This window comes from Pseudoalteromonas sp. 2CM39R (assembly GCF_023161845.1).
Map to the genome: position 1 here is coordinate 57,672 of NZ_JALNTM010000006.1, position 96,639 is coordinate 154,310.

A 96,639-nucleotide genomic window follows, 5' to 3' on the forward strand; every position below is an offset into this window, starting at 1 on the left:
TTGAGTAATATTCTTTATCCAGTACGTTATTAATGTTCAGTTGTACAATCACATCTTCATTAACGTTGTAAGTTGCGAACAGGTTCACCAGTGTATACGAAGGTAAGTAATACGTAGGGTCTATGGTTTCACCTAAGCGTTCCCCCTCATACTGAACAGCTATACCAACGCTTGCATTTAAATCGATTAAATCATTCAATTCTCTTTTAATACGTGCATTTGCACTGTGTTTAGGAATATTGAGTAAAGGGCTACCTTTTGGTAATTTTACCCACCAATCTGTATTAACCGTTTCGTTTGCTGTTTTTGCATCGGTGTAGGTATAGGCCAAATCAAATGAGGTGCGCTCTGTAATATAACCGTGTAAATCAAACTCAACGCCTTCGCTAGTTACCTCACCTAACGCCGTCGATACGCCTGCTTGCAAATCTGTGGTCAACATATTGCTTTTTTCGGCGCTAAATACAGTAAAGCTACCACTTAGGGTATCGGTGCTAAATTTAACACCCGCTTCAATAGAGGTTGTTGATTCTGGCTCAAATGCATCACCATTTATATCGTAACCACTGTTTGGCCTAAAACCTTCAGAGTAACTGCTGTAATACTGTATATCGTCTGAGTAAGCATACACTAAGCCTACTCGTGGGCTAAATGTACTCTGATTGCTTTTAGACTGACTTTGATTAATATGATTATCTATTTGCTGATCAAACCAATCATAACGACCGCCCACTTGTACTTTCCACTGCTCAGTGACGTCGATTTGATCTTGAATATAAATCCCATAGCTGTGCTGTACTTCAGTGCTGTTAAATAAAAGTGAACCTTCGGGTGCTGTTTGCCCATACACGGGGTTATACATATTAATGGCATAGCGCGTATCTTCAAGCGTAGGGCGATATCTATACCAAAGTTTATCAAAATCAAACTTGCTGGCATCGGCACCTATTAATAAATGATGGGTAAACCCAGCAGCAGTAACACTACCACTTAGCTCGGTGCGGGCTGAAATATTTTTAGTTTGAAAATCACGCTCGTTATGTTGCCGACTTAAAGTTTCGCCGTCAGTAAAATAAACCTGCCTGCTAGGGGCGAGTTCAGCATCACTCGATTCGCTTATAAATTTAGAATCGCTATAGCTAAGCCCATTTAAAAGTGACCATTGCCCTATTTGATGCTCAAAAGTCAGTTGATGAGAAATCGCATCAACCTCTGTTGGTTTATCGCTTGGCTCACCTAAAAACGTTTCAATAGGTAATGCGTCTATCTTCCCGTCTAGGGCAACAATGCCACGGTCAAACGTCACACTCTGATCAACATACTCTAGTTCATAATTTAATTTTGTTGTGTCGGATATTAACCAAAGAATTGAAGGTGTGATCACCGTTTTTTTATTTTCGTGGTAGTCTCTAAAACCCTCACCGTCTTCAATTGCACCATTTACTCTAAAAGCGAGTTCATTGGTAATAGCATTAGTGTAGTCACCTTCAGCGCGATAACTCTGCCAGCTCCCTGCAGATACTTTCAAAGAGCCTTGTTCTTCAAACTGTGGCTTTTTAGTGATGATATTAATAGTACCGCCAGGCTCAGAGCGACCATAAAGAGCAGAGCCAGGCCCTTTCATCACTTCTACATAATCAATATTACTGGTATCGCGGGTACCGCTAAAACTTCGACCCGATGAAAAACCATTAATTAAAAAGCCTGAAGGAATATTCTCATCGCCTACTAAGCCACGTATTGCAAAGCTTTCCCACAATCCACCAAAATCATTTTGTTCAGAAATACTCGGCGTTAGATCAAATATATCGGTGAGTGTAGTCACTCCTGCGTCATCGAGGCTTTCTGCTGATATAAACTCAATACTTTGTGGTTGCTCGCTTAAGGGCACATCGCCACGAAAAGCTTGTCTAACACCCGTAACCGCTATTTTCTCTATGTTAGCTGACGCTGAAGCTGCGTATACAGAAGGCGCTAAAATGGTACTTATAGCAATTGATATGGCAGATATTTGGTATCGATTTATTAAGTTCATTCTATCTCTTAGATATCATGCAAGCTTAATCGGTTAAGTTTTTACTAAAATTTTTTAGTAAGGCCGATTAAATAAACATGAAATACAAATGGTAATTATTGTTATTTGCAATAATATTGCAAATAGAATAAAAAGAGCTACCCTACAGCAACAAATTTTACAAAGTTATTAGAGGCTGTTTTTTCTTTTTGAATTAAACGTATTCAACATCGAAAAATAAATACCTCCTAAAATTTAGAGAAAAAATGAAAATATTACCTTTCGCCTGCATGGCATTAGTCACTTCAATATCAAGCGTATACAGCGAACAAACACAGGCTCATGCAATATGGTTTGCAGAGCGCTCATCACAGTTAGCCTTTATATATGGCGAAGGCGCACAAGATTTAGATACCGTAAAACGACAAAATAAAATTAAAAGCATTACTGGCTATAACAAAAACTGGCAACAACAAAACGTAAAGCTTGTTGAGTCAGGGCCTATGATGCTGCTAAATGATAAAACCGTTTATGCGGTTACTGGCATGCTCGATAATGGGTTGTGGAGTAAAACAAAGGAAGGTGAATGGTTTGCTAAAGGTCGAGATGCAATCCCCAGTGCACTATTAAGCGAACATACTAAAAAGTACGCAGTACATTTACGTGGCCCGCTTGCCCAAATACCTGCGCTTAAAAATCAGCAATTGCAAATTCTTCCTGTAGGCGAAGAATTTTCAGATCAAAAAGGAGCTATGGTTAGTTACCGCATAACTTTCAATAGTAAAGCTGTTCAAGGTGCTAAAGTAATCAATGATTTAGTAAACGATCCAGATCAAGAAGCAATAGTTAGTAATGATGACGGCTTGGTCACATTGCCATTGCGTAACCAAGGCTTAAACGTAATAGCCGCAATCTACGACGAAAAAAGCACGAATTTAAATGTATTTGATAAAACCGAGCATTTAGCCACACTCTCATTTGTTTTACCCCATGCGGCAGAGTAAACGTTAAATACAGTCAAGTCAGCTCAATTCCTTACTCGCTGGCTGACTTTTCATTCTCAATTATCACTGTTTAGCCCTAAGCGGTGATAATTTAAAAAGTAGTCTTGAAAACCTAACTATTTAATAAAAAAACAACCCAAAAAATCACACTTTAATTTATAAAATATTAATCATTAAAGTCGGGGAATTATAATAAATAAAGTTCATAACTCTCTCGCCTATCAAAAATAACACAATTAACCTGATTAAAAACCAACCTTTATTTATTAAATTTTTGTTCTACAGTTTATTAATTAGTAGTGCTACAACGAACCTGTTATTTTTCAAAGATACAAGTCGATAAATGGACTGCCAAAAGGAATTTAAAATGATCTCAAATTTAAATCAAATTGGTTTCACTTCAATTAAAGCAAAATTATTAGCGAGTTTTAGCCTAATAATCATCATGCTAATTGTTACTGCTGGGATTGGTATATATAACCTTTCCATAATGAATGATCAGATGAGTAAAATAATTAATGTTTCAGCTGAAAAAGTAAAACTGGCAGCTAGAGTCAATCAAGGCGCTTTAGCTGTATCTCGAGCTGAAAAAAATATAATTTTGGCAGACTCAAAAGCAGCCATGGATGAATACGCCGACTTCATAGCTCAAACGCGAGATGAAATGCTAGAGCGACGTGCAACTCTTCGCAATTTAGTCAATGACAACGGCAAACGTTTACTCGATGAATTTGCCGCGACATGGGATGAATATATTGAGGTAAATCTTCAAATTCGTGATCTAGCAAGAGCTGATTTAAACGACAAAGCAATAGCCCTATCTAAAAATGAAGGCAGGAGGCTAAACGATTTAGCCATTTCTCAAATGGCTAATTTAGTAAATGCAATCGAACAAGATATGGCAAATGACGAGTTAGAAGCTCAAGCACGGCACTCCTCTGCATATAGCTTAATGCTTGTCATTACCCTTGTAGGCTTAATCGCAGGTATTGTTATTGCCATTTTTATCTCTTCGAGAATTACCGGCGCACTTAATCGCCTTTCACATAGAATGAACGATATTGCCGATGGCGAAGGTGATTTAACCGTAACAGTCGACGATTCATCAAAAGATGAAACCGGCGACGTTGCCCGCGCATTTAATAAATTTGTTGCTAAAATTCGCACCACAATAACCTCAGTGGCATCTGAAACCACTCAGGTTGCATCAACTTCCGAAGAGCTTTCAATAGTTAGTAACACCACAAGTGCAGCAGTTAAAAAGCTGCATGATGAAACGCAACAAGTTGCCACCGCTATGACGCAAATGAATGCAACAATTCAAGACGTTGCAAATAGCGCAGAAAATGCAGCAAGTTCAGCAAGTGATTCAAATAATAATGCTAAAGCCGGTGAAAGCATGGTGAGCGAAACAGTTCACGCGGTTGATAACCTTACTAAAGAAATTAATCAATCCGCCTCTGCAATTGAAAAGCTACAAGCCGACAGCGAAAATATAAGTACCATATTAGATGTTATTAAAGGCGTATCTGAACAAACAAACTTATTGGCATTAAATGCCGCCATTGAAGCCGCAAGAGCGGGTGAGCAAGGCCGAGGTTTTGCAGTAGTTGCTGATGAAGTAAGAACCTTAGCACAACGAACTAAAGAGTCGGCCACCAACATAGAACAAATGATCGATAAGTTTCAATCCGGAATATTAACCGCCATTGAGGTAATGACCAAAAGCCAACAACAAACAGACTTAGTTGTTGAAAAAGTGAGTAAAACAGGTGAAACCCTGCGAACAATCAATGACTACAGCAGCGCAATTAATGATATGAACGCGCAAATAGCCTCAGCCGCTGAACAACAAGCCGTGGTCGCAGATGAGATCAGCCGCAACGTTGTTAATATTAAACAAGTGACAGAGCAATCATCAGCTGCAACTGAGCAAACATCAACAGCAAGTAACGAAATGGCAATACTAGGGAATAACTTATTAAAACTGGTACAACAGTTTAAAGTGTAAGTGCTGGGCTTCTCATGCTTTCAAGCTGAGTAGTGTTCGAAAGCTAATTTAGCAGTACAAACCACTAAAAGCATAGGTAATAAAAGGAGCTCAAATTGCAGGCATGAATGACTTGTGGTCACCTGCAAACGAGCCCTTTTGGCTGCTGCCGGTGAGGAGGTAAAAACTTACACAAGATTTTACCTCTCTTAAATTAAACTTTTAATTAGATTAGCTGCCCAACAAAGTTAACACTATTATGGGCTAAAATAGGAAACACCAAACTCCCTGTGCGCTCTCTTAGCCAAAGTAAAATAAAGCCGTAGCAGCCTGTTAATAAAATAGCGGGGAAAGAAAAGTGCCACTCTCCACCATTAAACATAACTCCATGAACTAGTCCAAATAACACCACTAAGAGCAACCCTGCAATGTTAATTGACGCACCACCTAAATTATAGCGTTCAGATATGATTGCCAAAGATATACAAAATAAAAGAATCCCTCTAAACATTGGCTCCTCATCAAAGCCTGGCATTGTTGCCTGATAAAGTAAGGTTTCTAAATCGTAATTAGGTTCACCACTCCAAAATAGTGATACAACTATCTGTAAAATGATAAACAAGCACATAACTGTAAAAGCGGGTTTTATAGAGTTTTCATTTTGCCTAAAAGTAAAACCAGCATCCGCAATACGAAAGTTAGCTTTAAATTTAACTAAAGCCAATAGTACGACTAACCAAAGGATTATTGCCGCTACTTTTCCAGACCAATTCCACGACATATCAGGAAAAAGCATATCCAAGGGGATAACCTTTCCACCTTTAAACAAAGCAAAAAAGTAGCAAACTAAAATACCTAACGAAATCAAAGACCACATTAGATTTAAATCAACTTTTTTAAGTGCTTTTAATATCAAAACTAAAACTAATATAACGCCGACATTTGCAAATAAACCTATAAATAGATCTTCCATGAATACCTCTTTTATTAAAGGCTATTTCTAGCACTTATTTTATTATTGTTTTAAGTAGTAACTAATACTAATCCTAAATTAGGTACTGTTAAACAATTAGTTATAGAAGAGGAGAGTGAGACGGGGTCAAACCCTAAAGGGAGCATTTTTACTAGTCAGTATGCGACTTAGTCAATATCAACTTCAAAGCGTAAAATATCACCAGGTTGGCAATCTAAGTATTTGCAAATAGCGTCAAGCGTTGTAAATCGTACAGCCTTTGCACGGCCCGATTTTAATACAGATAAATTTTGTGGGGTAATCCCAATTGCTTCGGCAAGCTCTGCCGACTTCATTTTACGCTTTGCGAGCATCACATCTAAATCAATTATTATTGCCATTAAATTACTAACTCTTGCTCTTGTTGCAGCTGTTGCGCCTGTTTCATTATCCATGCAATAACATAAATAATAAGACCAACTATAAAGCCTATGATATCGGTGTCTTGAATCACTACAGCTCGTTTAAGCTCACTACCTGAGAACATATTGAGCAGTGTTACCAACAACGCGGGATAAAAAGCCACAAATATAAATTGCAGTAATAATAAGCCACCAAGCCATTTAAAGCATTGAATATTCTTTAAGTTAAAAAACAATCCTTTACGGTAAAGCATAAACAAGCGAATTAAAATCAGATTTACAATAATGTATGGCAACATTTGCGGTAACGCTAACCACGTCATTGCATTAAAACTGTTTGCCGTTAATGTGCTTGCAGTACTTTTCCAAGAACCGCTAACTTCAAGCCCTATCCACAAGTGAGTACCGTTAGCTTGAGTAAAGTTTAAAACATCACTGCCATTAAGTAACAATACAACGGCGGTAATTAATAAAGTAGTTAGGGTCAAAAAAAGTAACGCTAATATTACGTTACTCATCATTACTATTCTTTTCATTTTAAGATTTATTTTCCTTTAACTGCATTACTAATCGCTGATAATGTAGCTGTAACTTATCACCAGTCAATGCATTACCATGGTGCTTACCCTTTACAATATATAATTGCTTTTGCTTTGAAAGTGCATGTTGGTATAAAGTTTCAGCTAAAGCAGGAGGTGTTTGAGTATCATCTTCTCCGGTAATTATTAAAAGCGGAGCAGTAAATGATTCCACTACCTTTAAATTATCAACCCTAGCTAGCTCATCACTAAAATTAACCTCTACAAATGGCTTTACAAACCAAGGCATACGTTGCGATGTCATTTGCTTTACATTGGTAATACTTCCTTCAAGTACGAGCGCATCCGCAGGCCGCTCACTTGCAACATACCCTGCAATCATGCTGCCTAAAGAGTGTCCATGTAAAATAGTCGGAGTGCTTTTTAAATCTGTACGGGTTGCAACATAATCATAAACTGACAATGCATCACGCTTTAAGTTTTCAATTGTCGGCGTGCCCTCACTATTACCGTAACCTCGATGATCAACCATTAAAATATTTACATTCATTGGCAGTATTTGTTGTGCAGGTTTACCTCCAGCAACGCTTACACGAAATTGATTACCACCGAAATAAATAACCGTTGCTTGCGCATCATCAACCTTTATCAAGGTGCCACTCAACGTCACATCGTCAAACCCATTTATAGTTATATCTTCTGTTGTAGCTGTTTGCTCAATTTTACGCAGCTTTGTAATCTGTACTTTTTGATCTGGGTTCAGAAAATTTGACTCTTCAATCGAAATTGTTGTGCATGCAGTTTGCAGCACAACTAACACTATAGTAGCAAGAGTAAGTAACTCGCGTTTCATTTTAAGTTCCTTCTATTAAAAAATCACTATGACACTCAAAAACTAAAAAAACAATTAAAATTACCGTAAAACGATAACTTATTATTGCTTTATAATATTTAAATGTATTTTCAGCATTACTTTCTATTATAAGATCGGGCTAAATTACAACGATGTCTAACTCAATATTGTGTCGCAATATAAGAATAAGTTCGCGAATAGCGAGGGCACAGCAGCCCCGTTTTAGCTGTCGTCACCTCAACGACAAAAATTGAGTAAGGTTTCTAATTTCTAAAGATGCGAGACGCATTCACATTATCTGTAATAGCAATCTCAAACATCTATTAGAGCATGCGCCCGCGTGCCAGCAAGCTAAACGCCCACAATAAATAACACATACTCTTGGTTTGTGAACGAGTAAGTATATTTGTGATTCGCTGGGTTTAGTTTCACTCAATCCAACCTACGCTTATACGATTAACATTAATCACCACACACAAAAAAGCCGTTGCATTGCTGCAACGGCTTTTATAATTTCGATAATTCCCACTCTACAGTGGAACTTACTACCAATTAAAGTTCAATGTAGATCATGAATAGAGTTTGCAACTAGCAGGTCTTGTAACTCAATTACTTAGGTTGGACGTTTTTTAAATAAAGTTTGCAACTCCCTACTCAATCTAACAAGTCTCGGTGTGTACGATTTAAAATAAAGTTTGCAACCAGATTAATTCATTTCTAATCGGGCAATATTTAGAAATGTTTACTAACTCTACCAAACACACCGAGCGTCGTAGGAGGTCTGTATGCTCATCCAAAACTTGAGGGGGGAACAAAACGCTTTCGACAACTGATAAAGAAAGCGGTCCACCAACATAAAAAGTAACTAAGTTATGTATTTGGAGTTTGGGAATAGACAACTAACCTTGCGTATTATTTGAATAAGTCTTAACTTTATCTGTCAGGTTTTATTGTTAGGGCTTAATCAAATCTGACAGTCGCATAAGTGCCAACAGCGGACGGACGTAACGCCGCATTATGATGTGAGCGGCGCTTGCCTATACTTTGAGCGAAGCGAAAACGGCAAGCGTTGTGAATCACTCTTAAATGCTTGTTAGGTTTGTTTTTCTCTCCGATGTTTCAAGCCGAGCCTTACTGTATCAAGAGCATCTCGCATCGACTTATTTTGATATGATTCCTCTGATGAATCATACATTAAGCAAAAATCAGTAAAGCCGCCATTTATGATCTGAATTTCCACATCATACTCCCCTAAACAGTCAGGAATTTCAGTCATGTAAGGGTCGAATACTCGTACTAACTTTCCTGCTTTAGAGGCCCAAGCACCAAGAATATCATTGATGTGATCATCTCCAAAACTATACCCAATAACAGTTAGCTCATTGATTTTGTTCAAGCTTTGCTTGAAGTAATCAAGTAATGTAGCTGGTGCGATTTGTGACATCTCATCTTTAAATTTGTTACCACCAGAAAGCAAAGATCTTCGTAGAAACTGTATTTCCCCAGTATCGTCTTCAACTGTTAACTCATTTGTCACTCTGTACTGATCACGGTGGCAAATCAGTGCATTGGTTTTCTCTATAGATACAATTGAATCAATATGACCACCAACATATTGACCCAAAGCCTTAGCTTTAATGAAGTAGTCCATGTCTTCAATCGCAAATATATCCAGTGAGCCATGCAATTTTACAAGATTAAACCCAAGAGTATTTCCTTTAAAAAAGTTTAATTCACCTCTTTCCAATTGTTTAGATGATATTGACGAAAATGGTGCTATATTTTCAAAGCCTCTAGAGTCATCATAGAACCCGTCAGAGAATGGGAGCGATAAATATGTACAAACTTCTTCGAATAATACGTCATGGTTTAGCGAATACACAAAAGTCGGTTCTTTCTTAGAAAGATACTCTTTCAGACCATAATAATCTTTTATACGATGAGTTAGCAGCTCTTTGATTAAACTTTGATCCTCTAACAATAATAGTTGAATAGTTTCGATTAATTGAATAATGATGCCATGAACAACTTCCCTTTTATAAATATCACTTCGGGAACTAATATATAGATTTTCTAGGTGCGCAACTATTTGCTCATAGTGCAAATCATGGTTTTCAAATAACGAAATGAACTCGTTTTTCAACTCTAAGTCATTTTTGAAGTTAAAGAGGTTTGTATCTATACGTTTTAAGACAACTCGCCTTAGTACATTAGTAAATTCCCATACTAATGGCATACCTACTTCGTAAGACGCTCCTGCTCCCAAAAATAAAGCTTTCATCAAACCTCCAAACCTAACAGCTTAATCAGAGGATACTTTCCTCATTTTAACGCGAAAACGTCCTTATCTTGTGAACTTACATTAATAACAAACAGTTTAAGTTATTGCCAGCTATAAATATTATGCTTAGGTTTCTGCATCATATAAAAAAGGGGGACGTTTTCTCTTAATATTACTTTGTGAATGGCTATTAACTCTGAATGACCGGTTATCGCTCACAGCCGAACTTCGTAAAAGTGCCACTTTGAGTCGTTCAGTTTAATTCTTTGCTCAACTAATAAAAACTAATTAACAGACGTTTTACCTAATTCATTTAGGTCAGTGGCTTAGCTCTCCAATTAACCAACTGCGGTATTGTACTAGCAGTTATACTTCTAACTAACACTACTCATAACTCATTTTTTCGAAAATATCTGTTGTCACAACAACATAATAAATTTATTATATAATAAATTCATTATGGAGTATTTCATGAAAGTTCTCTTTTTATGCACTGAAAACTCAGCTAGGTCTATCATGGCTGAGGCGTTGCTAAAACATCATGGTAAAGGTGAGTACGAGGTTTATAGTGCTGGTACTGAGCCAAATAGTGTTGATAGTCGTACCTTGTCAGCTATCGAGCACTTTGGGTTACCTACCGATGGATTACACTCAAAACACCTTGATGAAGTTAGCAATATCCATTTCGATTTTGTTATTACCCTGTGTGATAAAGCGGCAAAAGAGTGTGATAGCCGAGTCAATGGTACTAACTGCCTTGCTTGGGATTTCCCTGAGCCTCGTTCTCGTAGAGATGCCAACCCGTTTGAAAAAACGCTACAAGAGCTAAATGAACGGATCAAAATGTTTTTGCTGATACAAGAAAAGCAAATGCCAGCGCCAATAACGCCAACTACTTTTTACAAAGCTCTGGCTGATGATATTCGCTTGAAAACGCTTTTAATCATTGCGGTTGAGGGTGAAGCGTGTGTCTGTGAGTTGATGACTGCATTAGATGAAGAGAGCCAGCCCAAAGTGTCCCGTCACCTAGCACAGCTTCGAAAAACAGGCATTTTATCTGACAGAAAGCATCAGCAATGGGTGTTTTATTCGATCAATCCAACATTGCCAGCGTGGATGAAGCAAACCATCACCTCAACGGTAGTGAATGAGCCTATTTTTATCGAACAAGAGCTAGCCAGATTAAACTCGATGGGTGACCGTCCTACGCGTGTGGCAAGCTGCTGTAATTAAGGAATGTAACTATGGGGATTTTTGAACGTTATTTATCTGTTTGGGTGGCGATATCAATTGCTGCTGGTGTGGCGCTGGGGATTGTTTACCCACCTCTTTTTGAAGCTATTGCAAAGCTTGAAGTTGCCCATGTAAATGTAGTTGTTGCTGTTTTCATTTGGGTAATGATCTACCCAATGATGGTGCAAGTGGATTTTTCAACCATTAAGGAAGTAGGGAAGAATCCGCAAGGCTTGGTATTAACTTTGGTGGTCAACTGGCTTATTAAACCATTTTCAATGGCTGCTTTAGGTTGGTTGTTCTTCGAAGGCTTATTTGCCGATTTTGTATCACCAGAAACAGCGCAAGAATACATCGCTGGTATGATTTTACTGGGGGTTGCACCTTGTACGGCAATGGTGTTTGTCTGGTCGCAATTAACCAAAGGTGATGCGAACTATACCTTAGTTCAGGTGTCGGTGAACGACATCATCATGATTTTTGCATTCGCTCCCATTGCGGGGTTATTGCTTGGTGTAACAGACATTCATGTACCTTGGGGCACCTTGTTTATCTCGGTGATTTTGTATGTATTGCTCCCTTTAATCGCGGGAATCCTGACTAGAAAACACTTAAACAGCTCAGGTCGCGATGAAGCAGCTATCACAAGTTTGCTAGAGAAGTTAAAACCGTTTTCTGTTATCGGTTTACTGGCAACAGTCGTTTTGCTGTTTGGCTTTCAAGCTAACACCATTATTGAGCAACCACTTAATATCTTGCTAATCGCCATTCCGCTTATCCTGCAAACCTATGGCATTTTCATTATTGCCTATTTTATCGCGGTCAGACTCAAGCTTAAGCACAACATTGCTGCACCTTCTTGTTTGATTGGTACATCTAACTTCTTTGAATTGGCAGTGGCAGTAGCTATTTCCCTTTTCGGCTTACATTCAGGCGCTGCATTGGCGACCGTGGTTGGGGTTCTGGTTGAAGTTCCAGTTATGTTGTCTCTCGTATCGATTGTGAACAGAACAAAACATTGGTTTAACGAATAAATAATTAAGAGGCTTTTTATGCACACTCATCCATATGACATACTAACACTTGATAATGGCGCAAGCTTTATCTTTACTCCTTGCCCCGGAACAAAAGACGTTGATTTAACAACATCGGTTACACAATTGAAAGATGCTGGAGCACAAGCGATTGTGACGCTGATGTACGATGCAGAAATGAACAAGAATGAAGCCGAAGACCTTCCTCAAGTGTGTGATGCACAAGGTATTAAATGGTTTCAGTTACCTATTTTAGATGACGATGCACCAAATGAAGATTTTGCAGCAGCGTTCAAATCAAACCTTGATGACATGCTATCTATCTTACGCAATCAAGGCACCATTGCCGTGCATTGTAAAGGCGGCTCTGGTCGCACAGGCTTAGTCATTGGACTACTGATGTTTGAACTAGGTTACGACAAGGCAGACATTATTAAACAAGTGCAGAAAATGCGCCCTAAAGCGCTCTCACACCCAGTACAACTTTCTTTTTTCAATGAGTTTCAAATAGTAGGAGCTTAACAATGGCAATTAAAATTGGTATTAATGGTTTTGGCCGCATGGGTCGCTTAACACTTAGAGCTGCTTTTGGTTGGCAAGACATTGAGTTTGTGCAAATCAACGATCCTGCTGGCAATGCAGAAACGCTAGCACATTTATTAAAGTACGATTCTGTGCATGGTACTTGGTCACATGATGTAACCCATGATGACAATAACGTGATAATTGATGGTCAAGCCATTCGTGTAACGCAAAACAAAGCAATTAATGATACGGATTGGTCTGAATGTGATTTGGTCATTGAAGCGTCAGGCAAGATGAAGAAAACTGAGTTGCTACAAGCCTACTTAGACCAAGGAGTAAAAAAAGTCGTTGTAACAGCACCCGTAAAAGAAGAAGGTGTACTTAATGTGGTTATGGGGGTTAACGACCATCTATATGATGTTGAACAGCACTCAATCGTAACGGCAGCGTCTTGCACCACAAACTGCTTAGCACCAGTGGTGAAAGTGTTACTGGATAAAATCGGCATCAAACATGGCTCGATGACGACTATCCACGACATTACCAACACTCAAACGATTCTAGATGCTCCGCATAAAGATTTACGTAGAGCGCGTGCCTGTGGCATGAGCTTAATCCCAACCACTACAGGTTCGGCAACGGCGATTACTCATATTTTCCCAGAGTTGAAAGGTAAGCTGAATGGTCATGCGGTACGTGTGCCTCTTGCGAATGCTTCAATTACTGATTGTGTATTTGAGGTTGAGCGTCCAACAACGGAAGCTGAAATTAACGCTTGGATGAAAGAAGCGGCTGAGGGCGAATTAAAAGGCATTCTTGGTTATGAAGAAAAGCCACTTGTGTCTATCGATTATAAAACCGACCCACGTTCTAGCGTTGTCGATGCATTATCAACAATGGTCGTTAATGGCACTCAGGTGAAGCTGTACACATGGTATGACAACGAGTGGGGTTACGCTAATAGAACGGCTGAACTTGCTCGTAAAGTCGGATCATCAATTAAAGGGTAATGTAACACTATGAAGCGCTTGACATCATTATCAGACGATATTAAGCAATACCTTGTTGTCACAGGTAACTACTGGGCATTTACCTTAACAGATGGCGCACTACGCATGTTGGTAGTGCTTCATTTCCACGCGTTAGGCTATAGTCCGCTTAGTATTGCGATGTTGTTCTTGTTTTATGAAATATTTGGCGTTGTCACTAATTTAGTTGGCGGCTTCTTAGGTGCCCGTTTAGGGCTAAATAAAACCATGAACATTGGCTTAGCCATTCAAACTATCGCCTTGCTGATGTTAGCTGTTCCTGCTGAATGGTTAACAGTTGTGTATGTGATGATTGCACAAGCGCTTTCAGGCATTGCCAAAGACTTAAACAAAATGAGCGCAAAAAGCTCAATTAAGATGTTGGTTGCCGCAGGACAAGAAGGCACCTTGTTTAAATGGGTCGCGGTATTAACAGGCTCTAAGAATGCCCTGAAAGGCGTTGGCTTTTTCTTAGGCGGCTTACTGTTAACCTTGCTTACCTTTAAAGGAGCAATGTTGTTAATGGCAGGTGCTCTGGCTCTTGTTTGGTGTTACAGCCTGTATGCTTTGAAAAGCGACCTTGGTAAAGCCAAGAACAAACCTAAGTTTACAGACATTTTCTCAAAGAGCAGCTCTATTAATATATTGTCGGCTGCACGACTCTTCTTGTTTGGTGCGCGTGACGTCTGGTTTGTAGTTGCACTACCTGTGTTCTTGTCGCAAGCCTTTGAATGGGATCATTGGACGGTTGGCGGTTTCTTAGCGCTTTGGGTGATTGGTTACGGAATTGTGCAATCAATGACACCTAAGCTAATCAACTTCAAAGATAGCGTTTCTCCTGCGACTGAAACTGTAAAATGGGCAAGCTTATTAGCACTGGTGACATTAGGTATTGCCTTATCGTTATACTTTAGCTGGGAAGTTAAAACACTGCTCATTGCTGGTTTAATGGTATTTGGCGTACTGTTTGCCATTAACTCTTCACTGCACAGTTACTTGATTGTTAGCATGGCTGATGCCGATGGCGTTTCGTTAGATGTTGGCTTTTACTACATGGCAAATGCAATGGGGCGTTTAATTGGCACAGTGTTGTCAGGCTGGGTTTTCCAGCTATACGGGTTAGCTGCTTGCTTGGGTATTTCGTTTGCTTTTATTAGTTTAGCGGCACTTATTTCTGCCAAGTTACCAGCCACAGGAAGAACCAAGTAAACAATTTGCATTAAGACTTTCCCCTGACACTAAGCAGTCAGGGGAATGAATTATTTACCAGTGCAACAACTATTCCCCTCTTGAATAGGAGGACACTTTACTGTTCCGTAAGAACAATAAACGCAACAATCTCCCTTTAACGGCTTAAGCAATGTTTTACAGCTTCCGCATTCGTAATACCACTGACAAGCGTTTGTAGGCATAGTCTCAACCTTACTAAACCCGCACTCTGGACAGGTTATCTTTGATTCTAACTCTATACCTTGCATACTGGCTCCTTAACGGGCTTAACCATATCCAACACTGACATGACAACCATCCAAATGATCCCAAAATAAAATAAGTAAGTGCTCCAGTCGTATTGCCACAATGGATAAAGGGTTAACAATACTGCAATTGGGCCAATGACACTTAAAATGCCTCTTACCACATGCTTATGTTGATACCAATTATAGAAATTAACTAATAACGCTAGTGAAGCAAACAAGGGCAATAAGGTGTTAACAGCAATTCCTTCAAAGTGTGATAGGAAACCCAATCCAAGAGCTGATGCTAATGAGCCGAGTGCAGGAAAACACGCTGTGCAGCTTAGCGCGGCTAGCCAAACGCCACCAGAGCCGATTTTATCGAGAATTTTATTAATCATAATTACCTCTATTTTTGAGGTATTTTAAACTCCGTACATGGGTACGGAGTCAATGACTACTTAAGCGAATTGATAATTGGGCAGGTTTTTGGATCTTGATTGGCTTTGCATGAGTCTGTCATATCTTGAATTACTTTTTCCAACCTCTTTAAATCACTGATCTTATCTCGAATCAGTTGCAGCTTTTGTAAGCCCAACGATTCGACTTCAGCGCAATTACTGCTTAAAGACATCAGTGATTCTATCTCTTTTAGGGTAAATCCTAATGCTTTAGCTTTGAGAATAAACTTGAGTTGACTGGCATGAGTTTCGCCATACATTCGATAACCTGATTCTGGTTTTGGTGGCTGTTCTATTAAACCTTGGCGCTCATAAAAGCGGATAGTTTCAACACAGATATCTAAATATTTTGCCAGTTTTCCAATGGTTCTCATAAACACACTCTTTCGAAGAAGAGACATCATTATACAATTAATGCGGGTTGGCTAAACGTTCTTAAGGTGCAATTAATTGCCTAACCTCAATTTTAGGGCATGAACGGGTTCGCTAAGCGTCCGCTTTGTAGAATTAAGTCCAGATATCCAGATAACTCTGACTGTCTCTTATTCGCTCAAAGTCGCCTGTCAGGCTAAGTCTAAACCCGTTCTTTTAAACTGTAAGATCGGATGTGAGCTACTACATATTATTGATTCCGTCAACATATATTCAGTTTCTGCGCTCCTGCGAACTTCTATTTGAATCAGGCCTGCTAATGAATGACTAATCAACGCATCATCAAAGCCGGCCTCAAAAAGTAAGTCATCAATAATGTCCATAGACATATGGTTTTCTCCCAGGTCAAATCTTGTCGTAATGTTTTATACCTTCGTCTATATACTTTCCCATAATATTTTTATTGAAGTTAAGGCTTCATTACAGTACTTAACCGGATTAAGGCTTCATCCTGATCGCGAACAAAGCTTTATCACAGGATTAAATCTTATTAAGGCTTCATCCTGATCGCAAACAAGGCTTCATTACAGGATTTAACCAAATTAAGGCTTCACCCTAATCGTAAACAAGGCTTCATTGCAGTACTTAACCGAATTAAGGCTTCATCCTTATCGTAAACAAGGCTTCATTGCAGTATTTAACCGAATTAAGGCTTCATCCTGATCGCAAACAAGGCTTCATTACAGTATTTAACCGGATTAAGGCTTCATCCTGATCGCGAACAAGGCTTCATTACAGTACTTAACCGGATTAAGGCTTCATCCTGATCGCAAACAAGGCTTCATTACAGGATTTAACCAAATTAAGGCTTCATCCTGATCGCGAACAAGGCTTCATTACAGTATTTAACCAGATTAAGGCTTCATCCTAATACCCTCTACGTCTATTTCTTGGTATTGCAGACGGTAAAGTTTCATACAGCCATTCCTTATCATGTTTAAAAAGCCACGTGTAAGAACTTCTACATAATGATTGAATCTGCCCACGAGTAGGCGCTTTTGTTCTATCCAAACATTCATGTAATATTGAGCGATGCGTGTTGCGTTGCTTTTCAAATCGAAGCTGGATACGTAATTCTTTAATATCAGGAAACTGAGTCAATAACTGTTCAACAGCACTTTGCGAGCATTCCATCTCTTTGGCAATTGAAGTTGTAAGTTCGCCAGTTCTTAGCCTAGAAAGAATTTGCTTACGCTCTGTCGCAAATAAGAACTGTGCTCTACGGTGTATTCGTATGTTATTTTGCATAGCTATAGATTTAGCATACCCCACACTAACATTTGCTCGCTTAGCAGCTTGACGCATACTCATACCATTTCTTAACTGCTTTAAAAGTAAATCTGTTTTTTCTGGATTAACTCGTTCAAACGCATCATTAATTAAATGATCTGGCCTCACGTTTAATTGATTCGGATTAGAGCAACACTTCAAAAACTCTGACAAACTGCCAAATAAATGCTGTATCACGAGTAGGTGTTTTAATGAGTGAAACTGTGCGTGGGATTGATAAATAAAGTTTGATGGGTAGCTATTGCTTTTACTCCCCCCAAAAACCGCATCAAAAAGCCCTTTAGGCAACTCATTTACCCAGTACTCCTTAAGGCTTGTTTGCCATTTTTCTTGCCTGACAGACCCATAATTACATACGAGATTATTCGCATTTAACCCATGTAAATAAACCCTTCTCAAAACATCTGAATCAATGGATTCTAAATTTAAAGACCAGAGTGCATACGCATCTTGAGCAAGTCTTGCTTGCTTTAGGCTTGCCTGTGTTAAACCTTTGCCCTCACTTACAACCTGAGGCGGCAATACGAGCAATTTCCTTTCACGTTTTATTGCTTCTAGCTTTATTAAATGAAATGGACAGTAGTTAATCCAAGGTAATTGATGGGCAACATGCCAATACGCCACACCTACGTTTTTGATGTCTTGGGCGGCACACTGCGGGCAATAACATAGGACTGTCGGTTCTGGTATTCGATTAGCCAGTAGCGAGAATTGACTGTACGCATCAGTGCATGCTCCCTCAAGCATTTTAGTAAAAGCTTCTTGGAAGACATCACTTTGTATAAAAGGCTTAAAAAATGGCAAAACTGTGTGTTTTACGATTAATTCGTCAATGCCCACGCTCACACTTTCTGAAACTGGAACAATAAAAGATGGGAATATGGATGTTAATTGCTGGCCAGTATACCCCAACCTAACCAGCAAAAAGTCATGATCCGTAGCTAAACCGCTTATTAACCCTGCTCTAGCGAGCCAACTGTAAATAGTCTCGTTGGGTAGCAGCGCACTTAAGCTGCAATTTCTAACGAAGGCCATTCTACCGCCAAAAAGCGCAGCCACATCAATACAAACAATGGATGCCACCCATTTACGTTTCGTAACGCCTTTTCGAGACTTAACGTTTTGTAATTGATTACAACTTCAGGCTCATGAAAAAAACGTTCAAAGCCATGTTCAAAAAACCACGCTACAAAGTCTTGCTGAAGTCTCGCTGCCACAAATACTTGCTCTCGTATTCTCCCTCCGTTTAAATTAGAAAAGCCACTTTGAATACCTCGTTTCATTACGTGTTCAAAGTATGGTTTAGAAAGCATTCCAGGTGAATTTAATAAATCCATACTCGCTTGCTGTACCCATGTAATATGCCCATTTAAATCTACGTAACTTGCCCTATGAATAGCACCACATTTAGTACATTTATTGGTGGTTGGTGGCGTCGCCATAACTCTTATATCAATGCTAGAAAATCCACAGGTATTGCAGCTTTCAAGCAATTCGCAAGCATGCTTTGAACAAGTGATCATCGAAGGTAACTGGTGTTCAACGTGCCAATAGGAAGTACCTACACGTTTTTCATCTTCAATAGCGCATAATGGGCACCATCGCCAAGCTAAAGAAAACGACAATGTTCTGCATAATGGAGCCGATAAGGATGGTACTTGCTCAATAAATTCGCAGCGCTTCCAAAGGCCTCCTTTCCTGATCCGCTTATTAATGATCTTATCAACATCACGAAAATGCATCGAAGGTGAATAATAAGGAAACAATGAGTGTTTTCTTAACAGATATTCTCTGCTTATACTCCCCTCATACGCATTCGCAGCAACATCAATTAACGGATGATAGATTCGTTGATTGCTCAAAGAGCCATCCTCTGAAAGCATGCGCTCAAACACCAGCTTAGGGTTACTACTATCTAAAAGGGTTGCCTTACGAGACACCACTCCCGCAAAGTGCTCGCCATCAAAAGGGGTAGGCATGAAGGATATATTAGTCATCAGATCCCTCCTCAATGAAATTGAGCATATCTTTAGAATCAATATCCATACACACTCGAGGTATACCTAATGGGTCTGGCACCACGTCAGGTAATAACTTTTGTACTTTTTTGCGCTCAGCTTTTGCAGCTAACTTTACTTCTTCGTTTGTTAAAACATGCTCTTTTTGATCCAGTTTGTTCACACCCTCATCAAACTGTTGAATATTTCCCGCTCTGAGATTATCTAAAGCGCCAGCAATCAAAGAGAATTGATTATTATACGTCTTATGTAACCTTCCCACGTCACCCGTGCGATATGCATCGGCTTTATCGGGGTATTTATTCTTCAACATTGCAATTGACTCATGATGCAGTATCGCCAACCTCGTCATCATTGCAGGCAGACCACACGTTAAATAACAAAAAACTTGTTTGAACTGCTTATCTGGCATTTCGCTACTCTTGCAAAATGATTCAGGGAACAATGCATCAAAGAGAGAGTTAAAAAACTTACTCTTTACCCCGTACAAAGAAAACTGATATTCACGGTTGGTCAATAATCTGCGTGTGATCGTAAAATCTGGGCTTTTAGTGTCAGATAAAAACATCTCCCTACCAGATGTTGTTGATGAAAGAACAATAGGAATACCCATTTTGTTAAACAAAGCTTCAATCGTAGTGAAGGATGGCGCATTTTTACTATTTTTGTATTTCAACATGAACTGCAATTCATCAATATGAGCCAACCCCAAATGATGTGCCACAGCAATTGACTGCATTTGACTTAAGTGGCGTTCTACAGAGTAATGTGATTTATCTTTCCACTGTTCATAAAAATCTGTATCAAGGGCTTCATCAACAGCGTTAAAAAAATTGAGCGCCAACCCTTTGGTTGATGGAGTCGATGGCATATCAAGCGATATCCAAACGAGCTGATCTTGCCGGAAGATTTTGTCCTCAAACTTGTTGTGCTTGATCACTTGTGGGATCACGTTCAGAACACTGCGAATTCCTTTCGTCTTACCAACACCGCTATGACCATGAACAAATACGCTAGGCGCGGTTGTTCGAGAAATAAATTTCTCTTCTAATCGATCCCCCTTTCTAGCTGCCAAGGCGATTGCCATTTGCAATTTGTTAGTTTCCGCAGAATGTGGCGTGTACTTAGAATATCCATCTAAAATAAGCCCTACAAATTTGTTATACATTCCATATAAGTATGGCGCTGGAACGTGAACCTTTTCTAACCGTTCTAGAAATACCTGCTGATATACAGCTGGTATATCAGTTAAGCTCTTTTCAAAAGTAGGTTTGAAAGTAAGCTTTTTATTCAGCTCGTCTTCGTGCGCTATTACTTCAATAGCCTCGGTAAGAGGATTTCCATTTAAGCTATCAAGCGGGTGTTTTCGATATATCGCTTCTTTTTTCATAAGATTACTCCCTTAATCTCCATACAATTCGTCGTCTAAGTCATCCATGACGGCGGGCTTCATTGACTCTAAGTCGGTTCCAGTACCAAATGTATTATCCAACTGTTGATTCGCTTGAGTTCTTAGCACAAGCTTCTGAATTTGTTGACGAGCTTTAATGCCTGGTTGGATAGATTTATGTTTATTTTTAGGTGCGAGCGAGCGCTCAGCCTCCTGTTGCGCAGTAGTAAGATCAGTAACAGAATCCCAATATGAACGTGTGATCAGAGCATTTTGCTTATGCTCGTGAAGCATATCTTTTTCTTGCTCCATCAAGTGCATTACCTGCTCCCAATGCTGACTTGCTAAAGGATTTTCGTTATTGATATTTTTAAGGCGTAACTTAACGATCTGACCATCGTCGGTTTCATGTAACAGCTCATTGATATTGTCGTACATCCTTTTGACTAATATGTTGAATGTGCCATGATGCCTAGCTCTAGCATAGCCACCACTAGATTTGAAATAGGGGTGATGGTATTCGACCCCTTCAAAACGTATACTGCTAGAAGTTACCGTCGCACGCTCTTCAGGCAAAAATGCCCACCGAATTTTAGCTTCACTTACTCCAGAGTTTAATCGCCCGACCTTTTCCATGTCTTCTAAGCTATTTAAAAAAATCGCTTTCGGCGTAAAGTCCGTACCATTTACAAGGCCTTTGAAGTTAAGTCGCTTGAGACGATCTGCTGAATTGTTGTGGTAGCAAATTTCTGCGATTAACACTTGCATTAATGAGTCATAATCGTACAACGCATGATTGGATGCATGACTATCTTCACGTTTTGGTAACTCTGCTAATGCACCAGGAATAAACTTAATAACTTGATCATTAACAGTACCAAATTTGCGCTCAACCACTCCTTTAGCATCACCGCGATAAATAGCCATAAACGCAACATCTTCAATACCAATTCTCGCGTTTAAAAGAGCATCAATAAAGGTCTTCCTATACTCAGGTCCATTGTCTATTGCTAATTCAATTGGCACATTTTTAGCGGGCCAATCATTCTCATCTAAAAGAACACCAAAACGTTTAGCAAATTCAACTTTATCTAAACATGCATTTGCTAGCGCCTGGGATACCCCTTGCCAATTGGGACCATCAAAACCCAAATACATCCCAACAATCATGGTTGAATAAACATCCACCACTAGGTACAAGACAGGACGCCCCATTGAATAGCGCTTACTTGTATCAAAAGGATAACGCACGTAACAATCAAGAATGGTTGCATCGACTTCATAGCGCTGTGTGGCGCCAAGTACCCCATCAAAAGACTTGCCTTGTCTATCCTCAAAGTCTTTAGCGAAGTTAACATCTCCATGTTTCAAACGAAGAAGTGATGCTTTATCAATAATTTTTTTAAAGTGATAGCGAAACATGCCATCACTGATTCGATCTTCCTCAGGAAATGGGTGAAAAATATGTTGGGTACCTAGTGTCGTCTCTCTTTCGATTACATAGCGTTCAAATGTCCTGTGATATAGCCGATAAGCAAACGCAATAGAAAAGTTAACATGATTAGATTTGATAAAAGCAGCAGTTTTTTTGATGTTTAATTTATCAACATCATTTACACACCGTGCGTTTGAACGAACTTTAACTTTACCGTTCTTACCGTTTGGACCACGCTTAATCTGGGAGTCACTCAAGTCTTTAACATGACGGTAGTTTGAGCCACATTGCATCAAGCCAAATGGCAACAATGAGTTTTTGGTACAGCCAAAAATGATGTATCTATTAATCGCAGAATGAAATGATGCTTTCCCTTTCCACTTATCCTTTCCGAGAAGTGGCTTTATTTCAGCCGCTAACCCCTTGCCATACAGGTACTGCTCAATTTTATCGAGACTAACAAGACTTTCAATTTTCCTAAATTTATAGTCACGTTTATCAAGCCAGGTACCTTTACCCATTTCAGTAGCAATCCAGTCATCACTTCTAGTCATAACAACCGGGTAGTCAAAACGCTCTACTTGTAATGAATGGCTAGTTATATATGCCAATACATCATCCATCCGCCATGCTTCAGGTTTAGAAAGGTTCTTTTTTGGATCAAAACCATTTAGATCATACAAAGCAGTAAACCGTCGACAACAACTAACGTGACAAACAAGAAGATCAATATTCTTTTTATCGTTAGTCAGGCGCGTACCAATTCTTAGCATCATAAGGTAAGCTCCACAGGACGATGGAACTGTAACGTACTGCTATGCTTAAGCGGCAAAAAGTGCTTGAGTACACTAAATTGAAAAAGCCGAATGACTTGCTCATCAGAGCAATTTAGTTGCTGGCTTGTAAGTAACAGTAAAAACTCAAGTGGTTTCATGAAGTACCTTTGCCATACGTGGCAAAAAGTAAACACGAATGTTCTAACCAACTCATCCTCAAACTTCATAAAGCCAGCAGGCTCACAGAAGCGGATGTTATTGAACTCGTCCTTGGTAGCATCCAATTCCGTAACAATTTGATACTTGATGCCACGGCGTCGCCAATACTCTCGTTCAATTGCAAATTTCTGCCAAGTTCGAGCATTCTTGCGCTGTAGCAGCTTTCTTTCTTCGCCTTGTATCGAGCCCTCCAGCTCATCCCCTTCCTCATCCACCACATAAATTTGAGAGGCATATTTAAAGCTATATGCCGTCGTTATTATGCGACTCGGGTTTTCTAGGTCTTGATGTTGAACCAAAAAATCTGTCGTCATCACATATGCCTCCGAGGTCTCCCAATTGCGTGGGTGAATTAAATTACCCGCGACTGCAATATTTAAAGTTTCATTTAAATCGAGTGCATACTGCTCAAATACACGCTTAGTACCTCTGGCCCAAATCAATTTTTTGTACATACGTAATTCACCATCACTCAACAAATGAGCATGCCGTTTCTGTACATTGCAAAAGATCCAATGCCTACGCCCATATTGATTAACCGCTTTTACCGTTAAATACGGCCGATAACTCTCCGTTGTTAAACTTTGTATGTCACGCTTCCACCGGTTTAACTTTTCCATAGCTTTTGGTGTAGCGGTAACCTCTTTAAATTTCATATGCATCCTGCAATTGATTCAGTAGGGAACAATATCTTGCCTGTAGATCAAACTTTGATCAACCCACCCAAAAACCATAACCACATGAAAAACAACATTTTTGTGTTGCAACAGCAACCTTGAATAACATCAAAATTGTGTAAGTGAAAATTGAATTAAATCAACGGAATATTTTTGTCTAAAAATAAGTTTTTGAATTGGAAATGGAAACAATAATTTTGTTGTGAGGTATTTTGGGGCTTTAAAAATTGAAATATTTCAACGCAAGATAAACAAATATTTTTAAGGCATGATCAAAATTGACTAAATATTTTATAAAATAATTTTTAACCGCTCAAAAATGCAACAAAACAACAGAGTAAGATCGCTTGCGATCAATTGCTAATTCCTCAATTTTCTCATACTATCAATTTGTTCAAATACAGAGATTAAACATGGCCGATGATATTTTGACCATTCAAGAGGTCGCTACGTACTTAAAGCTCAATGAAAAGACAGCATATCGTCTTGCAAGTGAAGGCAAATTACCCGGCTTTAAGGTGGGTGGAAGTTGGCGCTTTAAACGCGTAGATTTGGAAAAGTGGATTGAAGAACAAAAGAGTCCTCAACCAAAAGAATAAATAAGGACGTTGTATGATACCAAGCTATCAAGAATTCATGCGCCCCTTTCTAGAAATAGCTCATCAAGCTGATGGCAAAGAAGTTAGGTTACGCGATGTGATAAATCAGTTAGCTGATAAGTTCTGTCTATCTGAAGCTGAACGTGAAGAGACATTGCCAAGCGGCAAACAATCTATTCTTGATAACCGTGTTGGTTGGGCTAGGACTTACCTAACCAAAGCAGGCTTGCTTGAAACCACACGGCGAGCACATTTTGTGATCACCGCTCGTGGTATATCAGCTTTGCAAGATCCCAGCGTTAAAATAGACAATGACTATCTCAAGCAATTTGATGAATTTGTCGTATTTAAGCAAAAGACAAATGAATCAGATGCGCATAGCATTGATGTAGAGCCAGACAAAGACATTACCCCTGATGAAGCACTTAGAGCGGCTTACAAAAAGATTAACGATGCTTTAGCGCAAGATATCCTCGATAGAACCCGTAAAGTCACTCCAGCTTTTTTTGAAGACCTATTAATTGAGCTACTCGTCGCCATGGGTTATGGCGGTACAGGTGAAGGTGCAGCTCATGCATTAGGTAAAACCGGCGACAATGGTGTAGACGGCGTAATAGACCAAGACCCACTTGGTGTTGATCAAATCTATATCCAAGCCAAGCGCTATGCTGAAGGCAATAACGTAAGTGCTGGTGACATTCGAGACTTCTTTGGAGCACTAAACCTTAAAAAAGCGCAAAAAGGTATTTTTATTACTACCTCTGATTTCACCGCATCAGCCATCGAGACTGCACAAAATTTAGGTACTCGCATTGTACTTATCAACGGCACTGAATTAGCGAGGCTCATGCTGCGATACAACATCGGCAGCCGTGACGAACAGGTATTACACCTGAAGAAAATAGACGAAGAATTTTTTGAAAATTAATAACGAGACAATTAATGAATAATATAGAACAGCAGTTTTTAAAAGAACTCGATCAAAAGCTCTGGTCAGCAGCTGATAAATTACGCAATAACCTAGATGCTGCCAACTACAAACATGTCGTGCTAGGGATCATCTTTTTAAAATATGTGTCAGACGCCTTTGAAGAGCGCCAGCAAGAGTTGCGTACGTTGTTCACTCAGGACGACAGCGACGATAATATTTATTACATGCCCCGTGAAGATTATGACTCTGACGAAGAATATAACGAAGCAGTTAACGCAGAATTGGAACTGCACGAATACTACCAAGAGAAAAACGTGTTCTGGGTGCCAAAACAGTCACGTTGGGAATTTCTTAAAAGCACGGCAGCAAGATCCATTGGTGATGACATTACATTAGAGAATGGCGAAACCTTCAAGCTCACCTCTATATCCAAGTTAATCGACAATGCCCTAGAAGCCATCGAAACCTATAAAATCAAAGAAGGCGATAAAGAAAAGCTCGCCAACCCCAAGCTCAAGGGTGTTTTACCAAGAGTTGGGCGCTATGAAGTATCAAATGAAAATTTAACAGCATTAATTAATGAGTTTTCTAAGACCCAATTTCATAACCCAGTGCACAATGGTGAAAAGCTCGATTTACACAGCAAAGATATCTTAGGTCATGTCTATGAGTACTTCCTAGGGCAATTTGCTTTAGCCGAAGGTAAACAAGGTGGTCAGTACTATACGCCAAAAAGCATCGTTACCCTGATCGTTGAGATGCTTCAGCCTTATCAAGGCCGAGTCTATGATCCGGCAATGGGTGCCGGTGGCTTCTTTGTGAGTAACGATAAATTTATTGAATCGCACGCACAAGAAAAACACTACAACGCCAGCGAGCAAAAAAAGCATATTTCCGTGTATGGACAAGAGAGCAACCCGACTACCTGGAAGTTAGCCGCCATGAACATGGCCATTCGCGGAATCGACTTTAACTTTGGCAAAAAGAATGCAGATACCTTCTTAGATGACCAACACCCTGACCTGCGTGCTGACTTTGTGATAGCCAACCCGCCGTTCAATATCAAAGACTGGTGGCATGCCAAGCTTGACGGTGATATTCGCTGGAAATATGGCACACCGCCGCAAGGCAATGCCAACTACGGCTGGATACAGCACATGCTGTACCATCTTAACGATAACGGCTCAATGGGCCTATTACTCGCAAATGGTTCCATGAGTTCCAATACCAATAACGAAGGTGAGATCCGTAAAGCGTTAATTGAGGCTGATCTTGTTGAATGTATGGTTGCTTTGCCAGGGCAGTTATTTACCAACACGCAAATCCCCGCCTGTATTTGGTTTTTAACCAAAAATAAGAAAGGTGGGAATAGTAAGCGTGATCGTCGCGGTGAAACCCTGTTTATAGATACTCGTAAAATGGGGTATATGAAGGATCGAGTTCTTCGTGATTTCGAACAAACAGAAAAGAGAGACGAAGTTAGAGAAATAGCAAACGTATTTCACGCTTGGCAATCTGGTACTGACTATGAAGATGAAAAAGGCTTTTGTTTCAGCGCCAAACTTGAAGATATGCAAAAGCATGATTATGTATTAACGCCCGGCCGCTATGTCGGTGCAGCCGATGCTGAGGAAGATAGCGAGCCATTCACCGATAAAATGCAGCGGTTAACCGCGCAATTAAAATCACAGCTTGAAGAATCTGACCGCTTAGAAAAAGCGATTAAGGAAAATCTGGCGGGGATTGGTTATGAGTGGTAATCCAATTCCGTTAAATGTATTTATAACGCTTCAAAGAGGACATGATCTACCCCACAAGAATCGAGTTGAAGGCAATGTTCCTGTTGTTGCTTCCACTGGTATTGCAGGCTATCACAATGAAGCGAAAGCAAAAGCTCCTGGAGTTATTATTGGCAGAAGTGGCAGCATTGGCGGTGGTCAATATATAACCGAAGACTATTGGCCATTGAATACAACCTTGTGGGTGAAAGACTTCAAAGGTCACAATGAGCGATTTATTTACTATTTATTGAAAAGTATAGATTTTTCTTCATTTAATGTGGGCTCGGGTGTACCAACACTTAATAGGAATCACCTTTCCTCAATATTAATCGATGATAGAGGACGGCAGTACGAAGATAAGGTAGCCAAAATTCTTGGTGACATTGATGACAAAATTGTAGCAAACACCCAAACCAACCAAACCCTAGAGCAAATCGCACAAGCCATCTTTAAAAGCTGGTTTGTCGATTTTGATCCGGTTAAAGCCAAGATGGAAACCTTAGCAGCGGGTGGTAGCGCTGACGATGCCGAACTTGCCGCGATGAGTGTTATTTCTGCCAAGACCCTTGATGAACTTAACGGTTTAAAAGTCAGTAATCCCGAGGCATTTAACAAACTTGCCCAAACCGCCGCGCTGTTTCCTGCTGCAATGCAAGACTCTGAACTTGGAGAGGTACCAGAGGGATGGGACGTTGGGAAAATTGAAGATGTCGTGCAGTTCTCGTCAGAGCGGGTTGATGTTTCGGGATTAAATCTAAAAAATTATATTTCTACAGAAAATATGCTCGAAAACAAAAGAGGTGTTACCACTGCATCAAGTTTACCTAGAGTAAACTCCGTACCTGCGTTTGATGAAAATGAGATTCTTATTTCTAATATCCGACCATACTTCAAAAAGATCTGGCTTACTGAGTTCAAAGGGGGCCGCTCTCCGGATGTTTTGGGATTTTCACCTTTAGACCCAGAAGAAACTGAGTTTGCATACAATCTGCTATACCAAGATCGGTTCTTTGAATACATGATGACCACGTCTAAGGGTGCAAAAATGCCTAGGGGAGATAAAAGTGCTATCAAGCAGTTTTCTTTTCCTCTTCCTCAGAAAAAACTCAGGTTGGTGTTCTCTAAGCACGTGAGACCTTTCTACCCAATGATAAGAAATACAAACAGAGAATCTGAGCATCTACATGCTTTACGTGATGCCTTGGTGCCAGAGTTACTCTCTGGAAATCTCGGGAGAGCTTAGAAAATGGACTATCTTATCCCCCAGTTTCATGACTACCTAAATGAAGAAGGTGAAATCGACGTTGTAGGCTATGTTTTCAGTCGTGAAAACATTCTAAAAGAGCTAGAAAAAGAAGGTTATCAAGAAGCCTTTAATGATTGGTTACAGCAAAGACAAATGGAAAATATTGCCAGAGCAGATGAGATACTTGCACTATTTGATAACCTAGGGCGTTTTCGTAAATTAAAAGAAATATACTCACGCGGTGCGATCATTCCTTTTATTGGCGCGGGTATGTCAATGCCTAGTGACTATCCAGGATGGACAAAGTTTCTTTACCAAGTTCTGGATGAGACAACTGTCAGTAAAGCTGTTTTTGATGAGGCAATAACACAAGGACAGTACGAAGAAGCGGCGCAAATGCTGAGCGACGCTCTACCTGCTGGCTGCTTTCTTGAGCATGTAGAAAATGCTTTTGGTGCAAATCAAGAAATTTTTGGCGTGGTGCAACGTTTACCACAGATATTTAAACAAGCAGTGGTAACAACAAATTTTGATAATGTGCTCACCCGGTGCTACGAGAACGCTAACTCCAATTTTGAAGAAGAGTTACTCGGCCCTGCGGCTGAAGAGTTACCAAGAGCTTTGGGAGAAAACAGACGAGTTCTGGTAAAGCTTCATGGGAAGGCAAGCTCCTCTCGCAATCGCATACTAACCAAAGACGAATATGATAAGCACTACCAAGATGATCAGGCATTAGAATCTGTTATAGAGGCAACAAGCAATCGCACGCTATTGTTTTTGGGTTGTAGCCTGACCGTCGACCGAACGATTAAATGCTTAAAGCGTATTATTGATAAGAAAGGGCCTGAAAATGTGCCTCGTCACTATGCTTTCTTAAAGCTCAATGAGGGCGAAGATAGGATTGCAAGAAAAAATCAATTAGGTGAGGCAAACATTTTTCCTATTTGGTATACCGATGATCATGATGAATCAATAGAAGCCTTACTGGAGAAACTAACAGAGGGAGTACATCAATGAACGAAGAGCAATTAGAAAACCTCTGCTTAGACTGGTTCCAAGAAGGCGGCTGGGATGTTTTACATGGCCCTGATATTGCCCCAGATAGCGACAACCCATTACGCAATGATTACGCGCAAGTAGTATTGGATGGTCAACTTAGAGCGTCATTTGAAACGATTAATAAACACCTACCTGCTGCACAAATAGAGCATTGCTATGAGCAGTTTAAAGCGATTGTTTTAAAGCCTGAAAGCTTGGATTTGATCACTAATAACCGCGCATTTCATCGGTTGTTATTAGAAGGCGTGCCGGTTGAATACAAAACGGATGATGGCGAGCCAGTTTCAGATCATGCTTTTATCATTGATTTCGATAACCTAAACAACAATACCTTTTCAGTCGCTAATCAGTTCACCATTACTGGCACTAAGCAGCCACGTCGACCTGACGTTATTTGTTTTATCAACGGCTTACCGATTGCTGTGCTTGAGCTAAAAAGCCCAAGCGATGAAAATGCCGATATTTGGGATGCCTTTAATCAGTTGCAAACCTATAAAGATGAAGTCTCTGACCTTTTCATCTTCAATGAGGCGTTAGTAGTCAGTGATGGTTACACCGCTCGGGTAGGCTCTCTCACTGCCAGCCAAGAGCGTTTTATGCCTTGGCGTACCATTAAAAATGAAGATGATAAACCGCTACTGGAGTGGCAATTAGAAACCATGGTGCGGGGCTTTTTTGACCGCGAATTACTGCTCGATTACATCCGATTCTTTGTGTTGTTTGAAACCGATGGTGAGACGATCATTAAAAAGATTGCGGGTTATCACCAGTTTCATGCCGTGCGTGAAGCTGTTAAAGCAACCGTTATCGCAGCCCAAGAACCTAAGGGTATCGAAGACAAGCGCGCAACTTACGCAGACGAGGTTGTACCGGGTAGTAAAAAAGCCGGAGTGGTTTGGCATACTCAAGGCAGCGGCAAAAGTATTTCAATGTGTTGTTATGCCGGTAAGTTGCTGCAACAACAAGCCATGAATAACCCAACGCTGATTGTTGTCACCGACCGCAATGATCTTGATGGCCAGCTTTACGCCACCTTCAGCAATGCAGTAGAGCTCTTGAAGCAAACACCTGTTCAAGCATCTGACCGAGACGCGTTAAGACAGTTATTAGCTGAAAGAGAGACTGGCGGTATCATTTTTACCACAGTGCAAAAGTTTGCCCTGCTTGATGACGAGAAGCATCATCCAATACTTAATGATCGACACAATATTGTTGTTATCTCAGATGAAGCACACCGCAGTCAGTATGGTCTCAAAGCAACACTCAGTGCCGATGGCCAATATAAGTTTGGTTACGCCAAGCATATGCGCGATGCCCTTCCATCTGCATCTTTTATTGGCTTTACTGGTACACCCATTTCAGCCGATGATAAAGATACTCGTGCTGTCTTTGGTGACTATGTGTCCATCTACGACATTCAAGATGCAGTAGATGACGGTGCTACGGTTCCTATTTATTATGAGTCACGCTTAGCAAAGCTTGATTTGAACCATGCTGAAATTGCCGAGTTGTCAGATCAAGTTGATGAAGTGGTCGAAGATGAAGAGGACGTCAGCAACCGTGAGAAAACCAAAGGCGAATGGAGCCGTCTTGAAAAGTTGGTTGGCTCAGCGCCTAGATTAAGCCAAGTTGCGGCAGACTTGGTCGAGCACTTTGAAGCACGCAATGCCACCATGGATGGTAAAGCCATGATTGTTGGTATGAGCCGTGATATCTGTGCACATCTCTATAATGAAATTGTGGCACTGCGCCCGCAGTGGCATTCGGATGACCCTGACAAAGGAGCGATTAAAATTGTAATGACGGGGTCAGCCTCGGACAAGCCACTTCTGCAACCTCATATCTATAACAAAAAAACCAAAAAACGTTTAGAGAAGCGCTTTAAGGATATTGACGACCCACTGAAGTTAGTTATTGTTAGGGATATGTGGCTTACCGGTTTTGATGCGCCCTGTTGTCACACCATGTATGTCGATAAGCCAATGAAAGGCCATAACCTGATGCAGGCTATTGCCCGAGTTAACCGCGTGTTTAAAAACAAGCCTGGCGGTCTGGTCGTTGATTACATCGGTATAGCCAATGAATTAAAGCAAGCACTCAAAACCTACACGGACTCAAAAGGTAAAGGGGAGCCAACACTCAATGCAGAAGAAGCATTTTCTATTCTTTTAGAAAAAATAGATGCTATCCGTGGCATGTTTGGTAAAACACCAAAATCTGATGGTTTGGATATATCGGGCTATGAAACACAAGCGCACAAACTATTGGTGCCCGCCGCTAACTATGTACTCGGCTTAGAAGATGGTAAAAAGCGTTTCTTAGACTTAGTGTTGGCAGCGACGAAATCTTATTCGCTATGTAGCACCTTGGATGAGGCGAAAGAGTTACGGAAAGAAATCGCCTTTTACTCCGCTATTAAAGCCGCGATTAGTAAATTTACCAGCGTAGATAAAAAGCGCACGCAGGAAGAGAAAAACTCGGCACTGAAACAGATCCTCGATAACGCAGTGATCGCGGAAGGCGTTGCTGATGTGTTCGCACTTTGTGGCTTGGACAAACCCAATATTGGCTTGCTATCGGATGAGTTTTTAGAAGATGTGCGACAAATGCCAGAGCGCAATTTAGCCGTTGAGTTACTTGAAAAACTACTCAAGGATGACATTAAAGCGAAGACACGTAATAACGTTGTACAGGAGAAAAAATACGCTGAACGCCTACAAGAAACGCTTAGAAAATACAACAACCGTGGTATTGAAACAGCCCAGGTGATTGAAGAACTTATTCAAATTGCCAAAGAGTTTCAAGAGGAGATAGCAAGGGAGGCTGAACTAGGCTTAACTCCAGATGAGGTCGCGTTTTATGATGCCCTAGCAAATAACGAAAGCGCCGTACGTAAACTGGGAGATGAGATCCTTAAGAAGATTGCTGTCGAAATCACTGACAAACTCAGGAAGTCAACCACGGTTGACTGGCAGGTTCGTGACAGTGTTCGAGCTAAATTAAAAATACTGGTGCGGCGTACATTGCAGCGTTACAAATATCCACCTGATAAAGCTGTTGAAGCCGTAGAGCTTGTTTTAGAACAAGCTGAAAAGCTATCGAATTCATGGACTAAATAAACAAAAGCGAACCATCTCTGGTTCGCTTTTTTATTTTACTGACCTCAAAATCCAACTATCGGTTGCAAACTTTATTTGAGTTGCAAACTTAATTCCGATAGTTGCATTCTTTATTCGAGATCTACATTCAAAAATTAGTCGCGGTATGTCTCAATCGGAGGACATGCACATACTAAATTACGGTCGCCGTATACGTCATCGATTCGCGTAACCGTTGGCCAGAACTTGTCTTTAGCAACTGCTGGCACTGGGAATGCAGCGTAAAAACGGTCATACGCGCGGTCCCATTCATTACCTAACACATCAGCTTGTGTGTGCGGTGCAAATACCAGTGGGTTGTTTTCGATAGACCATTCGCCTGAAATGATTTTATCAATTTCACCTTTAATCGACACCATCGCTTCAATAAAGCGGTCAATCTCGCCCTTAGACTCAGATTCAGTTGGCTCAATCATTAATGTGCCCGCTACAGGGAACGACATCGTTGGTGAGTGGAAACCGTAATCTTGTAAGCGCTTAGCAACGTCCATTTCTGTAATGCCTGAGGCTTCTTTTAATGGGCGTAGGTCAATAATACATTCGTGAGCAACGCGATTATTACGTCCACGGTATAAAATTGGGAAGTGCTTGCTTAGCTCATTGCTTAAGTAGTTAGCATTTACAATCGCCATTTCTGTCGCTTGTTTTAAGCCCTCAGAGCCCATCATGGCAATGTAAGCCCATGAAATAGGTAAAATAGCTGCAGAGCCGTAAGGCGCTGCCGATACTGCACCATTTCCTTCATTAGTACCTGGTACGTTAATTACGCTGTGGTTTGGCATAAATGGCGCAAGGTGCGATTTAACACCAATTGGGCCAACACCTGGGCCACCGCCGCCGTGTGGAATACAGAAGGTTTTATGTAAGTTTAAGTGCGACACATCTGAGCCAATAAAGCCAGGGCTAGTAACACCTACTTGCGCGTTCATGTTTGCGCCATCCATGTAAACTTGGCCACCATGCTGGTGAACAATTTCACATAATTCACGAATCGTTTCTTCGTATACACCGTGGGTAGATGGGTACGTTACCATGGCACATGATAGGTTTTCAGAGACTTCTTCAGCTTTCGCTTTTAAGTCTTCCATGTCGATGTTGCCATTTTTATCACAGTTAACAACCACAATTTTCATGCTGGCCATTTGTGCCGAAGCTGGGTTAGTACCGTGTGCAGAACTTGGGATTAAACATACGTTACGGTGCGCATCCCCTCGTGACTCGTGGTATTTACGAATGGCGATTAAGCCTGCGTATTCACCTTGTGCACCTGAATTTGGTTGCAATGAAACCGCGTCGTAACCGGTAATGTTAACTAGCCAATCGTGTAGTTCGTTAATCATTACTTGATAACCTTCTGCTTGGTCTAGCGGGCAGAATGGGTGAAGGTTAGCAAATTCAGGCCATGTAACTGGGATCATTTCAGCGGTCGCGTTTAGTTTCATGGTACATGAACCTAACGAGATCATAGAATGATTAAGCGCTAAATCTTTGTTTTCAAGGCGCTTAATATAGCGAAGCATGTCTGTTTCGCTGTGGTAGCTGTTAAAGTTTGGATGCGTTAGTATTTCATCATCACGCACTAGGCTTGCAGGAATAGAGTCGCTGCCATTTGCTTCAACATCAGCAGCAATCGCATCTACGCTTAGGCCATGGCCTTCGCCTAAAATAATATCAAATAACTCAGCAACGTCTGCACGGGTTGTGGTTTCAGATACTGAAATTGAGTATTCACCTGCATGGTTAGTAGCAAAGTTAACACCTTTAGCTACAGCACGCGCAATCACGTCGGCTTTGTTTTCATCAACCACTGTTAATGTGTCAAACCAAGTAGTGTGCTTAAGTGCCACACCTTTTGCTTTTAAGCCTGTTGCTAAAATATCAGCAAAACGGTGAATGCGTTGTGCAATGGTTTTTAAGCCTTGCGGGCCATGGTATACCGCGTAAAACGCAGCCATGTTCGCTAGCAATACTTGCGCAGTACAAATGTTTGAGTTGGCTTTGTCGCGGCGAATGTGTTGCTCGCGGGTTTGCATTGCCATACGTAATGCATCGTTACCTAAACGGTCTTTTGATACACCAATAATACGACCTGGTAATGAACGTTTGTACGCATCACGTGTTGCAAAAAATGCTGCATGAGGACCGCCGTAACCCATAGGTACGCCAAAACGCTGTGCTGAACCCAGTACTACATCTGCGCCTAATTTACCTGGTGCTTTTAATAGTAATAAGCTCATGATGTCGGCTGCTACACAGGCAATCGCTTTTTTGCTTTGTACGCCAGCTATTAGGTCAGTTATATCAACAATTTCGCCTGATGTTGACGGGTATTGAAATAACGCACCAAAAATATCGTGGTTCACAGCATCGGCGGCTTTACCTACAATAATTTCAAAACCAAATTGCTCTGCACGGGTGCTCACTACGTCAATGGTTTGCGTGTGTACGTCGTCGGCAATAAAGAACGCATTGGCTTTTTTAGCTTTAGATACACGTTTTGCAAGGCCCATTGCCTCGGCTGCAGCGGTTGATTCGTCAAGCAGTGAGGCACTTGCTAAATCTAGGCCGGTAATATCTAGGGTCATAGTCTGGAAATTTAATAGTGACTCTAAACGCCCTTGTGCAATCTCTGGCTGATACGGTGTGTACGCTGTGTACCAACCCGGGTTTTCAAGTACGTTACGTAAAATTACGTGCGGTACGTGAGTTGGGTGGTAGCCTTGGCCAATATACGATTTGAAAACTTTATTTTTGCTTGCTACTGATTTTAAGTAGCTTAGTGTTTCAACTTCGGTGCGGCTTTCGCCGATATTAAGACCTTGCTCAAGACGAATACCAGCAGGTACAGTTTGACCGATCAGCTCTTCAACGCTCGATACTTCAAGAGCGCTAAGCATGTCGTTTACTTGCGCTGGGCTTGGCCCAATATGGCGGCGAATAAAATCTTGCTTTTGCTCTAATTGTTCAAGAGATTTGGCGTTTGACATGTGTCCAGATTCCTATGATCCAAATACTAATGGGTAACTAGTATTGATTAAAATATGTGATGATTTAGCTGCTTACTTTGTATGGAAAAATAAGCGCTTTAATCATAAAAGCCCCAATGTTTTAACATAGAGGGGCTTTTATTAATTAACGATTAGTCTTCGTCAATTGTATGCGCGTAACCTTCAGCGTCTAATAAGTTATCTAACTCAGACTCTTCTGACGCTTTAATACGGAATAACCAACCGTCGCCGTATGCGTCGTTGTTTACTGTTTCAGGCGCATCTTCTAGCTCTTCGTTAATGGCAACAATTTCACCGCTAATTGGCGCGTAAATGTCTGATGCCGCTTTTACTGACTCTGCTACTGCACAGTCTTCGCCAGCATCTACTTCGTCGCCTACTTCTGGTAATTCAACAAATACCATGTCGCCAAGTAGTTCTTGCGCATGCTCAGAAATACCAACAGTGTAAGTGCCGTCGCCTTCGTTACGAACCCACTCGTGTGAAGGTGCGTATTTTAACTCGCTAGGGATATTGCTCATTTTTTTCATCCTTTGGTTTAGATTGGGAGAATACCAATGAATAAGGCTAACTTATTTATTGGTATAACCAAATTATTTAGATTATTGATTTACCGTTACGTACAAAGCCCGACTTAACTACTTTTACGTTAACTAATTTTTTACGCATTTCTACTTGAGCTGTGTCGCCAGTTGAACGTGGTACACGTGCTAATGCAACACTATAGCCCAATGTTGGTGAGAATGTGCCAGATGTAATAACACCTTCGCCACCATCAACAATTACTTTAGAACCACTGCGTAGTACGCCTTTTTCTTCAAGAATAAGACCTACTTGCTTGTGAGTACTTTTTTCTGCACGTTGTTTTACCAAAACATCACGACCAATAAAGTCACGATCTTCTGGCTCCCATGCAATAGTCCATGCCATGTTAGCTGCCAGTGGTGATACGCTTTCGTCCATATCTAGGCCGTAAAGGTTCATACCGGCTTCTAAACGCAGTGTGTCGCGCGCACCTAAGCCCGCTGGCGCCACACCGGCATCAAGCAATTGCTGCCATAAATCGGCGGCTTGCTCGTTTGGTACTACAATTTCGTAACCGTCTTCGCCAGTATAACCTGTTGTAGCAATAAATAAATCACCGGCTTGAACACCAAAAAATGGCTTCATGCCTTCTACTGCAGCTTGCTGGTCTGCGTTTAATACTTGAGCTGTTTTAGCACGTGCATTAGGGCCTTGAACCGCAATCATGGCGTATTCTGGGCGCTCAGTAACCGTTACAGCAAAATCGCTCGATACCTTAGCCAAATGTGCTAAATCTTTTTCACGGGTCGCTGAGTTAACCACTAAGCGATAAAATGTTTCGCTAAAGTAGTAAATAATTAAGTCGTCGATTACGCCGCCTTGCTCGTTAAGCATGCCTGTGTAAAGCGCTTTACCTGGTACAGTTAACTTAGCAACATCGTTAGCTACTAGCTTGCGTAAAAACGCTTGTGCTTGCTCACCTTGTATATCAACAATGGTCATGTGTGATACGTCGAACATACCCGCATCGTTACGTACGGCGTTGTGTTCTTCTATTTGTGAGCCGTAGTTAATTGGCATTTCCCAGCCATGAAAATCAACCATTTTTGCGCCGGCTTCAAGATGCTTTGCATGTAATACTGTTTTAGAAGTCATAATATTCCTTCACTTTTAAATTAACCCATGTGTGTGGGCGTGGCCTCAATTAAATGAGGGGGAATAACATGGTAGCCATTAATAAGCCTACCAAATTGTAATCTTTAAACTTTTTACCCGTTAGGCTGCTTGAGTGTTGGTAACACTAAAGCCCTGTTGCTGCATATACTGTTGCCACTTATCAAGCGTGGCCGTTTTAGCAATAACAATAAACTGCTGTTCGTTGTTTTGATCTACTGCAGTAACAAACACGTCTCCACTTTGCGCGCCATAGCAAAGCTGCGCGTCAGCAAGGCGTAACCCTGGGGTTAGTTTAAATGCCTCAACTAAGGTATCAAATGCATTGTCGCCTTTTAAAGTAAAGGTCGCTAAGTCGGTGCGTACCACAAAGTCTATATCGTATCTAAGCTGCTGCTCGTTAATGAGCGCTTGTAATTGCAGGCTAGCATTAACTGGAAGTACAAATCGAAAGGCGGTTTCGCTAAAGTAGTAAACGGCGTAGCTAAAATCAGAATTTAAATCGCCATCCAGTGTGCCTTTAAAGCCAAAGCCACTAGCGGTAAGTTTGGTGAGGTCATGACCTAAAATAGCACTTAAAAATACCGATGCTTCACTACCACTAAAGTCAATAACAAGGTGATTGCTATCGGCTTGTAAGGCATTAATAACCGCGCTTTTAGCGTTGCTATGGCGGGCAAACATAATCGGGTTAAAAGTCATAACAAATACCTATCAATCTTTAATAGCAAAAGTATATTGCGCAAGCCTTACAACAACAAATTGTAATTACTTATCAATTGATAAATAATACTTATATATATAGCCATATAAATAGTAATTTTAAATATGAAAAATATTTCAACCGACAGTTTACGAACTTTTGTTATGGTGGTTGAGGTTGGTGGATTTGCCAAAGCAGGCGATTTACTTGGCCTTTCGCAACCTGCGGTGAGCTTACAAGTAAAACGCTTAGAAGACTTACTCGGCTATAAATTATTTAAAAAGCAGGGGCAACGACAAGTGCTCAACCAATATGGCGAGTTATTACTGCCGATGGCAAAGCAAATGGTGCAGCATAACGATGCCATTTTGCAGTTGTTCACCTCAGAAAGTATAACCGGTAAAGTGCGCTTGGGGATCCCTAGCGAATTTGCCGCGCGTATTTTGCCCTCCATTATTGGCGATTTTGTGGCGCTCTACCCTGAGGTATCACTTGAAGTAAAATCACGTTTAAGTAAACACCTACTCTCTGATGAGCGCCAAGATCAATTTGATTTAGTGTTAGCGCTTAACGAGCAACTTGACTCAGAAAAATTCCCTATTTTTATTCAAGACCAATTAGTGTGGGTGGGCGACCTATCACTGGCACAAAATGAAACGGTAACCTTAGTGACCGCGCCTGAGGGCTGTATTTACCGACGCAGAGCAACTCAGGCGCTTGAAAAAGCAGGCATTAAATATCGTATTGTTTACAGTAATGCCGATTTAACCGGTTTAATTGCCGCATTAAAAGAAGGCTTAGGTATAACAGTGCTCGCAAAAAGTACCGTACCTAACGATTTAGCCTATCACTTACACACTAAACATTTACCTGCGCTTGGTAGCATAGGTATTAGTTTAGTAAAAACCGCCAGCGAACCTGAAAACGCGGTATTTAAACTCGCCGAATTTATTAAGCTGCGCTTAGGCTATCCCACTGCTTAAATAACCTGAACTCTGGATAATAAATCTATCCCACACAGAGTTCAGGTTAAATTAACCGCCACCAGCCAATACATTATCCTAATTTTATAAGATTAGAATAAACACTTAGTTAAAAATGTTATAAAAATAGCGTGTTTTTACGGCAAATGTAAATATAACTAAAACTTAATAATATTGATTCTCATTCGTTAACATGTTTAAATTACGCCAATTTTAGTAGTTGAACTATTTTTAGGGTAATCAATGTCACATAAATTTTTAGTTTCCTCGTTAACTGCAGCCGTAGCGCTGTCTTTAAGTGCTACAGCAATGGCAAAAGATGCCGGCGGCGTTGAACGCAACTTTGAACAAATTACCGTTATTGGCTCACAAGCAGCAATTAACGATATTCCAGGATCGGCTACATTTATCTCTGATGAAGAATTGCAAAAATTCGAATTTACCGATATTTCTCGCGTATTAGCATCTGTACCAGGTGTATACGTTCAAGAAGAAGATGGCTATGGTCTGCGTCCTAACATTGGTATGCGTGGCACAGGTACTGGCCGTAACGATAAAATTTCAGTAATGGAAGACGGCGTACTCGTTGCACCGGCTCCTTACTCTGCACCATCGGCTTATTACTTCCCAACTATGGGTCGTATGGAATCTATTGAAGTATTAAAAGGTGCTGCCTCAGTTAAATATGGCCCGCGCACTACCGGTGGTGTATTAAATTTACTTTCTCGCAGCTTACCAACTGAAGCAAATAGCTCTATGGGTATGGTTGACGCGGCACTTGGTAGCGATGGTTACTATAAAGGTCACGCTTACTTCGCTAAAGAAAAAAATAACACTGCTGGCTTAATTGAAGTGTTTTCTTACGGCGCTGATGGTTTTAAAGAATTACCTATAGGCGATGACAACACTGGTTTTGAAAAAAATGACGTACTGGTAAAATTTGGCCATACCTTTGGTGAAAACGATGCCCACAACATTGAGTTTAAAGCTAAGTACTCTGAAGAAACATCAGACGAAACGTACATGGGCTTAACTAACGCAGATTACCAAGAAAATCCTAACCGTCGTTATGCGGCATCGCAAAATGATGAGATGAACACCCGTCATAATGCATACCAAGTAAACTATGCATACCGCTTTGGTGAAGGTTACGAATTTTTAGCAACCGCTTATCTAAATGACTTCCACCGTAACTGGTACAAAGCCAGTAAAGTAAGCGAAAGCTACCTTGAGCAATACAGTGAATTTGAAGCAAGCCCAACGGCTGAAGGCATCGAAAACATAGGTGTTAAGGCTAATAACCGCGACTACCAAGCTAAAGGTGTGCAGTCTGAATTACACATTCCAGCGGGCGATCACTACATTACAGTTGGCGTACGTTACCACGAAGATGAAATGGATCGTTTCCAGTGGGAAGACAAATACACGCTTAATCAAGATTTAAGCATGACTCTTACCTCACAAGGCGCACCAGGCTCTAATAGCAACCGCTTAGACAGCGCCAAAGCAAGCACCCTATTTATTCAAGACGAATGGACAATGGATGCATTAGTAGTGAGTGCAGGTCTGCGTTATGAAGACATTACTATTACCCGTGAAGAATGGGCTAAATCAGATCCAACTCGTAGCCAAGGCTTAACGAAAGATATTTCAAACGATACTGAAATTTTAGTACCGTCTTTAGGTGCTACTTACACACTTAACGACAACGTAACGTTACTTGCCGGTATTCAAAAAGGTTATGCACCCGCAGCGCCAGGCAATGCTGACCAAGACGAAGAAGAAAGCGTCAACATTGAGTTTGGTTCTCGTTTTAATGCAAACGGCTTTAACGGTGAAGTAATTGCATTCTACTCTGATTACGACAACATGCATGGTAACTGTACCGCATCAGTAGGTTGTAGCGACGACAACATTGGCGACCAATACAACTACGGTGAAGTAGAAGTATCAGGCTTTGAATTTAGCGCTGGTCGTACGTTTAATACTGCATCAGTTGCGTTCCCAGTTAAACTGACTTACACCTACACTGATTCAGAGTTTAAAAACACATTTGATTCAGAAATTTGGGGCTCTGTAGAAAAAGGCGATGCAATGCCTTACGTACCAGAAAACCAAGTTGCTTTATCATTTGGTGCCGAAGTGAATAACTTTGTTGTTAACAGCCAAATACGTTACGTATCGGATGCACATGCTGACCTTTCTGACTCAGGCTTAAATGCGATTGATAGCCGTGTTGTATGGGATTTAGCTGCTAAGTACTTAATTGATGAAAATCAAAAAGTATACCTAAGCGTTGATAACCTGTTTGATAAAACCTACATTGCTAACCGCGCAAATGGCGGTATTCAACCTGGTAAGCCACGCTCAGTACAAATGGGTTACTCTTACAGCTTTTAATAAAGCGCTAACTTAAAAGTACAAAAAAGCCGAGATTGATGTAATCAATCTCGGCTTTTTAATGCCTATGTGATTCGCTTAGGCTTAATTTGTTTCTGCGCGCTGGCGTAACACTTCAAATAAACAAATGCCGGTTGCTACCGATACATTTAAACTTGAAACCGTGCCTGCCATTGGGATTTTAACGAGCACATCACAATGCTCACGCGTTAAGCGGCGCATGCCCTCGCCTTCAGCACCCATCACAATCGCCATTGGGCCTGTTAAGCTGGCATCAAATACATGTGTGTCGGTTTCACCGGCAGTACCTACAACCCAAACGCCCGCGTCTTTTATTTCGCGTAATGTACGTGCAAGGTTAGTTACCTGAATAAGCGGTACCGTTTCTGCTGCGCCACAGGCTACTTTACGTGCTGTGCCATTAAGCTTTGCTGATTTGTCTTTAGGAACAATCACCGCATGTACACCCGCTGCATCGGCACTACGTAAGCAAGCGCCTAAATTATGCGGATCGGTAATGCCATCAAGTACCAGTAAAAATGGCGTGTCTTCGCGTTCAATGATCTCATCGAGATCTTTTTCATTAAACACTCGCGCCGCTTTTACGTTGGCAATAATGCCTTGATGCTGTTCATCTTTCGCTTTGTTATCAAGCGCTTTTCGTTGCATAAACTGTACTGAAATACCAAACTGACGCGCTTGCTCAATCACAGGCGATAAACGCTTATCATCACGTCCCTTAAGGGCGTATATTTCTATAAAGCGCTCTGGCTCTTTTGCTAAAATTGCTTCAACAGAGTGAAAGCCAAAAATTAATTCATTACTCACGAATTGTTTGCTCCTGGGCTACTACGTTTACGGGCATTTTTACCTGGTCTTTTAGGCTTTTTGACCGCTTTCTTTTTGGTTTTTTTCTTCGCGGTGGTGTCATCCGCTTTTACTTTAGACTTACCCGCTGCCTTAGTTTTACTTGTAGGCTTTTTTCCACCTTTTGGTTTTTTACTGTCGCTTGCTGACTTTTTACCCGGTATTTTACCGGCTTTAAGTTGCGAGCGAACGCTTGCTGGGGCATTCTTTTTTGGCGCACGACGACGCGCATAACGATCTTGAGCCACATCGCCTTTAAGCGTTAAGTTAATTCGGCGATCATCTAAGCTTACCGAGGCAACTTGTACAGTTACTTTATCGCCTAAACGATAAACCGTATGTGTGTGTTCACCCACCAAGCAATGTTTAGCCGCATCATGTTGGAAGTATTCATCACCTAAATTGGTAACATGAATTAATCCATCAATTTGCAAATCATCTAAACGAATAAATAAACCAAAATTAGTAACCGATGAAATAACCCCGTTAAACTCCGTGCCTACATGATCTTGCATGTATTCACATTTTAGCCAATCGGCTACTTCACGGGTGGCATCATCTGCGCGGCGCTCAGTGGTAGAACACTGCTCACCAAGTTGATCGACTTCATCATCGCTGTAGGCATATTCACCTGACGTTTGTTGGCCTTGCGCTTTTAACACCGCTTTAATTGCACGGTGTACCACTAAATCGGGGTAACGGCGAATTGGCGAGGTAAAGTGTGCGTAGGCCGATAATGCTAAACCAAAGTGACCTATGTTATCTGGCTGATATACCGCTTGCTTCATTGAGCGCAGTAGCATAGTTTGAATAAGTTCAGCCTCAGGACGATCCCCTAAACGAGCCAATACTTGAGTGATCTCTTTCGGGGTAGGTTCATCGCTTAGCGTGCTCTCAATACCCAACTCAGTTAAAAACTGAGTAAAGTTACCCAGTTTTTCGCTATCAGGTTCATCATGCACCCTAAATAACGCACTTGCTTCGTGTTTCTCAAGTAATTTAGCCGCCGATACATTGGCTAAAATCATACATTCTTCAATCAGCTTGTGCGCATCGTTACGAATAACTGGCACAATAGATTCTATTTTACGCTGTGCGTTAAATACAAAACGGGTTTCGAGTGTTTCAAATTCAATTGCACCACGCTCTTGGCGTGCTGCTTTTAATGCCATGTACATTTGCTGTAAGTCAGTTAAATGTGGCACTACAGCTGCGTATTCTTTGCGGAGCTTTTCGTCATTTTGTAAAATGGCATTTACTTTGGTGTAGGTTAAACGAGCATGCGAATTCATTAGTGCTTCGTAAAACTTATAGCCCGACAGCTTACCCTCTTGCGATACGGTCATTTCTGCAACCATACACAGGCGATCAACCTCAGGGTTAAGCGAACACAAACCGTTAGACAATACTTTTGGCAGCATTGGAATAACTTGCTCAGGGAAATACACTGAATTACCGCGCTCTATCGCTTCTTTGTTAAGCGGCGTGTTCATACCTACATAATGGGATACATCGGCAATGGCTACCCATAAACGCCAGCCACCTGATTTTTTAGGTTCACAATAAACAGCGTCATCAAAGTCGCGAGCGTCTTCGCCATCAATAGTGACAAGTGGTAAGCCGCGTAGATCAACACGGCCTTGCTTATCGGCTTCTTCAACAAATTCACCTAAGTGGGCAACTTGTTGTTCAACCTCTTCTGGCCACACGTGTGGAATATCGTGATTACGCAGCGCAACTTCAATTTCCATACCCGGCGCTAAATGCTCGCCCAGTACGTCAATCACTTTACCTACCGCATTCATATTGCGGCTTGGATTTTGAGTTATTTGCACTTGCACCATCTGGTTGTGGCGTGCGCCTTTTTCGTTACCCGGTAAAATAATAATATCTTGAGTAATGCGCGGATCTTCAGCAACCACAACGGCAATACCATGCTCAACAAAATAACGGCCAACAATAGGCGCTCGCTCATTAGTAAGCACTTTAATAATACGGGCATCGCATTTTGAGCCTGAACCACGCTTAGTGCCTTTCGCAAGAACAATGTCGCCATGTAGCACCATATTCATTTGATGCTTGGCAATAAACCAGTCTTTGCTCTCGCCTTCAACTTCTAAAAAGCCAAAACCGTCTCTGTGACCGACAACTTTGCCTTTGGTTAAACCGGCTTCGTCAATCAGGGCATAACATTTAAATTTATTAAAATACAATTGCCCGTCGCGCTCCATGGCACGAAGTCGGCGCTTAAATGCTATTTGTCGTTCTTCATCGTTGACCGCGAGTTCTTCGCATAGTTGCGTGTAATTAGCAGGTTTTGAACGCTCTTGAAGGTGAGTAAGTATAAACTCACGACTAGGGACTGGGTTTTCGTACTTTTCTTGTTCTCGACTGAGATTTGGATCTTGGTTTGACATTCACTATCTTGTTAGTTGGTTATGTAAGCATTTTAACTCATATACTCGAAATGAGACAGGTAAAAGCCATTAAACTTTTAATAAAGCGTTATTAGCTTTTGCATTTTGTAGCAATGTAGCTAAATAACACTTAACACCTACTTAATTAATGCACATGAAAGTGAGTAAATTAACTGTAGTTATGTTTACTCACTTTTATAAAAACAGCTTACTTTTGCTGTAGTTTCTTCCACAATAGCGTGCTGATGTTTTCAATAAAAGCCGAGTCTTGTGCAGCCATAACATCGAGTATTGGTTTGTTCATTTGGGTTTTGTTTTGAGCGTATATCCAACGATTTTTATTAAAGCTTTGAGCAAACTCTAACACACCCGCTTGCAAGGCTTGCTCATCAGCAAAAATTGCTTCTACCACATTTTGTTGTAACAATTTTTGCGCATCAACACGCTCGCCAGTCATAGCTAAGCGGTTAAAAAATTGAGGATTAATCGCTTTATTAATAATCGGAAACATAGACGGTACAAACGGTACCAGTACATCAACTTCAGGAAAGCAGAAAAAGCCTTTGTCCGATTTCATAAACCGAAAATCACAGGCACATGCTAACACCGAGCCATTACCATAAGTGTGACCGTTTAATGCAGCAATGATAGGCATAGGAAACGTCACTATACGTTTAAATAACTGCCCTATCGAATTCATAAAATCAGCAATAACTGTAGGCGTGTTATCTGAACTGGCCATCCACTGTAAATCAATTCCCAATGACCAGCTTTTATCGCTGCTTGAGGTTAATACTACGGCGTTAATATCGCCATTGGCTTCTATGCTATCTAAGTGTTGATTAAGTTCAGCTATAAAACTAGGGTTATGGCGGTTTTCAGCGGTATTCATGGTAAGTATTGCCACGTTTTGCTCAGTGGTAATCTTTATTAATGCGGTCATTAGAGCCTCTTTGAGTGCATTTAGCTGCGCTTTTAGCACTTTTCGTTACTTTTATAGTTATGCACTGAATAGTAATACGTTGTATAAAATTTATAAAGTGCCTATTTTTGTAATCATCAAAGAAGCTATTTATAACCACCCCTTTTGCCGAGCGATACGCGCTGCATCTATCCTGTTTGTGGCATTGAGCTTTGCAATCGCATCAGATAAATAATTGCGCGTTGTCCCTTCACTTATATAGAGCTGCTTTGCTATTTCGCTGGTTTTTAAGCCATCACTTGCAAGCTTTAAGGCTTTACGCTCTTTATCTGTGAGTGGGTCGGCATCGTCTAGGGCATTAATGGCAAGTTCTGGGTCAATCACCTTTTGCCCTTGCATTACTTTTTTTAACGCGTTTATTAGCTCTTCGCTGGGTGCTTCTTTTAAAATAAAACCTTTAACACCCGCATTCAAAGAGCGCCTAATATAACCAGCACGTGAAAAAGTGGTCATAATTATCATATTAATTACAGGATATTTAGCGGCTATTTGCTCACTAAGCTCAATGCCATTCATGCTTGGCATTTCTATATCCGTTAAAATGATATCTGGATGTAAGTCTTTACTAAGCGCGCTGATTTCATTTAACGCATCTCGCCCATTACATGCTTGACCAATTACCTCAATATTAAAGTCAAGGCTTAATAAAGCGGCAACTGCGTCGCGCACCAGCGCTTGATCTTCAACTAAATATACTTTGATCATTTTAAATCCTCAGCACTTAATGGCAGTACAACGTTTAAAGTAAATGTATCGCCACAGGTAAATTTTGCACTGCCGTTTAATTGCTCTGCTCGCTCTTTAATGCCATTTAAACCATTTCCCGCTTTCAATGTGGTGCATGGCGCGTTATCAATAACGGCAATAAGTAATTGCCGCTTTGTTTGTTCTATATTAATAGAACCGATTTTTGTGCTGCTATGGCGTAATAAATTAGTCACTGACTCTTTAATAATAAGACTCGCAATGCCCTCAACCTTGGCAGGTAACGTCGCTAAATTAACGTTAAATTTTATGTTAAAGCCTTGCTCTTTGAGTGTTTGTTTTAGCTGTGCTATTTGGCTGTTTAAGTTGAGCTGCTTTAAATTACTTACCGCGTTTCGTACATCACTCAGTAACTGTCTTGCAAGATCTGCTACTTGGGCTATTTCGTTATTAGCCTGCGCGTATCGTTCACCTTGATTTAGTTTATTCGCAAGTTCAGCTTTTAAAGCTATTGATGACAGTGAGTGACCTAAAATATCATGTAAATCTCGGGCTATGCGTTCACGCTCAGCAATGGCTGCTAGTTGCTCCAATTGCTTTGCGCTTTCTTGTTCGCGCTTTTTATGTTCGCGCTCTCTTTTTGCTGCAATCCCATAGCTAAATAAGGCGGCACATAATATTAATGCCACAGCCAAAAAGTACTGAAGCTTTCCTATATCGCTTAAATACGAACTTGCAAAAAGCGCGACTATAATGGCTATTGCGGCATAATACCGCTGCTTTTGGGCATAACTATACCCTGCCACATAGGCAACAAAACCATACAAAGTAGGTGTGCCAGAGGTAAAAAAAGTGGCGCTAAAACAAATGGCGAGTAAGGCTAAAAATAAGGGGGTAATTTTTGTGTTATTGCAGTTAATTGCTTTTATGTACAAAATAATAAAAGCAATATAAAAAGCTAAACATAGGCTCATTTGGCTTTTTGTAAATTGGTCAAAATTAATAATTAATGGCAATAAATAAAAGCCGGTAAAAATTAAATGGCCATACTTCCAAAACGTTTTATCCGTTTGTTGAGAAAAGCTACTTAGCGAACTCATACTAATACCTCTGGCCTATTGTTTTTGTTCATAGCACTATTTTTATTAATAAATATTAATAACATAAAAATGAATGCGAACATAAAATAATCTTCATAAGTCGCAGTTAAACTTAGTGTTTCTACAAAGTCGCTAATGCTTAAGCTTATTAAAATTAAGGAATTCATAACACCCTCCAATATAAGTAAAGTAACTATGCCATTAGATAAAATATATAAGAGTGTGAAGTGTCATTAACTTGGCTGACATTTGTCATGAAATAGAAAAATTCATCTTCTGAGTGTAAAAGCAATGCTAATATAGCCAAAAAAAGTGACAAGGAAATCTCGTGCAGTCCCAACAACAAAGCTTAATTTACTTACATATTGCCGTCCTTTTATTTGGCGGCACCGCCTTATTCGCAAAGCTAATTAGTTTGAATGCATTAGATATTACCGCTTATCGTGCGGCTATCGCTGGGGTGGCAATTTGTGTGCTACTGACTTTGCAAAAAAAACCAATTAAGCTGCATCACGCCAAGGATTATGTGATTGCCATTTTATTAGGCGTTGCCGTAGGTATTCACTGGGTAACCTACTTTGCAGGCATGCAATTGGCGGGAATTACCGTGGGCATGTTAGCTTTTTTTACCTATCCCGTGATCACGGTATTTTTAGAGCCTCTATTTAATAAAAGTAAGCCCAAGACAAAAGATATAATAAGCGCTGTGGTGGTGATTATTGGCATTTATTTATTGATCCCTAACGTTAATTTAGGCGATGACATCACTTTAGGTGTTGTGACGGGGGTGGTATCAGCGTTGTTTTTTGCTATTCGTAATATTACCCATAAACGCTACTTTAGTGAGTATGGTGGACCGCAAACCATGTTTTATCAAACGTTAGTGGCAAGCCTGATGCTATGTGCATTTATTGAAGTACCCATAACACAAATTAATGATACTGATTTAATATTGCTGCTTATCGCCGGTGTGGTGTTTACTGCGATGCCGCATTCGTTATTTGCAGCGAGTTTAAAACATTTATCAGCAGCGACCGCTGGATTGATTTCTTGCTTACAGCCCCTTTATGGCACAATACTGGCTATAATTATTTTGCACGAACGCCCCTCAGTGATGACCCTGATTGGTGGTGCACTGATTGTTAGTGCTGCGTGCTTTGAAACTTGGTCAATCTCACGGAAAAAGCAGCCATGAAAATATTTGCTCATAGAGGCACAAGCACACACTTTCCTGAAAATACACATAGCGCCATTATGGCGGCGTTAAAAGCAAATGTAGATGGCATTGAGGTTGATGTACAAAGCGCACTTGATGACTACGTGATTATTCATGATACCTATCTAGATAGAACTACTAATGGTAAAGGTAAAGTGTGCGACCTAAGCGCTCAGCAAATTCAACAATTTGATGCGGGAAATGGTGAGCAAGTGCCTACCCTACAACAACTAATTGACTGGAATAGCAATCAAACCTTACTTAATTTAGAGCTAAAACATACTTTTGAACTAGAAAAGTTTGCTGCGCAACTAGAAATGAATATTACTGCAAATAAGATATCAGCAGACAATATTTTAGTTTCATCATTTAATCATCATCAACTACACTGGCTAAAGAACCGCTTGCCTTGGCTTAAAATTGGCGCACTTACTGCATCAATTCCATTGCAGTATGCGAAGTTTGCTGAAGACTTACAGGCCTTTAGCATTCATGTTGACAAAAACTTTATGAACAAGTCGTTTGTTGACGATGCCAAACTGCGCGGCTTACAGGTGTTTGCCTACACCGTAGATGAAGTTGAAGATATTAAACTGATGCTTGCCTGTGGTGTTGATGGCATTTTTACTAACGACCCTGAACGAACTAAGCATTTTTTGGCGCAATTAAATGAACTATAACTAATTATTTAATTGCTATTTATGCTATAAAAACAATAATTTAGTAGGTCACTATTTAATGAGTAGCTACATGCGTATTTATAATTTTTTAGAACAAACTCTATTTTTTACTTTAACCCGAAAAATAGTGGGTAATTTAAGCTTTGTATTTTTATTTCAAGCTATTACATTATTTTGGTTACACAGTAGCCTCTCTGAAAATCAACAAAGCACAGGGCTATTTTGGGCATTAACCCTGCTGATTGTTGCCGGTTTTATATTTACTATTTTTTATATGCGCTTTTTAATTGTGCGCCCGGTAAAAGCCATGCGCGATACGTTGATTAATATTAATCAACAAGATGCCAACTTAGCTGCCAAACTTCCTCATTTTACTTTTGATGAATTTAGAGATTTAAGTGAACAATATAATCAGTTTACTACGCATTTAAACAGCTTATTAAGTACGACCTACAGCAGCGCTCAGGAAAGCGTGCAAAGTAATAGCCAAGTAACGCAATCAATGCAGCACACAGAGCAGCTAAGCGAACAGCAAATTAATTTAAGCCACACCATAATTAATGCCAGTAACCAAATTACCCAAAGCCTGCAAGATATAGTAAGTAACACTGATAGCGTACATCAGGTAAATAATGAACACCTTAGTTTTGTTAAGCTCTCTGCGAGCGAACTGTCAAAACTGGTTGAACAGGTGAGACTTATTAATGAAATGCTGGGTAGTTTTTCTAAAACGATTGCAGGCTTAAAAGAGAATAGTGAAAACATTCGTAGCATTTTAAAAATGGTAGAAGAGTTTTCTGATCAAACTAATTTATTAGCGCTTAATGCGGCAATTGAAGCAGCGCGCGCTGGAGAAGCTGGGCGAGGTTTTGCCGTGGTTGCCGATGAAGTTCGCACCCTATCGGTTAAAGTAAGTGATGCAACCCGCCAAATTAGTGATTTTATTACCCAAATGAATGAGCTGGTTAATGAAACCAATAAAGAGTCTCAGCAGTTAATTAGTCACTCTAATAACGCACAAGCTGCAATCAACGATACCTCAGAAGGTTTTGGAAAAATGCTCAATGAATTTGAGCATAATCAGCAGCAATTACAGCAAATAGCTAACGCAGTTCATTTACTTGAAGATACACAAAATCAAACTCATGAATCGGTTGAACAAATTGTGGCGCTTGGCGAACAAGCAAAGCAACAAATAGACACCGCATTGCATGACTCTGAGCAATCACAAAAACTAAGTCAACAAACCCAACAACAGTTAAAGCGTTTTGTAGACTAGGGTCTGCTGATCTTTCAAGGTTAAATTTGCAGCAGTCTGTTTGGTATTTAGGCAAGGCAGGGCCTATGTGGTGTGGTTATTCCCCATAAATAGGCGATAACGCAGCATCAATGCCAAACAGGCGCTGCCCGAAGGGTTCTGCCTAGGGGCAATTAACTCTTTGTTGCTCGGTTTTTACTTAGCCCACTAGGTTACAAACCTCGCGCCGCGATTAAATCGCCCCTAGTTTTAACAAATTTCAATCCGCAAAGGTCAACAGACCCTAGTTTTACCCAAGCCGCGATTATGCTAAATTACGCGGCTTATAATATAACTGTGTGAAGCATGTGAGCGACGTCAATCTAAATTATGAACAGCTAGCCCAGCAAATAAAGCTATGGGGTCAAGAACTTGGCTTTAGTGAAGTGGGTATTACTGACATTGATTTAACTAAACATGAAGCACAGCTGCAGCGATGGCTTGATGCGGGTTTTCATGGCTCAATGGATTATATGGCAGCGCATGGTATGAAGCGTGCTCGCCCTAATGAGCTAGTACCCGGAACACAGCGGGTTATTTCAGTTAAAATGAATTACCTCCCACCTGATTCAGGCTTTGCCAAAAACCTTAAAAATACCGAAAAAGCCTATATCAGCCGATATGCCCTTGGCCGTGACTATCATAAGTTGATGCGCAACCGAATCAAACAGTTAGGTAAAAAAATTGAACAACATGTGGGTGACTATAGCTTTAGGCCTTTTGTTGATTCAGCCCCTGTACTTGAACGTCAACTCGCTGAAAAAGCGGGATTAGGCTGGCGCGGAAAGCATTCTTTATTAATAAATAAAGAGGCGGGTTCTTGGTTCTTTTTAGGTGAGCTTTTTGTCGACTTACCTTTACCAATTGATAACGAAAACACTTTTGAGGGCTGCGGCAAATGCGTTGCCTGCATAACACTATGCCCCACTGGTGCTATTGTAGAACCTTATGTGGTTGATGCGCGTAAGTGCATTTCGTATTTAACTATAGAGCATCAAGGTGCTATTCCTGAGCAATACAGAACATTAATGGGAAATCGCATTTATGGCTGTGACGATTGCCAATTGGTATGCCCATGGAACCGCTACGGAAAAATTACTGATGAGGCTGACTTTCATCCTCGTACACAATTAAAAAACAAAGATTTACTCGAGTTATTTGCTTGGGATGAAACTACCTTTTTAAAAAATACCGAGGGCAGTCCAATCCGCCGCATCGGCCATGAACGTTGGCTACGAAATATAGCCGTTGGCTTAGGAAACGCAGATTTTAGCCCGGCAATTATTGCTGCACTCGAAGATAAGCGCCAAGCGGTAAGTGACTTGGTGGGTGAACATATAAATTGGGCACTCGCCCAGCAACACGATAAACAAAGACAAAAGTTGCGTAAAACGGCACGGTTAATTCGTATTGTTGAAAAAGGCTTACCCAGAGACGCATAAGCCTTTTACCTTTTTATGTAATCACTTTCTCTGTGAACTATTAGCTCTCTTTGCGCATAATTTACTAACATCTAATTTAACACAGAGAAGAGAATGAGGAGTAAATAAGAAGCTACTATTAAAGTACAGCTCTTAGTTAACCTGTTACTCATACCTTTCGTTTTTAACCTTTAAAAGACGCGACATAAAGTCGCTGCTACAAGTTAATTTGTCCAATCGTAGTAAGGAATTTACCCCGCGTCTCGCAGCCCGTAGCCCGCACCTTTAGCCTTTCAACAATAAAGCGAGATCTTGCTCTATCTCTGCGAACGCTTTTTTAACCTGATCAACAGATTCTTGGCGTGCCACCGAATTTTGAATCGTTTCGTCGACCTTTTTGTAAATAAACACTTCCTGGTCTTCATCGAGTCCCATGGTTGGGATCCGCTCTTCTAACTCCTCTTGAAGTTGTTTAAATACTTTTTCGTTATTTATCCGGCTGTCGTTAAGCAATCCAATTAAACTATGAAATTTACTGTGAACAGTACTCGCCACTTTGTTTAATCGCTCTTGCTGCGAAACCAACATTTTCTTAGTAGTAATAGCGCGCAATTGCTGTTCGGTTACACTTACAATAAAACAAATATGATCACGTATACGCCCATGCTTCTGCTCATCTTGTTCTGGCATATTCAAAATCAATAAACTGACAAACTCGTAATTAACCAAAATACGATGAGAAAACTCATGTAACCTACCTTTGTTTTTAAGCATTTCAAATAACTCAATCACAATCGGCGAACACACACCGTTTAAAGCAAAGTGCGATTTGGTGTCGTTACATCTAAATTCAATATTACTTTGTAGACCAAATGTCTGTAAGCACTCCACTAATGCCTTACCTAACTCCTCTACATCGTTGATAAAACCGATATTTTCAATATAGTTAACTATCTGACCCATTTCACTGCTATTTGCCATAGCATTAAAAGCGGTTGAGGTTGCTTCTTTTACTTGCTTTTCAAGCTGTTGTTTTTCTATTAATACTTGATTTAACTTATTCAGCTTTTGCTTAAGCTCATCGTGCCCAAACGGTTTTACAATATAGTCTTCAGCACCTACTGAATAACCTTCCATACGTTCCTCAACGGTCCCCCTTGCCGATACAAACATCACTATAATATCTTGTGTTTTAGGGTTGGCTTTGAGCTCTTTACATACTTCGTAACCATTCATTTTTGGCATGCTTACATCAAGTAAGATAACCTGCGGCATATACTCTTCAACCATGCTCAAGCATTCCGGGCCACTCGAAGCCAGCTTAAGTTCAAAATCTAATTCCTCTAGGATTTCTTCTATTATTTCGAGGTTAAATGGTTCATCGTCGACTGCAAGAATTTTAGTTAAAGCCATAATTTTTCGTCCATATAAATCGTGTTCATTAAAACAATTCGGTTATTAGCTACTATTTTTCACTAATTGCTCATCGGCTAAATATTCATCGAGGTTTATTTCCAAAGGAACCTGAATGCTAATGGTTGCCCCACCAAGTTCGTTATTACAGGCTTTTATAGTTCCTTGATGTAAAGAAACAAATTCACGGCACAGCGTAAGTCCTAATCCTGTCCCCCCTGCGCCACTATTTGTTTTGCTACTTTGCACAAATTTTTGAAAAACAGTTTCAAGCTCGTCTTCTGGTATGCCTATTCCGCTATCTATTACTTCAATATTTGCACACCCACTGTCTGTTTCCAATGCAACTTCGATAGTGCTATGTTCTTCGCTAAATTTTAATGCATTACTCAATACGTTTCTAAGTACCTGATTAATTTGCTCTTCATCGCATTGCGCTACAACTGGTGGGTTATCTGATTTAAATGCAATCTTAATATCTTTTTCTATGGCAATTCCGGACACATCATCAATACTTGTTTTAACAATAGTCGTTAAATCGCATGCTCGCGGGTTAAATGGGAATTTACCTACATCTAATTTCGACAAATCGAGTAAATTGTTAAGTAAAGAAAGCAGCCTTTGTCCACTTGATTCAATTCGGGTTAAGTATTTTAAAAGTTTATCTTTACTAAAATCATCATCTTGAAGCTTACCGATACCAAAGCGTGAAAAACTTAGTATAGAATGCATAGGGGTTCTTAGCTCATGTGACATATTCGCCAAAAACTCTGATTTGCTTAAATTAGCTGCTTCAGCAATGTTTTTCGCATGCTCAAGTTGCGAAGTCCGCGCTCTAACCTGCTCTTCTAGAAGGTCTTTGGCCTCAAGTAATAAATCTTCTTTTTGTTTTAAATGGGTTACGTTTTTAAAAATAACCGCTAATGCTATCTCACCATGATGATCAATTTCATTAAATGAGCCGACAAGTGGAATTTTACTGCCATCTTTATTGACTAGGTGTAAGTCGCAACTAAATTGCCGATTACTGTTTAAAGTCGATATTTTATCTTTTATTGCCTTTACTGAATCGTCATCTAAAAAGTGAAATAACGAGTGAGCAATGAGCTTTTTAAACGGTAAATTAAACAGCTTTAAGCACGCGTCGTTAGCCTCTACTATTTTGCCTTTACGTTCAAAAAGTAAGATTGGGTCGGGAGTATTTTTAAAAATTACTTGCAGCAAACTGTCTTTTTCAATAAGTACATCGACTGTATCTTGTAGCCTTTCAACTAGCTCTGCGTTATGACGTTTTAGCAATTCGGTTTGCCACAACTTATGTACTGCTTGTAATAAAACGTTGTCATCGAGTGGCTTAATTAAAACGTCTTCAACACCTTGGCGAATTGCTTCAATCATAGAAACCTGAGCAGGACGCGAGGTTAATAATAAGCAGCGGCTATGCGGCTGTATCTGCTTAAGGCTGGTAAATATATCTAAGCCAAGCCCTTCTTTTAAACTAAAATCACTAATTAAAATATCAATCATTCTGAGTTTAGCAATATTAAGTGCCTCATCATGATTCGTAGCTGTGTATACCTCTATATGTGCACCCACTAAACTACTTTTTAGCATTTCTAAACGCTCACTAACATGATCAACTAACAAAATTGTAGGCAGTTTAAAAATATGATCAGGTCCTATTTCTAATAGATCTTCAATAAATGAAGTGATTTCTTTATTAGAAAAAAATGGATAAATAATAGTGGCATCTGGAACAAGCTCGTTTAATTTACCAAATGCATCAAGCAATTCACCACTTTCAGCCTTGGGAGCCAAAAGTAAAAATGATTGTCGGGTCGCTTGTTTTACCAACGAAGCAACTAGATTTGTTGGTGTCCCTTGTGAAAAGGCAAGCATATCGTACGCATCTATGTTGCTGCTTTGATCAAACATAGAATAATGAACTAATTCAACTTCACAACCAATTAGCTCAAGCAGTACTTTTAAGCGCATAGCAATCATGCTACTGCTATCAATAATTAGTATTTTTTGCGCCATTTATGTACACTTTTAAGAATTAATTAAACACCTTTTCAGCATAGTATAGAATTTTTGGTTTGGCATAATCGTCTACATAAATGTAATTTTTGCTTGCCTATGGTTATGGGATTACATTAAATGCTTACCAAAAATAGTCAGGCTGTACAGCTGGTTATCCATCCTTGCAACATTGGGCAACTCTCCCCATACTGCAAAATCAAAATGCTTAAATAATTTAATGCTTGGTTCGTTATGGCTAAAAATAAACCCGAGTAACACTTCAATATCGAGCTTTTGTGCTTGTTGTTGTGCAAATTGCATCAACTTTTTACCCAACCCTTTTCCTTGGGCTGCTGATGTAATGTAGATGCTTAGTTCAACGGTGCCATCGTAAGCTGGGCGCCCATAAAACGATTTATAACTTACCCACGCTAGTACTTGGTCATTTTCGCAGTAAACAAAAATAGGTCTTTGAGCTGTATGGCTATCAAACCAAGGTTGTTTGTCAGCAACGGTTACTTCTTCGGTATCGGCGGTCACCATTCGACTAGGGATAGTTTCATTGTAAATGGCAACAATAGCAGTTAAATCATCAGGTTTTGCTAAACGTATAGTCATAGAAAATAAGTAAAATTGATCAATTTTGTCTATAGTAGCGTATGATAAGTTACATAAACACCCATCGAATCGCATTCAAGGTAACCGCATGATAAGAAAATTAATATTCGGATTAACACTGGCTCTCGGCTGTGTATCTGTAACCACCAATGCAGCAGACACTAATAGCCCTTCAGCAAAGACAGATACCTGCGATGACTTCACAAATGTGTCACTGAGAAAGCTTCGTTCAACCGAAACGCTTAATCTATGTGAATTTAAAAATAAGCCACTGTTGATTGTTAACACTGCCAGCAATTGCGGCTTTACTTCTCAGTTTGAAGGGCTAGAAACGCTATACAAAAAATATAAAGAGCAAGGCTTAGTGGTGCTCGGTTTTCCATCTGACGATTTTTTTCAAGAAGAAAATGACGAAAAAGATACGGCTAAAGTCTGTTATGTTAATTACGGCGTTACTTTCCCTATGTTAGCCACCAGCGCAGTGCGTGGCAGCGATGCCAACCCTATTTTCAAGCACTTAAATGCAAAAACTAGTTCACCTAACTGGAATTTTTATAAATACGTGGTTTCGGCAGATCGTCAATCAGTGACTCGCTTTAATAGCCGCGTCAAACCCGATTCAGCAAAATTAGAAAGCGCCATCAAAAGTGCATTTTAATTTTGTGTTTTCAGTTTAACCTTACTAAGATGTTGCTTAGTAGATAAAAAACTAAACTTATAAATAGGAGATTTTATGGCAGTAGCAAGTGCAAGGCACATACTCGTAGACAGTGAAGCACAATGTTTAGACCTTAAAGATAAAATTGAGCAAGGTGAAGACTTTGCTGAGCTAGCTAAATTGCACTCTAATTGCCCTTCAGGTCAAGATGGTGGCGCATTAGGTGAGTTCGGACCTGGTATGATGGTTCCTGAGTTTGATAAGGTGGTTTTTTCAGCGCCACTTAACCAAGTACAAGGTCCTGTTCAAACACAGTTTGGTTACCATTTATTAGAAGTAACCAGCCGCTCAGAGTAAGCAAATCGATTTATTAATAAAGCCGCATTAGCGGCTTTTTATTTATGTGGAGTTGGCAAAGCCCCAATATGCAATTACTTGGCTCTATTTCTTCCCCTTATGTTCGCCGTGTCAGAATTTGGGCACAACAAAATAACTGTGAGCTTGAGTTTATAAATCTCGACATTTTCTCAAGCGATGACCGCTCTTTAATGATGTCGCACAACCCGGCAGCTAAAATCCCTATCTTAATTGATGGCTCGCTTAACTTAAGCGACTCAAACAATATACTGCGTTACTTACTTGAAAAAACACAGCAGAACCCGCTAACTTGGCCGCAAGAGCATTTTTTAACTAGCATCAACGCCTGTAACGATTCATTGGTTGAGTTATTGATATGTCAGCGTTCTGGGTTTGACACGCAAGCTGATAAACTATTTTTTAATCTGCAAAATGAGCGAATTGCGCAAACTTTAGACTATTTAAATGATCATTTAAACGATGATGAATTTAAAAGCTGTGAATGCCTCAACATCAGTTTATACTGCTTGCTAGATTGGATCTGCTTTCGTGAACTCACTGATTTTAGCGCGCAGCCGCAGTTAGTTAAGTTTTATGAAGCGTTTAGTCAGCGTCAAGCGGCTAAAAATACCAACCCTCGACTCAAATTTTAAAAGGTGAACACATGAGCGATATCGAAATTGAATCACAACTAGTTAGCTTTGTAGAAAAAGTACGTGTTAGTGAGCAGATCTGGGCACTGGGTGCACAAGATGGTGGCTTTGTTGTATGTGAATCAAATCAGTTTGACGACACCGATGTACTTTTACTGTGGGAATCAGAAGACGCAGCAAAAGAGCAGTGTAAAGAAGAGTGGAAAGACTACAGTCCGGTAGAAATCAATCTAGATGAATTTTTAGATGATTGGGTTGAAGACCTTAAATCGGATGATGCTCTGGTTGGTTTAAATTGGAATGACGATCAAGTGTGCGTAGAAATTGAACCAGTTGGTTTAGCTCGCGCTTTAAGTGAATAAGTTTTAACTGTTTATTTGCTGGCACTACCCCAATTAACAACAACGATTAGTTGGGGTATAAAATAATAAAAACTGTCAAGGTACTGCGTTGAAAACCCATCTTGGTCGTCGTCCATTCTCAGCTATGGAGCTGCATACGCTCTATACCGGATATATTTATAGTGATACTCGGCTTGCCCGCGAACAAGCTAAGCACTGGCACTTTTGGCTGCCTTTAATTGCGTACTACAGTGGCGCTTACAGTGATGAAATTGGCTATTTAACCCTAGATGACTTGGTGGTTAAAAATAGCATTCTCTGCTTTAGCTTTCATACTCATGGTAAAATTAAACCCCGTTTAATTCCTGTACATAACGCCCTTATTAAGGCCGGACTTAATGATTATTTAGCCTACGCAAAAGCGCAAAAACACACACGTTTACTGTTTGACCTCCCAGCAAAAACAGGACGCTACAGTGAAAAAGTACGCATTTGGTTTTCAGGCGAGGGCGAACGTGCGGGGTATTTGCAAAAATGTGCAATTCCTTCCGTGGATCAACTCGGAATGAAAACCGCGATTAGTAGTTTGCGGCTTAATTTTGAACAGCAAATTCGTATTTATGCCCTGCAAGCAGGCTCTAAAGACTGCTTCAATTACTTAATGGGCTTTAATGATTACCCCCATGATAACTTTAACGATATAGCCTTGTTAAATAAGGTGCTGCAACAGCTCCGGGTTATTAATTCCCACATTCATTGGCAGCGGTTTTTAGCACGAGATAGCCACTGACAAACTTTGTTACTCTTTTCCTTATTGTTGTTCGCTTACTCTAGCAAAAAAAGCTGTTAGGATGGAGTGTACTCACTCTTCTAACAACAAAAATCTAGGGATAACTATGTTTTTTAAAAGCCTCTTAACCGTGAGCGTTGCGCTTGCGATAAATGCTGCTAACGCTAATGAGTTCGTCATTGAAAAGCTCGCAAAGCCAAGTTCACAAAAAGTCGCTTTAACGCTCGACCCAAGTCAGGATACTTTTACAGGAATGACTGAAATCAGTTTGGAGGTGCTTAAACCAACACGCTACATTGAACTTAATGGTGTTGATTACGCAACCAAAATGGTTCAACTATTGGGTGAGCAAAACTGCGACTTAAACAGCGAAATGCTTAAAACCGGTAAAGTTAAATTTAGCTGCGAAGAGCAAATTCAGCCGGGTAAATACACTTTAAAAATTGATTTCTCAGCGCCATATAATCGCCAAAGTGTGGGGCTATATAAAACCCTAGATCAAGGCGTTCCTTATCTTTTCACCCAATTTGAAATGAGCGATGCCCGTCGAGCGTTTCCTGTATTTGACGAACCAAGCTATAAAATTCCATTTCAGTTAACTATTACCGCCCCCACTTCACAAAAAGTGTATTCAAATACACCTGAGTTAAAAACGACAGTGAATGGCGATATGACTACCCATTACTTTGATAAAACGCCACCAATTCCATCATACTTAGTAGCTATGGCTGTAGGCCCGTTTGAAGAGCTAGAGATTAAGGGTATGCCAATTCCTGGCCGTGTAATTACTCCACAGGGTAAAATTCATTTAGCACAGTATGCAAAAGAGAATATGCCTAAAGTACTGGGTGCACTTGAAGAGTACTTTGGTATTCCTTACGTATATAAAAAGTTAGATTCAGTGGCTGTTCCAGAGTTTCCGTTTGGGGCAATGGAAAACTCAGGTTTAGTGACTTACCGCGAAGATATTCTTCTGGTTGATTTAGAAGCTGCAACGCGTAGTAAAAAGCAACGTAATGTCTCTATTATTGCCCATGAATTAGCTCACCAATGGTACGGTAACTTAGTGACTATGAAGTGGTGGAACGACTTATGGTTAAACGAAGCGTTTGCTAGCTGGATGGCAGCAAAAATTACTAAGCAACTTAACCCTGAGTTTGAATCACACCTAGATTTACCACAAAACAATGTAATGGCGTTAGATGCTCGCTTAAGCACTAAGCCAATTCGTAAACCAATTAAAACTGAAGCCGATATTATGGACGGTTTAGGCCTTGCATACAGCAAAGGCAGCTCAGTACTGGCGATGGTTGAAAATTGGATTGGTGAAGATGCATTTCAAGCTGGTATTCAAAATTACTTAAAAGAGTTCTCATATAAAAATGCCGAAGCCGCCGATTTATGGGAAGCACTCGGTAAGGCTTCAAATAAAGATGTGGCGAGTGTTTTAAAATCATTTATTGAACAATCGTCATTTCCTTTAATCAAGGTTGATCAGCAAGGTAAAACTATCACTATTTCGCAAAGCCGTTTTGCTAATGACGGTGTTAATGCTCCAGCCCAACTTTGGAATGTACCCGTTGCCATTAAGTACGGTAAAGGCGATAAAGTAAAAACTGCCAGTGTATTACTTAATAAACAAAACCAAACGCTAGAGTTAGATTTTGAGCCAGAGTGGATATATCCAGACCAAGGTGCGCTAGGTTACTACCGCTGGGTCATGGACGATGCGCAATTTAACGCACTAATTGATAATGCAGCAAGCGTATTAAACGACCGCGAGCGCCTTGCATTGTTATCAGCTACTGACGCCTTACTTGACGCAGGTGTAATTTCTGCGGCTAAGCTGATGCAAACGCTTGAAGTATTTGCCAGTGATAGTCATCCACGCGTAGCTAACACTGCTTTAGGTTATTTAGCATCTCAGCAACGTACCTTTAAAGACGATAGCAACAAAGATTTATGGCCTACATTTATTCAAAATGCAGTCATGCCTGCCGCTAAAAAATATGGCCTAGAAGCAAAAATGGGGGAAGATGGCGCTGTTGCTCAACTGCGAGCTGCGGTAGTGTCGCGTTTAGGTTTTGATGGTGAAGATAAAAATGTGATCAATAAAGCTAAGCAGCAAACAGCTGTTTACTTAAAAGATCCACAAAATGTAGACCCTTATTTAGCGGGTACTTACTTACGTCTTGCGGCTTTTCATGGTGATAAAGCGCTGCTTGATCAGTTTATGGCAACCTTTAAAACCACTAAAGATCCACAAGTTCGTACCAATATGTTGGCAGCAATGGGTTATTTTGGTAAACCTGAACTCCAAAAAGCAGTGCTTGCATATAGCTTAACCGATGAAGTAACCGCTTCTGATATGCGTACTATTTTATCGGGGCAAAGTTACACCGATGAACGTCAAGCACTCTTTATTGATTGGATATATAGCAACTACGATAAAGTAACAGCAAGTTTGCCACCATTTTTTGTACCTAACTTACCTTACTTTACTACTGCTAGCTGTGATGCTGAAAGTTTAGCGACAACGCAAACGTTCTTTGACGCTAAACTTGATGACGTACCTGGCTATGCGCGCACATTAAGTAAGCTTGCAGAAAGTACTAATGACTGTATTGCACTTAAAAACCGTGAACTCAAATCAGTAAATAGCTTTTTGAATAGTAAATAAGTTAAAGTTCAAAGGATGGCGGGCTGCGGGCGACGGGTAACGGGCCGAAAACCTCAAACTCGGGCTAATGGCTGATGTTTTCTCATTGTCTTCTCTTTGTGTATAAAATCTTAAAAAGTTTATTCACAAAGAGATTAAGAGGCGCAGCCCTTTTAGAGCTAGTGATTAAAGACAAAGATTAAGGGTTATAAAGGTTAAAGGTTGAAGATTTTATCTTGCACCTTTTGCCTTTAGCCCTGCACCATTCTATTAACCACCAATAATCATCGTTAGCTTAGCTATAAACTCTTTTGCCGCTTGTTCAGAGTTAATTTTAAAAGCGACACCATAATGAATAGGCTGTGCGCTTTTATAAATACGAGTGGGAAAACGGGTCATTTCACTGCTATGAAAATAGCCTTGAGTACGCACAACCCCATCAATATCAGTAAAGTCATCACTAAACACTTCAAATGCAGGACGGATCACAATTTTACCTTTCCCCGTTTCGGCATGGGTGTAAAACGCTTCTTTAGAGTTTGCTAGCATATACTCAGCAATGTTTTTTATTTTGAAATTACTTCTACACTCTAGTTTTATCAGCTGCTCTGTTAACTCGTCTGCGCTAAATGCCACGTGACTTTCCTTTTTATTTAATAGGGGAATAGACTAACTCATGCATGAGTGAAAGTCCGAATTTATTATTTAGTGTTTATTTAACACTACATACAAACGCTAATTGCTGATTTTTATAACTCAACCGGCTTATTTCAGTATCACAATATTGGCTTAAATCGAGCCATTGAGATATATCAGATCCAGCTGTTAGTTGTCGTTGATAAATACGGTTTTTAACTGCGTAAGCAATAGTATTTTCATCTTTTAAGATGAAGTCTTGTACTTGGTTTGGCAACCTAAGGATGTTGCTTACCTGCTTGGTTTGAGGGTCAAAACGGGCTAACTGGTGCTGGCCATTTTTACTATGACTAAATAAAAATTCACTTCGCGATTTATCGTAAATAAGTGTGCGACCAATGTTATTTGCAACAACTTCACCTTTAGCCGCAACAACCGAGGTATATTGTAATGTATGTGGCTCACCTAAAATAAACATTACTAAATCGTTGTTATTACCCCAAGCGTGGTAGCCCACAGGCTCAATCCAATCAAAAATACGACTTGGCGCCTGCTCTGTGCTCAGCGGATATTGCCATAACTTTTGTTTGCCATCTTCTTCAACCACGATAGCAGATAAACTATCGCCACTCGGTGTTACTGTTGGCGAATACTCACTTACAGCTGTATTGGTGATCATGGAGGTTTGTTTTGATGATAAATCGTAAAGCGCAATATCAGTTTGGCTCTGATTATTACTGATTACCTCACGCGTATAATAAAGGCCCGTGTCGGTTAAATAGGGCTGATTGTTGTAGCTGGTTTTATCACTAACAATACTTACGCGTATGCCATGCGGAGTATTTAAATCGGCAAGCAGTATTTGACTTTTAGGCATATTTGCTTGGGCAACGCCCAATGTTAAAGCATTAATTGTTATTAGCCCTAACAGCGGTTTGATCAGTTTCATGCTTTCTCTCGTTTTAATTTTAAGCACCTCATGATAACGTTATTTACTGATGACGTCACTTGACCTAGCTTAGTAAGGTCTTTATAACTAACGGGTCATAAAAAAGAGAACAAACATGTCAGCTAAACACCCTATTATTGCAATCACCGGCTCATCTGGAGCAGGCACTACAACCACCACCAATGCCGTGAAGCATATTTTCCGCAGCCTCGATATCAATGCTGCATTTATTGAAGGTGATAGCTTTCATCGTTACACACGTCCTGAAATGGACAAAAAAATTCGAGAAGCCCAACAAGAAAGTAAACACATAAGTTATTTTGGCCGAGAAGCCAATGACTTTGGCGCATTAGAAGACTTATTTACCAAGTATGGTGAAACAGGCGAAGGTAAACTGCGTCGTTATTTACATACCTTTGATGAGGCCGTGCCTTATAACCAGTTACCTGGAACATTTACTCCTTGGCAAGAGCTTGAGCAAAATACAGATCTAATGTTTTACGAAGGCTTACATGGCGGCGTGGTCGACGAAGATCATGATGTTGCTAAGCATGTTGATTTACTCATAGGCATGGTGCCAATTATTAACCTTGAGTGGATCCAAAAGCTTATTCGCGATACCTCAGAACGCGGCCATTCTCGTGAAAAAGTAATGGACTCGATTGTACGCAGTATGGATGACTACATTAATCATATAACGCCGCAATTTTCTCGTACCCATATTAACTTTCAGCGAGTACCCACCGTTGATACCTCCAACCCATTTAGCGCAAAAGATATCCCCTCCCTTGATGAAAGCTTTGTCGTTATTCGCTTTAGGGGCATTGATGACGTTGATTTCCCGTATTATTTACGTATGATTGAAGGCAGCTTTATGTCGCGGATCAATACGCTTGTGGTACCCGGTGGCAAAATGGGACTCGCTATGGAGCTAGTGCTTACGCCACTGATCAAAGATATTATTTTGAAAAAACGCGCCTTAGCAAAATTAGCCCCACCTGAAATTCCTATTTAAGTGTATCGATAATCTGTTAGAGACTTTTTGGTTTAGAAGATCTAACAACATACAATGATCCTATGGAGCTGATCATTTCTTTTATCAAGTGATCGCAAATACATTCTGCTCTTTTTTGTTTAGTCTAACTCACGTACACTGCTGATTTTAAGTATGATGAGAGTACTATGTCGCAAGCCATTAAAATTGTTGTCGGGTCTAAAAACCCAGTAAAAGTAAATGCCGCTAAACACATTTTTGCGATGTATTTCCCTGAGCATATAATTGAATGTAGTGGCGTTCACGCCCCCTCTGATGTACCCGATCAGCCTATAGGCGAAGAACAAACGTGTTTGGGTGCACAGAATCGAGTTAACTACTGTAAAGCACAGCATCAAGCAGACTACTACATAGCGATGGAAGGCGGCGCAGCGCAATTTAGCTATGGTGCAGCAACCTTTGCCTATGTTGTTATTGATGACGGCGCACAGCAAGTTACAGGACGAAGCAGTAACTTACCTTTGCCTCCGGTTTTTTATAAAGCATTGCTGCAAGGTGAAGAGCTCGGAGATGTGATGGATAAAGCTTTTAATACCACCAATATTAAGCAGCAAGGGGGTGCTATTGGTTTATTAACTGATCATCATGCAACACGAGAAAGTACCTATACTCAAGCGCTGACTCTCGCCATGGCCCCTTTTCTTAATCCCACTTTATATAATCAATAACGGATGTTTTAATGAAGTATAACTACGTATTATTTGATGCCGACGAAACCTTATTTAGCTTTAATGCCTTTGCTGGCTTACAAAAAATGTTGGCAGCTTATGGCATGGATTTTACCAAAGCAGATTATGAACATTACCAAAATACCAATAAGCCATTATGGATTGCCTATCAAAATAACGAAATTACCGCAAACCACCTGCAAGTAACTCGCTTTAGTGAGCTGGCAAATAAGCTTAATGTTTCAGCCCAGCAGCTCAATGATGACTTCTTATCGGCAATGGCTGAAATTTGTATGCCTTTACCCGGTGCGGTTGAATTATTAAACGCCCTTAAACCTCATGCCAAATTAGGTATTATCACTAATGGCTTTAGTCAGCTGCAAGCACGTCGTTTAGCGCATACTGGGCTGCAAGATATGTTCGATTGGCTGGTAATCTCTGAAAAAGTAGGTATTGCTAAGCCTGCAAAAGAGATATTTGAGCACACCTTTAATTTAATGGGGAATCCACCGAAAGAACAAATTTTAATGGTAGGTGATACCGCCAGTAGTGATATTCTTGGTGGACGAAATGCAGGCATCGACACCTGCTGGTTACAGCACCCTGGGGTAATCTTACCTGAAGGTATTAAGCCAACGTACCAAGTCACTGAGTTAAAACAGTTACAAACTATTTTAGGTCTGTAATACCTGACTGATTGTGCTGACAAACAGCCAAAAAAAATGACGCTAATTAGCGTCATTTTTTATAACTGTATGTAAGCGATTAACTGATTAGGCGTTTGCTAATTCAAGGCCGGGTGCAGGCATCGAAACAGGCGTTTCAAAGGTTGCCCACTCCCATGCTGACTCGGTTGCCATAATTTTGCGTAGTAACTTGTTATTTAAATCATGACCTGATTTAAATGCAGTTACTTTACCCAAAAGGTTATGACCTGTCATAAACATGTCACCTACACAGTCTAGTATCTTATGCTTGACGAACTCGTCTGAGTAACGCAGACCGTTTGGATTTAAAACTTTAAATTCATCAAGTACCACTGCACTATCCATGCTACCACCTAGTGCAAGGTTATTAGCATGCATGTATTCAATATCTTTCATAAAGCCAAAAGTACGCGCACGGCTAATTTCTTCAGTGAAGCTTTGTGCGGTAATATCTAAGCCAATGCGTTGGCGGCTTTCATTAATTGCAGGGTGATCAAAGGCAATTTCAAAATCGATATGGAATCCGTCGTAAGGTTCTACTTCGGCCCATTTGTCGCCTTCTTCAATACGTACTTTTTCTTTAATACGAATGAAACGTTTTGCAACATTTTGCTCTTCAATGCCGCCTTTTTGTAATAAATAAATGAATGGCAATGCACTACCATCCATTATTGGAACTTCTGAGCTGTCAAGTTCAACAATCAGATTGTCGATACCCATGGCCGCAACAGCTGCAATTAAATGCTCAGTAGTTGATAAGCGAACACCATCTTTGTTGATTAAACAGGTACACAATTGCGTATCACCAACGGCTTCAGGCGTTGTTTCAAAATCAACAACCGGATCAAGGTCGACACGACGAAATACAATCCCAGTATTTGCGCTCGCAGGTCGGAGAGTTATTGTGACCTTCTCACCTTTATGAAGTCCAATTCCTATGGCTTTGACTACTTGTGCAATCGTACGCTGTTTAATCATAGGTTCGCTCACTTTAAGTATATATTACAGTTAGACGGCGGAGTGTAACATAAATACGGTATAACTACAATATTTGTTCACATTTCGCACAAAAGTACTGTTTTTAATTAGTCTGCTTGTTTACGTAAAAAAGCAGGAATGTCGAAATAATCGCCACCCTCAGACTTATCTGTTTTATTAGCACTACTCGACGACGTATTCGTTGCTGAACTTGAAGAGCTAGTCGATGTGCTGCTTTGCTCTTTTGATTCAGTTTGCGATGTCGTTGCAGGCTCTTCAGTCGTGCTTGTGCCTTGGCTTGCAAAGCTAGGTACGTACATGCTGCTGCTTGTTTGTGTGCTTGAGCTAGTTACATCAGAGCCTGACGCTTTTTTGAAACCGTTATCTACGATACCAAACTGTGGACGACGATCGCCACCTAAGCCGGTTGCAACCACGGTTACACGTAGCTCATCCGTCATTTCTGGGTCAATTACCGCGCCAACAACAACCGTTGCGTTTTCAGACGCTAGCGCCTTAACGTGATTACCCACAATTTCGAATTCTTCAATCGCGATATCCATACCCGCAGTAATGTTAACCAAAATGCCTTTAGCACCGGTTAAATCTACGTCTTCTAGAAGCGGGCTTGAAATAGCAGCTTCTGCTGCTTCTTGTGCACGATCAGGACCCGACGCAGATGCAGTGCCCATCATCGCTGTGCCCATTGCAGACATAACTGTACGTACGTCGGCGAAATCCACGTTAATTAGACCCGAGCGAGTAATTAACTCAGCAATACCTTGTACCGCACCAAACAATACGTCATTTGCTTTAGCAAATGCATCCAGTAAAGTTGTTCCTTTACCCAATACTTTTAGTAACTTGTTATTTGGAATAGTGATTAACGAGTCCACAATTTCAGATAATTCGCTAATACCTTGCTCTGCAGCAGCGGCACGCTTTTTACCTTCAAAATCAAACGGACGGGTTACCACAGCAACAGTTAAAATACCCAGCTCTTTAGCAATTTTAGCCACGACTGGCGCAGCACCGGTACCTGTACCGCCGCCCATACCTGCCGCAATAAACACCATATCAGCGCCTTCAAGGCTAGCACGGATGGTTTCGGCGTCTTCTTCAGCCGATTCACGACCTACTTCTGGGTTAGCCCCCGCACCTAACCCAGAGGTTATTTGCGTGCCTAATTGTACTGTTACATCAGCGGCTGAATTACGTAATGCTTGCGCATCCGTATTGGCTGCGATAAAACGAACGCCTTCTATTTGTTGTTTTACCATGTGCTCAACTGCGTTACCGCCGCCACCGCCTACACCGATTACTTTTATTACAGCTTCTTCGCTGTGTTGTTCCATTATATCAAACATATTTACTCTCCGACTTGAGTACTAAAACTCGCCTTGAAACCATTTTGTGATGCGGTTCCACCAATTATTATTATCATCCGCTTTCGACTTTTGTGCATTCATCGACTGCATAGTACGCCCGTATTGTAACAAACCTACAGCGGTTGCGTACGATGGATCATCAACATAATCAGTTAAACCTACTACACCAATTGGTTTACCTATTCTTACTGGCATCTGAAAAATATCTTCAGCCACTTCCATTGCGCCAGTCATTTTAGCAGTTCCGCCAGTAATGACGAGACCTGCTGCAATTTGGTCTTCTAATCCTGAGCGACGAATTTCTTCCATCGCCAGTTCAAATAATTCTCTAAAACGTGGCTCAACCACTTCAGACAACGTATGCCTAGACATCAGTCTTGCTGGTCGCCCACCTACGCTTGGCACTTCAATCGTGTCTTCGCTGCTCGCCATTTGGCTACTTGCACAGGCATATTGTACTTTGAGTGACTCTGCATGTGATATAGGTGTGCGAAATATTTTTGCAATATCACCGGTTACTTGGTTGCCCGCCACCGGAATAACCGCAGAATGACGCAGTGCACCATTAATATAAATAGTGATATCCATAGTACCACCACCGATATCTAGCACCGCGACACCTAGCTCTTTTTCATCGTCCGTCAGTACGGAGTAACAAGAGGCAAGCGCAGTGAATATAAGTTGGTCAACTTCAAGCCCACAACGTTCAACACATTTTTCTATATTTTTAGCCATGTCGTTGGAGCAGGTAATAATGTGCGCGCGTGCTTCCATACGCACACCACTCATGCCAAGTGGGTTTTTAATCCCCTCTTGCATGTCAATGCTGTACTCTTGTGGCAAGGCATGCAACATTTTGCGTTCAGCTGAAATTGGTACTGAGCGAGCAATATGGATTACATTTTCAATGTCTTCATCGGTTACTTCAGTATTATTAATAGCGACAACACCGCTTTCGTTCTGACATTGAATATGTTTGCCAGAAATGCCCAAATAAACCGAGCTAATACGACAATCAGCCATCAATTCAGCTTCATCAATTGCGCGGCGAATAGACTCAGACACTAAATTTAAATCGTTAACGCCGCCTTTATCCATTCCATAAGATACTTGGCTCCCCACGCCAACAATGCTGAGCTTGTTATCTGTGGTGATTTCACCTACCGTGGCCACTACTTTCGAAGTGCCTACGTCTAATCCAATCACTAGGTTTCTTTCTGCTGACTTAGTCATGCCTTACTCTTTATTATAATTGCTGTTCTTGCATTGGCTTATAGCTCACTGCAAGGCCGGTATCGTAGCGTAAATCAATTGCATCTATCTGTGCATCAGCACGTTGTTCTATGCGTGAATAAACGTCTATAAAACGCTGTACACGCTTGGCTTTATCCTTGCGCCCTAAATTTAAACGCACGCCATTATCTAACCAAAGTTGCCACGAAAACCGCTCAGATAGCGCAAGGCTAGTGAGCGTTAGTGCATTTACTTTAAGCATTTCATCAAACTGTTTAAACGCTACCCATGCTTCTTTTTCACTGCCTTCTGGCCCATATAACTGGGGTAATGTGGCACTTAATTTATCACTTTTAGCCTCAAACGCATCGCCGCTTTGGTTAATCAATAAATCACTGTTCCAGTGAGCGACCGCTTGATGCTCTACCACGTAAACTTGGATAGTATCAGGCCATTGCTTTCTTACCGATACCGTTGCGACCCAAGGTAGTTCTTGCACTAAATGCTGAACATGCTTTACGTTTAACTCAAAAAAGCTACTTAAATCCGCTTTTTTTATCGCGGTAGTTATTGCTTTTTCATCGGTGTATTTGGGGCTCCCCAACACCGTTAGATGCTTAATTTGCGCATCTTTATTTGCAACTAACCAATGGGAAACCCCATTGGTTATTTCAATTAACCCAATCACCACAGCCAGAAAAAAGCTCACTCCAAAAATCAGCGACCAGTTAAGTTGCTGTTTTAGTTGCTGCGCTTTCTCTAAAAAGGGATGCATATTAAAGGGTTTGCTCCAAAATGCGAACAACTAATTGCTCAAAACTTGCCCCATTGGCTTTTGCAGCCATTGGCACCAATGATTTTTCTGTCATGCCTGGCACTGTATTTACTTCCAACAAGTAAAATTGGCCTTGCTGATCTTGCATTGCATCGACGCGACCCCAGCCACTTGCACCCACTAAATCAAACGCATCGAGTGCCATTGCTTGTAGTTTTTGGGTATCTGGTTGTGATAAATCAGCAGGACAATGATATTGCGTCGTACTTGACTGATATTTAGCTTGGTAGTCATAAAAACCATTTGGCGTGCTCATTTCAATCACAGGTTGTACTTCATCACCAAGCACCGTAATTGTAAATTCGCGCCCCGAGATCCACTGCTCTACCAATACTTGGCTGTCGAACTTAAATGCATTGCTGAGCGCATCTTCAAGCTCTTCTGCAGAGCTTGCTTGTGCCATACCAATACTTGAGCCTTCGTGCGATGGTTTTACCATCACTTTTTTAAATTCATCGATAATTGCTTTAGCATCAAAGCCTTTTTTAGCATCAACTACCGCATAAGGTGCTGTGCTTAAGCCTGCCGATTTAAACAAGTGCTTACAACGAATTTTATCCATTGCTAATGCTGAACCCAGTACATTACTGCCAGTGTAAGGCAAGTTCATAAACTCTAAAGCACCTTGTACTGTGCCATCTTCACCACCTCGGCCATGCAGCGCAATAAAAACGCGATCAACGTTTAAGTCTTTTAATTCCCACAATGAACGATTTTGAGGGTCAAACGCAATCGCATCAATGCCACAGGCAAGAAGTGCATTAAGGACTGCTTGACCAGATTTTAATGACACGTCGCGCTCTGCTGAGTTTCCACCTAGCAGCACCGCTACTTTACCAAACTGGGAACTTACCTGTGTCATACTTCACCTTGCTTTAATTTTTCTATCGACATATTTGTTGCTGCTAAGTTTTTAACTAACTGACCTATGTTACCTGCGCCTTGCGTAAGTACTAAATCATTATTTTGCAGGCAGTTAGCAAGTACACCTGCAAGCTCTGAGCTTGAAGCTACATGCAATGGCTCTTTGCCACGCTGGCGTAAACTGCGGCATAAACTCTTACTATCAGCGCCCACAATCGGCTCTTCGCCTGCACTGTAAACATCAAGCAATAGCAACTGATCAACCTCGGCGAGTACTTTCACAAAATCTTCGTATAAATCGCGAGTACGAGTATAGCGATGCGGCTGATAAACCATCACTAAACGCTTATCAGGCCAGCCTTCTCTCGCTGCGGTGATGGTAGCTGCCACTTCTGATGGGTGATGACCATAGTCATCTACTAACATCACATTACCGCATTCGTTTTCAAATTCACCATAATGCTGAAAACGACGGCCAATGCCTTCAAAAGTATCTAATGCCGCTAAAATTGCATGATTAGCTATGTTTTGATCTTTTGCCACCGCAATCGCTGCGGTTGCATTTAGGGCATTGTGTTTACCTGGCATATTTAACTTAGCGGTTAAACTCTCGCCTTGTTTATTAGTAACAGTAAATTGGCATGTATTGGCTGTTTGGCTAAATTCACTCATTCGATAGTCAGCATCTTGCGATTCACCATAAGTGATCACCGGACGACCAAAGCGAGGTATTAATTCTGCGGCAACGTCTGAATCTATACACACTACAGCTAGCCCGTAAAACGGCAGGTTATGAATGAATTCAACATAAGTATCTTTCATTTTTTCTAAGCTGCCGCCATAAGTTTCCATGTGATCTTCTTCAATATTAGTGATCACCGATACCATTGGCTGTAAATGCAAAAATGAAGCATCGCTTTCATCCGCTTCAGCGATTAAAAAGTCGCTTTTGCCTACTTTAGCATTGCTGCCAGCACTATTTAATAAACCGCCAATAATAAAGGTTGGATCGAGCCCTGCTTGTGCATAAATGCTGGCAATTAAACTAGTTGTTGTGGTTTTACCATGGGTACCGGCAATGGCAATACCATGACGAAAACGCATCAGCTCAGCTAACATTTCTGCACGGCGAACCACCGGAATACGCGCAGCTTGCGCGGCTTGAATTTCAGGGTTTGTTTTATCAATTGCACTTGAAACCACCACCACATTAGCGTCTTTTACATTATTTTCATGATGGCCAATAAATACTTCAGCGCCCGCTTGAATTAAACGCTCGGTCATGGCGCTATGCGCTATATCCGAGCCGGTAATACGGTAACCTTCAAAAGCCAATACTTCTGCAATACCGCCCATACCTGCACCACCTATTCCTACAAAGTGAATAGTTTCAATGCGGCGCATCGCAGGGCGTGTATATTTTTCTTTTGCTAATGTCTGTTTCACTTATATTCTCTTATTTGTTACTTGCTCACAGTGCATAGCGACGCTGGCTGTGGCATCTAAAATAGCCTGCTGCTTTGCTTTAGCAGCCATTTTAGTTATTAATAAAGGTTCGGCTAAATAGGGACTTAAAAGTTCAACAATGCTGCGCTGATTAAATTGCCCCTGTGGCATTAATAATGCCCCTTCTGCCATTACTAAATACTGTGCATTTGCTGTTTGGTGATCATCAACCGCATGTGGAAACGGTACAAATACCGCCATTTTACCTGCTGCAGCAATTTCACTAACCGTGAGCGCTCCGGCGCGACAAATTACAATATCGGCCCAGCTATAAGCGGTATCCATATCATCAATAAATTCAGCAACAGTTACTTGTTCATCGCCCATTTGTTGCTGCTGGTAACTTTCGCTCACACTAGCAAAATGGCCTTTACCAGTTTGGTGCCAAACATTAATGGCACAGGTATCATTTAAGCGCTTAAATGCTTCAGGCAGTGTTTGGTTAAGTACTTGTGCACCTAGTGAGCCACCCACTACAAGCATATTAATTGGACTTGATATTTCCCGCTTAGGTATATCAACTACACTCTGACGCACAGGGTTACCCACCAGCTCAGCTTTACCACTGGCAAAAGCACTTGGAAATGCAGCTAATACGCGATTCGCAAATTTCGCTAGCCATTTATTGCTCATACCAGCTACGGCGTTTTGCTCATGAATTACCAAAGGGATACCGAGACTTTTTGCCGCAATACCCGTAGGGCCTGTCACGTAGCCGCCCATAGCTAAAACCACGTCAGGGCGTTGTTGTTTTAATACTTTACGCGCCTGCAATATTGCATTAATAACCATGAATGGCGCTTTAATGAGGCGTTTTAAACCATTACCTCGCACGCCTTTTACATCAATAAAATCAATTTCTATGTTGTGCTTGGGCACGACACTGGCTTCCATTCTATCAGGAGTGCCTATCCAGCTAACTTGCCAACCTTGCTGTTTGAGATAATCAGCAACCGCAATCCCCGGGAAAATATGTCCACCTGTGCCCCCTGCTACAACGACTATTTTTTTACTCATCGTTTAGCTCCCCCCGACGTGGCCTGTTTAGTTGCCATCTTCGTTTCAAAATCTACCCGTAATAAAATACCAGTGGCTATGGTCATCATTAATAAACTTGAGCCACCATAGGAAATAAACGGTAGGGTTAGTCCTTTGGTTGGTAATATACCGGCACTGGCGCCTACATTAACCATAGTTTGAAATGCAAACCAAATACCGATAGCTAAAGCTAAATAGCCTTCATATTCTTTACCGTTTTTAAGCGCATTTTGGCCAATTAGTAGCGCTCTAAATACTAATGTTCCTAATACCATTAAAATACTCAATACGCCCATAAAACCAAGTTCTTCAGCAATCACGGCAAAAATAAAATCGGTGTGTGCTTCCGGTAAATATTGTAATTTTTGTACGCTATTACCTAAGCCTTGGCCAAACCAATCACCTTGGCTATAAGCCATCAGTGATTGCACTAATTGATAACCTTTACCAAAAGGGTCGTCCCAAGGCTCTAAAAAACCCACCACACGCGCCATACGATAGGGCTCAAACACAATCAACCCAACCACCAACGCAATACCGGTTAAAATAAGTGCAAAAAATTGCCAAAGCTTGGCACCGGCTAAAAACAATAAACCAACCGTAGTAACAAACATCACCACCACGGTTCCTAAATCGGGCTGCATTAAAATAAGTGCCGCATAAACGGCAAATACCGCTATGGGTTTAGCAAAGCCTTTTATGTTTTCTTGTACTTCACTGCGCTTACGCACTAAATAGCCAGCGATATAACTAAAAAAGAATAACTTAGCGAGCTCGGAAGCCTGAATATTAAATGGTCCTATAGGTATCCAACGGGTAGAACCATTCACTTCTCGCCCCACAATTAGCACCACCAATAACAACACCAAGCCGATTAGTAATAAGTAGGGGTTAGCTTTTTTCCACCACGACATAGGTACTTGAGTACTTATGCAAAATAAACAAAACGAGAGCCCTAAAAAAATACCGTGGCGGATAGTAAAATGATAAATGTTGCCAAACAGCCTATCGGCCGTCGGCATTGAAGCACTAGTTACCATCACAAAGCCCACCCCTATTAGCATTAGCATGCAATAAAGGAGCGGCACATCATAAAGCTGCGCCGAAGGTTTAGGAGTAAATGCCTCTTTAATATCCGCAAAAGCTATCATGGCAGCTCCTGCAATACACAATGCACAAAATCATCGCCGCGCTGCATATAGTTGTTGTACATATCTATACTGGCGCAGGCTGGGGCTAATAAAACCGTATCGCCTGACGTACTTAATTGTTTAGCAAGCGCCACAGCTTCAGACATGTTGGTGGTTAAATGACCTTTAGCAGTTAGTGCCACTAACTCTTTTGCATCTTTACCAAAGCAAATGAGGGCTTTAACGTGTTGCTCAACATAAGGTTTAAGTGCCTCTAAATCAGCGCCTTTTGCATCGCCACCAGCAATAACCACTAAGTTTTGTTGCTTACCCGCTAAACTATCAATGGCCGCTATTGTTGCGCCTACATTAGTGGCTTTAGAGTCATTGAAATACTTAACGCTATTAAGCTCACCCACAAACTGACAACGATGTGCCAATCCATTAAATTGAGATAATGCAGTTTTATAATGCGCTTTAGTTATTTCAAACGGACTGAGTAACGCCATTACTGCCAATGTGTTTAAATAGTTATGCTTACCAACAACAGCTAAAGTACTGACTGGTAAATAAGCTTCGCCCTTTACCATAAAGTACGCTTCGTTATTATGCTGTGCTAAGTGGTAATCACCTTGTGTTTCTCCAAAACTAACTTGTGGTGCTAACGTGCGACTCACTGGGTGGGTTTGTCTATCGTCAGCATTAATAACTAAAAGTTCAGCGCCGTTATAAATACTTAACTTTGAATCTATATAAGCTTGATAGCTATCATAGCGATCGAGATGATCTTCTGAAATATTAAGCACAGTTGCACTGCTGGCTTTTAAGCTGTCAGTGGTATCAAGCTGAAAACTAGACAGCTCCAGTACAAACACATCAAAATCACCGTCAAGTAAATCCAGTACAGCTGTGCCAATATTGCCGCCCAGTGCTACTTTATAACCTGCGGTTTTTAATACTTCGTAAGCAAGGGTTACTACTGTTGATTTACCATTTGAGCCTGTTACCGCAACAACTGGTTTAGTGTTAATGCGGGCAAATAACTCAACATCACCAATCACTTCTACGCCGGCATTCATTGCCTGTGCAACCGCAGGGGTTTTTAAACTTAGCCCGGGACTAATAATGATCATATCGCAAGCACTGAGTGCCGCATTATTTAAATCACCAAAGTGAGTATTAAGATTAGCGGCATGTTGCTTGAGCCAATCAACACCGGGAGGATTTTCTCGGCTATCGACTACATTGGGCTGTATTCCTTGAGATAATAAAAAACGCACAATGCCCAGACCGGTTACACCGAGTCCGAGCACTGTTATTTGTTTATTTTTTATCTCGTTTAAATACTGCATTTATCGGATCTTTAATGTCGCAAGGCCAGCGAGCACCAGCACAATAGAAATTATCCAAAAGCGCACAATAACGCGTGGCTCTGGCCATCCTTTAAGTTCGTAGTGATGGTGAATCGGCGCCATTTTAAAAATACGTTGGCCGCGTAATTTATAAGAGCCAACTTGTAAAATTACCGACAGCGCTTCCATTACAAACACGCCCCCCATAATAATAAGTAATAACTCTTGGCGAACCAGCACAGCAATAATACCTAATGCACCACCTAGAGCTAACGAGCCTACATCGCCCATAAACACTTGTGCTGGGTAGGTGTTAAACCATAAAAAGCCTAACCCTGCACCCACAATAGCGGTACACACCACTACCAATTCACTGGCAAGTGGCAAGTGCGGAATATGTAAATAAGCCGAAAAGTTAATATTACCCGTTAAGTAAGCAATAATAGCCAGTGCTGCAGCCACCAAAATTGTTGGCACAATAGCCAAACCATCTAGTCCGTCGGTTAAATTAACTGCGTTTGAGGTGCCCACCAATGCAAAATACGTGATTACGATATAAAACAGGCCTAGTTGTGGCAGTACATCTTTAAAAAATGGCACAACAAGAGATGTTTCTGTCGCTTGGGTACTGGTCATGTAAAGTGCAGTTGCTACAACCAATGCAATTACTGATTGCCAAAAATACTTCCACTTAGCAATCAGTCCTTTGGGGTCTTTACGGATCACCTTACGGTAATCGTCAATAAAGCCAACAATCCCTAATGAGCCAATCACAAACAATGTGGCCCATACGTATTTATTAGACAAATCAGCCCACAATAAAGTGCTAGTGAATATTGCCGCTAAAATAAGTAAGCCACCCATGGTCGGTGTACCCGATTTAGACAAGTGTGATTGCGGACCATCATCACGTACTGTTTGCCCAATTTGCATGCGCTGTAAACCACGAATTAACTTTGGCCCCAAATAAAGCGACATAATTAACGCGGTCAAAATACCTAAAATGGCACGAAGAGTTAAATACGAAAAAACATTAAAGCCACTATAATATTGAGTTAAATACTCAGCCAGCCAAACTAACATTATGATACTCCATTGATGGCTTGTTGCTGGCCATTAACTAAATCGGTTACTAAAAGCTCCATGCGAGAACTGCGTGATCCTTTCACGACAAGGGTAATTTTTTTATCTACTTTGCTAATACTGTTTTGAATTTGCTGCAGCATTTGCTCACGATTTGAAAAGTGACGATTAGGCAGCTCAAATACATCACTTGCTGACTTACTTAATACACCGAGTGTAAATAGCTCATCAATGCCTTGCGCTAATGCATATTCGCCCACTTCTTGATGATACTTACGAGCATCTTCACCAAGCTCCCCCATATCACCGAGAGCCAAAATACGATGACCTTGAATATCGCTAAGTAAATCAATCGCCGCTTTTACCGATTTAACGTTGGCATTATAAGTATCATCAATAATGGTGAGTGAATCACTAGCTTCAATCAGGTTAACCCGCCCTTTAACTTCACCCATGGTCGCTAGGGCGCTGGCAATTTCATCAAGTGACACGTCAAACTCACTGGTTAATGCAGCAGCAATAAGCGCGTTGCTAATATTATGCTTGCCTGGCAATGCTAACGTAACCGGAACTCTGTGTTGTTTGGTACATAACATAAAGCTTGCTCGAGCTTGTGCATCTAGGCTGATGTCCTCAGCCCAAATATCCAGTTTTTCACTGCTAGAAAAACATTTAACCTTTCGCGCTGCTAATTTATCAAGCCAATACTGACTAAACTCGCTATCGCAATTAACAATGGCAATGCCATCGTCTTTTAAACCATCGTAAATTTCGCCTTTGGCTTGTGCTACCCCTTGTAAGCTACCAAAACCTTCTAAATGTGCCGCGGCAACATTACATACCACGGCAACATCCGGTTTGGTCATGGCGGTAGTGTAGGCAATTTCACCAATATGGTTCGCACCGAGTTCAATAACCGCATAACGATGCTGTGGCTCTAATCTTAATAAGGTAAGAGGCACGCCAATATCATTATTAAAGTTGCCTTTAGTCGCTAAAACATCCCCTTTACTTGATAAAATAGCGGCACACATTTCTTTAACTGTGGTTTTACCTACACTGCCAGTAATAGCGATAGTTTTAGGTGCAACTTGCGCCATCACCGCTGTTCCAATTGTGCCTAATGCAATACGGGTATCGGCAACTACAAATTGAGCAATGTCGGTATCAACAACGTGATCGACAATGACTCCAATAGCACCTTTTTGTTTTGCTTGCTCAATAAACTTATGACCATCAAAGTTAGGGCCTTTAAGTGCCAAAAACACTTCACCATCACATAAAGTACGGGTATCGGTGTTTATATTTATTACTTGACGATTATCACCTTGATAATCAGTTGCTAGCACATTAGCTAGCCAATCAAAATCCATTGGGATCATGCTTGAGACCCTCTTACTGCTTGTTTTAATTGTTGTTGTACAAATTGGCGGTCGCAAAAATCAATGCGTTGGTTACCTATAATTTGATAGTCTTCATGCCCTTTACCGGCAATTAAAATAACCTCACCGGCTTTCGCGTTATCTATAGCAAATTGTATGGCAGCACCCCGGTCGGCCTCTAAATGGGCGTTTTGTGGGTGTGTTAATCCTGCAGCTACATCATTAATAATTTCATTGGGATCTTCAGAGCGCGGGTTATCACTGGTAATGATCACTTTGTCTGCAAACTGCTCGGCGGCTTGTGCCATTAGTACACGTTTACCTTTATCTCTGTCGCCGCCGCAACCAAATACACAACTCACTCCACCTGGTACATGTTGTTGCAGCGCTTGTAACGCTAGTGCGAGTGCATCAGGCGTATGTGCATAATCAACCACGCAAGTAGGCATATTTGGCGCTGTAAATGCTTGCATTCTGCCTGCTACAGGTTGCAAATACTCACACCCTGCCACTAATTGCGTTAATGGGTAACCTAGCGCTAATAATGTGGCTAAAGCAGCGGTTAAATTATATAGATTAAATTCACCATATAACGGTGATTTTATGGCAATATCACCCCAACTTGTAGTTAATTGCGCCGAAATACCGGTTGCTGAATAGCTAACATCAGAAAAATACACAAACTGAGCGTTTTTAGGGGCTAAGTTGTTACGGCCATAACAAATTAGTTTATTAAAGCTATATTTTTCAATCCATTGCTCTGCTTGTCCGTCATCTTGGTTAAGAATGACATTGGCAGCATCAAAATCACGAAACAGCATCAACTTGGCATCACCGTAACTATCCATGTCACCATGATAATCTAGATGATCACGAGATAGGTTAGTAAATACCGCCGCTTTGAAATGGCACTGATCAACACGGTGCTGTACCAATCCATGCGATGATACTTCCATTGCTACTAAACGATGTTGCTGCTCTTTTAAGTCACTTAAAATATGCTGTAAATCCACACTCGAGGGCGTGGTATTTTGCAGCGGTGTTAACTTATCTGGATGGCCATAACCGAGCGTGCCTATAATTGCGGCTTGGGTATGACAAAACTGTGCTAAATGAGCAATCATTGCGGTAGTAGTCGACTTACCATTGGTACCTGTTACACCAATTAAGTCTAATTCTAGGCTCGGTTGCTGGTAAAATTTACTCGCTAATACAGGCAACTTCTTATTTAATTCTGAGACTAAATAAAGCGGCTCAAAATCACTTTCAAACTCACACAGTCTGTCGGCAATAATTGCACTGGCACCATTCTGAATTGCTTTATCAATAAACTGTCCGCCATCAAGCTGATGACCTTTTATTGCCACAAATACATCACCAGGTTTTACATTGCGACTGTCTAAACGTAACTCGTTTACCATTAAACGTGCTGCATCTATTTCTAAATATTTTAAAATTGTGTGTAAATCACGCACCATCATCTTTGCCCTTCACGTATGCCACCGAGTCTTTATCTGGGGCAACGTTTAAAATTCTTAATGAATTAGAGATTATTTCTGCAAACGCCGGACCTGCCGTTGCGCCACCGTAATAAACATCTCCACCGGGCTCGTTGATCAATACCACAACGGCTAATCGCGGATTACTCGCAGGGGCAATGCCCGCAAAATAACCTACATATTCGTCACCATAACCACCTGCAGCGGCCTTTTTAGAAGTACCCGTTTTACCAGCTGCACGGTAGCCATCAACTTTAATACGTCGTGCGGTACCACCTTCTTCAAATACGCTTTCCATCATATGAACTACAGCTTCAACATCTTGCTGTTGAAAAACACGTTCACCTTCAGGTATAGAATCTTGCTTTAGTACAGTGAGTGGGCGGTTCACCCCACCCGCGCCTAACATGGCGTAAAAACGAGCCATTTGCGCGGTACTCACGGCAATATTGTAACCAAACGAAAGTGCGGCAATTTCGTGATCTGACCAGCGACGATTTGGGTAAAATAAACCACTACTTTCCCCGACCATGCCGGTACCACTATCACTACCAAAACCCACCTTTTGGTAAAGACCTACAAAATAGTCTTTGGGTACGGTTTGGCTTATTTTCGTTACGCCCATATTACTGGAGTACTTTAAAATTTCGCGCAGCGTCATTTCACCATGATTACGGGTATCTTGTACTAAGCTGCCCCCTAAACGCATCCAGCCTGGGTAGGTATCAACTTTGTCATCCGGTTGGATTGTGCCGTAGTCTAATCCAGCTAAAATGGCTAGAGGCTTAACGGTTGAGCCGGGTTCAAACAAATCGGTAATTGCACGGTTACGACGCTTATGAGGAGCCGCGCCGCTTAAATTGTTAGGATTAAATGAAGGACTATTTACCATAGCCAAAACTTCACCAGTTTTAACATCAACCACCATGGCTGAACCTGAAGTGGCCTTGTAAGTTAATACCGCTGATTTAACCGCTTTGTAGGCAATCGCCTGAATACGTTGATCAATACTCAGTTGAATACTCTCAGGCTCCACTCGCTCGCGCTCATCAAGCACTTCAACTTCACGTCCTTGAGCATCTTTTCGAATCGTACGTCGGCCTTCTTCACCTGTGAGTGCATTTTCGTAAAGCTTTTCTATGCCTTCAATGCCTTTGCCATCGATATTAGTAAAACCAATGATATGCGCACTGACCTCACCGGCAGGGTAATAGCGTTTTGATTCATCTAATAAATGAATACCTGGTAGGCGTAAATCGCCAATATAATTAGCAACAGCCGGAGTAACTTGGCGTTTTAAGTAAACAAAGCGACGAGTAGGATCATCAAGTAGTCGGGTATTAATTTTGCTCGGTTCAATGCGCAGTACATCGGCTAGTTCACGCCAGCGCAAATCGTTTTTATAATACAGGGCGGTACGCTTGTTTAGCTCAGCGACATTTTCACGCAGAGTTTGCTGATCTTCACCATTTTTACGGGCTTGCCTGAGCACTTTGCTCACCAGTGATTTATGCAAAGCTTTAGGATCTGCATACACACTGACTACAGGCACACTAACAGCTAACTCTTTACCGTTACGATCGAAGATCATACCGCGTTGCACATGCAATTTTTCAACACGTACCGTACGCTTGTCACTTTCGGAGCGAGCCTTATCGGGTTCAATTACTTGCAAATATGCGGCGCGCGATACCAAAGTCACAAACACTAAAAAAATCACCGCGCACACTAAAATAAAGCGCCATGCGATTAGGTTGTTGACTGGTTTTTTGCCTCGCGTTCTCATTGTAATATAATTACCTGCTCATCTTGGCTGGTTGGCCGCTTCATTTCTAATTGTGACGTTGCCACTTCTTCAATGCGTGCATGTTGCGAATAAAATTCTTCTTCCACTAAAAAATAACGCCACTCTAAATCCAATTCATCACGCTCTTGCAGTAACGAATCTTGCTCAATTAATTGCGCACGAGATAAATGAGTTACCTGCACCACGCTCAAACTTGACGCGAATATCACAACCAACAAGGCCAAGGTGATCTTGTTCGCACCTAGGCCTTTAATTATTTCAATAAATAGATTGGGTTGGCGATAACTCGCTTTTTTACTCATCCCAACCTCTGTGCAATCCTTAGTACTGAGCTACGAGAGCGTGGATTGCGAGCCACTTCATCAGCACTTGGTTTAATAGCTTTACCCACTGCTTTTAACGTCAGGTTTTTATTTATTTGTGCGTCGGTTAAAGGCAGACCTCTGGGTATCGCTTCTCCCTTACTCTGTTTTTTAATAAATTGTTTTACAATGCGATCTTCTAAAGAGTGAAAAGAAATAACAACTAAGCGACCACCCGGCTTAAGAACTTTAATCGCCGCTTGTAGTGCGGTTTGAATTTCCTCTAACTCGCTATTGATATAAATACGAATTGCCTGAAACGTGCGCGTTGCAGGATGTTTAAACTTATCTTTAACGGGTACTGCTTCATCAACTAAATCTGCGAGCTGTTTAGTGGTAGTGATTGGCGTATGTTCACGCACTTCCAATATCTTGTGCGCAATGCGCTTACCAAATTTTTCTTCACCTAGCTTTTTGATCACATGGGTAATGTCATCTAGTTCCGCCTCAGCTAACCACTGCGCAGCGCTACGGCCTGTGCTTGGATCCATTCGCATATCAAGCGGGCCGTCTTTCATAAAACTAAAGCCACGAGCGGCATCATCTAACTGCGGTGACGACACACCAATATCAAGTAAAATGCCATCAACTTTACCAATTAGATCGTTTTGCTCAGCAACTTCGTATAACTTTGAGAACCGTGAGTGAGCAATCGAAAAACGTGAATCATCGGCAAACTTTTCTGCTGACTTTATAGCTTGTGGATCTTGATCAATAGCCTGCAAGCGACCAGCGTCGCCCAAGCGCGCTAATATTTGCCCTGAATGTCCGCCACGTCCAAAGGTGCCATCCATATAAATGCCGTCTGGCTTAATTGCAAGTGCATCTATGGTTTCTTCCATTAATACGGATACGTGTTCAAATTGCGCTGTCATTAGCTATTTTTTGCCTTTTTGTTTTGCTGCTAGAGGGTAAAGTTATCTAAATCGTCATTCGGTTCAAATTCACCAAGCCTTTCAAGCTCAGTGTCTTGGCGCATTTGTTCGTGCCAACGCGCCTCATCCCAAATCTCAAATTTATTCATTAAGCCCACCAGCATAATTTTTTTGCCAAGTTCTGCATGTGAGCGCAAAGAAGGCGCCAGCAAAATTCGACCGTTTTTATCAAGCTGATACTCTGTCGCATTACCTAACAACATACGTTGCATCCGTCGCGCTCTGGGATTCATATTAGATATTTTTGCTAAACGGCTTTCTATTTCTAACCATTCAGCAAGGGGGTATAACCAAAGGCAAGGCTCATTGAGTGCAACAGTGCAAATAACCGTTCCCTGATCTTCAGACAATAGCGTGTCTCGGTACTTTGTTGGTACCGCAAAACGTCCTTTATCATCCAAACTCAGTGAACTTGCGCCACGAAACATAAAAAGCCTATTGTAAAATTATTTTAATCAACTTTTTGATTAACCCGATCCAGTTTGATCCACTAAACACCACTTTTTACCACAGTGCTCCAGTTTAGGGCTTGACAAGCCTTTTTGTCAAGTAAGTCACCCAGCTTTAGCGCCCCGCGAAGCCTGAAAAAATAAGGCTCAGATTAAAGCGGTTGAATTGTTTAGTAAAAAATCTGATCAGCCAGTAAAAAATTTTTTATCGTTTTTTTTATTAGCTTACTGGCATTATTTGCTTAATGAATAAACAGTGAATAATTACAATTTATTTAGGGTGTGTAGGGCTTTGTTTATTCGAACTAGGTGCAACTAAATCGTGACCTGAAATGTATAACCGAGTAAGCAAAGGAAAAATCAACCTCGAATGATCAAAACGCCTTAGTTTGTAAAAATTACAAACTGTTGTCGCAATAGTTACAGCTATAAACCTACTAAAAATTAGTAAATAAAATACAATCCATAAAAAACAATGAGTTAAAAACTGGTTTAATCATTGCACCTTAATAATTACTTTTAAAAAACTATTAAGGATTGATTATGGCTACGGCAACTAAGAGCAAAACTGCTATCGATGCAAAACAAGAGATTGAGGCCCCGTTAACAGATAAGGCAACATCAGCTGCGCATGACGCAGTAGATGCATTATCGAGTAAAGCGGCGGTAGCTGAAAATGGCGTTCGTAAAGGAGCAAGCAGCTCAGCAGAAACACTTAATGAGAAACAATTAGCAGCTCGCGAGAAATTAGAAGAATGTACTTCTAAGACTCGTCAACTCGCATCAGAAAACCCATTAGCAACGGCTGGTCTTGCATTTGCTGCTGGTATGTTAGTTACTGCACTATTTCGTCGCAAGTAATACTAATGCAAAACCTACATTCAACATCAAGTGAATCACAATCGACAGATTCGCAGTCATCGGCAAAACATGCCGATGACTGGCAAGATCATGTTGCTAAGCTTGCTGATTATGCAGCGCAGCTCAAGGATGATTATCATCAACAAGGAAAGTTGACACATCAGCTTGCCATAGCTGAATGGAAATTGTCGTTAAGATCCTTAGCACTGATCACCATCCTACTCGGATGTTTTGCCAGTGGCTTGGTGTTACTGTGGGTCGGGTTTTTAGGTATTGTAGGCTTTGCGACTTTTGACTTATTTAGCTCGATTTGGCTGAGCATTACTGTAGTGATCAGCCTACAAATTTTATGCTTAATTTGGCTGTGGCGGAACGCAGTTTATCTAAGCAAAAAAATTGGCTTTACTAAAACGCTAAATAGTCTAAAGCAGCTGCTTAAATTATAAGGCATACACTATTATGTTAATTAATTACTTGATCAACTCACCGAATGCTCGAGTGCAACAGCTACACAAAGAAGTCGTGATGCGCTCTGAGCTAAAGCGTCAGCACCTCACGGCAATAAAATATCGAGCCAAACGTTTTGCCGCAACAAAAGTGGGGCTCGTTAGTGCTTTTACCGCAGGCGCGGTTGTGGAGTCGGCAAAGGGAGACACCAACATGGTAAAAAAATACAGTTGGTTATTAAAACTACTCGCTTAAAATTCACTCCTACATTAAATCGTCACGACAGTGAGCCAAAATAACCGTTTTGATAATCGCTAACCGCTTGGCGGATTTCAGCTTCAGTGGTCATTACAAACGGCCCCATATGTGCAATTGGCTGATTAAGCGGATCAGCTGCTAAAATCAGAACACCTGCTGCTTTTTCGGCACGTATGCAAATATCACTCGATGGCTCAACAATAAGTAATTTTCCTGCATCAAAGGTTTCACCTTGCGCTGATTCTAATGACCCAGTGTGTATGTAAATCATCACTTTTTGCTGTTTTAGTGCTGGTAGATAAAGCTCCTTACCTGCAGGCAAAGCCACATCGGCTATAGCACCATTAGCGGCTAAGTTTTGTAAGCTTGAAACCAATTGCTGTGAATCAAATTGCCATGTCCCTGCTAGCGCTTTAAGACTAATACCTTGTTGATTAGTAAACCTCGGTGCTGGATGCTCTGTGGTATCCTGGTATTGCGGCTCACGCATTTTGTCAGCGCTTGGCATATTGAGCCAAATTTGAAAGCCATGTAAGCCTTTTTCAGCATCAGCAAGTGGCATTTCACTGTGCATAACACCACTACCGGTGCTCATCCATTGCACGTCACCGGCGCGAATCGCTTCTATGTTACCCATTTGATCTTTATGCTCAAATCCTCCTTTTAAAATATAGGTAAAAGTTTCGATACCTCGATGAGGGTGAGGAGGAAAACCACCAATATAGTCACTCTCATCATCAGATTTAAGCTCATCAATCATTAAAAATGGGTCTAAATATTTACCATCAAATCCTGGAATACGACGGATATTGACGCCATCCCCATCTTGGGTAGCATAAGCAGTTAAAACTTTGGTTATTTTCATTTTTTGCCTAATATGTTATGTAAATATATAAGGGATTAAATTATTATTTCATCATGTTTTTTATACGTAAATTAATATATTTCAATCATATGCAACACTATTTTATTGCAAAATCTTAGATATAACCTTAGTACTTCAATGGTTATTTATAGTAGGATTATCAAGCGTCACTCTACTTTGCACTAATTTGGATACGACTATTTTTACTTCATCATTAAAACATCAACTCTACCGCCTTCTTATGCTAATTTGCATACCTGTTGCTGCTATTATTTTAGTAACCTTGTGGTTTAGTCGTGACGCAGCCATTAAAGAGCACGAGACAAAAGTGCGCACCATCACTGAGCAACTAATTATCAAACAACAAAGCATGATTGATGATGTCAAAAAAGTTACTGAGTTTTTAGCAAAAAAACAGAAAAACATTCAATCTTTACCCTCTACTTGTCCTGCGTATTTTTTAGATGTTAAGGCACTCAATGGTAATATCGCGAATATTGGTATAGTAAATAAAAATGGTGACCTAATTTGTACATCAAAAAGTAGCGACACTAATATTAACATTAGTGACCGTCCCTATTTTAAAAACGCGATCGCCAGTAAAGAGTTCAGTATTGGCCATTTCCAGCACGATCGCAGCCTCAAAGCGCAAAGTATTAACTTTGCTTACCCTATCTTAAATGAAAATAATGATATTGAAGGCGTTATTGTGACCGTAATCGCTTTAGACTGGTGGAGCTCGGCACTTAATACTTTAAATTTATCGACAGAAATCAGAGCTGTCATTACTGACTCTAACGGTAGTATTTTAGCTAACTACCCTTTTTCAGCCGATAGACTAGGCAACAAATTGGAAAAGTTCGATTTAGCGCATAACTTGCAAGCTGGTGTTATTTTTAAAGGAAAAGATGGTATCCGAAGAGTTTTCCATCAAACCACTCTCTACCGTGATGGCAATAACAATAAACTTTCTATTTATATTACTCAACCAATAGATGAAACACTTGAGCAAATAGATATTAACTTTGTAAAAATGGTTTTAGGATTTTTAATGACCATCCTTCTTTTAGCCGTATTGGCTAGACGATTAGTCAATAAAAGCATCTTAAACCCGATTAAAAGTTTAACGCAGGCTGTTAACCGCTTAGCAGCCGGTAATATGCCTCATGACGACGAGCAGCCTAATAGCCCTGAGCTAAATAGACTCTATCATCGTTTTAAATATATGGCTGAAACTCGCTTAACAGCTGAAGCATGCCTTAAACATAAACATGACGAGCTAAATAGCTTGCTTAATGCACTACCTGATGCTTTTTTACGCGTAGATGCCAATGGCAATATACTTGATACCGGTGGACGTATTAAATCGTTAAATTATAGCCATTCAACACCGCCTAAAAAGTTATCGTGTTTATTCTCTAGTGCTAATTTAAAACAAGTAGAAGAGTACTTAACAACCCTGAGCGCTCCTGTCACTGTTGAGCTTGAACATAAACAAGACAATCAGTTTTATGAAGCGAAAATCAGCCCAATGAAAAAAGTGGATGAGTTTATAATTGTTATTAGTAACATCACGCAACGAAAGCAGAATCAAGAGTCTTTGCATTTAGCGTCATTAGTTTACAACAACAGCAGTGAAGGTATGGCAATCACAGATGAAAATGGCGTTATTTATGATGTGAACCCTGCATTTTGTGAAACAACTTTGTATTCTCGAAAAGAAGTACTCAATAAAACGGTGGGTATTTTATCATCGGGTAAACACGATAAAGAGTTTTATGATTACATGTGGCAGTCAATAAATAAAACTGGCCGCTGGCAAGGTGAAATAACCAATCGTCGTAAAAATGGCGAGCTGTATGCTGAATGGTTAACCATAGATACTATTTACGATAAAAATAAAGCCCCAACTAGTCGTATTGCTATTTTTACCGATCTAACCGAGAAAAAACAAGCTGACGAGCTAATTTGGCGACAAGCTCATTTTGATCATTTAACCGACTTACCTAATCGACTAGAACTAAAAGAGCGGTTAAATAAACGCTTTACGAGCGTAAACAACCACGACCAAAAACTGGTCATTATGCTGTTAGATATTGATCACTTTAAAGATATTAATGATACGTTAGGCCATCATTATGGTGATAGATTACTTAAATTAGTATCTGAGCGAATTGTGCAAACAGCCAAAGAGGCTGACTTTGTAGCACGTATTGGTGGCGATGAATTTGTTATTGTATTTAGTGACTTACGCGGTAGCGATAATATCAAACAAATAGCAAAATCACTGCTACTTAGCCTTGCTTCGACTATTTTTATTGAAGATGAAAAAGTGTATATCAGTGCCAGTATTGGTATTGCCTGCGCGCCAGATGATGGCCAAAACCCAGAGCAACTGCTTAAAGCTGCTGACCAAGCTATGTATAAGGCAAAAAATAGCGGCCGAAATGACTTTGAATTTTTCTCACATGATATGCGTGAAGATGCAAATGCAAGAATGCAGTTGCTCAAAGAGCTTCGCTCAGCCATAGAGTTAGAGCAATTTGAGTTATATTATCAGCCTATTGTGTCCCTTGATGATTTACACGTTCATAAAGCTGAGGGACTTATTCGATGGCAACACCCAGAAAAAGGCCTGATCAGCCCTGCCGATTTTATTCCTCTTGCTGAAGAAACCAGACAAATAAATGCGCTTGGTCAATTTGTATTTACTGAAGCACTGCAAACACTTAATGATATTAAAAAACACATTCAAGATGAATTTCAAATTAGTATTAACGTATCGCCGGTGCAGCTCGCAACCACAGACAGTGGTATAGACGATTGGTATGGCATGCTTGAGACAGCAAATTTACCTGCATCGAGTATTGTGGCAGAAATTACTGAAGGCTTGATGGTTAATCCTGAAGAGCTGACCCAAAGCCGCCTAAAAGCCTTGGTTAAATCAGGGATGCAATTAGCACTCGATGATTTTGGTACTGGTTACTCATCGCTTGCTTACTTACAAGAAATGGATACCGACTACCTAAAAATTGATAAACGCTTTGTTGATAATATTCAAAAAAACAGCCAAGAGCTGGCCTTATGTGAAGCAATTATTATGATGGCTCATCAGCTTGGTTTAAAAGTAATTGCCGAAGGCATAGAAACAAAATTACAAATGGATTTATTACTTGAGGCTGGTTGTGATTATGGTCAAGGCTATTTGTTTTCAAAGCCGCTGCACAAAACCTCGTTTATGCAGCTGATAACAACGAACCAAGTAATTAAGCTCTGATAAAAGTAATAGAGTTATTTAATATCAAGGTGGTCTGCAACATATGCACCTCGCTGCCCTCTTTTTTTATCTGGTCCAATAGTGCTGTCTTGCGCCGTTTGCTGCTCTAACGCTGCATTAATTGTAGCTCCTAAAATAATGATATAAGCGCTAATAAATAGCCACATAAGCATAATAACCACCCCACCTAAAGAGCCATATGTTTCGTTGTAACTGGCAAAATGAGATACATAAAATGAAAAGCCAAAAGATGCCACAATCCATAATACTGTGGCAGTGAATGAGCCTACGGTAACCCAGCGCCACTTAGCTGCTTTTCTGTGAGGCGCGTAACGATATAAAATTAACAATGCAAAGTTAAAGGTTAGTGCCAGTAATGGCCATGAGATAAGCATGATTAAAAAATCAATACTCTCTTTTATTCCTAACAGGTTAAGTGCTAACGGTAATATACCTATAATTACCAATGCTATAACCGCCACCACAATCGCGCCCACTGAAAATAATAAACGTACAAGTTGCGCCTTAAAAAATGAACGCTTTTCGTATTCGTGATAACTAATATTACACGCGGTGATCAAAGCTTGGCTGCCCTTAGAGCTACTCCAAATAGTGAGCAGTAAAGTGCCCAGTGCGCTAAGACTTAAACTGGTTTGAGACTTTTGCGCAAGACTCGAAACCTGAGACAAAATAATCTCTTGGGTACTTTGCGGCAATAACGCCATAAATTGACTTAAATACGCACTAATATCATTCGGTGAAGCAAAATAAGCATACACAGACACCAACGCCGCAATGGCAGGAAAAATAGCAAGAAGTGCATAAAAGGCCACGCCTGCTGCCACCAAGGATAAATTATCACGGCTCATTTGTTTTATAATTCGCTTTGCAATATCCCACCAGCCACGCAGAGGGATATGGTTAGGCTGCTTGGCTCTTTGGCCACGCTTAAAGTCACTCATAGCTAACTCCCTTTTCCCAATTAATTGCAAGATGTTTGCCAAACAAATACCCCTTGGTATTAAACTTGCTGCTATTGTTTTACACAGACCTAATTAACTCAACGCAACACGGATGGCTCCTATGCTCAGCGCTTTAATTGCAACACTCGCTAATAACGCATCTATTCCCGCAATCGACACCGTTCAGCCAAACTCGGTTTCATGGGACTTTTTAAAAGAGCAAAGCGTGCAATTACTACAATCATTCGTGCAATTACTGCCCACTTTGTTTCTAGGGATTATTATTTTGGTGATTAGTTATTTAATCGCTACCCCATTATCACGCTTGTTAATAAAGCCCGTTACTTACATGACCAACAGTAAATTAGTACACCTAGTTGCTAGGCGTGGTATTAGTACCTTAATTATTTTACTCGGGTTTTACCTTTTCTTACGTTTGGCTGGCTTGACTGAATTCGCGGTCGCTATTATGAGTGGCACTGGGTTAATAGGCCTTATTTTAGGATTTGCCTTTCGGGATATTGCTGAGAACTTTATTGCCAGTTTACTTTTGAGTGTACAACGTCCATTTAAAATTAATGATGTAATAGAAGTAGATGGTAGAATAGGCATTGTTAAAAAAGTAACTGCAAGAGCAACCACTTTAGTTGACTACGATGGCAATCATATTCAAATACCCAATGCGACTGTGTATAAAAATACCATTAAAAACTTAACCGCTAATCCAAAGATGCGCGGTCATTTCACAATCGGTATTGGCTACGATAATGACATTCGCGGCGCACAAAGTCTTGCTATTAGCGTTATAAAAAATCAAAACTCTGTGCTTAGCGATCCACCTCCCCAAGTATTGGTTGATAACTTAGGCTCCGCCACTATCAATTTTACTGTTTACTTTTGGGTCAACGGCGAACAATACAGCATTGTTAAAGTAGCCTCACAGCTAATGCGAGAGTTAATTAACAGTTTTACGCAACATAATATAAGTATGCCTGACGATGCTAGAGAGCGTGTATTACTCAATAGCCAAGGTGAAGATATTTACCCCACAGCAAGCGAAGCTAAAACAGAGACAACAGAAAAAACTAAAGAGAAACCACATACTCAAAAACATAAAAACACAGAGCATGAACACAGTATTGATGATGTAAGCAGTGATACGGATGATATTCGCGAGCAAGCCGATGAATCGCGCGATCCGGAGCAGGGTAAAAATATTATATAGATCGGTTCGAGGTTCGAGGTTCGAGGTTCGAGGTTCGAGGTTCGAGAAATTTAAAAGCCTTGCGGTTAACATTACAAGGTTTTTTATGCCTGAAGGCGATAGTTAGTCTCGCGTCGAGTTTAGGTTTTAAGCTCGCCGCCCGCAACCTGACAGCTTATTCCAAACACAAAAAAGCCCGCAGCGTTAACTGCGGGCTTTTTTATTGAATGAATGAGTTAGCCATATAAGCCGGGTTCTGTCCTTTCCGAAGAAAGTGATAATCATTCGTCTAGGCCATAAATCGCTCTATGGCTCAAGCAACCTACCCGGTTCCAACGTGGGCCACGCCATAAGGAACCCTATTTGGTCTTGCTCCGAGTGGAGTTTACCTTGCAACCGACTATTACTAGCGGCCCGGTGCGCTCTTACCGCACCCTTTCACCCTTACCAATCCCGAAGATTGGCGGTCTTCTCTCTGCTGCACTTGTCGTGGGCTCACGCCCCCCAGCCGTTAACTGGCACTCTGCCCTATGGAGCCCGGACTTTCCTCCCCCTGATCATTTTCGTCACAGGCAGCGATTATCTTGGCTAACTCGGCGCGCAGTATACATGAGAGCACAACACTACGCAGTAAACATTTACTGTTTTTCTTCAATAATTGTTTTATACAACGCGTTTTTCTTCATGCCGAAGTAATCGGCTACTACACCACACGCTTTTTTCATTGGCATTTCGTTTTCAAGTAACGCTAACATTTTACGGGCTTCTGGCGGAATATCGTCAACTACCTTAGCTTTACCCGGCAGCATGAGTACTATTTCACCGCGTTGCTTGGTAGGATCGTCAGTTAAAAACTGCTTTAACTCACTCACTGTGCCATTAAAAAAGGTTTCAAAGGTTTTAGTTAGCTCTTTGGCAAATACCACCTGCTGCTCACTACCTAGCGCTGCTTCTAAATCGTCAAGGCTTGCCATAATACGGTGGGTACTTTCATACATAATACTGGTAATACTTGAGTTAACCGCATCTATAAAAAAGTCTTGGCGCGCTTTACTTTTAGCAGGTGTAAAACCAATAAATTGAAAACGGTCAGTAGGTAACCCAGAACAACATACCGCCGTAATAGCAGCACATGCACCAGGCACGGGGGTTACACTTGCGCCCTGCTCACGACATAAATTAACCACCGCATAACCAGGATCACTGATCAGGGGTGTGCCTGCATCAGAAACTAATGCAATATTTAACCCTTGATTAAGTTGGTCGATAATTTGCTGCGCTTTTTGCTTTTCATTATGGTCATGTAACGCAAAGGTTTTAGCCTTAATACCAAAGTGGCTAAGTAGCTTACCAGTATGGCGAGTGTCTTCAGCTGCGATTAAGTCAACCTGCGATAATGTCGCGATTGCACGCTGACTTAAGTCGTCATAATTGCCGATTGGGGTGGCAACAACGTAAAGAGTGCCAATTTTCTGTGAATTCTCCTCATTTAACATTGAGGTCTCCTGCGTCAGTCAGTAATATAAGCAAATCGCGTTAACGTATGGGAAATCATTGTGCGACTTAAACTAGTTAGTCTATTAATTATATTGTCAGGGTTATCGGCGTGTAGCACAACCGAAAAACCAACTAAAACCAGCGATAACTTAAGTAACAGTGCCAATACGCTGAAAAATGAAGCACTGAATGCGCAATCTATTTACCAATTAGCGCAAAACCGCTATGGCGCTGATAAAATTCAGCTACTTTATAGTGCTCGTGATAGCGCAATTACAGAAGAAAACTGGCCACTACTCGAAAAAATATGCACTGAACTTGCACTTACCGCCAGTGTTGATCAAATTCAAAATCGTTTATACATTGCCTTTGCGCAAAAAGAGCAAAATAAAAACCAGCAAGCACTTGAGGTACTAAACACGCTTGAGGGGCAACTTAAGCAACCTGAGCATTTTGCTTGGCACCAATTTTTAACTGCCAGCATTTTTGCGTCGCAAGACTTACCAAAACGTGCAGCTCCTTACTTTTTTGCTGCCTCTGAATCGGTAGCAAAAAATAATATTTCTATCCCTAAACTTAATGACGCACTTTGGCATAATTTAAAGCAGCTTTCTTCGTATGCATTAGAGCGATTTAACCGTGGCTCGGTTATTCAACAAGGCTGGGTTAACTTAGCTTTGTATCATCAGGTTTATGCCAACAGCTCTGTTGATTTAGACCAAGCGATTAATAATTGGCGCCGCCGTTACCTTGGGCACCCTGGTACCAATGTTCTACCAAAACAAGATACTTACGCCAATGAATTAGCACCACTAAATATTGAACGCTTAGTTGTGCTATTACCTCAGTCAGGTGCTAACAAGCGCTTAGGGGATGCATTAAAAGCCGGCATACTGGCTGCACTTGATAAAAAAGAGATTAGCGAAACGCTGTTTATTGATGAAAATAGCGAAACAGAAGCGTTGAGCGCACAGATTTCGCAATTACAACCAGACTTTGTAATTGGCCCGCTATTAAAAGCCAATATAGATAAGCTCGCTAATACCAATACATTACTCGATATACCCACATTACATTTAAATACCTTTGATGGCGAACGAACCTCTTTGCAGCACTACTTTTTTGCGCTTAATCCTGAGCATGAAGTACAACAAACTCTAGAGCATTTTTTAGCGCAAGGTTATCAAAAACCTATGTTGCTAGCGCCAAATAATACCAATGGTCAGCGCTTAATTGACTACTTTAACCTGCAATGGCAACGCTATAGTGAAACAACCACACAAGTTGGCTTTTACAACGACAATAAAGATATGCCCAATACCATTACCAGCTTGCTAGAAGTTGATAAATCAAAAGAGCGTATTAAATCGGTTAAAACACTTTTTAATAAAGAAGTAGAAAGTGAAACCCGTTCACGTGGCGATATTGATGCAATTTATATATTAGGTGACGCCATAGAGACCCGATTAATTAAGCCTTACCTAGATGTTAACGTAAGCACCTTTGCCGACAGAATCCCTATTTACGCCAGCTCTAAAAGTCATAGTAAGCAAATAGATACCACTGACAAAGGCGATTTAGATGGGCTTTACTTTACCGAACTTCCTTGGATGTTAGACTCACAAATTACGCAGCATAATCTACGTAAGCAATATAATGATTTATGGCCTGAACAGGCTGATATTAGCCAACGTTTATTTGCCATGGCCTACGATGCCGTCGCCATGCTGAATGATATTAGACAGCTGAGCATTACACCCGATAAATACTTTTCAGGCTTAAGCGGTAAATTATCCATTAATAGTGCCGGTGATATTGAACGTTCACTGCAATGGGCGCAGTACAGCAATCGCCGTATAAAACCTGTGGAATTAAAAACACAACGCCCTGTGCCGCTATTTATGCAATCAGCAAACGATGGCATAACCATTATTAACTAAGGGGTTAGCATGTCGTGGTTTAAACAGCTGTGGCAAAATAGTCGTGAAAAAGGCCAGTATTATGAGCGCCAAGCGCAAAAGTATTTAGAAGCGCAAGGTTTAAAAGCGATTGAGCGTAATTACTACTGCCCCTACGGCGAACTTGATGTCATTATGAAAGACGGTGACACCTTAGTGTTTGTTGAAGTTAAGTTTCGTAAAAATAACATAAAAGGCGGCGCTAATTATGCGCTAAGCCCGCAAAAGCAAGCTAAGTTAAAGCGCACTATTTATCATTACCTTGGTGCTAAAAACTTAAAAAACCAGCCATTACGTATTGATTACGTAGCTATAACAGGCGAACCGTCATTACATATTAACTGGTTGAAAAATGTATTTTAATGTCTGATGTATAAAAATAAGACGATTACAACAGCTTCATGCTGAGCATACAGTTAAACATTAGCTAACGCCTAAAATAATTACCTTTTAATAAAGCCGGTGTGAGCTCACACAGAATTAGAGATAAATTGTTGGTAACCCATGCAAGATACAATTAAAGAAATTTTTAAAGAAAGTATTCAAGTTCAAATAGCCGCAGGCGAAGTGTTGCCAAGCGCGTTAGAATCAGCGGCATTTACCATTGCACAAAGCCTGATCAATGGGAATAAGTTGATCTGTTGCGGTACTGCAAATTGCCATATGCTGGCACAACACATGGCAGGCGTACTGGTTAATTTTTACGAAACAGAACGCCCTTGCTTACCTGCAATCGCTCTCTCACAAGAAAATATTAACTTGGGCCAAGGCAATCAAATAGATGACCACGATACCTTTGCACGCCAAGTTCGTGCCTTTGCTCAGCAAGGTGACTTATTATTGGTACTTGCCATTAATGGTAATGAAAAACACATAATTTCTGCAGTAGAAGCGGCACTTACCAAAGATATGAAGGTCATAGTAATGGTAGGCGATGATGGCGGCGAACTCGTTGGCTTGCTTGGCCATAACGATGTAGAAATTCGTACGCCGTCTAAACGCCCGAGTCGCATTATTGAATCGCATTTAGTGAACCTTCACTGTTTAAGTGAGTTGGTGGATTTAACCCTTTTCCCGCAGGACGAAAATTATGTTTAAACGCTCCCTAATTATTCTAGGCACTGTTGTATTATTACAAGGTTGTGCCGCTGCTGTGGTCGCCGGTACAGCCAGTGCTGTTACTGCCGCTAACGATAGACGAACCATTGGCTCACAAATAGACGACAACAACATTGAAATAAAAGCCAGCATTGCTATTAGCGAAGATGAACGCCTTAATAAGTTTGCTCATATCAGCGTTATAAGCGTAAATGGCGTGGTTTTAATGGTAGGCCAAGTTCCTAACCAAGAGATGAAAAACCAAGCGTTTAAAACCATTGAGAACCTATCTGGTATTCGCAAAATTCATAACCAACTTCGCATTGGCTCTAATATTGGAATCACCACGCAAACTCACGACTCATGGTTAACCTCAAAAGTAAAAGCGCAGCTTTTAGCGGCTGAAAACATCAGCAGTAATAATATAAAAGTAGTGACTGAAAATGCCGAAGTATATTTAATGGGGCTAGTCTCTGACGCCGAAGCAAACCAAGCCGTTAATATCGCTCGCAACATCTCTGGCGTAGAGCGGGTAGTTAAAGTATTTGAGTATTTGTAAAAATCTCAG

84 protein-coding genes and 1 other RNA gene (1 of these 85 cut by a window edge) are annotated in these 96,639 nt (G+C 40.7%); 37 read left to right on the forward strand and 48 right to left on the reverse strand.

Going from position 1 to position 96,639, the window contains the following annotated elements; translation table 11 throughout:
- A protein-coding gene (locus tag MTF66_RS14775; protein ID WP_138622279.1) for a TonB-dependent siderophore receptor crosses the window boundary here: on the reverse strand, nucleotides 1–2,035 show its 5' portion. The gene continues 74 nt to the left of window position 1, outside the view; only the first 2,035 of its 2,109 coding nucleotides appear in the window; its start codon is at nucleotides 2,033–2,035; its stop codon lies beyond the left edge, outside the window.
- 245 nt (nucleotides 2,036–2,280) lie between these two features.
- Here MTF66_RS14775 and MTF66_RS14780 point away from each other — a divergent pair, with 245 nt between their 5' ends.
- Complete coding sequence (locus MTF66_RS14780; RefSeq protein WP_138622277.1) at nucleotides 2,281–3,018, forward strand: DUF4198 domain-containing protein; 738 nt, start codon at nucleotides 2,281–2,283, stop codon at nucleotides 3,016–3,018.
- A gap of 367 nt (nucleotides 3,019–3,385) precedes the next feature.
- Nucleotides 3,386–5,029, forward strand: coding sequence for a methyl-accepting chemotaxis protein (locus MTF66_RS14785; protein WP_171043261.1), 1,644 nt, complete (start codon nucleotides 3,386–3,388; stop codon nucleotides 5,027–5,029).
- 205 nt (nucleotides 5,030–5,234) lie between these two features.
- Here the strand turns inward: MTF66_RS14785 and MTF66_RS14790 are convergent, their stop codons facing one another.
- The 5 genes from MTF66_RS14790 to MTF66_RS14810 form a co-directional block, all read right to left on the reverse strand.
- Nucleotides 5,235–5,981, reverse strand: a complete 747-nt coding sequence (locus MTF66_RS14790; protein ID WP_138594851.1) for a type II CAAX prenyl endopeptidase Rce1 family protein — start codon at nucleotides 5,979–5,981, stop codon at nucleotides 5,235–5,237.
- 167 nt (nucleotides 5,982–6,148) lie between these two features.
- Complete coding sequence (locus tag MTF66_RS14795; RefSeq protein WP_010390771.1) at nucleotides 6,149–6,361, reverse strand: helix-turn-helix transcriptional regulator; 213 nt, start codon at nucleotides 6,359–6,361, stop codon at nucleotides 6,149–6,151.
- Nucleotides 6,361–6,903: a DUF2975 domain-containing protein gene (locus MTF66_RS14800; RefSeq protein ID WP_248527579.1), complete on the reverse strand. Its 543-nt coding sequence runs from the start codon at nucleotides 6,901–6,903 to the stop codon at nucleotides 6,361–6,363. The genes MTF66_RS14795 and MTF66_RS14800 overlap by 1 nt, the downstream gene beginning before the upstream one ends.
- A gap of 16 nt (nucleotides 6,904–6,919) precedes the next feature.
- Entirely contained in the window at nucleotides 6,920–7,774 is an 855-nt protein-coding gene (locus MTF66_RS14805) for an alpha/beta hydrolase (protein WP_138622273.1), read from the reverse strand.
- A gap of 1,093 nt (nucleotides 7,775–8,867) precedes the next feature.
- A complete protein-coding gene (locus MTF66_RS14810; RefSeq protein ID WP_248527580.1) occupies nucleotides 8,868–10,055 on the reverse strand; it encodes a hypothetical protein in 1,188 nt (395 codons plus the stop codon).
- A gap of 471 nt (nucleotides 10,056–10,526) precedes the next feature.
- Between MTF66_RS14810 and MTF66_RS14815 the strand changes: the two genes are divergently transcribed.
- Genes MTF66_RS14815 through arsJ form a run of 5 tightly spaced genes read left to right on the forward strand, consistent with a single transcriptional unit; the run spans nucleotide 10,527 to nucleotide 15,084 of the window.
- Complete coding sequence (locus MTF66_RS14815) at nucleotides 10,527–11,288, forward strand: metalloregulator ArsR/SmtB family transcription factor (protein WP_029609889.1); 762 nt, start codon at nucleotides 10,527–10,529, stop codon at nucleotides 11,286–11,288.
- 11 nt (nucleotides 11,289–11,299) lie between these two features.
- Nucleotides 11,300–12,322, forward strand: coding sequence for an ACR3 family arsenite efflux transporter (arsB, locus tag MTF66_RS14820; RefSeq protein ID WP_028835005.1), 1,023 nt, complete (start codon nucleotides 11,300–11,302; stop codon nucleotides 12,320–12,322).
- A gap of 18 nt (nucleotides 12,323–12,340) precedes the next feature.
- Nucleotides 12,341–12,844 (forward strand): cyclin-dependent kinase inhibitor 3 family protein, encoded by a 504-nt coding sequence (locus MTF66_RS14825; protein WP_016898911.1) that lies wholly within the window; start codon nucleotides 12,341–12,343, stop codon nucleotides 12,842–12,844.
- 2 nt (nucleotides 12,845–12,846) lie between these two features.
- Entirely contained in the window at nucleotides 12,847–13,857 is a 1,011-nt protein-coding gene (locus tag MTF66_RS14830; protein ID WP_016898910.1) for an ArsJ-associated glyceraldehyde-3-phosphate dehydrogenase, read from the forward strand.
- 9 nt (nucleotides 13,858–13,866) lie between these two features.
- Nucleotides 13,867–15,084 (forward strand): organoarsenical effux MFS transporter ArsJ, encoded by a 1,218-nt coding sequence (gene arsJ / locus MTF66_RS14835; RefSeq protein ID WP_248527581.1) that lies wholly within the window; start codon nucleotides 13,867–13,869, stop codon nucleotides 15,082–15,084.
- Between the two features lie 50 nt (nucleotides 15,085–15,134).
- Here arsJ and MTF66_RS14840 read toward each other — a convergent pair whose 3' ends face one another.
- The 8 genes from MTF66_RS14840 to MTF66_RS14875 all read right to left on the reverse strand — a co-directional run bounded on the left by MTF66_RS14840 (nucleotide 15,135) and on the right by MTF66_RS14875 (nucleotide 24,006).
- Nucleotides 15,135–15,353: a GDCCVxC domain-containing (seleno)protein gene (locus MTF66_RS14840; protein WP_076920327.1), complete on the reverse strand. Its 219-nt coding sequence runs from the start codon at nucleotides 15,351–15,353 to the stop codon at nucleotides 15,135–15,137.
- On the reverse strand, nucleotides 15,341–15,730 hold the full coding sequence (gene merC, locus MTF66_RS14845; protein ID WP_036983713.1) for an organomercurial transporter MerC: 390 nt from the start codon (nucleotides 15,728–15,730) through the stop codon (nucleotides 15,341–15,343). The genes MTF66_RS14840 and merC overlap by 13 nt, the downstream gene beginning before the upstream one ends.
- A gap of 56 nt (nucleotides 15,731–15,786) precedes the next feature.
- Entirely contained in the window at nucleotides 15,787–16,164 is a 378-nt protein-coding gene (locus MTF66_RS14850; protein WP_036983712.1) for a MerR family transcriptional regulator, read from the reverse strand.
- 925 nt (nucleotides 16,165–17,089) lie between these two features.
- A complete protein-coding gene (locus MTF66_RS14855; RefSeq protein ID WP_248527582.1) occupies nucleotides 17,090–18,547 on the reverse strand; it encodes a TnsD family transposase in 1,458 nt (485 codons plus the stop codon).
- Nucleotides 18,520–19,509 carry a TniQ family protein gene (locus MTF66_RS14860; protein ID WP_138764858.1) on the reverse strand — a complete coding sequence of 330 codons (990 nt, stop codon included), beginning with the start codon at nucleotides 19,507–19,509 and terminating at the stop codon, nucleotides 18,520–18,522. The genes MTF66_RS14855 and MTF66_RS14860 overlap by 28 nt, the downstream gene beginning before the upstream one ends.
- Nucleotides 19,502–20,920, reverse strand: coding sequence for an ATP-binding protein (locus MTF66_RS14865; protein ID WP_138764859.1), 1,419 nt, complete (start codon nucleotides 20,918–20,920; stop codon nucleotides 19,502–19,504). The genes MTF66_RS14860 and MTF66_RS14865 overlap by 8 nt, the downstream gene beginning before the upstream one ends.
- 12 nt (nucleotides 20,921–20,932) lie before the next feature.
- Nucleotides 20,933–23,131 (reverse strand): hypothetical protein, encoded by a 2,199-nt coding sequence (locus MTF66_RS14870; RefSeq protein WP_248527583.1) that lies wholly within the window; start codon nucleotides 23,129–23,131, stop codon nucleotides 20,933–20,935.
- Complete coding sequence (locus MTF66_RS14875) at nucleotides 23,128–24,006, reverse strand: TnsA endonuclease N-terminal domain-containing protein (protein WP_248527584.1); 879 nt, start codon at nucleotides 24,004–24,006, stop codon at nucleotides 23,128–23,130. Before MTF66_RS14875 ends, MTF66_RS14870 begins: the two co-directional genes overlap by 4 nt.
- A gap of 434 nt (nucleotides 24,007–24,440) precedes the next feature.
- On the opposite strand from MTF66_RS14875, the gene MTF66_RS14880 reads away from it, so the two are divergent.
- Genes MTF66_RS14880 through MTF66_RS14905 form a run of 6 tightly spaced genes read left to right on the forward strand, consistent with a single transcriptional unit; the run spans nucleotide 24,441 to nucleotide 32,762 of the window.
- Nucleotides 24,441–24,626, forward strand: coding sequence for a helix-turn-helix domain-containing protein (locus MTF66_RS14880; protein ID WP_062570374.1), 186 nt, complete (start codon nucleotides 24,441–24,443; stop codon nucleotides 24,624–24,626).
- A 13-nt stretch (nucleotides 24,627–24,639) separates the two neighbouring features.
- Nucleotides 24,640–25,554 (forward strand): restriction endonuclease, encoded by a 915-nt coding sequence (locus MTF66_RS14885; RefSeq protein ID WP_248527585.1) that lies wholly within the window; start codon nucleotides 24,640–24,642, stop codon nucleotides 25,552–25,554.
- 14 nt (nucleotides 25,555–25,568) lie between these two features.
- Nucleotides 25,569–27,317 (forward strand): class I SAM-dependent DNA methyltransferase, encoded by a 1,749-nt coding sequence (locus MTF66_RS14890; protein ID WP_248527586.1) that lies wholly within the window; start codon nucleotides 25,569–25,571, stop codon nucleotides 27,315–27,317.
- Nucleotides 27,307–28,581, forward strand: coding sequence for a restriction endonuclease subunit S (locus tag MTF66_RS14895; protein WP_248527587.1), 1,275 nt, complete (start codon nucleotides 27,307–27,309; stop codon nucleotides 28,579–28,581). Before MTF66_RS14890 ends, MTF66_RS14895 begins: the two co-directional genes overlap by 11 nt.
- A 3-nt stretch (nucleotides 28,582–28,584) precedes the next feature.
- A complete protein-coding gene (locus tag MTF66_RS14900) occupies nucleotides 28,585–29,601 on the forward strand; it encodes an SIR2 family protein (RefSeq protein ID WP_248527588.1) in 1,017 nt (338 codons plus the stop codon).
- Nucleotides 29,598–32,762 carry a type I restriction endonuclease subunit R gene (locus MTF66_RS14905; protein WP_248527589.1) on the forward strand — a complete coding sequence of 1,055 codons (3,165 nt, stop codon included), beginning with the start codon at nucleotides 29,598–29,600 and terminating at the stop codon, nucleotides 32,760–32,762. Before MTF66_RS14900 ends, MTF66_RS14905 begins: the two co-directional genes overlap by 4 nt.
- A 134-nt stretch (nucleotides 32,763–32,896) precedes the next feature.
- On the opposite strand, the gene gcvP is transcribed toward MTF66_RS14905, so the two are convergent.
- The 4 genes from gcvP to MTF66_RS14925 all read right to left on the reverse strand — a co-directional run bounded on the left by gcvP (nucleotide 32,897) and on the right by MTF66_RS14925 (nucleotide 38,209).
- Nucleotides 32,897–35,788, reverse strand: a complete 2,892-nt coding sequence (gene gcvP, locus MTF66_RS14910) for an aminomethyl-transferring glycine dehydrogenase (protein ID WP_193050298.1) — start codon at nucleotides 35,786–35,788, stop codon at nucleotides 32,897–32,899.
- A 152-nt stretch (nucleotides 35,789–35,940) separates the two neighbouring features.
- Nucleotides 35,941–36,330 carry a glycine cleavage system protein GcvH gene (gcvH, locus tag MTF66_RS14915; RefSeq protein ID WP_008112430.1) on the reverse strand — a complete coding sequence of 130 codons (390 nt, stop codon included), beginning with the start codon at nucleotides 36,328–36,330 and terminating at the stop codon, nucleotides 35,941–35,943.
- 76 nt (nucleotides 36,331–36,406) lie between these two features.
- Nucleotides 36,407–37,489 carry a glycine cleavage system aminomethyltransferase GcvT gene (gene gcvT / locus MTF66_RS14920; RefSeq protein ID WP_008112433.1) on the reverse strand — a complete coding sequence of 361 codons (1,083 nt, stop codon included), beginning with the start codon at nucleotides 37,487–37,489 and terminating at the stop codon, nucleotides 36,407–36,409.
- 120 nt (nucleotides 37,490–37,609) lie between these two features.
- A complete protein-coding gene (locus MTF66_RS14925) occupies nucleotides 37,610–38,209 on the reverse strand; it encodes a hypothetical protein (RefSeq protein WP_138622269.1) in 600 nt (199 codons plus the stop codon).
- 126 nt (nucleotides 38,210–38,335) lie between these two features.
- Here MTF66_RS14925 and MTF66_RS14930 point away from each other — a divergent pair, with 126 nt between their 5' ends.
- Together MTF66_RS14930 and MTF66_RS14935 are read left to right on the forward strand one after the other, a co-directional pair.
- Complete coding sequence (locus tag MTF66_RS14930; RefSeq protein ID WP_248527590.1) at nucleotides 38,336–39,193, forward strand: LysR family transcriptional regulator; 858 nt, start codon at nucleotides 38,336–38,338, stop codon at nucleotides 39,191–39,193.
- Between the two features lie 243 nt (nucleotides 39,194–39,436).
- Nucleotides 39,437–41,593 (forward strand): TonB-dependent receptor domain-containing protein, encoded by a 2,157-nt coding sequence (locus tag MTF66_RS14935; protein WP_008465322.1) that lies wholly within the window; start codon nucleotides 39,437–39,439, stop codon nucleotides 41,591–41,593.
- An 84-nt stretch (nucleotides 41,594–41,677) separates the two neighbouring features.
- Here MTF66_RS14935 and rlmB read toward each other — a convergent pair whose 3' ends face one another.
- The 5 genes from rlmB to MTF66_RS14960 form a co-directional block, all read right to left on the reverse strand.
- Nucleotides 41,678–42,421, reverse strand: a complete 744-nt coding sequence (gene rlmB, locus MTF66_RS14940; protein ID WP_008112440.1) for a 23S rRNA (guanosine(2251)-2'-O)-methyltransferase RlmB — start codon at nucleotides 42,419–42,421, stop codon at nucleotides 41,678–41,680.
- The gene (gene rnr / locus MTF66_RS14945) at nucleotides 42,418–44,877 is read right to left on the reverse strand and encodes a ribonuclease R (protein ID WP_248527591.1); all 2,460 of its coding nucleotides are present in this window, start codon (nucleotides 44,875–44,877) and stop codon (nucleotides 42,418–42,420) included. The genes rlmB and rnr overlap by 4 nt, the downstream gene beginning before the upstream one ends.
- Before the next feature lie 208 nt (nucleotides 44,878–45,085).
- Nucleotides 45,086–45,820, reverse strand: a complete 735-nt coding sequence (locus tag MTF66_RS14950) for an enoyl-CoA hydratase/isomerase family protein (RefSeq protein ID WP_076919919.1) — start codon at nucleotides 45,818–45,820, stop codon at nucleotides 45,086–45,088.
- A 129-nt stretch (nucleotides 45,821–45,949) separates the two neighbouring features.
- Nucleotides 45,950–46,564, reverse strand: a complete 615-nt coding sequence (locus tag MTF66_RS14955; protein ID WP_075170441.1) for a DNA-binding response regulator — start codon at nucleotides 46,562–46,564, stop codon at nucleotides 45,950–45,952.
- Complete coding sequence (locus tag MTF66_RS14960; RefSeq protein WP_138622263.1) at nucleotides 46,561–47,664, reverse strand: sensor histidine kinase; 1,104 nt, start codon at nucleotides 47,662–47,664, stop codon at nucleotides 46,561–46,563. Before MTF66_RS14960 ends, MTF66_RS14955 begins: the two co-directional genes overlap by 4 nt.
- A gap of 328 nt (nucleotides 47,665–47,992) precedes the next feature.
- Between MTF66_RS14960 and MTF66_RS14965 the strand changes: the two genes are divergently transcribed.
- From MTF66_RS14965 to queG, 4 genes are all read left to right on the forward strand, one after another.
- Complete coding sequence (locus MTF66_RS14965) at nucleotides 47,993–48,859, forward strand: DMT family transporter (protein ID WP_138622261.1); 867 nt, start codon at nucleotides 47,993–47,995, stop codon at nucleotides 48,857–48,859.
- Nucleotides 48,856–49,560 carry a glycerophosphodiester phosphodiesterase family protein gene (locus MTF66_RS14970; protein WP_010390735.1) on the forward strand — a complete coding sequence of 235 codons (705 nt, stop codon included), beginning with the start codon at nucleotides 48,856–48,858 and terminating at the stop codon, nucleotides 49,558–49,560. The genes MTF66_RS14965 and MTF66_RS14970 overlap by 4 nt, the downstream gene beginning before the upstream one ends.
- A gap of 58 nt (nucleotides 49,561–49,618) precedes the next feature.
- Nucleotides 49,619–50,839, forward strand: coding sequence for a methyl-accepting chemotaxis protein (locus MTF66_RS14975; protein WP_054202301.1), 1,221 nt, complete (start codon nucleotides 49,619–49,621; stop codon nucleotides 50,837–50,839).
- Between the two features lie 326 nt (nucleotides 50,840–51,165).
- Nucleotides 51,166–52,299, forward strand: a complete 1,134-nt coding sequence (gene queG / locus MTF66_RS14980) for a tRNA epoxyqueuosine(34) reductase QueG (protein ID WP_054202384.1) — start codon at nucleotides 51,166–51,168, stop codon at nucleotides 52,297–52,299.
- A 264-nt stretch (nucleotides 52,300–52,563) separates the two neighbouring features.
- Here the strand turns inward: queG and MTF66_RS14985 are convergent, their stop codons facing one another.
- The 3 genes from MTF66_RS14985 to MTF66_RS14995 all read right to left on the reverse strand — a co-directional run bounded on the left by MTF66_RS14985 (nucleotide 52,564) and on the right by MTF66_RS14995 (nucleotide 56,331).
- Nucleotides 52,564–53,691 carry a PleD family two-component system response regulator gene (locus tag MTF66_RS14985; RefSeq protein WP_010390732.1) on the reverse strand — a complete coding sequence of 376 codons (1,128 nt, stop codon included), beginning with the start codon at nucleotides 53,689–53,691 and terminating at the stop codon, nucleotides 52,564–52,566.
- A gap of 45 nt (nucleotides 53,692–53,736) precedes the next feature.
- Nucleotides 53,737–55,731: an ATP-binding protein gene (locus MTF66_RS14990; protein ID WP_138623518.1), complete on the reverse strand. Its 1,995-nt coding sequence runs from the start codon at nucleotides 55,729–55,731 to the stop codon at nucleotides 53,737–53,739.
- 111 nt (nucleotides 55,732–55,842) lie between these two features.
- Nucleotides 55,843–56,331: a GNAT family N-acetyltransferase gene (locus MTF66_RS14995; protein WP_041709196.1), complete on the reverse strand. Its 489-nt coding sequence runs from the start codon at nucleotides 56,329–56,331 to the stop codon at nucleotides 55,843–55,845.
- Nucleotides 56,332–56,419: 88 nt separating this feature from the next.
- Here MTF66_RS14995 and MTF66_RS15000 point away from each other — a divergent pair, with 88 nt between their 5' ends.
- From MTF66_RS15000 to MTF66_RS15025, 6 genes are all read left to right on the forward strand, one after another.
- Entirely contained in the window at nucleotides 56,420–56,989 is a 570-nt protein-coding gene (locus MTF66_RS15000) for a glutathione peroxidase (RefSeq protein ID WP_010390729.1), read from the forward strand.
- Nucleotides 56,990–57,064: 75 nt separating this feature from the next.
- Nucleotides 57,065–57,346, forward strand: a complete 282-nt coding sequence (locus MTF66_RS15005) for a peptidylprolyl isomerase (RefSeq protein ID WP_008114778.1) — start codon at nucleotides 57,065–57,067, stop codon at nucleotides 57,344–57,346.
- A gap of 68 nt (nucleotides 57,347–57,414) precedes the next feature.
- Nucleotides 57,415–57,999: a glutathione S-transferase family protein gene (locus tag MTF66_RS15010; RefSeq protein ID WP_008114780.1), complete on the forward strand. Its 585-nt coding sequence runs from the start codon at nucleotides 57,415–57,417 to the stop codon at nucleotides 57,997–57,999.
- Nucleotides 58,000–58,010: 11 nt separating this feature from the next.
- Nucleotides 58,011–58,361: a DUF2750 domain-containing protein gene (locus MTF66_RS15015; protein ID WP_008114782.1), complete on the forward strand. Its 351-nt coding sequence runs from the start codon at nucleotides 58,011–58,013 to the stop codon at nucleotides 58,359–58,361.
- Between the two features lie 88 nt (nucleotides 58,362–58,449).
- Nucleotides 58,450–59,130, forward strand: coding sequence for a hypothetical protein (locus MTF66_RS15020; protein WP_138623520.1), 681 nt, complete (start codon nucleotides 58,450–58,452; stop codon nucleotides 59,128–59,130).
- A gap of 106 nt (nucleotides 59,131–59,236) precedes the next feature.
- On the forward strand, nucleotides 59,237–61,810 hold the full coding sequence (locus tag MTF66_RS15025; protein WP_138623522.1) for a M1 family metallopeptidase: 2,574 nt from the start codon (nucleotides 59,237–59,239) through the stop codon (nucleotides 61,808–61,810).
- Nucleotides 61,811–62,059: 249 nt separating this feature from the next.
- On the opposite strand, the gene MTF66_RS15030 is transcribed toward MTF66_RS15025, so the two are convergent.
- Nucleotides 62,060–62,425: a hypothetical protein gene (locus MTF66_RS15030; protein WP_008114788.1), complete on the reverse strand. Its 366-nt coding sequence runs from the start codon at nucleotides 62,423–62,425 to the stop codon at nucleotides 62,060–62,062.
- 76 nt (nucleotides 62,426–62,501) lie between these two features.
- The gene (locus MTF66_RS15035; RefSeq protein WP_138623284.1) at nucleotides 62,502–63,374 is read right to left on the reverse strand and encodes a hypothetical protein; all 873 of its coding nucleotides are present in this window, start codon (nucleotides 63,372–63,374) and stop codon (nucleotides 62,502–62,504) included.
- Nucleotides 63,375–63,489: 115 nt separating this feature from the next.
- On the opposite strand from MTF66_RS15035, the gene MTF66_RS15040 reads away from it, so the two are divergent.
- The 3 genes from MTF66_RS15040 (at nucleotide 63,490) to yjjG (ending at nucleotide 65,782) form a co-directional block, all read left to right on the forward strand.
- A complete protein-coding gene (locus MTF66_RS15040; RefSeq protein ID WP_008114793.1) occupies nucleotides 63,490–64,389 on the forward strand; it encodes a phosphoribulokinase in 900 nt (299 codons plus the stop codon).
- A gap of 167 nt (nucleotides 64,390–64,556) precedes the next feature.
- The gene (gene yjjX / locus MTF66_RS15045) at nucleotides 64,557–65,096 is read left to right on the forward strand and encodes an inosine/xanthosine triphosphatase (RefSeq protein WP_138623282.1); all 540 of its coding nucleotides are present in this window, start codon (nucleotides 64,557–64,559) and stop codon (nucleotides 65,094–65,096) included.
- 11 nt (nucleotides 65,097–65,107) lie between these two features.
- Entirely contained in the window at nucleotides 65,108–65,782 is a 675-nt protein-coding gene (yjjG, locus tag MTF66_RS15050) for a pyrimidine 5'-nucleotidase (protein ID WP_138623280.1), read from the forward strand.
- 87 nt (nucleotides 65,783–65,869) lie between these two features.
- Here the strand turns inward: yjjG and lpxC are convergent, their stop codons facing one another.
- The 16 genes from lpxC to mraZ form a co-directional block, all read right to left on the reverse strand.
- Entirely contained in the window at nucleotides 65,870–66,781 is a 912-nt protein-coding gene (lpxC, locus tag MTF66_RS15055; protein WP_008110675.1) for a UDP-3-O-acyl-N-acetylglucosamine deacetylase, read from the reverse strand.
- A 107-nt stretch (nucleotides 66,782–66,888) separates the two neighbouring features.
- Complete coding sequence (gene ftsZ / locus MTF66_RS15060) at nucleotides 66,889–68,148, reverse strand: cell division protein FtsZ (protein ID WP_010390706.1); 1,260 nt, start codon at nucleotides 68,146–68,148, stop codon at nucleotides 66,889–66,891.
- A 21-nt stretch (nucleotides 68,149–68,169) separates the two neighbouring features.
- A complete protein-coding gene (gene ftsA, locus MTF66_RS15065) occupies nucleotides 68,170–69,402 on the reverse strand; it encodes a cell division protein FtsA (protein ID WP_008110678.1) in 1,233 nt (410 codons plus the stop codon).
- Nucleotides 69,403–69,415: 13 nt separating this feature from the next.
- The gene (locus MTF66_RS15070; RefSeq protein ID WP_008465294.1) at nucleotides 69,416–70,177 is read right to left on the reverse strand and encodes a cell division protein FtsQ/DivIB; all 762 of its coding nucleotides are present in this window, start codon (nucleotides 70,175–70,177) and stop codon (nucleotides 69,416–69,418) included.
- A gap of 1 nt (nucleotide 70,178) precedes the next feature.
- A complete protein-coding gene (locus MTF66_RS15075) occupies nucleotides 70,179–71,099 on the reverse strand; it encodes a D-alanine--D-alanine ligase (RefSeq protein ID WP_010390703.1) in 921 nt (306 codons plus the stop codon).
- Nucleotides 71,096–72,505 carry a UDP-N-acetylmuramate--L-alanine ligase gene (gene murC / locus MTF66_RS15080; RefSeq protein ID WP_217694239.1) on the reverse strand — a complete coding sequence of 470 codons (1,410 nt, stop codon included), beginning with the start codon at nucleotides 72,503–72,505 and terminating at the stop codon, nucleotides 71,096–71,098. The genes MTF66_RS15075 and murC overlap by 4 nt, the downstream gene beginning before the upstream one ends.
- A 42-nt stretch (nucleotides 72,506–72,547) precedes the next feature.
- Complete coding sequence (gene murG / locus MTF66_RS15085) at nucleotides 72,548–73,624, reverse strand: undecaprenyldiphospho-muramoylpentapeptide beta-N-acetylglucosaminyltransferase (protein ID WP_010390701.1); 1,077 nt, start codon at nucleotides 73,622–73,624, stop codon at nucleotides 72,548–72,550.
- A complete protein-coding gene (ftsW, locus tag MTF66_RS15090) occupies nucleotides 73,621–74,796 on the reverse strand; it encodes a cell division protein FtsW (protein WP_010390699.1) in 1,176 nt (391 codons plus the stop codon). Before ftsW ends, murG begins: the two co-directional genes overlap by 4 nt.
- Nucleotides 74,793–76,127 carry a UDP-N-acetylmuramoyl-L-alanine--D-glutamate ligase gene (gene murD / locus MTF66_RS15095; protein ID WP_248527592.1) on the reverse strand — a complete coding sequence of 445 codons (1,335 nt, stop codon included), beginning with the start codon at nucleotides 76,125–76,127 and terminating at the stop codon, nucleotides 74,793–74,795. Before murD ends, ftsW begins: the two co-directional genes overlap by 4 nt.
- Nucleotides 76,128–77,210, reverse strand: a complete 1,083-nt coding sequence (mraY, locus tag MTF66_RS15100) for a phospho-N-acetylmuramoyl-pentapeptide-transferase (RefSeq protein WP_054202311.1) — start codon at nucleotides 77,208–77,210, stop codon at nucleotides 76,128–76,130.
- The gene (gene murF, locus MTF66_RS15105; protein WP_138623276.1) at nucleotides 77,210–78,592 is read right to left on the reverse strand and encodes a UDP-N-acetylmuramoyl-tripeptide--D-alanyl-D-alanine ligase; all 1,383 of its coding nucleotides are present in this window, start codon (nucleotides 78,590–78,592) and stop codon (nucleotides 77,210–77,212) included. The genes mraY and murF overlap by 1 nt, the downstream gene beginning before the upstream one ends.
- The gene (gene murE, locus MTF66_RS15110) at nucleotides 78,589–80,067 is read right to left on the reverse strand and encodes a UDP-N-acetylmuramoyl-L-alanyl-D-glutamate--2,6-diaminopimelate ligase (RefSeq protein WP_171043278.1); all 1,479 of its coding nucleotides are present in this window, start codon (nucleotides 80,065–80,067) and stop codon (nucleotides 78,589–78,591) included. Before murE ends, murF begins: the two co-directional genes overlap by 4 nt.
- Complete coding sequence (locus MTF66_RS15115; RefSeq protein WP_010390693.1) at nucleotides 80,060–81,877, reverse strand: peptidoglycan glycosyltransferase FtsI; 1,818 nt, start codon at nucleotides 81,875–81,877, stop codon at nucleotides 80,060–80,062. The genes murE and MTF66_RS15115 overlap by 8 nt, the downstream gene beginning before the upstream one ends.
- Nucleotides 81,874–82,200, reverse strand: a complete 327-nt coding sequence (gene ftsL / locus MTF66_RS15120; protein ID WP_010390691.1) for a cell division protein FtsL — start codon at nucleotides 82,198–82,200, stop codon at nucleotides 81,874–81,876. Before ftsL ends, MTF66_RS15115 begins: the two co-directional genes overlap by 4 nt.
- Entirely contained in the window at nucleotides 82,197–83,135 is a 939-nt protein-coding gene (rsmH, locus tag MTF66_RS15125) for a 16S rRNA (cytosine(1402)-N(4))-methyltransferase RsmH (RefSeq protein WP_054202314.1), read from the reverse strand. Before rsmH ends, ftsL begins: the two co-directional genes overlap by 4 nt.
- Nucleotides 83,136–83,164: 29 nt before the next feature.
- A complete protein-coding gene (gene mraZ, locus MTF66_RS15130; protein WP_010390682.1) occupies nucleotides 83,165–83,623 on the reverse strand; it encodes a division/cell wall cluster transcriptional repressor MraZ in 459 nt (152 codons plus the stop codon).
- A 564-nt stretch (nucleotides 83,624–84,187) separates the two neighbouring features.
- On the opposite strand from mraZ, the gene MTF66_RS15135 reads away from it, so the two are divergent.
- From MTF66_RS15135 to MTF66_RS15145, 3 genes are read left to right on the forward strand one after another with little or no spacing between them, the layout of a single operon-like run.
- On the forward strand, nucleotides 84,188–84,505 hold the full coding sequence (locus MTF66_RS15135) for a hypothetical protein (protein ID WP_010390681.1): 318 nt from the start codon (nucleotides 84,188–84,190) through the stop codon (nucleotides 84,503–84,505).
- A 5-nt stretch (nucleotides 84,506–84,510) separates the two neighbouring features.
- On the forward strand, nucleotides 84,511–84,951 hold the full coding sequence (locus MTF66_RS15140) for a hypothetical protein (protein WP_010390680.1): 441 nt from the start codon (nucleotides 84,511–84,513) through the stop codon (nucleotides 84,949–84,951).
- Between the two features lie 13 nt (nucleotides 84,952–84,964).
- Nucleotides 84,965–85,207: a hypothetical protein gene (locus MTF66_RS15145; RefSeq protein WP_010390679.1), complete on the forward strand. Its 243-nt coding sequence runs from the start codon at nucleotides 84,965–84,967 to the stop codon at nucleotides 85,205–85,207.
- A 22-nt stretch (nucleotides 85,208–85,229) separates the two neighbouring features.
- Here MTF66_RS15145 and MTF66_RS15150 read toward each other — a convergent pair whose 3' ends face one another.
- Nucleotides 85,230–86,075 (reverse strand): pirin family protein, encoded by an 846-nt coding sequence (locus MTF66_RS15150; protein WP_131690495.1) that lies wholly within the window; start codon nucleotides 86,073–86,075, stop codon nucleotides 85,230–85,232.
- A gap of 241 nt (nucleotides 86,076–86,316) precedes the next feature.
- Between MTF66_RS15150 and MTF66_RS15155 the strand changes: the two genes are divergently transcribed.
- Complete coding sequence (locus tag MTF66_RS15155) at nucleotides 86,317–89,352, forward strand: EAL domain-containing protein (protein WP_138623274.1); 3,036 nt, start codon at nucleotides 86,317–86,319, stop codon at nucleotides 89,350–89,352.
- A gap of 14 nt (nucleotides 89,353–89,366) precedes the next feature.
- Here the strand turns inward: MTF66_RS15155 and MTF66_RS15160 are convergent, their stop codons facing one another.
- Nucleotides 89,367–90,314: a YihY/virulence factor BrkB family protein gene (locus tag MTF66_RS15160; protein ID WP_054202316.1), complete on the reverse strand. Its 948-nt coding sequence runs from the start codon at nucleotides 90,312–90,314 to the stop codon at nucleotides 89,367–89,369.
- Between the two features lie 121 nt (nucleotides 90,315–90,435).
- On the opposite strand from MTF66_RS15160, the gene MTF66_RS15165 reads away from it, so the two are divergent.
- Entirely contained in the window at nucleotides 90,436–91,539 is a 1,104-nt protein-coding gene (locus MTF66_RS15165) for a mechanosensitive ion channel family protein (protein ID WP_248527593.1), read from the forward strand.
- Nucleotides 91,540–91,747: 208 nt separating this feature from the next.
- Here the strand turns inward: MTF66_RS15165 and rnpB are convergent.
- Nucleotides 91,748–92,113: RNase P RNA component class A (gene rnpB / locus MTF66_RS15170), an RNA gene on the reverse strand.
- 43 nt (nucleotides 92,114–92,156) lie between these two features.
- On the reverse strand, nucleotides 92,157–93,014 hold the full coding sequence (gene rsmI, locus MTF66_RS15175; protein ID WP_010390670.1) for a 16S rRNA (cytidine(1402)-2'-O)-methyltransferase: 858 nt from the start codon (nucleotides 93,012–93,014) through the stop codon (nucleotides 92,157–92,159).
- Between the two features lie 60 nt (nucleotides 93,015–93,074).
- On the opposite strand from rsmI, the gene MTF66_RS15180 reads away from it, so the two are divergent.
- The 4 genes from MTF66_RS15180 (at nucleotide 93,075) to dolP (ending at nucleotide 96,630) form a co-directional block, all read left to right on the forward strand.
- The gene (locus MTF66_RS15180) at nucleotides 93,075–94,955 is read left to right on the forward strand and encodes a penicillin-binding protein activator (RefSeq protein ID WP_248527594.1); all 1,881 of its coding nucleotides are present in this window, start codon (nucleotides 93,075–93,077) and stop codon (nucleotides 94,953–94,955) included.
- 9 nt (nucleotides 94,956–94,964) lie between these two features.
- On the forward strand, nucleotides 94,965–95,336 hold the full coding sequence (locus tag MTF66_RS15185; protein ID WP_008110719.1) for a YraN family protein: 372 nt from the start codon (nucleotides 94,965–94,967) through the stop codon (nucleotides 95,334–95,336).
- Nucleotides 95,337–95,477: 141 nt separating this feature from the next.
- Nucleotides 95,478–96,071 (forward strand): SIS domain-containing protein, encoded by a 594-nt coding sequence (locus MTF66_RS15190; RefSeq protein WP_008110721.1) that lies wholly within the window; start codon nucleotides 95,478–95,480, stop codon nucleotides 96,069–96,071.
- A complete protein-coding gene (gene dolP, locus MTF66_RS15195) occupies nucleotides 96,064–96,630 on the forward strand; it encodes a division/outer membrane stress-associated lipid-binding lipoprotein (protein WP_008468380.1) in 567 nt (188 codons plus the stop codon). The genes MTF66_RS15190 and dolP overlap by 8 nt, the downstream gene beginning before the upstream one ends.
- The last annotated feature ends 9 nt before the right edge of the window (nucleotides 96,631–96,639 follow it).

What these genes read in the sequence shown, in the direction of transcription:
- MTF66_RS14780 (WP_138622277.1), top strand. Translation starts at nt 2,281, where the DNA reads ATGAAAATATTACCTTTCGCCTGCATGGCATTAGTCACTTCAATATCA.
- MTF66_RS14785 (WP_171043261.1), top strand. Translation starts at nt 3,386, where the DNA reads ATGATCTCAAATTTAAATCAAATTGGTTTCACTTCAATTAAAGCAAAA.
- MTF66_RS14790 (WP_138594851.1), bottom strand. Translation starts at nt 5,981, where the DNA reads ATGGAAGATCTATTTATAGGTTTATTTGCAAATGTCGGCGTTATATTA.
- MTF66_RS14795 (WP_010390771.1), bottom strand. Translation starts at nt 6,361, where the DNA reads ATGGCAATAATAATTGATTTAGATGTGATGCTCGCAAAGCGTAAAATG.
- MTF66_RS14800 (WP_248527579.1), bottom strand. Translation starts at nt 6,903, where the DNA reads ATGATGAGTAACGTAATATTAGCGTTACTTTTTTTGACCCTAACTACT.
- MTF66_RS14805 (WP_138622273.1), bottom strand. Translation starts at nt 7,774, where the DNA reads ATGAAACGCGAGTTACTTACTCTTGCTACTATAGTGTTAGTTGTGCTG.
- MTF66_RS14810 (WP_248527580.1), bottom strand. Translation starts at nt 10,055, where the DNA reads ATGAAAGCTTTATTTTTGGGAGCAGGAGCGTCTTACGAAGTAGGTATG.
- MTF66_RS14815 (WP_029609889.1), top strand. Translation starts at nt 10,527, where the DNA reads ATGAAAGTTCTCTTTTTATGCACTGAAAACTCAGCTAGGTCTATCATG.
- arsB (WP_028835005.1), top strand. Translation starts at nt 11,300, where the DNA reads ATGGGGATTTTTGAACGTTATTTATCTGTTTGGGTGGCGATATCAATT.
- MTF66_RS14825 (WP_016898911.1), top strand. Translation starts at nt 12,341, where the DNA reads ATGCACACTCATCCATATGACATACTAACACTTGATAATGGCGCAAGC.
- MTF66_RS14830 (WP_016898910.1), top strand. Translation starts at nt 12,847, where the DNA reads ATGGCAATTAAAATTGGTATTAATGGTTTTGGCCGCATGGGTCGCTTA.
- arsJ (WP_248527581.1), top strand. Translation starts at nt 13,867, where the DNA reads ATGAAGCGCTTGACATCATTATCAGACGATATTAAGCAATACCTTGTT.
- MTF66_RS14840 (WP_076920327.1), bottom strand. Translation starts at nt 15,353, where the DNA reads ATGCAAGGTATAGAGTTAGAATCAAAGATAACCTGTCCAGAGTGCGGG.
- merC (WP_036983713.1), bottom strand. Translation starts at nt 15,730, where the DNA reads ATGATTAATAAAATTCTCGATAAAATCGGCTCTGGTGGCGTTTGGCTA.
- MTF66_RS14850 (WP_036983712.1), bottom strand. Translation starts at nt 16,164, where the DNA reads ATGAGAACCATTGGAAAACTGGCAAAATATTTAGATATCTGTGTTGAA.
- MTF66_RS14855 (WP_248527582.1), bottom strand. Translation starts at nt 18,547, where the DNA reads ATGGCCTTCGTTAGAAATTGCAGCTTAAGTGCGCTGCTACCCAACGAG.
- MTF66_RS14860 (WP_138764858.1), bottom strand. Translation starts at nt 19,509, where the DNA reads ATGACTAATATATCCTTCATGCCTACCCCTTTTGATGGCGAGCACTTT.
- MTF66_RS14865 (WP_138764859.1), bottom strand. Translation starts at nt 20,920, where the DNA reads ATGAAAAAAGAAGCGATATATCGAAAACACCCGCTTGATAGCTTAAAT.
- MTF66_RS14870 (WP_248527583.1), bottom strand. Translation starts at nt 23,131, where the DNA reads ATGATGCTAAGAATTGGTACGCGCCTGACTAACGATAAAAAGAATATT.
- MTF66_RS14875 (WP_248527584.1), bottom strand. Translation starts at nt 24,006, where the DNA reads ATGAAATTTAAAGAGGTTACCGCTACACCAAAAGCTATGGAAAAGTTA.
- MTF66_RS14880 (WP_062570374.1), top strand. Translation starts at nt 24,441, where the DNA reads ATGGCCGATGATATTTTGACCATTCAAGAGGTCGCTACGTACTTAAAG.
- MTF66_RS14885 (WP_248527585.1), top strand. Translation starts at nt 24,640, where the DNA reads ATGATACCAAGCTATCAAGAATTCATGCGCCCCTTTCTAGAAATAGCT.
- MTF66_RS14890 (WP_248527586.1), top strand. Translation starts at nt 25,569, where the DNA reads ATGAATAATATAGAACAGCAGTTTTTAAAAGAACTCGATCAAAAGCTC.
- MTF66_RS14895 (WP_248527587.1), top strand. Translation starts at nt 27,307, where the DNA reads ATGAGTGGTAATCCAATTCCGTTAAATGTATTTATAACGCTTCAAAGA.
- MTF66_RS14900 (WP_248527588.1), top strand. Translation starts at nt 28,585, where the DNA reads ATGGACTATCTTATCCCCCAGTTTCATGACTACCTAAATGAAGAAGGT.
- MTF66_RS14905 (WP_248527589.1), top strand. Translation starts at nt 29,598, where the DNA reads ATGAACGAAGAGCAATTAGAAAACCTCTGCTTAGACTGGTTCCAAGAA.
- gcvP (WP_193050298.1), bottom strand. Translation starts at nt 35,788, where the DNA reads ATGTCAAACGCCAAATCTCTTGAACAATTAGAGCAAAAGCAAGATTTT.
- gcvH (WP_008112430.1), bottom strand. Translation starts at nt 36,330, where the DNA reads ATGAGCAATATCCCTAGCGAGTTAAAATACGCACCTTCACACGAGTGG.
- gcvT (WP_008112433.1), bottom strand. Translation starts at nt 37,489, where the DNA reads ATGACTTCTAAAACAGTATTACATGCAAAGCATCTTGAAGCCGGCGCA.
- MTF66_RS14925 (WP_138622269.1), bottom strand. Translation starts at nt 38,209, where the DNA reads ATGACTTTTAACCCGATTATGTTTGCCCGCCATAGCAACGCTAAAAGC.
- MTF66_RS14930 (WP_248527590.1), top strand. Translation starts at nt 38,336, where the DNA reads ATGAAAAATATTTCAACCGACAGTTTACGAACTTTTGTTATGGTGGTT.
- MTF66_RS14935 (WP_008465322.1), top strand. Translation starts at nt 39,437, where the DNA reads ATGTCACATAAATTTTTAGTTTCCTCGTTAACTGCAGCCGTAGCGCTG.
- rnr (WP_248527591.1), bottom strand. Translation starts at nt 44,877, where the DNA reads ATGTCAAACCAAGATCCAAATCTCAGTCGAGAACAAGAAAAGTACGAA.
- MTF66_RS14950 (WP_076919919.1), bottom strand. Translation starts at nt 45,820, where the DNA reads ATGACCGCATTAATAAAGATTACCACTGAGCAAAACGTGGCAATACTT.
- MTF66_RS14955 (WP_075170441.1), bottom strand. Translation starts at nt 46,564, where the DNA reads ATGATCAAAGTATATTTAGTTGAAGATCAAGCGCTGGTGCGCGACGCA.
- MTF66_RS14960 (WP_138622263.1), bottom strand. Translation starts at nt 47,664, where the DNA reads ATGAGTTCGCTAAGTAGCTTTTCTCAACAAACGGATAAAACGTTTTGG.
- MTF66_RS14970 (WP_010390735.1), top strand. Translation starts at nt 48,856, where the DNA reads ATGAAAATATTTGCTCATAGAGGCACAAGCACACACTTTCCTGAAAAT.
- MTF66_RS14975 (WP_054202301.1), top strand. Translation starts at nt 49,619, where the DNA reads ATGAGTAGCTACATGCGTATTTATAATTTTTTAGAACAAACTCTATTT.
- MTF66_RS14985 (WP_010390732.1), bottom strand. Translation starts at nt 53,691, where the DNA reads ATGGCTTTAACTAAAATTCTTGCAGTCGACGATGAACCATTTAACCTC.
- MTF66_RS14990 (WP_138623518.1), bottom strand. Translation starts at nt 55,731, where the DNA reads ATGGCGCAAAAAATACTAATTATTGATAGCAGTAGCATGATTGCTATG.
- MTF66_RS14995 (WP_041709196.1), bottom strand. Translation starts at nt 56,331, where the DNA reads ATGACTATACGTTTAGCAAAACCTGATGATTTAACTGCTATTGTTGCC.
- MTF66_RS15000 (WP_010390729.1), top strand. Translation starts at nt 56,420, where the DNA reads ATGATAAGAAAATTAATATTCGGATTAACACTGGCTCTCGGCTGTGTA.
- MTF66_RS15005 (WP_008114778.1), top strand. Translation starts at nt 57,065, where the DNA reads ATGGCAGTAGCAAGTGCAAGGCACATACTCGTAGACAGTGAAGCACAA.
- MTF66_RS15010 (WP_008114780.1), top strand. Translation starts at nt 57,415, where the DNA reads ATGCAATTACTTGGCTCTATTTCTTCCCCTTATGTTCGCCGTGTCAGA.
- MTF66_RS15015 (WP_008114782.1), top strand. Translation starts at nt 58,011, where the DNA reads ATGAGCGATATCGAAATTGAATCACAACTAGTTAGCTTTGTAGAAAAA.
- MTF66_RS15025 (WP_138623522.1), top strand. Translation starts at nt 59,237, where the DNA reads ATGTTTTTTAAAAGCCTCTTAACCGTGAGCGTTGCGCTTGCGATAAAT.
- MTF66_RS15035 (WP_138623284.1), bottom strand. Translation starts at nt 63,374, where the DNA reads ATGAAACTGATCAAACCGCTGTTAGGGCTAATAACAATTAATGCTTTA.
- MTF66_RS15040 (WP_008114793.1), top strand. Translation starts at nt 63,490, where the DNA reads ATGTCAGCTAAACACCCTATTATTGCAATCACCGGCTCATCTGGAGCA.
- yjjX (WP_138623282.1), top strand. Translation starts at nt 64,557, where the DNA reads ATGTCGCAAGCCATTAAAATTGTTGTCGGGTCTAAAAACCCAGTAAAA.
- yjjG (WP_138623280.1), top strand. Translation starts at nt 65,108, where the DNA reads ATGAAGTATAACTACGTATTATTTGATGCCGACGAAACCTTATTTAGC.
- lpxC (WP_008110675.1), bottom strand. Translation starts at nt 66,781, where the DNA reads ATGATTAAACAGCGTACGATTGCACAAGTAGTCAAAGCCATAGGAATT.
- ftsZ (WP_010390706.1), bottom strand. Translation starts at nt 68,148, where the DNA reads ATGTTTGATATAATGGAACAACACAGCGAAGAAGCTGTAATAAAAGTA.
- ftsA (WP_008110678.1), bottom strand. Translation starts at nt 69,402, where the DNA reads ATGACTAAGTCAGCAGAAAGAAACCTAGTGATTGGATTAGACGTAGGC.
- MTF66_RS15070 (WP_008465294.1), bottom strand. Translation starts at nt 70,177, where the DNA reads ATGCATCCCTTTTTAGAGAAAGCGCAGCAACTAAAACAGCAACTTAAC.
- MTF66_RS15075 (WP_010390703.1), bottom strand. Translation starts at nt 71,099, where the DNA reads ATGACACAGGTAAGTTCCCAGTTTGGTAAAGTAGCGGTGCTGCTAGGT.
- murC (WP_217694239.1), bottom strand. Translation starts at nt 72,505, where the DNA reads ATGCGCCGCATTGAAACTATTCACTTTGTAGGAATAGGTGGTGCAGGT.
- murG (WP_010390701.1), bottom strand. Translation starts at nt 73,624, where the DNA reads ATGAGTAAAAAAATAGTCGTTGTAGCAGGGGGCACAGGTGGACATATT.
- ftsW (WP_010390699.1), bottom strand. Translation starts at nt 74,796, where the DNA reads ATGATAGCTTTTGCGGATATTAAAGAGGCATTTACTCCTAAACCTTCG.
- murD (WP_248527592.1), bottom strand. Translation starts at nt 76,127, where the DNA reads ATGCAGTATTTAAACGAGATAAAAAATAAACAAATAACAGTGCTCGGA.
- mraY (WP_054202311.1), bottom strand. Translation starts at nt 77,210, where the DNA reads ATGTTAGTTTGGCTGGCTGAGTATTTAACTCAATATTATAGTGGCTTT.
- murF (WP_138623276.1), bottom strand. Translation starts at nt 78,592, where the DNA reads ATGATCCCAATGGATTTTGATTGGCTAGCTAATGTGCTAGCAACTGAT.
- MTF66_RS15115 (WP_010390693.1), bottom strand. Translation starts at nt 81,877, where the DNA reads ATGAGAACGCGAGGCAAAAAACCAGTCAACAACCTAATCGCATGGCGC.
- ftsL (WP_010390691.1), bottom strand. Translation starts at nt 82,200, where the DNA reads ATGAGTAAAAAAGCGAGTTATCGCCAACCCAATCTATTTATTGAAATA.
- rsmH (WP_054202314.1), bottom strand. Translation starts at nt 83,135, where the DNA reads ATGACAGCGCAATTTGAACACGTATCCGTATTAATGGAAGAAACCATA.
- mraZ (WP_010390682.1), bottom strand. Translation starts at nt 83,623, where the DNA reads ATGTTTCGTGGCGCAAGTTCACTGAGTTTGGATGATAAAGGACGTTTT.
- MTF66_RS15135 (WP_010390681.1), top strand. Translation starts at nt 84,188, where the DNA reads ATGGCTACGGCAACTAAGAGCAAAACTGCTATCGATGCAAAACAAGAG.
- MTF66_RS15140 (WP_010390680.1), top strand. Translation starts at nt 84,511, where the DNA reads ATGCAAAACCTACATTCAACATCAAGTGAATCACAATCGACAGATTCG.
- MTF66_RS15145 (WP_010390679.1), top strand. Translation starts at nt 84,965, where the DNA reads ATGTTAATTAATTACTTGATCAACTCACCGAATGCTCGAGTGCAACAG.
- MTF66_RS15150 (WP_131690495.1), bottom strand. Translation starts at nt 86,075, where the DNA reads ATGAAAATAACCAAAGTTTTAACTGCTTATGCTACCCAAGATGGGGAT.
- MTF66_RS15155 (WP_138623274.1), top strand. Translation starts at nt 86,317, where the DNA reads ATGCTAATTTGCATACCTGTTGCTGCTATTATTTTAGTAACCTTGTGG.
- MTF66_RS15160 (WP_054202316.1), bottom strand. Translation starts at nt 90,314, where the DNA reads ATGAGTGACTTTAAGCGTGGCCAAAGAGCCAAGCAGCCTAACCATATC.
- MTF66_RS15165 (WP_248527593.1), top strand. Translation starts at nt 90,436, where the DNA reads ATGCTCAGCGCTTTAATTGCAACACTCGCTAATAACGCATCTATTCCC.
- rsmI (WP_010390670.1), bottom strand. Translation starts at nt 93,014, where the DNA reads ATGTTAAATGAGGAGAATTCACAGAAAATTGGCACTCTTTACGTTGTT.
- MTF66_RS15185 (WP_008110719.1), top strand. Translation starts at nt 94,965, where the DNA reads ATGTCGTGGTTTAAACAGCTGTGGCAAAATAGTCGTGAAAAAGGCCAG.
- MTF66_RS15190 (WP_008110721.1), top strand. Translation starts at nt 95,478, where the DNA reads ATGCAAGATACAATTAAAGAAATTTTTAAAGAAAGTATTCAAGTTCAA.
- dolP (WP_008468380.1), top strand. Translation starts at nt 96,064, where the DNA reads ATGTTTAAACGCTCCCTAATTATTCTAGGCACTGTTGTATTATTACAA.